Origin of the sequence: Mesorhizobium sp. LjNodule214 (assembly GCF_964252735.1) — a bacterium.
In the GTDB taxonomy this organism is placed as follows: domain Bacteria; phylum Pseudomonadota; class Alphaproteobacteria; order Rhizobiales; family Rhizobiaceae; genus Mesorhizobium.
The window spans coordinates 286,115-401,457 of sequence record NZ_CAXUPE020000004.1; the positions used below are offsets into that span (position 1 = coordinate 286,115).

Here is a 115,343-nt window from a genome sequence, read left to right on the forward strand (position 1 = left end):
GCTGGCCAGCGAAGCCGAGTTGCGATATTCCATTTTCCACCGCTTGACCTCGGGCTCGGTGAAGGTGGTGGCGGTGCAGCTAAAGGGAACTCCGACTGGCGCCATGCTGACACGCACGTTCACACTGGAGGGAGTGCCCTACCGCATGGACCTGTTCGGCGGCAGCAAACTGAAGCCGCCGCAAAAGAGCCTGAACCAGCTTGCCTCTCACCTGCCCTTCACGGCCGCAGAGGCCCCAAGCGGCAAGCTTTTGGCGATCCCCTATGCCGAGACGGCTCCGGGTACGGCCTTTGAGCAGCTGTCGCGGGACTGGGCGCCGTTCAAGGAAGCCTATTACTATACCCAGCGCCGCGGATTTGCTGCGCCGCCGGGCATCCCCGACATTGGCCCGCATGATTATGCGCTGGAAGGGTGCTTCAAGCTGTCCCTTCTGCCCGACCGCCCCGCAGGCGCAGTGCATCCCTTCCGGTTAGAGGGGCGAGACGGCGAGATCGCCTTGCGGCCGCATGACGGCTGCGGCTTCATCAAGGCCTCACTGGCCGAGCGCATGCCGTCCATTGCCCGGGCTAGCCACGACGCTCCCGAGCGGATGCCTGCCTATGCCGATAAAAGGCAATCGGCGGTACCGCCCTCGGCGCTGCAACATTATCCGCGCAGCGTCGAGGTGGCACAGGAGACCCGCGAGAAGGCTCTGGCTTGGCTCGAAACCCATCAAAGCCTCACCGCCGAGGAGCTGTTCCGGACGGTCACGGGCGGGCATATCGAGGGTCCGGGCGCTATCGCCGTGCCGTCCAGCGACGAATGCCTGCATGTGCCGACGGGCAAGAGCAAGAACTTGACCCGTGACGCTGGCGTGCTTGTCGGACGCTCCCCCTATGACAAGCCCAACCTGCGCCCGTTCGCCGCCGACCGGGTCAGGTCGGCGCGCGATGACGATCGGACCGCGGCGTTCCTGGATCGGTGCGTGGCCTTCCAATACAGCTTCAACGTCGCGCACAGGTCGGAGGCTGGGCTTGCCGCCGACGACCCGACCTTCTTTGCCAAAGGCATCTTGATCGTTGTGCCCGACGAAATGTGGCCAGCGGCCTTCGCCGAGCGCGGGGTGGTGATGTCTGCCGAGGACGTAAAGTGCCATTCGCGCTGGCTGGAGAAAAAGGACCGGGTCAAGGCCGACACCGCGCTCGAGTGCGTCGGCATCCTGCAGGCGACGGAGGTGTTCGCGCCCGGCTCTTTGGTTGCGGTTCCGAGCGTCGAACAAAAAATGCTCGACGGCGATTTTGACGGCGACCCGGTCGTCATCATCGGCGACCAGCCTCGTCTTTACGAGCATGTGCGCCAGTTCGACGCGCAGCTGCAGGCGCGCGGCATCGCCTCGATGAAGCCGCCGAAGTCGCACACGCCGGCCATTGAGAAAGGCGGCTACCAGTTCAGCCGGTCCAAGCAGATCCTGTCGGCCACCGGGCTGGTGCTGGAGACCTACAGCTGCCTGCAGCGCGACCTGCTGGCGCAGCCGCTGGAGGCGCAACGCTGGTTTGCCGAGCGTGCCATCTTCGGCACCTACGAGGGAATTCATCATGAGCTCAAGGCCGACATCCGCGCACTGTTGCAGGAAGATCGGCCAGATGGCCAGACCCTCAATGAGCTCATCGCCAGGGCGGGGGAAGACAGAAAGGCCGCCAGGCATCCGGTGGCCTGCGAACTGGCCGGGTTGCTAGTGGCCGAGCTCCAGGACTGGAACCTGCAGCTCAATAGCGAGCCGGCTCATGAGCAGTCGGACGTCAAGCAGCAGTTAGCGCTATCCGTGGCCTCAACCGGCGCGAAGCCTGCCGTCAGCGCCGACGCCGGCGCGCTCTTCCCGCAACTCAGCGAATCCTATCCGGCAACCGCTGACGCCAGGAAGCGCATCGATTTCCTGCTCAACTGCTACCAGCCGCGCATTGATCCGCAGCCCGACGGCTACAAACCGGACGATCTGCATGAAAGCGCCATCAATCTGTTGAGCGTCGGCATCAAGGTCGGCACTGACGCCTACAAGTCCGATACCGGTGCGCGGATGTTCATGCAAAAAACCACCGGATTGCAGCGGCTCTTGGAGCGGAGGCCGGGCTTCAAGTCGGCGCCCTATGTCAAGGCGCAGGCGGCAAAGCTCCACCAGGGCCTGTTCGACGTCGATGGCAGCCTGGCAAATCTGAAGGACAACCCCACGCTGGCGGCCTCGGTCATGGAGGCCTCGATCAGCCTCGCCGTCGAAAAGCGCATCCTGCCCAGCGCCTTAGCAATCTCGGCCGACGACGACCGCGCCAGCAGGATAACGCTGAGCAGCGAACAGGCCCAGGAGCGCGCCAGGCTCGAAGCCGCCCCCGCCGAAGCGCAAGAAAGCGCGATTAAAGAAACTGTGCATGCGGTTGCCGAGCTTTTGCGGCAGGACGGCATCGAGGTGAAGGTGCCGCATCTGGATCAACGGTCGCGCGGGCAGGTCTGGATAGCCGACGAGTTGACCGATCAGAGCGTGAACGCGCCGGAGGCCCAACTGGTCACCAATGCCGTGCGCCATGTCTTCGAGATCCCGGACGAGGCTTTTACGCGCGCCTTCAGGAAGGCGGCACTGGCCTTCGAGGAGCGGGACTGCAGCGAGGTCGAGACCACCAACTGGTTCATCAAGAAGGACACGCCGGGGTTACGGGGCGTTCACACTGCCTTCAGAACCGCGCAGGACTATCGCTTCGAGGTCGAGTTCCATACGCCGGACAGTTACCGGGCCGAGCTCGCGCAGCGCGCGCAGAGCGAATGCAAGGAGGTCCCCATTCCCCGTGGTGCCTGGGAGATATTACACTGGGGCTCGTCAGGAGAAAGCAGGTCGAGGGCGGCAGGGACCTCCAGGTCGCCCACCGTCGCAAGACAACAGATTGCGGTCGCTCGCTCGCCGCAAGCCGGCGAGATCCTCGCGGCCCTCGGTACCCGGCCGGTCGTGCTCGTCGGCATGCCGGCGAGCGGCAAGTCGACCATCGGCGCTCAGCTTGCCAAGGAGTTGGGGGTGGAGTTTGTCGACATCGATAAGCGTATCGTCGCCGAGCACGGCAATCTGATGGAGATGTTCGCCGACCCTGACCGCGGCGAGGCGCACTTCAGGGACCTGGAGACCAAAGAGCTCGCCAAGCAGTTGGAGAGAGGGGCCATCGTCATCGCAAGCGGCGGAGGCTGTTTTGGCAAGGAGTCCAATCAAGCCCTGATTCTTAACAAGGCGAGGTCGATCTGGCTCGACACCGATCTGAAAGAGCTCCGCAGGCGCCTCAAGAAGGACACCAGCCGGCCGCTGCTGCAAGGCGCCGACATCGAGCAGAAGGTTGACCAGCTGTACGAAGAGCGCAGTCCGTCCTACCAAAAGGCCGACATCAGGTTGCCCCTCGTCCCGCCCTTTCAAAAAGACAAGAAGGACGCCCGCATTTGCGTGAAGGAACTCTACGCTTTCCTGTGCAGCGACAGAGAAGCCGCTCTGCCCGCTGCCGAGGGTTCACGTGTCTCCGGTGCTTCCGGCACAGCCATCAGCATGTCCCCAACACCGCAGCGCATGCACGATGATCATAAAACCGGCTACGATCGCGGGGGCGGCGTCGTGGAAATCATCCAGGCGCCGGCGGCACCATTGAGTGAAGGGGAACGCCCGCCGCCCCTCGACACCCTCACCGCCGACCCGCAGCCTTTGCTGGCCGGCAATAACGCACGAGCGGATTTAGCGTCTTCCACGAGAAGCAGAGAACGCTCAAGAGGACAATAAGCTTTAGCGGCAACAATCAAGGGTTCTTTCGCAGGTTTAGCGCAGCGTGCGGGTTCGCGCCGAATGCTAATAAAAAGTGGGAATCGCATGCATAAGTCGTGAGAAGCCTGATGGCCGAGTTGATGCGGCCTGGATGACACAGGAGGATTCGCCGCACAAAGACGAACCGCCGGTGCCGGGTCGCGAGCCAAATCCTGGTGATAGACCGGGAAGGATCAGCTCCGAGTCTAAACGAGGGCATTACGTTGAAAGTACGCTAAACAACGCGCTAAGGTCGAACGGAGAGTGAACGCCCGGATGCTCGCTGTCGATACGCCATTTGCGTCTTGTACCGTTACGCCGCTTTGGACAGAGGCTTTGCCACGACCGATCTGGAGTGGAGTGGAAAGTGGCCCGACGAGCGCTTCTCAAAGAACACGAGCGAAAAGCGCTATTCGACATTCCGGTGAAGCCAGTCTGACCCTCCACTATTCTCCTTCGCCGGCCGATTTGATGGAAATCCAGCTACGGCGCCGTGAACACAATCAGCTCGGCTTTGCGATCCAACTTTGCATGTTCAGGTTGTATGCTCGTCGTGAGGAAACCCGCAGCAATCACCTTGCTCACCTCCTGGGTTATTTGCAGAAGCGAAACGCAACAGCCGAAGATCGGCGTGCCGCATTGCTGTCGGCAATCGAGAAAGCCTCAACAACAGACGCGGGTGCTTCGATAGCTGGCGTCATCGCAGCGGAGTTCCGCAATCGAAATTCGCTGCTCCCGGCAGCCAACATCATTGAGCGGATGGGGATCACGGCGCGGGCCATTGCCCGGCGACGGGCAGAGGGGCCACTGATCGAAGCGATACCAGCTGATCGGCTTGCATCGTTGGACGTGTGTTTGGAGGTCGACCCGACGATCAGTCAAACGCGCTTTCATTGGTTGAGATCAGCGTCAGAAGCGCCTGGAGCGTCAAACCTGGTTGGACTGACCGAGCGGATCACGTTTCTGCCGACGCTGGAGATCGACCCCGCGTTACATGTCCGCATTTCTTCGGGACGTTGGGATCAGATGATATACGAAGGCAATGCCACGCCAGCATGGCTGGCCAACGACTTCAACGCCAGCCGTCAGCACGCCCTGATCGTGGCGCAGGTCATCAAACTCGGCCAGAAGCTTACCGATGATTCCGTGACGATGTTTATCAAGTTGATGGGGAGGCTGTTCTCGCAAGCCAACAGCCGCAAGAAGCAGCGGCACATGGACTGACGACACGCCGCCCCTTCGCGTCGATCGCGAAACGCTGCCTTATCGTCCCTGTGTCGGGTTGATGATCCTCAGTATCGACGGCCTGGTCTGGTCGGGCGCCGCAATGCAGAACAGGACAATGAATATGCCGGTGCAACGCAACTGTGGCAAATGCCGCAAGGCGGCATCGACAAGGGCGAGGAGCCGCTGCGCGCAGCGTCTCGCTGTTAGCCGAGGCGCCGGGTTGGATCAACTATGATTTGCCGGACGAATTCATCGGCGCTGAAGGGACGTTATCGCGGCCAGACGCAAAAATGGTTCGCCTACTGCTTCCATGGTAATGTCAGCGAAATCGAGATCAATCCACCTCCTGGCGGGGGCATACGGCCGAATTCGACAGATGGGCATGGCGGCCTATGCAGGATCTGCCGGGCCTGATCGTGCCGTTCAAGCGCAAGGTCTATGAGGATGTGGTGGCTGCGTTCCGGCACCTCGTGCAATAGCCTTCCTCAGACCTGGAACCGATTACAGTAAACACGCTCGGCGAGTGCACAAGGGGATAGCGGCGGCGAACGGGATTACTGCCTGCGTCGATCCAGGATTTTCGGAAGGAAAATTTGCGCGTTGGCGTTCCATTCGCTGTGATATTATGCTGGTTACGACCTGCTGCGTGGAGTGTCGCGCATGGCTGTTGGACGGAAAGCCGAAATAGGTCAAAGCGCGTTTGATCCCCTCAGACAACAGAGCGATTCCCTACGGCTGGGGAGCGCCGTCGTTGGCGGAGGGCGCGATTGTCGCATGCGCGTTGGTGGTGCGAGAGCCCAATGAAGCGGATGGTAAACGCACCCTTCGTGCCGACCGAAATTCACGTCAACACGGTCCCAGGAGACGCCGGGATGTCCATGGCCGCACTACGCCGACTCTGCCGAAAGTGAGGCTCTAAAAGCCCGGACTTGACGTCGCCATCACATCGCCCTTTTTATCAAAGCCTATTACTCACTCGGGCTGCCGGACAGGATAGTTCAGCACTCAGTCCGCCGCCCTCGTGATCGCGAAGGCTTAATGAAAATTGATGCAGCCGCGCTATGGCTGCGACAAGGCTCAATCCGAGCCCATATCCCGGATCATGGCGGCTGCGGTCGAGGCGATAGAAGCGCCGGAGCACGTTGCCCCGCTCCTCGAAGGGAATGCCGGGTCCCGTATCCCAAACCCGCACGACCGCTGCTGTCGGCGTGCCAACAAGCTCGAGCCCGACCCGCCCGCCCGGCGGGGTGAATTTTATTGCGTTGTCGACGAGATTAGCTAGCGCCTCGAACAGCAAGTCGCCATCAGCGTCTATCGGCACCGCCGGCTGGCAAACGACTGCGAAATCGAGGCCGCCTTCTTCTGCGATCGGCCCATAGAATTCAGCCAACGCGGTCACGATGTCGCCGAGATCGACACGTGAAAAATTCTCACGGCGGCGGCTCTGCTCCACCTCGGCAATCCGCATCAGGGCAGCGATCGTCGCCAGCAGCTGGTCGATGTCCGCCAAGGACTTCTGCATCGCAGCCTTGACAGGTGCATCACCCGAAATTGCACGCAAACTGCGCTCAAGGCGTGCGCGCAAGCGCGTCAGCGGCGTTCGGAGGTCATGGGCAATGGAATCGCCGACCCCTTTCACTTCCGCTATGAGCCGCTCGATCTCGTCCAGCATCGTGTTGACGATCACCGACAGCTTGTCGAATTCGTCTTGGCGCTTATGAACCGGCAATCTTCGGTCGAAATGGCCCTCCATGATGGAACTACAGGCTCGGCGCACAGCCTCGACGCGCCGTAACATCGCCCGGCTCATCACCAGCCCGCCGATCAACGAAAGCGCGATCGCAGGGATGATTGCGAGCGCCATGGCCCTAGCGACGATTTCTTTTATTTCGTCCAGCGATGCCGTTGCACGCCCCAGTAAAAGTATGCTGCCATTGGTGAGGATGGTCGCGACGCCGCGTACGCTCTCCGATCGCTTCTCCGCACCGTTGTCCAGGGACAGCACCAGAGTTGTCGGGATATCGAGCTCCGGCAATGTTGATGGCAGTATTGCGATGTTACCGGCGAGCCGCGTGCGATCGGCTGAGAAGATGCCGAAGGCCTTTTCCTGCCGCTTGTCGATAGCCAATGCTTTCTCGATGCGGGCTGGAAGGGATGCCGGATCATCCCGTGCGAAAGAACGCGCGTCGCCGATCAGCGAATCGTCGATCTGTTTGGTGAGATAGCCAACTGTCTCCCTGTAGAAAAACCCAGCCATCAGCAGAAGCGCGAGGGCAAGGATCCCCGCCGCGCCGATCGTGCGGCGGAAGCTGGCCGTTTGGAAGATCCTAGTCCTGTGCACGAAGGACAAACCCCCGACCACGAATCGTATGGATCAGCGGCAACTCATCTGCCAGATCGATCTTACGGCGCAACCGGCCGATATGAACGTCGACGAGGTTCGTTCCTGGATCGAAGCGATAGTGCCAGACATGCTCGAAAAGCATCCCTCGCGTGACGACTTGCTCGGCATGCCGAAGCAGATATTCGAGCAGGGTGATCTCGCGCGGTACGAGTTCGACGATGCGGGTACCGCGTCGTACCGTGCGGGTCAAAAGGTCAAGTTCCAGGTCGGCGAGCCGCAGGACCGTGGCTCGCTGATCGGGAGTGCGGCGCGCCAGCACCTCGATGCGCGTCCGCAGTTCAGCCAGCGAGAACGGTTTCACGAGGTAGTCGTCGCCGCCCGCCCGCAATCCTCTTATGCGCTCGTCAACACTGGACAGTGCACTGAGGACCATAACCGGCGTATCCACGCCGCCTCCGCGCAAGCTTTCGAGAAGGCTCAGACCGTCTAGGCCAGGCAGTAGGCGATCGAGCGTGATCACGTCAAAGGCCTGGGTTTTGGCTTTAGTCAACCCGTCCGGCCCGGTCGCGGCGTGCTCGACTTCGAACCCCGCCGCACAGAATTCGTCGACGATCTCATCGGCCGTATCTGCATCGTCTTCGACGACCAGGACCTTAATCACAGCGTGTTGTCCTCTCCCATTGGCCACGTTGTTGCTTCACCCCGGCGGGCGTCAGCGGGCCAAGCACGGCCGCTCCCCAACCTATTCTGCCGGGACTGCGGGGAGCGCGGGCCGACGCCCGATGATCCGATACTTGACGCCCATCATCAAGCCTGCAAACTGCTGCATGTAGAGGTAGATGACCGGCGTGGTGTACAGCGTCAGCAGCTGCGACACGCAGAGTCCGCCCACGATCGCGATGCCGAGCGGGCGTCTGAGTTCCGAACCGACGCCTGTACCTAAAGCGAGCGGCAGCGCGCCCAACAGCGCACAGAGCGTGGTCATTGTGATGGGCCGGAACCGCAAGATGCAGGCTTGGATAATGGCTTCCTTTGGCGGCAAGCCGCGGTCCCGCTCGGCTGACAATGCAAAGTCGATCATCATAATCGCATTCTTCTTCACGATGCCGATGAGCAGGATGATGCCGACAAGCCCCATGACATCAAGCTGACCACCAACAAGCATAAGCGCCGCGAGGGCGCCCACTCCCGCTGAAGGCAAGGTCGACAGAATGGTTATCGGGTGGATTACGCTCTCGTAAAGCATGCCGAGAACGATGTACACGGCGATCAGGGCTGCCACGATTAGCATCGGCTGCGTGCTGAGCGAGGCCTGGAAGGCCTGTGCGGTGCCCTGGAACCCGGTCTGCACCGTCGCGGACAGGCGAATCCGTGCCTGCATGGCTTCGACCGCCGTAACCGCGTCCCCGAGGGCGACGTTGGGCGCGAGATTGAAACTCAGCGTTACGGACGGGAACAAGCCCTGATGGTTGATCGTCAGCGGCGCCACGGAGCTTCTGACCTTGGCGAAAGCGCTGAGCGGAACCTGCTTGCCCGAATTGCTTCCGACATAGATCGCATCAAGCGCGCCTGCATCGACTCGGTATTTCGGATCGATCTCCATGACGATTTTGTGCTGGTCGGCTTGGGTGAAGATCGTCGTGACCTGCCGCTGACCGAATGCGTCGTAGAGTGTGTCGTCGATCGCCTGCGGAGTGATGCCGAGGCGTGATGCCGTGTCCCTGTCGACAGCGATGCTGGCATGCGGCGCCGCGGCTTGCAGGTCATTCGCAACGTCTCGGACCTGAGGAAGCTTGCGCAATTCGGCGGTCATCGTGTCGGCCCATCTGTACAGTTCGGGCAGGTTGGGGTCCTGCAAGGTGTACTGGAACTGCGTCTGGGAGCTGCGTGCGCCCACGTTGATGCCCTGTACAGCCTGCATGCCCACGCTGACGCCGGACACACCGGCCGTTTCCTTACGGAGGCGTGCAATCACCTGATCCGCGGACACGGATCGTTCCGACAGCGGCTTGAGGACGATCTGCAAGTTGCCGGAGTTCATGCGCCCGGAGCCGCCGAGGGTGGACCGGACCGTGTCGACCGCCGGATCTTTCAGGATGAGATCGACAACGGCCTGCTGCTTGGCTGCCATCGCTTGGAAGGAGATATCCTGCGCGGCCTGCGTGGACCCGGAAATCAGCCCGAGGTCCTGTTGTGGGAAGAAGCCCTTCGGGATCGCTAGGAACAACTGCGCCGTTACAGCCAGCGTTGCGAAAAAGGAGAGGAGAACAAGCCTTGGATGTCCGACCACGACGCGGAGCGAACGGCTATAACCCCGCTGGATGAAGTCGAAGCCGCGTTCGAGCAGGCTGGATAAGCGGTTGGGCTTGGCTTCGTGACGATGGCCTTTGATCATCAGGGCGCACATCATAGGCGTAAGGGTGAGCGAAACGAGCGCCGAAATGATGAGCGCTACCGCTATGGTGACGGAGAACTCCCGGAACAGCCGGCCGACCATGCCGCTCATCAGAAGCAGCGGGATAAAGACAGCGATCAGCGATGCGGTCATGGAAACGACCGTAAAGCCGATCTCGCTCGCCCCCTTCAAGGTGGCCTCAAGAGGGGATTCGCCGCCCTCGATGTGCCGGACGATGTTCTCGATCACGACGATCGCATCGTCGACGACAAACCCTACGGCGATCGTGAGTCCCATCAGCGAAATGTTGTCCAGCGAGTAACCCAACAAATACATCACGCCAAATGTGCCGATCAGGGAAACGGGAATCGTGACGGCCGGAATGATGGTCGCGCTCATGCTCTTGAGGAATAGGAAGATCGTGAGGACAACCAACCCGATCGTAATCATGAGTGTGAACTGGACGTCGGCCACGGCTGCGCGAACGGCAACCGTAGAGTCACCCGCCGTCATGATCTGGACCGAGGGAGGGAGGCGCAACCGTAGTCCTGGCAGGGCGGCCTTGACACCATTCACGACGTCAACCGCGTTAGCGCCCGACTGCAGATGAACGTCTATGAGGACAGCCTTCCGATTATTGTACCATGCACCCAACGTCGTGTTCTCGACGCTATCGATCGCGCGTCCGATATCGCTGATCCTTATCGGAGATCCGTTGCGGTAGGCGATGATTGCCGCGCTCGCGTCCGCCGAGGTGAGGAGTTGGTTATTGGCGTCAAGCGTGACCGAGCGCTGCGCGCCTTCGAGAGTGCCCTTGGGTCCGTTGGTCGTCCCCACTACCAGCGCGGACCGAACGTCTTCGAGGCTCATCCCGAGGCTGGCCAGCTTCATGGGATCGAGCTGGATTCGGATGGCCGATTTCGAAGAACCGGGCATGTCCACGAAGCCGGCTCCCGGAATCTGGGACAAGGTCTGGGCAACCATATTAGACGCCGCATCCATGACCAGCGGGAGGGGGATCGTGTCCGACTGCAGCACGATGGAGATCACGGTGAACAGCGCCGGATTGACCTTGTGGTAGGTGGGCGGACTTTGCATTGCCTTTGGCAATGAGCCGCTCGCCGCGTTGATCGCCGCCTGAACGTCCTGGGCCGCGCTGTCGATATTGCGGCTGAGATCGAACTGCAGCGTCATGTCGGTTTTGCCGAGCGTACTCGTCGACGTCATCTGGGCTAGGCCGGGTATGGTCGAGAATTGCTGTTCGAGCGGGCTCGCTACCGTGCTCGCCATCGTTTCCGCGTTGGCGCCGGGCAACGTGGACTCTACAGCGATGGTCGGAAAATCGACCTGAGGCAGCGACGAGATCGGCAGAAGCATGTACGCAACCATGCCCACGAGCACGATGCCGAGCGTCAGCAGCCCGGTCGCAATTGGACGCTGGACGAATATGTTGGAGACGCTCACACTCGATCCCTTCGATGGCCCAAAGCTTCGCCTGCCGCGTCCTGCGATCCGGCGCTCTGCGTCGACACTTTCATCCCGGGCTTCAGGCTGTATTGCCCCTCGGTGACGACCGTATCGCCGGCATTCAAGCCCGAAGCAATCACGGTGACGTCGCCGGCTACGCGTTTGACCGTCACCTGGCGCTGGACCAGCGTCGAGTCCTCCGGCTTGACCAGATAGACGTAAGTGCCGTTGGCCGACTGCTGAACGGCACTTGATGGAACCGAAGTCGCCTCGGACAGGAGCACGCTCTGGAACAGGGCACTGACGAACTGCCCCGGCTTCAGTTGATGGTCCTTGTTCGGGAAAGTCGCCTTCAATTTGATGGTAGCCGTCGCGGGATCGATATGATTGTCGACGAGGCTCAAAGTTCCCGTGTCGAGCATCCTGCTATCGTTGGCCGCTAGGGCGGTGACGGAAATCGCGGACGCTGGCGTTCCGACCGGCCAGTCAGCGACGGCGTCCGCCGGCACGGTAAACACGACCGAAATCGGCTCGAGCTGATTGATTGTCACAATCCCCAGATCGGTCGAAGTGATCATGTTGCCCGCATCGATCATCCGTATGCCCGCCACGCCGTCGATCGGCGAGGTGATGGTGGTGTAGTCTATCTGGGTCTGCGCGTTCTCGATGGCGGCTTTGTCCGCCAAAATCGTCGCCTCCGTCTGGGCGATCTGCGCCTTTTGCGTATCGAGGACCTGGCCCGTGGCAAAGCCTTTCTGGGCAAGGCTCGAAACGCGTTGCAGATCAGCTTGAGCATTGGTGAGTTGTGCCTGATCCTTGGCCAGCGTCGCTTCGGCCTGATGCAGAGGTCCAAGGAAGGGTTTCGGGTCCAGGCGGGCGAGCACATCGTGCGCATGCACCATCTGGCCTTCAGTGAAGACGATATCGTTGATCTGCCCATTGGCGCGAGGCTTGACTGTCACGCTGTTGAAGGGTTGCACGGTTCCGAGCCCTGTGACCCAGATCGGAACGTTCCCAAGTTGCGCCTGCGCTGCCTTGACCACAATGGGAGGCGCCGGTGCGACAGTTGCGAGCGCGACGGCGTCCGAAGGGCGAGCGCTGCTGTAGGCATAGATGGCAAAAGAGCTACCGCCCAAGAGGACGATCGCGAACATTAATCGCAGCCACCGCGACTTGCGGAACTTCTCAGCGGGAAGGGTCTGTTGCGCCAAAGGCTCGTGCGGTTTGTCTGGGGTCTGTTCGAGCATTCGGATCTCCTGGTGACAGTGCATAAACGGCACGCTCAAAGACCGTTCTGTTGCACTGCAGCATTACGTCGGAAATCCCTTTGCGCTATTAAAATCGGTGTTAAGAAACGTTGCGTAAGCAGCCATGAGTAATTCTCCGTGGAATATAGGAGCACGACCGAGGCCTTGCGCTTAGCAACCGAACCGTTGTGGAGCGTGATCAGCTTCAGCGGCAGTCCGGCCTTGAAGAAAACGCCCAAAACTGAGATCTGTGCCAGCGATCTGCGCCTGCTCGGGGAAGATCAGTCTGGCGACCTAGCCGAGCAGCGTAAAGTTGTCGACCAGCGTGGAACTCATGGCGACAATCAGGCCAGGCACATCCGGGTTTCCAGACCGGTATGAAGGGCCTGGGCGCCAGCACGGCCGGCGCATTGCTCATGATATTGGAGAGGACCGCGGAGAAGCCCGACAGGCGCCGTCGCGCGCCGGCGCAGACCCCTTCCTAGACTAGCGACAAGGTATTCGCCCTCGACTTAGAGGTCTCTCCCAAAAACGAGCCTGTCTACATTGCTGCGTTCATTCATCCTTACCCCGGCCTTTATCAACCAAAGACAGCTACGGCCGATTTGATAGTGATGCCACCATCGGGGCTTCGGCGCATCTGACGTCCCGTGGCGGCGCAAAAGACAGTCGGCAGTTGCAGCGCTGGCGGCACCCGTGACCAGAGCGTTCGCATGATTTCCCGGCCATGCCGAGTTTTCCGAATGGCGCTTCCAGACACGACGCGCTGAGACCAGCGGAAGCCGATTTCATGGAAATACAGGTCGGCATGTTGCGGGCTGATATGGTGAAAGACGCCGGCGATCGTCCGCCGCACGCGGGAATTGAAACCCTCCACCTAATTGACGTGGACCGTGTCGCGAAGATATTCGTGGCTGGAATGCTTCACGGGTCTCATGCTTGGCAAAACTCTCGCCTATGGCCATGAATGCCTTCGCCTCATCCGAGGCGGAATCCAAGTAGAGAAAATTTGAGTTCGTTTTCAATCGCCTCGGCATGGAGCAATAGGAGCGCGGACCAACAAAAATACCAACAAAATATTTCTGTGGATTGGTTCGGTTCCCGAATAATGCCCCATCCATCCATGACACTGCATCAAGGTCGCGGTGCCGTTTCCTCCTATGGCGGGACGAGGTCGGGGGGGCCGCCGTTTGGCTGTTTTCCACGGTCGCAAAACGGCCCGGCAAGGGGCGGTCTTCGTCGGCAGCCACCGCTTGCAGGGGCACGAGCTCCGCGAAATCGGCTTTCGCTCCTATTTCCGTGACAACGCGCCGAGTTTCGAGGTGCTCGATACGCTCGTGACCCTCGAGAAGCGGCAGATCACATACGAGACCACGCTGGATCTCATGCACGGCAACCTGAGCTCGTCGGCTTCTGTATGGTCGGCGGGGGCAGGGGGCCATCAGGAGCTCCGCGAGGTGCGCAAAGCTCAAGACGCTGTCGCGATTGTGAATGAAATCACGCCGGAGTCGCGGTCGGCCCTCGTAGATGGCATCGTCGCGATGGCGGTCGCCACGCCACTGCGCCCAGCTTTGCCAGGAGCTGATTAGGCTGATGGCCCGGGCCATCAGCACCGGCACCGCGGCGACGCCGGGGCAGACATTCTGCCGTTCGATATCATCTACCGGAGCTATATGAAACTGATGGAATTCTATCATGAGCGCAGAGTTTCCTTTCGCGAATGAAAGAAAGCTCGATTGACTCTCCCGCCCCATTCCCGTCTCGTGAATCAACGTGCGGTTGCGGCGTGCAGAAGCCAGTCGACGGTCGCGATTCATGTAAGGAAACCCCATGGCAAGGCATCGCACCGCTGTGCACTCGACCACGTTGCAGCGCCCCGACTTACGGCTAAGGCGTTTTTCGCGCTTGCCCGTGACCAGTCAAAATCCGCAACCAAGCGGTGAACCCGGCTTTCAACGCCGCCGACAAGGACGTGCTCAGGGCGTCCGACAGCATGAAAGTCTCGTTCATCGGCGTACCCGTTCGCGTCGATGCGAACGTCGTGGGCACGCCGACCATCGACCGCATCTTGGACAACAAATCAAGTTCCCTCCTCGATTACGACCTCCGCCTCCTCACCACAATCGCCAATCTGGTTGGGCAGACTGCTCCTTGGGCCGCCGCTACGGTCCCGTCCGTCGTCAGCGACCAGGCATCGCTGGCGCCTCCCAGCGCAGCCTCTTTAAAGGTACGAGTATGTCAAATCGCGAGCGTGTCATCACGGCCGTGAAGAGATGGCTCGGTGCAGACAAAGGCGGCGCCTCCTTGGACTGACGCCGCGCCAGATTGGATACACGCTGAGGAAATACGGCATCAGATCAAGCGTCCTTGAAAGGCTGACCGAGGCAAATATCAGGGACAAATCAAGCGTTGGTGGCTGGCGGAGCCCGATGACGAGTGGATGCTGACTGAGCGTCGGGCCAATCCGACCCGGGGCCATGCGGCGCGGTTCGAGGAAGCCCGGAAAGTAGGAACCCTTCCTGAGCTTCGGGATGCGCAGTTCGACCGTGCCGGCCCGCGTCTCCCAATCGCGCTCGCGGTAGCCGTTGCGTTGAGCGAGCCGCAACGGGGTCTTCTCGCCATAGCCGGCGCCGGTGGCCGCGCCCCCTCCAGCTCCATCAGCCGCTCGGCGGCAAAGCCGATCATCTCCCGCAGCAGATCGGCATCCGGGGTCTTCTCCACGAGCGTGCGCAGGTTCATCATGTCGTCGGTCATCGGTGGTCCTTCCGAAATGGGTTGGCGTCAACAACCAAACCCTACCGGAAAGCGCCGATGACCACCGACACGCCGCTCACCCGCTACAGCGCTACTAACGGCGCGCTCGCGAGCGGCTTCATAACCGCCGAGCTACACCACCTGATGGGACACGACCCGCCGGACTTATGAATGCAAAAGATGTCGACAGGTCGTTGATCAGACCACACGCCATGAGAATGCGTTGATCTCGTGGGGAGGAACTTCAAACGCCGGCTTCTAAGCCTCGGAGCTAGCGCTTTGGACCTGTTGGAGCGAACGAAAACGACCACACTGGTTCACCGAACCGCAATTTCCCACGTCCTCCGATGGCCATCCATTGTGCTTGTACTGTCTACCCGACCGATCTTTGTGACCCCGTCGAGGACCGCTGACAGACGATTTGCGATATGGGTCTGCGGGGCCTTGGCCGCGATTCCTCGGATGTGGATCCCATTCGCATTTTGTATGAAATCGCCGGCTTTTCCGGTTGGCACAAGCGTTGCAGAGCTTTTTGCGATAACATTTCGCCTAATGGGTAGGACGCATGAATTGCTGCAACAAGCTGCCTGACATCGGCCGCCGTCAATTTCTAAGGGGAGGAACGTTTGCCGATGCAGGAATGGCCATACCTGTGGCACTGCCTGCGCAGACTCAGACAAAGTCTGCACTGGGGCTGACACTCATCGAACACCCATCGAACAGGATGAAGCCGAACGAATCCTCGGCGTCAGTTACCAGGACGGAGCGGGCCGGACCGCGACATTGTCGGATTCTCGACCACGTGCCCGCACAAGGTTCCCATGGAACTACAACGCCCATGACCACTCAATAGTTGTCCCGGCCGCTACTCACATTTGAGAAAGGTAGCAGATCTGGAACCAGTCGACGGCCATTATTCCTCAATACGAGCTGCGTATCGACGCCGAGGGCGAAATCTACGCCGAGGGAGTCGACGAGCTTCTTTATGGCTGCCTGAGCAACGTACTTTAAGCGAGGATTGGATCATGGCTTATAAACATATCGACCGCCTGCCGTATCTTCAATCGGGGAATTCCCGCGTGAAATATCTATTCGTCGCCACAATGGTTTTGGCGTGCTTGCCTCCGGTCGCCCGGGCTCAGGATATCGAGGCCGGAAAGACAGTCTTCAAAAAGTGTGCCGCATGCCACAGCGCTGATACCGACGCGAATAAGGTCGGGCCAACCTTGAAAGGCGTTGTAGGCCGGACAGTTGGGACCGTTCCGGGCTATTCGTACTCGAAAGCCATGAAGGATGCGGGCGCAGCGGGCCTCGTATGGGATGAGCCGAACCTGATGGAGTATTTGGCCAATCCCAAGGCGAAAGTGCCGGCAAACAAAATGGGGTTCCCTGGCCTCAAGAATCCCGAGGACGTCAAAAACGTCATCGCCTATCTGAAGAGTGTGTCAGGTTAGAAACGTTTGGCCATTGCGTTTCGGGAACAACGCAAAGGAGGGAGCAATAGTGTTTCAAGTCGTGAAACCAGTTTTGAAAGCCGACTGTTCTGCCGGGCATAGTGGCGAAGTTATTCCGTTCGAGGCGGCGGTAGCCAAAGCCATCGCGCTCGCCAAACCTGTTCGACATAGGGAAACGGTCTCGCTCGTCGATGCATTGGGGAGGGTTTGCGCGGCCGATATATACTCGCCTGTTTCGCAGCCTACGTTCAATAATTCGGCCATGGACGGATTTGCCGTACGAACGGCGGATTTCGATGGGGAAGGCCCTTGGACTTTTCGTGTCGCTGAACGGGTGGTCGCCGGCGTTGTACGCGTTCTTGAGAACCTTGCCCCCCGAACTGCACTCCGGATATTCACGGGAGCACCTGTTCCGTGGACCTTCGACGCCGTGGTCATGCAAGAGCGCTGCGAGCGAATTGACGACACCGTTACGATTCACGAGCGGCCCGTCGGGGCCATCACATCCGTTTTGCTGGCGAGGACGTCAGCGCCCGCTCGGGACTGATAACGCGGGACAAGGGCCTATCCGCCAGGGATCTAACCTCGTTGGCAGCGGCGGGGATCGCCGACGTCCAACTGCTTCGAAAAATCCGGATAGGACTTCTGCTCTCGACCGGAACCGAATGGAAAGAGCCGGGTGAACCCCTTGGCACGGTCAGATTTACGATTCCAATCAGATAATGCTGAGCTCGTTGCTGGCGGCTTGTCCTTGGGCGGAAATCGTCGACTTCGGCATGGTCCCTGACTGCCTAGGGCTCCTCAATGACGTTGTCGCTCGCGCCCTCACGTCCTGTGATGCCCGGGTTACCAGAGGTGGGGTCTCGGCAGGCGAGAGGGCGGCCTCATGGATCGGGTCTCGGCGATCTGGGGCCATGCATTGAGGAAATCGACAGCGTCCGCGAGACTGGCAATCTCTTGCACGATGTGCACTGCACGTCGTACGAAAAGCGGCTGCCGAAAACCTCGGAGTTTATCGATCCTCCTGCGGTGGCTCACCAGGCGGCATATCTACATGGTCTCGACAAAAAACCATTGGAACATCGTCGGCTTTGACCCTCAAGAACACGGCTTCCTCTTCTCCGCCTTTGCTGCACCGGCCAAGTATGACGAGCGGCCGCCGCTGACCTGCATGGCCACGCACAGACGCATCGGCGCAGCGAATCTTCTGCCTGTACGAGGAGCGGAGTTTGACAATGAATAGGCGTCAGCCGAAGCCTGCAATCCCGCAGGGCCCGGGTGCCATGTCATTCTTGCGGCGAACGGCCGTGATCACGTCTGCCAAGCAGCGTGTGTGCGCCGCCCGTTCACCCTCATTTACGCGAACAACTCCTTATAATCGGTCGTCATCATCCAGTTCGCCCGATCGAGATGGCTTCGCGCGGCTTTCCGCGCGCGCACCGGCTCTTCCGCCGGATCGATGCCGAGGATGACATGCGCCATCTCCTCATAATTGGCATCGTCGGCGGAGGCGTCCAGGAACCTCAAGTAGGTCTTGAAGTGCTCCTTGTCGTAGGCGATCAGGCTGTCAGACCAGGGGACTTCATCTTGAAGACCTGGTTCAACGTCTGTGTATTTCATCACGGGGAATATCGTCCACAAGGCGACATTCCGATCATCGTCTGCAAGTGCCCGCTCCAAGCGAGAAACGCTCCTTTGGCGATGCAACTCCAGGCTAAGGGATGAATTGCAAAAAGCGCAAAGACTGTTTCGGCTGACCGTCGATTCCGCCGACTGCTCGGCCACTAACTTCACATAATTTCACATTTTTTAACACAGACGAAGTCGGCCCAGAACTTACGGCCGAAACGCTCGCTTAGGCAGTTGGATGCCCCGTAACGGGGGCAGGCTTCGCGCCGATTCCACATCTTTTGCCTTTCAGTCCGTCCCCCGCCCGTCTTGACTAAGTACCAACCTACAGCCTATCTCACCGACATCTTAGCACTCCCCAACAGCGAGTGCTAACCACCCTCCGGCAACGGAGAACCTTTCAACCTGCGCACCAGGGATAATAAAAATGGCAAAGTCGAAGTTCCGCCCGCTTCATGACCGCGTGGTCGTTCGCCGGGTCGAATCCGAATCCAAGACCGCCGGCGGGATCATCATCCCGGATACGGCAAAGGAAAAGCCGCAGGAGGGCGAGATCATCGCCGTCGGCTCGGGGGCCCGCGACGAAGCTGGCAAGCTCGTGCCCCTGGACGTCAAGGCTGGCGACCGTATCCTGTTCGGCAAGTGGTCGGGCACCGAAGTCAAGCTCAATGGCGAAGACCTTCTGATCATGAAGGAAGCCGACATCATGGGCATCATCGGCTAACACGCCGCTGCCTTCCGTACCATCCAATCTGAATTTCGGGCGAAATGCCCAGGAGTACAAAATGGCTGCCAAAGACGTAAAATTCTCCCGTGACGCCCGCGAGCGCATGCTGCGCGGTGTCAACATCCTTGCCGACGCGGTGAAGGTCACGCTCGGCCCCAAGGGCCGCAACGTCGTTATCGACAAGTCGTTCGGCGCCCCGCGCATCACCAAGGACGGCGTCACCGTCGCCAAGGAAATCGAGCTTGAAGACAAGTTCGAAAACATGGGCGCACAGATGGTCCGCGAAGTCGCTTCGAAGACCAACGACATCGCCGGCGACGGCACCACGACCGCGACCGTTCTGGCGCAGTCGATCGTCCAGGAAGGCCACAAGGCCGTTGCCGCCGGCATGAACCCGATGGACCTGAAGCGCGGCATCGATCTTGCCGTGACCGACGTCGTCGCGACGCTGATCAAGAACGCCAAAAAGATCAAGACCTCGGAAGAGGTTGCCCAGGTCGGCACGATCGCCGGCAATGGCGACGAGTCGGTCGGCAAGATGATCGCGGAAGCGATGCAGAAGGTCGGCAATGAAGGCGTCATCACGGTCGAGGAAGCCAAGACTGCCGAGACGGAACTCGAAGTCGTCGAAGGCATGCAGTTCGACCGCGGCTATCTCTCGCCCTACTTCGTCACCAACGCCGACAAGATGGTTGCCGATCTCGAGGACGTCTACATCCTGCTCCACGAGAAGAAGCTCTCCAACCTCCAGGCCATGCTGCCGGTTCTCGAAGCCGTCGTGCAGACCTCGAAGCCGCTGCTCATCATCTCGGAAGACGTCGAAGGCGAGGCTCTGGCCACGCTGGTCGTCAACAAGCTGCGTGGCGGCCTGAAGATCGCCGCCGTCAAGGCGCCGGGCTTCGGTGATCGCCGCAAGGCCATGCTGGAAGACATCGCCATCCTCACCGGTGGCCAGGTCATCTCCGAAGACCTCGGCATCAAGCTCGAGAACGTCGGCCTCAACATGCTTGGCCGCGCCAAGAAGGTGTCGATCTCCAAGGAGAACACCACCATCGTCGACGGCGCCGGCAAGAAGGAAGAGATCCAGGGCCGCGTTGCCCAGATCAAGCAGCAGATCGAAGAGACCACTTCGGACTACGACAAGGAGAAGCTGCAGGAACGTCTCGCGAAGCTCGCGGGCGGCGTTGCGGTGATCCGCGTCGGCGGTGCGACGGAAGTCGAAGTCAAGGAAAAGAAGGACCGCGTTGACGATGCGCTGAACGCGACACGCGCGGCCGTCGAAGAAGGCATCGTTCCCGGCGGCGGCGTTGCCCTGCTGCGCGCTTCGCTTAGCATCAACGCTGTCGGCGCCAACTCCGACCAGACCGCTGGCATCAGCATCGTGCGTCGTGCGCTGCAGGCTCCGGCCCGCCAGATCGCTGCCAACGCCGGTGCGGAAGCTTCGATCGTTGCCGGCAAGATCCTTGAGAACAAGGGCGCGACCTTCGGCTACAACGCCCAGACCGGCGAATATGGCGACATGATCGCCATGGGCATCGTCGACCCGGTCAAGGTCGTTCGCACGGCTCTGCAGGACGCGGCCTCGGTCGCCGGCCTGCTCGTCACCACCGAAGCCATGATCGCGGAGGCTCCGAAGAAGGAGTCGGCTGGCGGCGGCATGCCTGGCGGCATGGGCGGCGGCGGCATGGGCGGCATGGGCGGCATGGACTTCTAATCCAGCCGATCTGGCTTCACATACGCGAAAGGGCGGCAGCGATGCCGCCCTTTTCCTTGAAGTGGGATCCGGTCGGAAATGTTTGGCGCGTACGCTGGCCGTATGGCCCGGACCTGTGCCTTCCAGGCGATGTCGCGGACAGCTTTGGGTAACCCCTCGAGCCGGAGCCTCAGGGCCTCGCTGATCCTGGCGGGATAGCGGTAAGTCCAGGCCGCTTCGACCAGGGCGCGGCGGGCGCGTCGATTGCCGGCGAGTGTAAGACTCGACCGGCGGATCGTGTCGCCGGTCGAACGCTCCCCCGGAACCAAGCCGAGGAAGGCCATCAGTTGCGGTGGTGTCTCGAAGCGGCGCACATCCCCGATCTCGGCCGCGAAGATCACCGCGACCAGGAACGAGGCACCGCGCATCGCCTGATACGCCTCGACGACCCGCGCCATGGACCAGGTGGGCACGATGGCGCCCAACTGCTCGTGCAAGCGGCGTAACCGCTGAACCGCGTCCTCGATCGCGTCGATCTTCTCCTGGAACACGATCTGCTGCGCCGGATGCTCGAAGCTCTGGCGGGCAAGCCAGCGCCGGTGCGCCAATGTCCAATGACCGCCGCCCTCGTAGATCCGACCATGGCGCAGAAGGAAGGAGAGCAGCTGCTGGCGTTTGCGGCGCAGGTCGTCGGCTCCGGATTCCCGAGCACGGACCAGATCGCGGACAGCCTCGTGGACGACGTCCGGTACCCACACTCCGGTCAGTTCGCCTGCCCGATGCAGCCGCGCCAGAGTGACCGCGTCCCGTCGGTTCGTCTTGATGCGCTCGCCCGATCGCCGATCGCTTCGGAATCAGGGCTGGCGCAACCACCATGCAGTCGTGACCAAGGTCGCGGGCCTGACGGCACAATCCGTAACTCGTCGGCCCGGCCTCGAAGCAGACGTGCAGTCGATCGTACCTTTTTCCTAGCTTCTTGATCGTCCGCTCTATCGTCGCAGGATTATTCTCGACCTCGCCGAGAAACCGGACTTCGCCCGTACGGCCGCCTTCGGCGATCGCCAGAGCATGCTTCTTTTTGGCTACATCAAACGCGACAAATGCTTCGCTATACTCTCCCATGGCTCGTCCTCCGTGCGTGAGGATCGGCTCGGCCTATCCGAGCAACCCTCGTCTCTTAATCGCACGAAAGGGCGGGCCACCGATCTCAGGCCTCGGAACATAACGTCTAGTATGTGATTTTCTGAACCGTGTGGGTGGCCTGCGGTTCGCTAGGCCGATCAATCTTGGAAGGCTCCTTGAGGAGTCCACCATCGAATGCCGTTTCTGCTGGCGCGGGAACAGAAGCCGTCTTGTCGAGCGCGACCACCGAAGGCGTTTCGGGCGCGCCCGCCAGCCCTTACATGATTTTACCAAGAAATCCGATCGTCCCGAAAACGAGCAAGCCATGACGCCATAGAACAGGTAGTCCTTGAGGCCTTTGCGCTTGGTGGCTACAGCGGTCGCCCGGACCTGTCTGACAGTGCCGACGTTATCGGGGCGTCTACCTCTGAGTTCTTTCATGTCCATCGGGACTCAACCTCTAAAGCCGCACGGGCACTCTCCACCATTTAGGAAACAATCTTCGGTAGCACGGCGTGCGACAGCCTCTGTGAGTCTTAAAGCCTGAGGATCTGGTCGCCGCGTATGGTCCTCACAGGAAGCTGCCATTCTGGGCGGCAGCCGGGCGAGATGCTCCTCGAAGGTCGGCCAGAACTCCTCACGCTGAGACGATCGCAGTAATGAGGTGCGCGGTCTCGCCCATCTTAGCCGATGGCACGACCGGCTCGATCTCCGCGAACGTCGCTGTCGATCAAAAAAGGCCCGAACGAGTTAGCGCCGGGGCAGACATTTCTCCTGCCGCCGGAGATATGGCGCTGATAGAATTCTATCATGTGGGCCGAGTTTCCTTTCGCAAATGAAAGAAAAGCTCGATTGACTCTCCTGCCCCATTCCGGTCTCGTGAATCAACGTGCGGTTGCAAACGCATCGTCGGTCGGCCATGCGCTATCGACCAACAGTTCATCCCGGATTCCCTCCCACTCAAACGGAGAAAAACATGTCCGATGCAAAACTGCAGAGTGTGCTTGCGTCTCTTTCGCAAGTGGCGAGACAGCTAGATGCTCTGCCATCTGGTAGACCAGCGCCGGATTCAAATTGGATAAAACTAGACACGAATGAGAACCCATTCCCGCTTCCAAAAATTATAATGCAAAGTGCGATTGCGGCCCTCGAACGGCAGTATCTATATCCAGAAGACGATAACATCAGCTTGAGAGAAGCAGCCGCCAATGCCTACGGCGTCTCCGTGGATCAGGTGATCGCCGGTAACGGATCGTCGGAACTGCTTGGAGTTATCTACAGAGCTTTCCTTGCCCCGGGGGATAGCGTGGCAATGATGTCGCCAGGTTTTTCGTTCAACCGCAAACTTGCCATGTTGCAGGGTGCTCAATTTGTCGAAATCGAATTTGACGAAGATCAATCCCTGCCGATAGAGCAATTGCTCTTCGGACCTGCAAAGAACGCCAAGTTCATTATTTTAGCCAATCCGAACAATCCGACCGGAACGTTCGTTCCTGTGGCCGATATCGAAGGCCTAGTAGCGAAATCAGACCGCTTGATCGTGCTGGATGAGGCCTACGTCGACTTTGCACCCGAGAATGGTCTGCGCCTCATCAATCGCTATTCGAACCTTCTGGTCTTGAGAACACTTTCGAAAAGCTATGCTACCGCCGGCATTCGCGTCGGTTTCGGTTTCGGTCACCCTGAAATTATCGGCAGGCTACGCAACATCCAGAACGTCTTCAACATGAATGTGGTCGGGCATGCGGTTGGTATCAGCGTCCTTGCGCACCGCGCCGCCTATGCAGACAACCACAGACACATCAGGCATGAACGACGGCGAGTAACACTCGCGCTGTCGCAACTTGGATTTTCCGTAATCCCTTCCCACGCAAACTTCTTGCTTGCCCGCGTGCCAACGGGACAGGACGGCTCATGGTGGCAATCAGCCTTTGCAAGGCAAAAAATACTTGTTGCCGTCTTTCCAGATAAAGGTTTGGAAAATTACATCCGCGTCAGCATCGGTACAAAAGAGCAAATGGATGCATTTCTTTGTGCCGCTGGTCGTATTTGTAGAATAGTTAATATGTCAATATGCCCGTATTAGGTTGCGTGAGCCTCCGCTTGAGCATTGCGCAGGCAATAATCCGAGCGATTACACAAGCGATAAATCTTTAAATTGCTTGGAATACGCAAGCAACCGGACTTGTTGCGTCAAAAATGGAGACAATATCATGGATATGGCCTTTCCTTCAGGCCTAGCTGTCGGCATCTTCGATCATCTGGACGAGGACGGCCCCGATATCGCCCGACAGTACGAAGATCGCCTGATGTTAGCGGAGGCGTGCGATCACCTTGGGTTCTATGCATATCATCTCGCAGAGCACCATTGTACCCCACATGGGAGAGGTCCCTCACCGAATCTGTTCTTGTCGAGCGTAGTCCAGCGAACCCGTCGCCTTCGTGTCGGCCCGTTGGTAATGCTGCTTGCCCTCTATCATCCGCTACGTGCGTTCGAAGAGATCTGTATGCTGGACCAATTGAGCGGTGGCAGGCTCGAACTTGGGATAGGGCGCGGCTCGCTCCCGATCGAATTGGGTTACTTCGGGATTGGCTCGGACGCGGCGCCAAACCACTATGCGGAAGCCAGCGAAATTCTTATCAATGCGCTGAAGGGCGGCACGCTATCCTATCAAGGTCGCCATTTTGAGTTGAACAGCGTTCCGCTGACGTTAAGAACTCATCAGCGTCCACATCCGCCGACTTGGATCGCCACCAATCGACCGGAATCGGCAGGCTGGGCCGCTGCGAATGGCATGAACATCGCGTGCGTGGGGCCTTCCTCTTCCGTTCGAAGAATCACTGATGCCTTCCGCGCCGGTCGAGAGCACACCAGTGAGGCGGACGACCAAGCGCCATTTCTTGGATTGCTCCGAATGGTCGTGATTGGGCGCTCTGAAACAGATGCACGTTCACTCGCCGCACCTGCTTACGAACGGTGGCTCAAGAGCTTTAAATTCCTTTATGATCTCAATGGCATGCCGACTCCACCAAACCTGCCGCTGACCTTCGATGCAGCAATCGAGAAGGAATTGTGCGTAGTAGGAACGGCAGCATCTGCGGGACAAGCTCTTCTTGATCAGCTGGAAGCGGCAGGTGCAAACTACCTCCTTTGTCAACCGGCGTTTGGGAATCTGTCGTTAGATGCTTCCCTATATACCGCAACGGCGATTCAATCCGCAATTATGGCTCGAGTTGGCTAACCCCGGTTCGAACTTCGCTCACCCAACAACGTGCCAAGCGGCATGCGTCGCTAGCGACGACTAGGTGCGGGTTTCGGATGACCCATCAACCGGTTGGCACAGAGGCATGCGGCTCCTCCTCAAAGCGGCGTGTTGTTCATAGGCGACAGCGACCGTGTATGCCGCATTCTCACCCCTCGGATCGGGCCTTCATGTCCTAGGAGTAGACCCACGATCGCCTGCCAGACTTGATCGGAGCGTTGGATACGTTCGGCCCGATTAGCTTATCGGCCCGATATCCTTCAATCCGGCAAGCGCATCGAAAACATGTTGCTTGGCTTGGCGCACGCTCGCTTCCAGCGACGCTCCAAGACCAAGCGAGGCGGCGACTGCGCTGGCCATCATGCAACCCGTTCCGCGCATCCCTTGCGGCAAGCGGGGCGCCTCGAACCGAACTGCAGGTTGGTTCGGCTGCAAAAGCACGTCGACGCAACGGGTTCCTTGTGCATGGCCGCCCTTGACGAGTACGGCGGTCCTCACCGTCCTCGATAGCTCTTCAGCCTGACGACAAGCCCCTTCTTCGTCCGCGGCCGGTGACGAGCCGGTAAGCGCAGCCAGCTCGACCAGGTTAGGCGTTACAAGCCGGCAGATCGGCATCAGATCGTGGCGCAGCATATTAATGGCATCGTCCGCCAGCAGATTGCGTCCCGAGGTAGAGGCCAGGACCGGGTCGAGTACCACAGGCACTTGGCGGTTGACCAAAACAGCGCCGACTGCCTCAACAGCCGCCGATGTCCCAATCATGCCTATCTTGACGGCCGCGACAGCGTTGGCAGCGAACGCGGCGCGCATCTGAGCGGCGACAAGCTCCGACGGCACAAGCTTGACGTGCTCGACAGCCGAGTGCGTCTGGACTGTCACGGCGGTGATGGCAAGACAACTGCGCAGCCCGAAGGCGGAAACCGTCTCTATATCGCGGGCAATTCCAGCTCCACCGCTGGAGTCCGACCCGCCAACGACAAGCACATGCGGTTCTCGCCTCAGCGCCATCGCTCCGTCTTTTCGATCCATTCTCGTGTGCGCGCTTCGGGATCGGCATTCAGCGTGATGTCGGTGACCACTGCCGCGCTGTCGGCGTCAGCCGCGAAAACTCCGTCGAGCCTGTCAGGGTTGAGACCGCCAATGGCGACCAATGGGATTGGCGCTACCCGATGCTTCCATTCTCTGATCCGTTCGAGTCCCTGCGGCGCCCATTTCATCTTCTTCAGGATGGTCGGGTAGATGGGCCCAAGCGCGATATAGTCAGGCTCGGCGGCCACGGCCGTGTCCAGTTCGACACCATCATGGGTGCTCAGTCCGAGCCTCACGCCGGCTACCCGAATCCGCGAACGGTCGGCGGTTTGCAGATCCTCCTGACCGAGATGAACGAAGTCGCAGCCTTCCTCGATGGCCAGTCGCCAGTAATCATTGATGATGAGCTGGCACCCGTATCGAGCGCACATGGCCTTCGCTGTGCGGATCTCAGCGCGCAATCCGGCTTCGCCCATGGTCTTGATGCGAAGCTGCACCAGCTTGACGCCGAGCGGCACCAGCCGATCGATCCAGGCTGCACTTTCGACGATCAGATAGAAGGGATCGAGCTTCATGAAAAAACTGCCCTGCCGATCGTCGGTGTCGATGGCACGGCGACGTCGCGCGGTTCGAGCATTCCCGAACCGAAAGCTTCACGGCCGGCCTCGACCGCCTTGCCGAAAGCACGCGCCATGCCGACCGGATCGGCCGCCTTGGCGACCGCCGTATTCAGGAGCACGGCGTCAAAGCCGAGTTCCATGACGGTCGCCGCGTGCGACGGCCGTCCGACCCCTGCATCCACAATCAGCGGGACGCCTGGGAAATGTGCGCGCATCGAGCGCAGCGCCATGATGTTGATCGGCCCGAGGGCGGAACCGATCGGTGCGCACCACGGCATCAAGACCTTGCAGCCCGCCGCAAGCAGCCGCTCGGCGACAACAAGGTCGTCGGTGGTGTAGGGAAATACCGCAAAGCCGTCCTCGCACAGGATGCGGGCGGCTTCGACCAGGCCGAACACGTCTGGCTGCAGCGTGTCGTGGTTGCCGATCACTTCGAGCTTGATCCAGCTCGTACCGAAGACGTCGCGCGCCATTTTCGCAGTGGTGACCGCTTCCTTTACGGAGTGACAGCCGGCAGTGTTGGGCAGGATTCTGACGCCCAGCGAGCGGATCAACGACCAGAATTTCTCGCCGGCCCTGCCACCTGCCATCTCACGGCGCAGCGAGACGGTCACCACCGACGTGCCCGATGCCTTGACCGCATCGGCAAGGATGGCCGGCGAAGGATATTGCGCGGTGCCGAGAAGCAGGCGGGAAGGGAGCGTCGTCCCAAGAAGGTCGAACATGCTAGCCTCCCTGCATGGGCGAGAGGATTTCGATCCGATCGCCGTCGCTCAACCGGAATTCCGCTCGGTTGGCTTTGTGTACGAGGTCGCTGTTGACGGCGGTCGCCAGCCAATCGCTCTCATAGTCGAGCGCGGCAAGCAGCTCGGCCAGGGTGGTGGCGGCAACCTCATGCGCTTCGCCGTTGACCAACAGTTTCATGAGCAAGCTCCTTGGTTCCGTCTTGATTGAAAACCAGGTCGGTCGCCTGGCGCGCCATGGCGGGGGCGAGGAGAAAACCGTGACGATAAAGCCCGTTGATTGCGACGGTGCTTCCATGGGCCTCGACACGCGGCAGGTTGTCTGGAAAGGCCGGACGAACTGCGGCGCCGGTCTCAATAACGCCAGCCTCACCAAATGCCGGATGGAGAGCGTAGGCCGCGCCCAAAAGCTCCATCATCGAACGCGCCGTGACCGGTCCCCCGGATTGGCTTTCGATCATCGTCGCCCCAACCATGAAACGGTGGTCGGTGCGTGGCACCACGTAGAGCGGAAAGCGCGGATGAAGCAGACGGACCGGGCGCGACAGCGAGATATCAGACGTGCGCAGGATCAGCATTTCGCCACGAACGCCACGCAGCCTGTCATCGGCTGCTGCCAATCCCGTGCAGTCGATCTGACGATCGAAACCGGAAACATGCCCGGCGTCGGCGCCAAAGTGGAATTCGACACCCATGGCTGCGAGCTTGCTATGAAGTGCCGCCATCGCCTGGCGCGGGTCGAGATGGGCCTCGCCGGGGAAGAGCAGTCCGCAGCGGAAGCGGCCGGCGAGGTCGGGCTCCAGGATCGCGGTTTCGTCTTCATCGACACGCCGATGCCCCGACGTGCGACTGGCGAACCGGTCGAGCTCGCCAGTGTCACGCGGCGCGGCCACGACCAGTGTTCCGGCCCGTGTCACCTGACCCGGCAGTGCCGCATCCCACCAGTCGGCGGCGTTGCGTCCGAGATCCAGCACCGGCCGCTCGGCGCTTTCACGCTCGCACCATGGCGCCAGCATGCCGCCGGCGAACCACGACGCATTGCCACCAAGGCCGTGCCGGATCTCGGCGACTGTGACCGTCGCGCCGCGGGCGGCGAGTTCGAAGGCCGCGGTGAGGCCGGCGACGCCGGCCCCTTTGACCAGCACCCTCATGACCGTTCCGGCGCCTCTGGCATGAGCGGTACGCCGGTCTCGTCAGCTGGCATGTAGAGATCGCCGCCCTCGCGGTATTTCGCCGCCATCGCCGCCATGCCCTCTTTCTGTGCCTCGGCACGGATGTCGTGGGAGATACGCATTGAGCAGAATTTCGGCCCGCACATCGAGCAGAAATGCGCCAGCTTGTGGGCCTCCTTGGGCAAGGTCTGGTCGTGGAAGGACCGCGCGGTTTCGGGGTCGAGCGACAGGTTGAACTGGTCTTCCCAGCGGAACTCGAAGCGCGCGCGCGAAAGGGCATCATCCCTGGTTTTCGCTGCCGGGTGGCCCTTCGCCAGGTCGGCGGCATGGGCGGCTATCTTGTAGGTGATCACACCAATCTTGACATCGTTGCGATCGGGAAGGCCGAGATGCTCCTTGGGCGTGACGTAGCAGAGCATGGCGGTGCCGAACCAACCGATCATCGCGGCGCCGATGCCTGAGGTGATGTGGTCGTAGCCCGGCGCAATGTCGGTCGTCAGCGGTCCAAGCGTATAGAATGGCGCCTCGCCGCAGACGGCGAGTTGCTTGTCCATGTTCTCCTTGATCTTGTGCATCGGTACGTGGCCGGGCCCCTCGATCATCACCTGGCAGTCTTTTGCCCAGGCGATCTTCGTCAGCTCGCCGAGCGTTTCCAGCTCTGCGAATTGCGCCGCGTCGTTGGCGTCGGCAATCGAGCCCGGACGAAGGCCGTCGCCGAGCGAAAAGGACACGTCATAGGCGCGGCAGATGTCGCAGATTTCGGCGAAATGCTCGTAAAGGAAGCTCTCCCGGTGATGGTGCAGGCACCATTTGGCCATGATCGACCCACCGCGCGAGACGATGCCCGTGACCCGGTCGACGGTCAGCGGGATGTAGTGCAGCCGCACGCCGGCGTGGATGGTGAAATAGTCGACGCCCTGTTCGGCCTGTTCGATCAGCGTGTCGCGGTAGACCTCCCAGGTCAGGTCCTCAGCAACGCCGCCGACCTTTTCCAACGCCTGGTAAAGCGGCACGGTGCCGATCGGCACCGGTGAATTGCGCACGATCCAGTCGCGGATATTGTGTATGTTGCGGCCGGTCGACAGGTCCATCACCGTATCGGCGCCCCAGCGGATCGCCCAGACCATCTTTTCGACCTCTTCGGCCATCGAAGAGGTGACGGCGGAATTGCCGATATTGGCGTTGATCTTCACCAGGAAATTGCGGCCGATGATCATCGGCTCGCTCTCGGGATGATTGATGTTGGCGGGAATGATTGCCCGCCCGCGCGCCACCTCGTCGCGCACGAATTCCGGCGTGACGAAATCGGGCAGCGTCGCGCCGAAAGGCTCGCCGTCGCGCTGCAGCTTGCCGTGCAGGATCTCGCGACCGAGGTTCTCGCGGATGGCGACGAACTCCATCTCAGGCGTAATGATGCCGGCGCGCGCGTAGGCAAGCTGAGTCACCGCCTTGCCGGCCTTGGCCCTGAGCGGCCGGTTGCGGACCGGAAATTCCGGTGTCAGGCGCTCGCCCACCACGAATCCGTTGTCTTCCGGCCGGACATGGCGGCCATCATAGGCTTCGACATCGCCGCGCGCCGCAATCCATTCATGGCGAAGCCGGGCGAGGCCGTTTTCGATGCTGGTTTCGGCAGTCGGGTCGGTATAGGGGCCGGACGGATCATAGACGATGACGGGCGGTTCACCCGCCGTCGGATGGACGGAAATTTCGCGCATCGGCACCCTGATCTGGGGGTGGATGGCACCGGGCTTATGGATTTTCCGTGAGGCGGGCAGTGGTCCCGTCGATACGGCGGGGGTGAGGGCATTCATTTGAGGCTCCTTTGCTCATGCATTGGAGACCCAGTTCTGTGCCGGAAGGATGAAAAGACGCTTTTGTCGACCTGTTCAAAACAGGTCTTCGGGCGTGAACTCCCGCAAAGCGCTTGCACCGTCCCTACGCCAGTATGAACTGGATCAGGTTCAACGGGTCACTGCGCCGCGAAAGCCAGCAGTATCTCAGCCCCTTGCCGGGACTCCCCTGGTGAATGCATCGAATTGAAAGGGCCGGCGCTATTTTGTCAAGCGCATTTGGCCGACGGCGGTGATCTGCTACCAATCAAACCCAGCGGAAGCGCGCGCACGTATCGAGAGCAAGTCACGCCCAGACGAGCGGTGAAGCGCCCCCAATAAGGCGAGCCCTCATGCGGATTCGGTCCCTTTTCCAGCACGGTGTTTTCGGGGCTTTCCGGAACGAGACTGCTGCCGCCCAGTTGGGTGAGATTGCTATAGATGTCTGTCTTGCTCGTCGTCGGCAATCCTTCCCCTTCGGCTAGACGCCCCGTTTGTTTCCCCAGAGCAGAACATGAAGCTGCGGCAGTACACGCGCCTCGAACCACCTGTCACGGGTCACCTTTTCAACCAGCCATTCCATGCGCCTCATCACACCGGCCATGTCGATGAACGCGTCTTCGTCGCCGGGACGCGGCGGCGTGTGATTGCCGGGCTGCAGATAGACGGGTAATTGCGGGTAGCGCGCCGCGGCGTCTTTGGCATAGGCATAGTCATCATCGTCGAAGACAACGAGCTTGAGCGCCATCTGCGGCTTATCCTGCGCCGCCTCTAAGCAGGCGTCGAACGCGGCCCAATCTGTCGTCATTTCGCTTGAGGGCGGCTTGGGGCTTAATACCAGCACGTCGAGATCCGCGAACCATTGCTTAGACACCGAGCCTTGGGTTTCCAATGCAAAACGGTAGCCCTCACCATGCCCGCGGTCGATCAACTGGCCAAGCGGCTGGATGGCCGGATTGCCGCCCGACAGCGATACCATCACGGGCTGACCGCCGGAAAGCGCAATGACCTTTTGCCAAACCGCGTCGGGAGACATCATCTCCCAATCATGGCGGAAGCGACGGTCCACCGCATGCAGGCTGTCGCACCAGGAACAGCGATAATCGCACCCGCCGGTTCTTACGAACACCGTCGGCAAGCCGATCAGCACGCCTTCGCCCTGAATGGTCGGCCCAAAAATCTCGCTCACCCGGATTCCGGGATGCAACGCGCAAGTCATGGTCGGTATTCCGCCCAGGTTTTCGGCGTCTCGCTCACCCGCACGGCGGAGGTTTCGGGTAGCCGCACCTTGCACCAGTCGTAGAAGTGCCTGGCCAGACATTCCGCTGTGGCATGGTCATGCCCCAGCACGTCGTTAAGATGCCGATGGTCGAACGTCCCATCGATGTAGTGCTTGAACGCCGCCAGATCTTGGTAGTCGCGCACAAAGCCGTGTTCGTCCAGTTCGCCACCTGAAAGCTCCACTACGACGATGTAGTTGTGGCCGTGCAGACGTGCGCACTGATGATCTGGTGGCAAGGAGGTGAGCTGATGCGAGGCCGAGAAGTGGAACTCTTTGGTAATGCGGAACATCACGCGCTCCTTGTCTGGATAGCGTGGAGCCAGAAGTCTGCGTCCTCATAATCTGTCGGGTCGGTGATGCCGGCCAGATCGAATGCTTCGCGCCGTTCGACGCATGTCCCGCAGCGACCGCAATGACGTGCGCCGCCCTTGTAGCAGGACCACGTCGCCTCGAACGGTGTGGCGTACTTTGCCCCCTCGCTGACGATGTCGGCCTTCGACATATTCACATACGGAGCGTACAGGCGGATATCGGCGTAGCCTGCGAGCGCATGGTTCTGCATCGTCTGAAAGGCGTCGATAAAAGCGGGCCGGCAATCGGGATAGATGAAATGATCTCCGCCGTGGACGGCAGTGGCCACCGCATCGGCCTTCTGCGCGGCGGCAACCCCGAAGGCGATGGCCAGCATGATGGCGTTCCTATTCGGCACCACCGTGATCCTCATGGAGTCTTCGGCATAGTGCCCGTCGGGCACGTCCACATTATCAGTCAGCGCCGAGCCGCTCAGGTTCCGGCCGACATCGCGGATATCGACGATCTGGTGCGGAACAGCCAGCCGCTTGGCGCAGATGGCGGCAAAGCCGAGTTCCTTTTTGTGCCTCTGGCCGTAATCGAACGAAAGCAGGCCAATGAGTTTCTGCTCGGTCGCCACTTTGTGAGCGAGCGAAACAGAGTCCAATCCGCCGGAGCAGATGACGAGGGCATTCATGGTTTGAGTCCTTGTTTTGACCGGGTAAGGCTGCGACCGGAGATTTCTCTGCGTTCCCACTACTCCACGGAGCCGGTTTTGTGAATGGGGTGGACGCGATTGAGCCCACGTACCTTGTTGTCAGCGTCCCCAAGATGACTTTGCACGCGACTTGTCGCGTATCTTCGACCGCTGGGGTGCTGACGCCGGCACTGCGTATATAGGCGTATAGACGATGCAGAAATCACTGCCGTGGCGCAGCAGCATTCCCGACACACCTTCGGCTTGTCCGGTTTGCCCCAGCACATGACGTCCCGAGTTTCGGCGACAACGCAAGGGTCGACCGGCAGTCCAGTGAAAGGCTTCTGCCTCGTGCTTTGCCGTTTTCTGGTCTGCGCATAGATCGCCTCGAGCCGCCGCGCCTCGTCATTGGTCAGAGCTGGGAATTCCTTTCCGAGGGCGCGGCTCGATAGGGGCCACCATTCTGGTTAAGGAAACGGAAGAGCAGATCGATCAGCCGCTCGGGCATGTCGATAAAGGCATTCACCTATTGCCGGAATTGATCGTAGCGCTGCAGAAAAGCTGTTTCGCCAGGAAGGTACCGTTCGATCGTCCGCCGAGCGCAGGCATAAAGAAATTCGGCGTGCGGGGTTGCATCGAAGTATCGGTAGAAATCCCCGGTGTGTCATTCAGCACCCGGACGTTGAATTGCGGCGTCGGTTCCCATTCGACCAATGGCAGAAGGCGCTTCGAATTGCTCTCCAGCACGCGCCTGTACTCGTCGATCTGGTCCAGGATCGCGGCCGAGACGGGAAACACCACTCCCGGCGATTGAAGCGGTGCATGGCAAGGACGTGGTGGATCAGGTAGCGGTGAATGCGGCCGTTTCCGTCCTCGAACGGATGGATGTAGACAAAGCCGAAGGCGAAGATTGCGGCGGCGACGACTGCATCAAGGTTTTGCGCTGGGCCTTGATCGAACGCAATTCCAGAAACAACTTTCTGAAGGCGTCGCGAGGCAAGACATTGTCGGCGCTGATCGTCGCCCCAACTGATCCAAGCATCGGTTCCTGCTTGGGTCCAGCGCCCTAGGCGACGCCATGGTCGGCGAGCGCTCTGGCTGACCTTAATCCATTACCCAAGAATCACAGGGTTCCATTGCGCTGATCGAGACGGCTTTCTAGCCCTATCCATGCCATGGATGAGTTCCATCCAAACAACCAAGTTTACGGACCTGTCATGATGCTGCATAGCGAAATACCGGCAGGCACCGATCGATCACTCCACTTCCTTGATCATTAGATGAGCGCGCCAAAAGATTCCATTAGAAGGAGAACTGTGGATGCCCCTGTGCCAGTGGATGCCCTGCTGTTCGGCGGAACTCTGAGGGGTCCTTACGCCACACCGTGTTGTAGAGACCGCATACCTGAACAGCAGGTGCCTGAGAACGATGGCGCTTGCAGTAGAAAGTACTAGCCCATTGCAACATTACCCCACCCTGCCTGTCCACTAGCAAAGCGAAATCATGAAATTCGGGTCAAGCGGCGTTCGAGGTTTGGCTTCGGAATTGGTCGGCAAGGCCAGCGGACTTTATACCGAAGCTTTCGCTTGGCGTTTGATTTCCAGCCGGGTTCAGCCGAATAGTTCGGTCTTCATAGGCCGCGACCTACGTGACAGCAGTCAGGCGATAGCGAACAATTGCATGGCGGCGTTGGCCGCAAATGGTTTCCAGCCGATCGATTGCGGCACCATACCCACGCCTGCCCTGGCACTATATGCATGCAAACACGGCGCGGCGGCTCTTATGGTCACCGGGTCGCACATTCCAGCCGATCGCAATGGCATCAAATTCTATGGCCCGAATGGTGAAATCAGCAAGGCGGATGAGGCCGCGATTACGCACTTTGTAGCCGAAAGATCAATTGCGTATTGCTTACCAACGGCTTGTCTGGGAACGACGTGGCCTATGCACCGTGAAGAAGCGATCGCCTCTTATCGAGAGCGCGCCCATGACATGCTGGAGCCGGGCTCACTTTCCGGCATGAGACTTGGTGTCTATCAGCACAGTTCGGTCGCGGCGGAACTGTTGGTACAGGTTCTTCGATCGCTCGGTGCCAGCGTGGTCGCCGTCGGGAAAACCGGGACCTTCGTACCTGTCGATACCGAAGCGGTGGACGCAGCAACAATCGCAAAATTGAAGAAGTGGGTCCGCGAATTCGGTCTCGATGCCATCGTGTCGACCGATGCGGACGCTGATCGGCCACTCATCGCTGATGAAAATGGCGATCTTCTTCGCGGCGACCTGGTTGGGCTTGCAACGGCTCTTTTCCTGAAGGCAGACACGATCGTGACGCCAGTGACCTCCAATTCGGGAATTTCGAAGGCCTTTGGTTTCGCGGTCCAGAGGACGAAAGTCGGGTCTCCATTTGTCATTGAAGCAATGGAAGCATTACACGGCGCCGGCGGCGTCATCGTCGGCTTTGAGGCCAATGGTGGTGTTCTGCTGGGCTCGGATTGTGTCGTGAATGGCAAGACATTGACTGCACTGCCGACGCGGGACTCATTCCTCCCGATTTTGGCCGTCCTCAGTACCATGGCGTCGACAAAAAAGAAGCTGTCGCGACTGCGCGGGCTTTGGAATCTTCCTGTGTGCGCCAGTGACCGGCTTCAGAACTTCCCAGCGGAAAGTTCGCGCAGATTGATGGATCATCTCGCAAGCCGGAACGCACTGCAGCACTTTCTTGCCTCGTTCGGGACCGTCGCCGAAATTGACGAAACCGATGGCCTCAGGGCGCGGATGCTTTCAGGTGAGATCATACATCTGCGGCCTTCCGGCAATGCCCCGGAACTGCGCTGCTACTCGGAAGCTTCGACCGAGAGCAGGGCCATGGCGATCGTCGCCTCGACGCTGCAAGGGGCACATGCGTTCGCGCTTACAGACGAGATAGAGGACCTTTGATGAAAGTGGTTCCGGTCATCATCAGCGGTGGAGCTGGTTCGCGGCTCTGGCCCGCCTCAAGGCAATCGCACCCCAAACCTTTCCTCAAGGTGGCGGATGGACTTTCGCTCATCCAACACACCGTGTTGCGCGCCGCTTCGATGCAGCATGTCGTGGAGCTTGTTACCGTGACGTCTACGGGGCACCTCTTCCTTACGAAAGACGTTTTCGACGAGCTGGATTCCGTTGTTTTGCCACGCACCTTTCTGCTTGAGCCTGAGGGTCGGGATACCGCCGCCGCCGTCGCTGCGGCAACCGTCCATGCCAAGGCAACACAGGGTCCCGATGCTGTTCTGTGTGTTTTTCCCGCCGACCATATGATTGGTGATCTGCCCGCATTTCAAACCGCCATGAACCGGGCAATCGAACAGGCGCAGCAGGGGCGTATCGCAACCTTGGGCATAACCCCGGATAGGCCAGACACCGCATTCGGCTACATCGAGGCCGACGGTGAGAAAGTTGTCCGGTTCGTCGAGAAACCGAACGCCGAGACGGCCAAATCTTATGTCGCGTCCAAACGTTTCTTCTGGAACGCCGGCATCTTCTGCTTCAAGGCGCAGGTCATGCTCGACGAAATGGCTGCGCATTGCCCGCAGGTGATCGATGCCGTTCTCGATAGCTATGATAACGCTCGCGTCAGCCACGGCGAACATGTTGCCAGCGTCGAACTCTCATCTGAGCACTTCGCCATGGCGCCGCGTATTTCACTCGACCATGCGGTGATGGAAAAAACCCACAATCTCGCTGTCGTTCCCTGCGAAATGGGGTGGAACGACATTGGATCTTGGAACGCAATGGCCGAACTGGTCGCCGCTGACGGGAGCGGCAACAGGATTCGCGGCGATGTCCATGTGGTCGACACCGTGGGCAGTTACATAAGCTCGGACAAACGCGTCATCGGCACCGTCGGCATCAGCGACCTGGTGATCGTGGATTCCCCCGATGCATTGCTTGTCGCCTCCCGCGATCGCGTCCAGGACGTCAAGAAACTCTTCGAGGGCCTCAAGGCTGCGGGACATGAAGCGCACTTGCTTCACAGTACCGTGCACCGGCCCTGGGGCACCTACACGGTTCTGGAGGAAAGCGAGCGCTTCAAGATCAAGCGCATCGAGGTGAAGCCGGGCGGACGCTTGAGCCTGCAGATGCACCATCACCGCTCCGAGCACTGGGTCGTGGTCAGCGGCACTGCGAAAATAGTCAACGGCGACCAGGAGCTACTCCTGACCACTAATCAATCCACCTATATCCCTTGCGGCCACAAACACCGGCTCGAAAACCCCGGCAATATCGGACTGGTGATGATCGAGGTCCAAAGCGGCGAGTATCTCGGCGAAGATGACATCGTGCGGCTTGAGGACGTATACGGTCGAACCTGACAGTCCCACGTCACATGCCCTGCGGTGGCTGGCAGACCTAACCTGCGTCGGCATGTGGGCTGTCAGGCGACCGGCGGCTAGGCAAGGCGAGGCAAACCAGAACAGGTTTTATGAGTATGGCTAGTGAGCGATGTCGCAACGACAGGCTGGCCGAATTGTTGAGACGGCAGTTTTCCGGCGAGATTGTCAGACGACACTTGCGCATCCGATGTAACGGCATGCGCTGCTACAGCCGCTCGAGTTGCGGAAGGTGATCGGCAATATCAGTCGATCAGGTGCGCGATAAGGTTCGTTGCCATGTACGGCAGGCGCGACATGAGCGGCCTGGCACTCTGACGGGGTAGGCCAGGATGCGCCGGGCCTGACTGGCGGGGGCTCGCAAGAGAAACGCGGCACCGGCTGACGAAGATAATACGCTCCTGCGCGCCGGTGACGGACCGGGGCCATTAGGCGTAGGCGCATCGCTGTCGCCATGCCACGTGGACAATCCTATTCGGGCTGGGCAGATGGACGGTAATTCCAGCTTTCGACGGCGTTGACTTCGTCGATGCAGACCGGCCCCGATGCACCGCAGTCCTCGCATTTCATCACAACGCGCGCCTCGTCCGTCTCATATGGCCTAACCTCGCAGCTTGTGCAGAACGGGCAAGGGATCGCTTTCATCGTGACGAACCTTCCTGATGGCCTCGGGTGGTTTCGCCGAAATCTTTCGCCTAAGCGCTCGACTTCGCAAGCGCTGATCGTTGTGCCGTAGTTCGGCGCCACCATCGGGTAGGGATATTTTGACCACATGCCCTCGTACCATCAACGCGGCTAGCCGGTTCTCTCTATCCACAGATCTGGCCTCTCGTGCGGGCCAAGGTTACATCCGTGTCGCCCAGCATGAGGCCGATCTTCCGCAGAGCGAATCGATTCCGTAGAAATAAGAATTCTGCCACCGCCCCGCCGCCGTAAGGGTATTGATATACCCTTGGGATTTTGATCCGACCTGGCAGGCGGCGGGTAATCTTCAGAGGCCGACGTCAGGCAGCGTTCGGGATACCCGAGATTTCATCGAAGATACTCTCAGCCAAGCCAAGCGCCCGAGCGATCCGATCGCGATAGCCCTTGTCGAAACAATGGCCAGATTCGATCAGCCCGACCTCCTCGACTGTCAGACCGCTGGTCACGGCAACGTCCTCGGTCGAATAGCCAAGATGTTCCCGACATGCCTGGATTACGGGTTTTCCGTTTGAGATTGCGGTAAGCACTGCCTCGGGCAGCGCGAAAGGCGTTGCGGTCATTTTGCCTCCAAATGCAGAGAACGGCCATTCGATAACTCGAAACAAGCGGCGGCCGATGTTGAAATAGGATGCCGAAACAGCCCGAGCCGGCGGCATCCAAAAATGCGATCACTCTCGAACGTGTGAGAGGCGCTACGCTAATATGGCGGCCGCCGCCGTTTAGATCAAGAACCTTGGCTCGCTTTACGAGGATTGCTCCAGTGGCCACAATTCGACGACACAGTGCGCAGCGCCGTCATCACGCTCACATCGATGATTGCGCGGCCGCTTTAACGCGCCGTCGGCTTGCGGCGCGATTGAGGAGCCGCGATCTGGCGGTCGGGCCCTAGGCGCACCAGCTCGCGGACCAGCGTCAAAGTATCTGCGGGGACTGTCTAGCGAAGCATGCCGGCGGCGTTCATCTTGAGCTTTAATACCGTGTGGTCCCCTCCCGGCCATGCAGGAGGCCGGGTGCCCATCGGACAAGACCCTGAGGGACCAACATCTCTCTGTTTCAGCCCGACTGTTGGCTGTCAGATCCGCGACACCGGAGCAGGGCTGCGCTTTGCTGCGAATTCCTTCAACCTATTGAATGATGACCAGAAAATCCCCCGGAGGTTCCTTCTGCTCAGTTGGCACGACTTTTGATGCTTCTCGAGAGGCGACAGGAGATACCGACTGGCGTTCATCGTGGGTGATATCGCGCAATGCAACGAAGGAAGACAATATGTCAGGTCCGCGTCAGAATCGATTTTATGCAAAGAGGATTGCCGCCTTTAGCGCAAGGCGTTCACGAACCGCGTATCAACAATGGCTTCCGTGCAAAACGCAGGGAGATCACTTGTGAAAATCCTATTCACTACGGTGGCTGTCGCGTTGCCGGCCATCGCTTTTGCTGCGCAAACGATCCCCGTGTACCTCAGAGAAACAGCACGGGCCACCTTCAAGCCTCTACCATCCATCACGCCGACAGTCGCCAACAACCCGATCACACCGGAGAAGATAGCCCTGGGCAAGGCAATGTTCTTCGATCCACGCGTCTCGGCGTCAGGCGTCTTGTCGTGCAATTCGTGCCACAACTTGGCCACCGGGGGCGACGACAATCAAGAAAGCTCGATCGGCCATGGTTGGCAGAAGGGACCGCGCAACGCGCCGACGGTACTGAACGCTGTCTTCAACATAGCGCAGTTCTGGGATGGTCGTGCTGAAGACCTGAAGGTTCAGGCCAAGGCACCGATCCAAGCCGCTGTCGAAATGGCCAACACACCAGGTCAACTCATCGCCACGCTCAAGTCGATGCCGCAATATGTCGAGTGGTTCAATTCAGCTTTCCCGGGCGAAGCCGATCGCGTCACCTTCGAAAACGTCGCCAAGGCAATCGAAGCCTTTGAGGCGACACTGGTCACACCGGCGCCCTTCGATGCCTTCCTCAACGGCGATGACGCCGCTATGACTTCCGAGCAGAAACAGGGCCTGACGCTTTTCATGGACAAAGGCTGCTCGTCCTGCCACGGCGGTATCAACGTGGGTGGGGAGGGCTATTCCCCATTCGGCCTCGTTGAAAAGCCCAACACCGATGTCCTGCCGGAAAACGACAAAGGCCGATTTGCCGTGACCCATGAAGCCGACGATTCCTATGTTTTCCGCGTGGCGCCGTTGCGCAACGTAGCACTCACCGCGCCATACTTTCATTCGGGCAAGGTTTGGGATCTGAAACAGGCCGTCGCCATTATGGGGATCACCCAGCTCGGCCAAGAATTGACGGAAAAAGAAGTCGACCTGCTCGTTGCCTTCCTTAATTCGCTGACCGGAAAAGTACCGGAGGTCGCCTATCCCGTCTTACCCGCCGAAACGCCGACAACGCCTCGACCTGTATTGCATATCCTCCCGCAATGATTGGCCGGAGCTGGCTAGTGAAGGTCGCAATCACGAATGATTGCGACCTTCACTGGGACGAGACGATCATGACTTCCGGCGAGGCCTATCCAACTGGAAAGCTAGGGGGACTTTCATTTCCGAATTCAATTGAAACGCTAAATGAAAACCTGACCCGTCGACGCCCACTTGCGTCACGACAGCGGCCACGTCGATCAGACGCTCCGACTAGCCGACTGTGTCGTGATGTGTCGTTACATGTACCCCCTACCTCCGCTTCAGATTCGCTGACAAACTCGCAACCACCTGATCGAGCCATCGCGGACAATATTCCGCGAGCCGCTGGCGTGCGCCCAGCAGAAACCGGATGCCTTCAGATCGACCCCTTCAAAACGTGCTCGATGGCGTTGCGACGCGCGAGCCGCTGTTCCAGCTCTGCAAACGCATCGATATGAAAACAAAGCTGCGGCCAGCCAGCGACGTGGCCCGAGCATTTGTCAATGCACACCGCAAGTGCCGCTTGCTCTCGGACTATCTCATCCATATAGCTCGGCGCAACAGAGGAAGCGCCAGTTGTTCAGTCATCGTCAGCCGCGACCTCCTGTGCAATTCGTTCTAACAAGGAAGAAACTATGAGGCGGCAGATCCGACCGTTCACTGTGGAGGTCAAACAAAAGCGCAATTATCAAAAACGGGGCCATTCCATCTGGAGCGATGTCGATCTCTCCGCGGCTATAGCCGACACAACAAGGGAGCTCAAAGATATGGATCTGCCAAATCGTCGGCTGATTGACTCTAATGTCATAGCCCTTGATGCTGAACACGCGCACAAACCGCGAGCGGAGTATCTCATGGCAAATCCCCTAGACGCTGAATCAGTAGAAGCTGCAACCGAACACGCTCCCAAAGGAAGGACGCCTGAAACGAAGAAGAAAACCCCACCTTCGCGGAAGGCCAAGACTGAGCCTGGTCGCAAGAATGGCGCCAATACGGCGTCCCCGGCGGAAGCAACAGCAACAGCAGCGGCCGTGCGGAGCGCCCGGAAGGCCTACTCCGGAAAAGAGCGCGCCCAAATGCTCGCTCAAGTCGAGACGTCGATCAGCGGCGGCACCACTCTCAAGAGCGCCGTAAAGCAGGCGGGTATATCGGAACAGACCTATTATCACTGGAAGAAGGCCGCGGCGCCTAGATCCGATGGCGACGATCTGAAGGACCTGGTCGCCCTCGAGAAAGAAAACAAGCGATTGAAGAGCCTGCTCGCGGAACGCCTGCGCACAGAGAACGCGGAACTGAAGAGGAAGCTAGGGCTGCAATAAGGCTTCAGAAGATGCCGCCATTCGACCGGCGGTCATGGGCGGCCGGTCGAACCCGAGGGACGCTCGCGCATGTGTCGGCGACAAAACAAGGTCCGGAAACAATGGGCGGATTAAGGGCACCGCCGTGCCGTCGGACTAAAGATCAATCCTTATGATGATCACGCCTTCAACCGCCACCAAAGGTTTGCCCGTAGATCGCCTCGATCCGCCGTGCCTTGTCATTGGTCAGCGCGGCGAATTCCTTATTGCAAGCACGGCTCGACAGGTGGCGAGCACGCCCCTGTGCTCGTTGATCTGGTCCAGTATCGCGGCCGAGACAGGAAAAACCACTCCCGGCGGATTGAAGCGGTACATGGCAAGCACGTGTCAATCAGGGATCGGTGAATGCGGCCGAAGGCAAGGATGACAGCATCAAGGTTTTACGCTTGGCCTTGATCGAAGGCCACCATTCCATCGATGGCCGCGGCGGATTGTCAGGGCGAAGTCAATGGGACGCGGATGCTGTGGGATTATAGCCCACCCATGCACAGGTACTTCATTTCGAGATAATCCTCGAGGCCGTGGCGCGACCCCTCACGACCGATCCCTGATTGCTTCATTCCGCCAAAGGGTGCGGCCTCGGATGACATGCGTCCCGTATTGATGCCGACCATTCCGTATTCGAGGGCTTCAGCCACGCGCCACACGCGCTTTAGATTGGAAGCGTAGAAGTAGGCTGCAAGACCGTAAATCGTGTCATTCGCCTCGCGCACCACCTGGTCGGGATCGTTGAAGCGGATTATGGGAGCCAGCGGTCCGAAGGTTTCTTCCTGAGCGACCCGCATTGTCCTTTCGACGTCGGTGATCACCGTGGGCTCGAAGAAGGTTCCCGATTCGCCGATACGGTTGCCACCGCAACGGATCTTCCCACCCTGCCGCACAGCATCGCGAATATGATCTTCAATCTTTGCAAGCGCGCACTTATCGATCAGGGGACCGATCGCAACTTCTGGCTCGAAACCGTCACCGACGCGCAATGCACTGACGCGCTTGGTGAATTTGTCGCAGAATTCATTATACACGCTGGACTGTACGTAAAGCCGATTGGCTGAAACGCAGGTCTGGCCTGCATTCCGAAACTTTGCCTGTAGCGCACCATCGACGGCAGCGTCGACGTCTGCATCATCAAAAACAATGAAAGGAGCGTTACCACCAAGTTCGAAGCTGGTTCTTTTGATCTGATCCGAACACTCCCTCATGAGCAGCCGCCCGACCTCGGTCGACCCAGTGAAGCTGATCTTGCGGACCTTCGGGTTCGAGCAAAGTTCACGCCCAACCGCATCGCCTTCCGATGCGTAGATCAAGTTTAGAACGCCATCGGGAAAACCTGCCATCCGGGCAAGCGTGAACATAGCACCCGCGACAAGCGGTGTTTGCTCCGCGGGTTTCAGAACAATCGCGCAGCCGGCGGCAAGCGCAGGCGAAATCTTGCGAGCCACCATCGAGGCGGGAAAATTCCAAGGAGTAATGGCACCGACAACACCGATCGGCTGTTTGATTACCAGCATACGCCTGTCGTTAGAAGGCGGCGAAATCGTCTCGCCATAGATGCGATTGGCCTCCTCGGCATACCATTGGAGGTAGGCTGCGGCATGGGCGATTTCAGACTTCGCCTCTGCAAGCGGCTTACCCATTTCAGCCGTCAAAATGGCTGCAAGGTCCTCGCTGTGGTCGAGGATCAGTTGGTGCCATTCCCATAAGATGTCGGAGCGCTCGCGCGCGGTGAGCGCCGCCCAATGTTCCTGCGCAGCTTCAGCCTTATCGATTGCCTTGGAAACGTCCCGGACATCCATATCTGGAAGCTCGGCCAACAGCTCGCCCGTTGAGGGATTGAACACCGAAAAACGCCTCGTGGATTGCTCCGCCTTCCGACCAGGCACACCGGCCAGATCGTCAAATAGCTCGGGATTTTTGAGACGCCTCGTCAGCGACTGTGTCACGGTCAAACCGTCGTCCCCCTTCATGGTTAAGTTACTAGCTTCGCAACGTACTAATAAGCACACCTTTGTGCCAGATGATCGGACGAGATCGTTCCGGCCCTCCGTCATTGCAAGCGCAGCTTCCCGACTGATTAGCCCATAGCAATGACAGCCTCAATCACGAGTCGCGCGAAAGGCTTTCGCTCCATAACAGGCAAGCGCGCGGATAGAGCTCGTGAAGAGCTGGCATAGGCGGAGTCGATCATCGAAATCGCCGACGTTGGCAACAGCACTGCGGTATCATTCTTTGAGCGGCTTCCACGGCCGCTCATATCAGGCATATCGAAAACCGACCGCCATGGTCGAACGTGCCATCGATGTAGTGGCTTGAGCGCTGCTAAGTCTTGATAGTCGCGCACAAAGCCATGTTTGTTCAGTTCGCCACCCGAAAGCTCCACTGCGACGATGTAGTGTGGCCGTGTAGGCGCGCGCACTACAATATCACGCGAGCCCAAACCTTTTCCGACCGGCTCCGTCCCAAAAAAAGGGGGCGGCGTCGCTGCCGCCCTCTCGGTATCCGAAAGCTGATAGAGGCTAGATTAGAAATCCATGCCGCCCATGCCGCCCATGCCGCCGCTGCCCATGCCGCCAGGCATGCCGCCGCCGCCAGCCGACTCCTTCTTCGGAGCCTCCGCGATCATGGCTTCGGTGGTGACCAGCAGGCCGGCGACCGAGGCCGCGTCCTGGAGAGCCGTGCGAACGACCTTGACCGGGTCGACGATACCCATGGCGATCATGTCGCCATACTCGCCGGTCTGGGCGTTGTAGCCATAGGTCGCGCCCTTGTTGTCAAGGATCTTGCCGGCAACGATCGAAGCTTCAGCACCGGCGTTCGAGGCGATCTGGCGGGCCGGAGCCTGCAGTGCACGACGAACGATGTTGATGCCGGCAGCCTGATCGGCATTGGCGCCGGTGGCCTTGATGTTGGCCGAAGCGCGCAGCAGGGCAACGCCGCCGCCTGCAACGATGCCTTCTTCCACGGCCGCGCGGGTCGCGTTGAGGGCGTCATCGACGCGGTCCTTCTTTTCCTTGACTTCGACTTCCGTCGCGCCGCCGACGCGGATCACCGCAACGCCGCCCGCCAGCTTGGCGAGACGTTCCTGCAGCTTCTCCTTGTCGTAGTCCGACGTGGTCTCTTCGATCTGCTGCTTGATCTGGGCAACGCGGCCCTGGATCTCGGCCTTCTTGCCGGCGCCGTCGACGATGGTGGTGTTCTCCTTGGAGATCGACACCTTCTTGGCGCGGCCGAGCATGTTGAGGCCGACGTTCTCGAGCTTGATGCCGAGGTCTTCCGAAATGACCTGGCCACCGGTGAGGATGGCGATGTCTTCCAGCATGGCCTTGCGGCGATCACCGAAGCCCGGCGCCTTGACGGCGGCGATCTTCAGGCCACCGCGCAGCTTGTTGACGACCAGCGTGGCCAGGGCCTCGCCTTCGACGTCTTCCGAGATGATGAGCAGCGGCTTGGAGGTCTGCACGACGGCTTCGAGAACCGGCAGCATGGCCTGGAGGTTGGAGAGCTTCTTCTCGTGCAGGAGGATGTAGACGTCCTCGAGCTCGGCAACCATCTTGTCGGCGTTGGTGACGAAGTAGGGCGAGAGGTAGCCGCGGTCGAACTGCATGCCTTCGACGACTTCCAGCTCGGTCTCGGCGGTCTTGGCTTCCTCAACCGTGATGACGCCTTCGTTGCCGACCTTCTGCATCGCTTCGGCGATCATGGCGCCAACCGACTCGTCGCCATTGGCCGAGATCGTGCCGACCTGGGCAACTTCCTCGGATGTCTTGATCTTCTTGGCAGCCTTGCCGAGAGCCGCGACGACTTCGGTCACGGCCAGATCGATGCCGCGCTTCAGGTCCATCGGGTTCATGCCGGCGGCAACCGCCTTGTGGCCTTCCTGGACAATCGACTGCGCCAGAACGGTCGCGGTCGTGGTGCCGTCGCCGGCGATGTCGTTGGTCTTCGAAGCAACTTCGCGGACCATCTGCGCGCCCATGTTCTCGAACTTGTCCTCAAGCTCGATTTCCTTGGCGACGGTGACGCCGTCCTTGGTGATGCGCGGGGCGCCGAACGACTTGTCGATAACGACGTTGCGGCCCTTGGGGCCGAGCGTGACCTTCACCGCGTCGGCGAGGATGTTGACACCGCGCAGCATGCGCTCGCGGGCGTCACGGGAGAATTTTACGTCTTTGGCAGCCATTTTGTACTCCTGGGCATTTCGCCCGAAATTCAGATTGGATGGTACGGATGAAAGGCAGCGGCGTGTTAGCCGATGATGCCCATGATGTCGGCTTCCTTCATGATCAGAAGGTCTTCGCCATTGAGCTTGACTTCGGTGCCCGACCACTTGCCGAACAGGATACGGTCGCCAGCCTTGACGTCCAGGGGCACGAGCTTGCCAGCTTCGTCGCGGGCGCCCGAGCCGACGGCGATGATCTCGCCTTCCTGCGGCTTTTCCTTTGCCGTGTCGGGGATGATGATCCCGCCGGCGGTCTTGGATTCGGATTCGACCCGGCGAACGACCACGCGGTCATGAAGCGGGCGGAACTTCGACTTTGCCATTTTTTCTTCCTCGATGAGAACGGTGAGAAAAGCGTCCGGCGACGCCGGATAACTTACAAAGCTCGGCTATGCCGGCCTGCGGTTAGCACTCACCAAGGGCGAGCGCTAACAATGCGACGAGATAAGCCCTAGGCTGGGGCTAGTCAAGACAAGAGGGTGGGCGATCACGATTTTCCGGACGATGCAGCCCTGAAAGAGTCGAGCCAATCGATGGTGTTCGGAGGCTCGACCCACAGGATGAATCCACCCTGCGGATCGGTAACCATTGTGCCTTCCGCGATCTGCCAGCGCGCTTCGTCGCACCGTAGAGAGCGAGGTGAGGGGCTGAGCATTTGGTAGCGCCGAGACGTGCCGAGCTTTTGCGTGGAGTGGCCATGCGGGATGTCTCCTTTAGCATCATCTCCCGCACCAGAGGCTTGCCCGTTCATCGGACTGTATTTCTATCCACAGGGTGGATGCATCTCATCGAAACAAACGATTTTATCAATCTTCCGGAATCTCGCGTTTGACGTCAGCACCTCACACGCCCTGATCGCCCGCTCCCTTATCGTGTGACGACTGCGAAAAAGAGCCCGAAAGGAGAAGACTTTCCATGAGCTCAGACGTGCGATGGAAGTTGCCCCGGGAAAATGAGTTGCGGTTGGATGCCAACGCCTCAGACCAACCGGAACTCATCCGGTCTCTATAATCCGATTGCTGTTGGTGAGTGGCACAAGCCTGGCTAGGGGTGATTTTCGCGACGTGACTGGCAGAGGTATGGCGCCCGCGCCCGCGTCAAAAGGCATTGCTATAGAAAGGAACAGAATGGCTGATCAACTCGCAACGGAAATCATTGCCACGATCAAGAACCGCGTCGAATCGGAGAGCGGCGAGAGTGTGTCCACCATCGGCGAAATAACGACTGCCACGGAACTGACCTCGCTCGAGTGTCCGGTCCACTCTCGCAGATGTGTATCTCGACCTGCCGCCCACGCGCGTCGAGGATGTGCTCGTCGTGGTTGTGCCGATTGGACGCTCGATGAGCGAGTGGCCATCCGGCACCCTGATCGTTCGGAACGGTCCGGAGCTATGAAACATCTTGAAGTGCCGGGTGATCGCGCTGAGGCACCAGAGCGGCAGATTTTTTGCAGAGGTACTCGGACTGAATACGCGTTCCCATTCACGTTAGCTGTGGATAACAAGGCTGAATTAACATGCAAAATCTGCGCATCTAAATCGATTTGAGCACTCACGGACGTTGCGGACCAGAATCGCCGTCACCCTGAAATCGACAAGGCATCGGCTATCCCAAAATCGGGGCTTGACGTTACGTAAGGTCCTATGTTTTCCGATGTGCGGGAACGACTTCCAGTCTCAGCCCAAGGGCGACGAAAATGAGGGGCAGCAATGGTGGCTGGCGAACCTAATGACGTGCGCGTCAAGCGTTGTGGTGGGGGATGGGTTGTTCATATTGTCGAGGACGGCAAACTGACAGTTCTTCGGTTCAAGACACAGTTTCCCGCCGAAAATTACGCCGATGGCCAACGAGCCAGGCTCGGTCTTGCTGCCAAGCCACCGATCGACGAACCTGATATGTAACGCGATCAGGCGTCGGATGGCTGGTGAGCCTTGGCGCCGGCGGGAAACACTTTGCCGAAGGCCCACCTCAATGCTGCTTGCGGCCGTTCGGCTAGCCATATTCGCGATGATGGTTGGCACCGCTGCCGATGCGGAAGACGGTAGCCTGCTTGATCGACCCGGCGGCAAAGATCATGAAAAGCCAGGTCGTCAAGGACCCGGCCGCGGCGCTTGAGAAAGCAGCAAGAATTTGCAAGCCGCCACCGCAAGTAACCTGAGACAAGGGTCAGACATGCAAACCGCTGTTCGCCGATCAGCAGCTGCGAGACATTGCGCCATCCCACGAAGGCCCACGGTGCCCAAGGCGTAGTGGGCATCAGCCTTTCGAAGCTGAGCATCAGCAACTTCGTCGAGCCTTAGACCAGACGCTCTTCAGTGCCGAGGCTCGCACATCTGTGGAGCGCGGCTCACGCCCCGGAGACCAGGGCAGGAATGACCAAAGGCTCATCCGCCTCGTCAAGAATGGCGAAACTGTAACGGCCGTCTGTGTCAATATCGACGGAGTAGCTCAGGCGGTCGAGTATGTGGTTATCCTGGTCGAACGTGACGATGCGCGGCTTCAGCGAAGTGATATGCGCTTCGTCCAGGTAGATGGAGTTGCAGACGATAATCGGGTCGTCGGGCTGACAGGTGCGAGCCGCCGCTCCGTTGAGGATGCAGCACCGTGAGCCGCGCTCGCCGAGGATGACATAGGTCGAAATCCGCGCACCGGAATTCTTGTTCCATATCTCCACGAATTCCATCGGCAGGATCCCGGCTGCCTCGCAGTGGTCGGGGTCGAGCGTTATCGAACCATGGTAGTTGAGGTTCGCTTCGGTGACGTAGATGCCGTGCAGCTTGCCGGCGACTAGTTTTCGCATTGGTCGTTGTCCCTGTATTCATCGTTCAAGGTCAGTCTTGGCAGTTCGGTTCGCGCGGCTAAATTCCAACGACGAGCGCACCGCCGCTAAGACCCGCACCCGCGGCCGCCAGAAGAACCTTCTCCCCCGGCCGGAACGGCGCCGCCCGATGGGCGAGCGACAGCGAGAGCGGGATCGTCGCGGCGGAAGAGTTGCCATACTCGGCGATCGTCTTGACGATCGCTTCATCGGCGATGCCGAGGTTTCGCCCGACCGCATCGAAAATGCGGGCATTGGCCTGGTGCGGTACGAACCGATCGATGTCCTGCGGCCGCATCCGGGCCGCCGCGAGTGCGTCCTGCGAGCAGGCAGTCATCATCTCAACCGCCTTGGCGAACACTTCGCGGCCGTCGGTGATCGTCATGCGGGTCTGCTCGAGATCGAGGTCGCCATGGAACGGGGTGTTGCTTCCGCCGGCGGGAATCTGGATCAACCCATAGCGCGATCCGTCGGAATCCACCGAAGCGCCGAGAATGCCCCGGTCCGGGTCGTCGCACGGACCAATCACCATGGCGCCGGCGGCGTCGGCAAACAGCACGGCGCTGGCGCGCTCGGCCGGGTTGATGCGGCGGCTGAGGATGTTGGCGGCAATGACAAGGCTCGCCTTGCCGTGCAGGCGGGTGAACCCGTCGGCGAACATCAGCGCATAGATGAAGCCGGCGCAGGCGCCGGTCAGGTCGATCGAGCCCGCACGCCCAAGCCCAAGCCGATGGGCGACCAGGGGTGCGCTCGGGGGCAGGAGGTGATCGGGCGTCGAGGTGGCGAGCAACAAAAGACCGATGTCGCCACGGTCGACGCCGGCGCTCGCCAGCGCCATGTCGCCGGCTTGCGCGGCAAGGCCCGACAGCGTGTCTTCGTCGGTTGCCCAGAAGCGCGAGCGAATGCCGGTGCGCCGCTCGATCCAGCCGGGTTCAAGCCCGAGACGGTCTTCAATTTCCGGGTTCTCGACCTTGCGCGACGGCGCATGATGACCAAACCCGAGGACGCGCGACGATCGGCTCATGGCTTTGTGCCGAAGCGTTCGCCGGCCTCCTCGATGGCGTCATGGAGCCCGTCCAATTCCTCGCCGGTGATGCAATAGGGCGGCAGAAGATAGAGGACATTGCCGAGCGGGCGCACTAGCAGGCCGCGCTCGAGGAAGAAGGCGCGGAGCTTCGGCCCGATCTCGGCCAGATAGCCGGCTGAGCCGGTGCGCAGATCGAGTGCCGCGATCGTGCCGGTGGCTCGGCAGGCGGTGAAATATGGATTGTCCCGGAAGCGTTGCAGCCCGGCGGCCTGCTTCGCGCTCAAGGTCGCGATCCGTTCGGCCACCGGCTCGTCGCGCCAGATCTCGACATTGGCAAGTGCTGCCGCGCAGGCAATCGGATTGGCGGTGTAGGAACTCGAGTGGAAGAACGTCTTCGTGCGGTCCTCGGAATAATGGGCCTGGAAGATGGCATCGGTGGCAAGTGTGGCGGCCAGCGGGATGGCACCGCCGGTCAAGCCCTTCGAGGTGCACAGGATATCAGGAGATATGGACGCCTGCTCGCAGGCGAACATGGTCCCGGTGCGCCCCCAGCCGGTCATCACCTCGTCGGCGATCAGCAGAGTGCCGGAGGTTTCTGCGATCTTCTTCAATTCGGTGAGAACCGAGGCCGGATACATCAGCATGCCGCCGGCGCCAAGCACGAGCGGCTCGACGATCAGCGCGGCCGCGCGCCGGTCACGGCTGACGGCCTCGAAACGATCCAGCGTTTCCTGCTCGCGCCCGGCGGCCGGGAAGGGGATTGTGTCGACCTCGAACAGCAAGGGCTCGTAGGCGGCGTTGAACACGCCTCGGGCGCCGACGCTCATCGTGCCGATGGTGTCGCCATGATAGCTGTGCTCCATGACGACGATGCGCGAGCGCGGCGCGCCGATGTTGCGGAAATAGCCGAGCGCCATCTTCAGCGCGACTTCGACTGAGGTCGAGCCGCTGTCGGAATAAAACACCCAGTCGAGACCGGTGGGAGCGAGCCCGACAAGCGCCCTGGCCAAGCGTTCGGCTGGCTCGTGGGTGAAGCCCGCGAAGATGATCTGGTCGAGGCTCGACGCGGTCGTCTCGATGGCCCTGATGATGCGGGGATGGCGGTGGCCATGCGTGACGACCCACCAGGACGAAATGGCGTCCAGGATACGTGTGCCGTCAGCCTTGTAGAGGTAGGCGCCTTCCGTCCTGACGATTTCAGGGATAGCCGGCTCGAGCGCGTGCTGGGTGAACGGATGCCAGACTTGAGACTGCGACATCACTCGCCTCCTGCGATCGCTGCGAGGTCGAAGCCGGCAACCATCGCTTCCCTCAGCGTCTCACTCGTCAGCGGATCGAGCAGCGGCAGCCTGCCAAGCTGGCGTATGCCGCTAAATTCCACGATTGTCCTTTGCGTATCGGCCACTTCATCGCCGATGAAGGCGATGCCGACGAGCGGGATCGAGCGAGCCCGCAGGGCCTCGATCGACAACAAGGTGTGATTGATGGTGCCGAGCTTGGTACGGGCGCACAGGATGACCGGCACCCGCCACTGAGCGAATATGTCGATGAACTTGGTCCGCCGGTTGAGCGGCACCATCAGTCCCCCGGCACCTTCGATGACGATCGGACCCGGCAAGTCCGGAAGCGAGAGCCTTGCCACGTCTATCGCGACGCCATCGAGTTCGGCCGAACGATGCGGCGACAGCGGCTCCTTCAGGCGATACACTTCCGGCAGCACGCGCCCCGGCGGAAGGCCGGCAAGCCGCGCAACAACCTCGCTGTCGGTCTCGCCGTCGAGGCCCGACTGCACCGGCTTCCAGTAGAAGCCGTTGAGGAAGCCGGCCAATCCCGCCGAAAACACCGTCTTGCCGATTCCGGTATCTGTTCCGGTGATGACGATGCGCTTGGTCATGTCGAGGCCAGCACCTCGACGAGCGCCTCGACCATGGCGGAAATGTCGGCTTCGTCGACGCTGAGCGTCAGCGAAATGCGCAGTCGCGATGTGCCCTCGGGTACGGTCGGCGGACGAATGCCGCGTATGTCGAAGCCGCGCGTCTGCAGCGCCGCCGCCACCGCCATGGTGCGCCTGTTGTCGCCGATGACAAAGGGCTGGATCTGCGAGCCGCTGGGCTTCACGCCGCAGCGCTCGGCCAATTGGCGGCCCGCGAAGGCTACGCGCTCCTGCAGCTGGACACGGCGTTGGGGCTCGTCGGACAGCATGGCCAGCGCTTCGCGCACTGCCACCGCCATCAGAGGCGACGGCGCGGTGGCGTAGATGAATGGCCGGCAGCGGTTGACGAGATAGTCGCATAGCGTTGCCGGCCCGGTGACGAGTGCGCCGGACGCGCCGAGCGCCTTGCCGCATGTGTGAAGTGCGACAATGTTGTCGCGGCCCTCGAAAGCGGCGGCCAGCCCGCGGCCGTCCGGTCCCCAGATGCCGGTGGCATGCGCCTCGTCGACGACGAGGAATGCCTCGTGCCGATCGGCAAGCGCGATAAGGCGCGCCATCGGGGCGCGGTCGCCATCCATGCTGTAGAGGCTTTCGACCGCGATCCAGATGCGGCCCATGCCGCCTTCGGCGCGCCAGCGGGTGATCGCATCCTCGACAGCATCGATGTCGTTATGCGCGGCGAGCTTGAACTCGGCGCGGCCAGCGCGGGCCCCCTCATGCATGCTGGCATGAGCAAGCTCGTCGAGGATCAAGAGGTCGCCCTTTTGCGGCAGCGTCGTCAGCAGAGCGAAGTTGGCGATATAGCCGCTGCCGAAGAACAGCGCGCGTTCGGCGCCGAAGAACGCCGCGGCGTCTGCCTCCAGGGCCTCGTGCTCCGGTGAGTTGCCCCTTAACAACCGCGATCCGGTCGCGCCGACCGGCGTCCCCCGCGCAATCGCCGCCGCCACCGCTTCGCCGAGTCTTTTGGAGGCGGCAAGCCCGAGATAGTCGTTCGACGAGAAGTCGAGCCCTTCGCGCGGTGCAAGTGTGCGCAGCCGGTCCTTGCGCGCCAGTCCGCGCAAGGACGCGTCATACCGGGCAAGAAGTGCCTCGTTCATTGCGTGCCGATTTCCATCGGCTCGATGCCGAGACGCTGGAACAGCAGAGTATCCTTGTCTTCGCCGGGATTGTCCGCCGTCAGCAGTGTGTCGCCGACGAAGATCGAGTTGGCGCCGGCAAAAAAGCACAGCGCCTGCATTTCGTCGGTCATGGCGGTGCGGCCAGCCGAAAGCCGGACATGCGATTTCGGCATCATGATCCGCGCCAGCGCGATGACGCGCACGAATTCGATCGGCTCGATGGGTTCAGCCTCGGCAAGCGGGGTGCCCTCGATCGGGATGAGCATGTTGATCGGCACGCTTTCCGGGTGCTCCGGCAGATTGGCCAGCGTCACCAGCATGTCGATCCGGTCCACCGGCTCTTCGCCCATGCCGACGATGCCGCCGCAGCAGACCTTGATGCCGCTGTCGCGGACATTGGCCAGCGTGTCCAGCCGGTCGGCAAATGTCCGGGTCGAGATGATCTCTGAGTAATAGCGCTCGGAGGTGTCGATGTTGTGGTTGTAGTAGTCGAGACCGGCCTGTTTCAGACGAGCGGCCTGCTCAAGATCGAGCATGCCGAGCGTCATGCAGGTCTCCATGCCGAGTGCCTTGACACCCTCGACCATCGCCACCACCGCGTCCATGTCGCGCGCCTTCGGGTTTCGCCAGGCCGCGCCCATGCAATAGCGGGTGGCGCCGGCATCGCGTGCCTTGGTCGCCTCGGCGATGACGCGCCGGACCTCCATCAGCTTCGACGCCTTCAACCCGCTTTCGTGATGTGCCGATTGGCCGCAATAGCCGCAATCCTCCGGGCATCCGCCGGTCTTGATGCTGAGAAGCCGGCTCAGCTGGACCTTGTTGGGATCGAAATTCTGCCGGTGAACGGTCTGCGCCTGAAACAAAAGGTCGTTGAATGGCGCGTCGTGGAGCGCTTGGGCTTCCGCTCGCGTCCAAGGGGGAAGCGCCCAACCGATTGGATCCGAGGTCAGGTCTGGGCTGAGTTCGTTCATAAGGTCTTGTTCTCCATAATCTTCCGTCCTTGACCTGGAGCGTTGCAGTGGATGCTGAAGACAAGGCGCATGCCAGCGGGAAGTCTTCTATCGAAACGCGACTGGTGGCGCTCTTGAGCGGACTCTCCAACTGCTGCCCGCAGGCTCAACTCACGTCATCCGTGGGGATTACGGTTTCCGTTATTTTACTCTGAGCACAGGAATGCTCCTTTCTGATCGCGTCGCAGGATTCGGTGAAGGCGACGTCCAGGAGATAACTCAGAAGTTCCAGCCCGTGAGAGGCCGCCAACTGGCGCATCTCGTCGAGTCGGCAGATGATGACGCCAAGGACTGCGACGCGGCTTTCTGTGCCTTGCTGGTCCGTCCCTCCCGCCTCCGTTGTTGAAGCGTGTCGCCTGGCGCCGAGAAGGCTTGCGTCGGCTGTTGGTGGAACCGGGGACGTGCTGACGCAGGTTAGCCTGCGACCAAAGGAGTTCCTGCGATCCCGGTTCATGTCCTCTCCATCAGTTCAGATGCCTGTTGCAATTTCGGTCGGCCGGCATGTCGAGACCAATGTCGAGAATGGGCGCGCTGTGGGTAAGCCAGCCGACCGATATGAGGTCGACGCCGGTCGCCGCAATTGCCGGGGCACTCGCCCGCGTTACCCGGCCCGAAGCCTCGGTGATCGCGCGGCCACCGACCATAGCCACAGCCTGCGCAAGGTCCTCGACCGACATGTTGTCGAGGAGCACGGCGTCGACGCCCGCTGTAAGCGCGATCTCCAACTGGTCCAGCCTGTCGACCTCGACCTCGATCTTGACCATGTGACCGATGGCGCTGCGCGCCCGCTCGATTGCGGTGCGGATATCGCCGGCAATGGCGATGTGGTTGTCCTTGATCAGCACGGCGTCGTCAAGCGCGAAGCGGTGATTGGCACCGCCGCCCGCTCGTACCGCATACTTTTCCAGGACACGCAGGCCGGGCGTCGTTTTGCGTGTGCACACGATTTTTGCGTTATGGCCCCTCACCGCGTTTACGAGCGTAGCCGTTGCCGTCGCGATGCCGCTGAGTTTGCATAAGAAATTGAGCGCCGTCCGCTCCGCCGTCAGCAGGCTGCGCGCCGGCCCGGTTACGATCGCGATGGTCTGGCCGGCCGAAACCTTGCCGCCCTCAGGACACCGGAGCTGGATGCTGATCCCGGGATCGACCAGCAGGAAGGCAAACATGACCAAGTCGAGCCCGGCAACAACGCCTGCCTGCCGGGCATTCAACGCCAGCGTCGCTTTGCAATCGGCGGGGATGATCGCATCGCTCGTGATGTCGCCGGCTCTGCCCAGGTCTTCAAGCAGGGCAGAACGCACGATGGGCTCCATGATGATCTGGGGAAGTGGTGCAAGTGAAGTCATGTCAACGGCTCCGTTCGGATGCTTGCCATCTGAGCGTGACGGCATTCTCAAAAGCTGTGCAGAGCGTCAATCGTGAGGGGAGGGCGGCGGCATCGCGCCCGGGGAAATCGGATCGAAAGTGGGAGCCGCGGCTCTCCTCGCGCCGAAGGGCGGCGATCGCCATCAACAATGCCACCAAGGCCGGGTCGGCCGCGGCCGTCTCGCAAACAGAGATCGGCAGCAGTGTCGCGACCGTGTCGCACAATGATTTCCCATTCCGAACAATGCCAAGCGCATTGGACACAATCGTGCGAATAGGTGAAGGGTCGGGCCGGATGGGAACAGTTGCCGGAAGCCTAGGCCACTGCCAACCCGCAGAGGTACCCGCGACGCTTTCAGCCACCCAGGCGGCGGTTGCAACCGCTTCGGTCAGCGAGTTGCTGGCAAGCCGGTTGGCGCCATGCAATCCTGTGCATGCGACTTCGCCACAGGCCCACAGGCCGCTAACGGAAGTTCGCCCCTCGGCGTCAACGGCCACGCCGCCCATGTGATAGTGAGCAGCGGGCCGTACGGGAATGGGTTCCACCGCCGGATCGATGCCGGCATGCTTGCAAATAGCGTCGATTGCCGGAAAGCGTCTTGCGAATTTCTTCCCGAGACAATGTCGGGCATCGAGATAGACGCCATGCCCGGCTGCGAGCTGATCGGAGATCGCCCGCGCGACCACATCGCGCGATGCGAGTTCTGCCCCGGGCGTGTCTGCCAGGAAGCGATGGCCGTGCTCATCGATCAGCACCGCGCCTTCGCCACGCACTGCTTCGCTGACAAGCGGCATTGGCCGGCGCGCAATGTCGAGGGCCGTCGGGTGGAATTGCACGAATTCGAGATCGGCTAGTTCCGCTCCAGCACAGGCTGCAAGCGCCAGGCCGTGCCCGAATGAGGAGAGCGGATTGGTTGTATCGCAAAACAGGCCGCCTATACCACCGGTCGCCAGCACCACGCGGCGTGTGGGCAATGCGAACACGGCGCCATGCAGGACAGTCAGCAAGCCAACAATGCTGCCCTCTGCGACAACCAAGCGAAGCGCTGTCATGCCTTCCATGATCGTGATCGAACGGGTTCGCCGCGCCACGCCGAGTAGCGCCCGAAACAACTCGCGGCCGGTTGCGTCGCCGGCGGCGTGCACGATGCGGCGACGCGAATGCGCCGCTTCCAGGCCCAGCTGCAGCCTCCCGTCTAGCGAGCGGTCGAAAGGAGCACCAAGACGAATGAGATTCTCGACGGCTTGAGGTGCGCTCTCCACCACCCGCCTGGCCATTTGTTCGTCGCAAAGCCCATCGCCGGCAGCAAGCGTATCGGCGAGGTGCAGGTCGGGGCTGTCGTCCTCCCCCAGACTCGCTGCGAGCCCGCCCTGGGCTAGAATGCTCGAGGCTTCGGTTCCGAGCGAGGTCCTTGACAGAAGGACGACTGGTTGCGGCGCCAAGTGTAGCGCCGTCATGAGCCCGGCGATACCAGCGCCGATGATGACCGGCGCTCCGCCAATGTGATGGATGTCCGCCGTCATACAAAGAGCATGCGTTCCACAGCCCAGCGGGCCCGTTCAGCGACATGAGGATCGATCGTGACGACGTGGCGGTTCTCCTCGAGCGCGGTCCGGATGTTGGCGAGCGTGATGCGCTTCATATGCGGGCACAGATTGCATGGGCGCACGAAATCTACTTCCGGATGCTCGACCGCGACGTTGTCGCTCATGGAACATTCCGTCATCAGCACCACACGCGCCGGCCTATGCCGCGCGACATAGTCGGACATCGCCGCCGTCGAGCCGGCGAAGTCGGCTTCCGCGACCACTTCAGGCGGACATTCGGGATGGGCAAGTACACTGATGCCGGGATGGGCCTCACGCAGCTCGCGGATGTCGGCCGCGGTGAAGCGTTCGTGCACCTCGCAGCGCCCCTTCCAGGCAATGATCTCGACCTTGGTCTGCGCCGCGATGTTCTTCGCCAGATATTCATCGGGCAGCATGATCACACGCGGCGCGCCGAGCGATTTCACCACCGCGAGCGCATTGCCCGAGGTGCAGCAGATGTCGGATTCAGCCTTCACCGCGGCGGAGGTGTTGACGTAGGTCACCACTGGAACGCTCGGATAACGCTGCCGCATCAGGCGCACGTCTTCGGCGGTGATCGACTCGGCCAGCGAACAGCCGGCGCCGAGATCCGGGATGAGCACGGTCTTGTCCGGATTGAGGAGCTTGGCGGTCTCGGCCATAAAATGCACGCCCGCGAGCACGATGATTTCGGCATCGACCGTCATCGCCTTGCGGGCCAGCGCCAGGCTGTCCCCGACGATGTCAGCCACGCAGTGAAAAATCTCCGGCGTCTGGTAGTTATGCGCCAGAATGACCGCGTTGCGCTGTCGCTTCAGTTCCAGGATCGCGTCGATGTCCTCGACGAAGAGCGGCCACTCGATCGGTGGGATAACGCGCCGAACGCGGTCGTATAGTGAGGCGCTCGAAGGCAGGACGGCGCTCATCGAGCCTCCAGTTATAGTCAACGCGATTATAAGGCCTATATAATCGTTGTGACTATAAGTGGTGTCAAGCCCGTGCGAGCGGCAATTTTGTGCCGGCCACAGGCCTCTCGTCTAGAATGGCATGGTGGAAGCGGTAGAGCTGCGCCGGCCGGCCGCCGGTCTCGGCGGTCGTCGCCCCGGTCTTCTCAACCAGCTCCTGCTGCTCTATGAGCCGGCGAAAGTTCGGCTTGTTGATAAGCCTGCCGGAGAGCGCCTCCACGGTTCGTTGTAGCTGTAAGAGCGTGAAGAGCGGCGGCATCAGTTCGAACACAACAGGCCGGTATTTGATCTTGGAGCGCAGCCGCGCAATAGCCGTTGCCAGAATGCGGCGATGATCGGCGCTCATCGATCTGCCCGGCACCGGAGCGAGGATGGCCGAATCTCCGCCGCGTTTTGCTTCCTCCACCAGGGCGGCTTCATACAGCAGCTCGTAGCGCTGCAGCGTGAGCTCTTCGTTCCATGCCCGGTCGTCCAAGCCAAAGGCGACCGCCGCTCGCCGCCGGCGATCGAAGCGCGTCGCGGCGTCATCCGCGCCGTCCGCCCATTCGATAAGGCGCGGCCACAATTCTTCCAGCATCGGGGGCCTGCCGGAGCGATGATCCTCCCAGGGGAAATAGTCGTACCAGCTGGCCCAGCTGCGCCTGCCCGAGGCGCCCGCATCTTCTTCGCGGGTGAGTGCGAGATAGCTGATCGAGATCACGCGCTCGTTGGCGCCGATCCGATCGCGATCGGCGAAGGTGTAGAGCTGCTCGATATAACCGAGAGGCTGACCGGTCTGCAGTTCCACCCATGCTCGGAGGCCCGATTGGAGCGAACGATGAGCGAGCTCAAACGGGCCCGAGGGAAGGGCGGCCCCCTCTTCGATGGTTAGAACACAAGGTCCAGCGTCGTTCACGGCAACGACGACTGCGATGAGGTCCGCGTTGACGTCGTTGGTCTTGCCTATGACTCTGCCTTTCCTTGGTCCCTTTGCCTGATCCATAGTTCCTGACCTACTTGGCAGAGCTCCGCCTGTCTAAACCGATTTAGTTCTGTTCTTTATCATACCACCCGTCGCGTCAACACCACGCGCTCTGGCGATTTTACCTCTTCGCACCTCGACAAAAATATGCCAAACGCGACACTGGCCGTGGGTGACGCTGGGTGAGGAGAGACGTGGATTGAGCGCCGCTGGTGTCGTCAAGGCGATCACGCCGCCGAACATCCGTGCGCGAAAGGGCAGCACGCCGCTGGTCTGCCTGACGGCCTACACCACGCCGGTCGCAAGGTTGGTTGACGGCCACTGCGACATCGTTCTTGTCGGCGACAGCGTCGGCATGGTTCTCCACGGCCTTCCCTCCACGCTCAGTGTCACGCTCGATATGATGATCATGCACGCCAAGGCGGTTCGGCGGGGAATGGAGCGGGCGCTGCTGGTTGTCGACATGCCGTTCGGCTCGTACGAGGAAAGCCTAGAGCAGGCCTTCCGCAATTCCGCGCGCCTTATGGCGGAGACCGGATGCGCTGCGGTCAAGCTCGAGGGCGGCGCGACGATCGCCGAGACGATCCGCTTCCTCACAGCGCGCGGAATCCCGGTCATGGCGCATGTCGGCCTGACGCCGCAGGCGGTCAACCTGTTTGGCGGATATCGCGTGCAGGGCAGGGGCGAGGATGCCGAGCGCATTTGGCGCGATGCTCTTGCGGTCAGCGAGGCTGGCGCCTTTTCCGTCGTACTGGAAAAAGTGCCCGAACCGCTCGCCCGACGCATCACCGAGGAAATCCCAATCCCGACGATCGGCATCGGCGCCTCGGCGGCCTGCGACGGGCAGATCCTGGTCGTCGACGACATGCTGGGCCTGTTCGGCGACTTCCGCCCGAAATTCGTCAAGCGCTATGTCGAACTGGGAGAGGCCGCTTCGGCAGCGATCGAGGCCTACGCGTGCGACGTGAAGGAGCGCCGGTTTCCGGCGGCCGAACATGTCTTCGGCGATGAACCGAAAGCCATCAAAGGAGGAGAAGCGACATGAGCACACCGATCGTCCGGACCGCCACCGAGTCGCGCAAATCCGTGGCGGCATGGCGAAGGCAGGGCATGAAAGTCGCGGTCGTGTCAACCATGGGCGCCCTTGCATGAAGGGCCATCTCAGCTTGGTGCGCGCCGCACTTCAGGCGCCGACCGGGTGATCCTTACCCTCTTCGCGAACCAGAAGCAGTTGAACGACCGCCGCCGACGTTGCCGCCTACCCACCCACGGAGCATGAGGACGCTGCCAAGCTGCTAGGCGCCGGATGCTTTACGCGCCGCACGAGAGATGTATCTCGAGTGGTTGCCACCGCGGTCTCGGTGAGCGGGGCGAGCGAAGGCTGTGCGTCGCGTTCGGCCCCGGCCATTTCGACGGCGTGGCGCGATTGGTGACGAAGCTCTTTTCCAGGCCGCTGCTGGTCCGGCCTTCTTGGCGAGAAGGATTTCCAGCAGTTGAAACTCGTGCGCCGTCCTGCCCGCTTTCTCGAGATCATCGCCTTTCCGAAAAGGCGCGAAGCACATGGATGGGCGATCGCAATTCTCAGCTGCCGGCCGAGCAGCGCGTGGCGGTCCCCCAAAGCGAAATACTGTTAAAGCGGCCGAGAGGCTGGCCAAGGCACTGCGACAGGCGACGCCATCCTAGCCGCCGGCTACAGAGAAGTTGAATATCTCGGACTACGGGCCGACGATGATCCCGATCTGCTTTTACGGACCAGCCGACCGAGCTGCAACTACAGCATGTCCTGTGATGATGACTCGATGGTCATGTGACCGTTGCTTTTGTGCTGATTCAAAATCCTTCAACGGAGGTGAGCAGTCGGTGCGGATCAGCCAAAGCGCCTTGAGCGTCTGCCTTCGCGGGTCCGGCGAAGCTTGTGTTGATGGACGAGACCGACCTCTCATGCGACGCAGAATGACGGCGAGCGCGCGGGCAACAGCAACAAGGGCCGGAGGCATACTGCGCAGTTGGCGACGTTCATGCCCCACGCTCTGAGGCCCGACCCTATCTTGCTGAGCACGAGCAGCGAATAAGCCACCTCGGAGAGCCGTGCTGGCCAGTTGGTCACTGCATCGGCCCAATGGCCCTTTGGCTACAAGCTGGCGGTCCTGCGCGGGCATCGCCAACATCCTCGTCCAGCGGTTTCGCGCGTCGAATGTCGCCAAGTGCAGGCCGCCGCGGTCCCGCCCGTCACTGAAGGCAGCAGGGCGAAGAGCACGTGAAAAAACATCCATCCGGCAAATGCATTCATAACGGCAAACGATTACCGCAATGGCTCGGTGAGCGGTATAGTAAGTGCTTCGTCGCGGGGGCATCGGGAGACTGCAATGAGAAAGCTTGTCCTGCAGCTAAAACAGTTTCTTAGGGGTCAACCAACTCCCGAAGCAATCGAAAATGAGCGGGACGATGTGAGCGTGGGACCTGACCGCAGCGACAGAACCGACGCTTGTCGAGGCGGCTCTCAATCTTTAGCCCGCGAGGCCGATCACCGACCCTACGGCGACAAGGCATGGCACGAACTCTCCGGTGACAGAAGCCGCGACAAACCGCACGTTTTTGGGCAGGACAATAACATGCTCTGCGGATCCGGCGAACAAGGCAGCAAGGATTACCTGACCGCGGGCGTTGACTCACGTTTCCAGGATCCGACGAACGATTTCGATCCGAGATTAGGGTGGAGGCCGCACGTCATCGCTCTCGTTGATATCGAACGCAATAGCTTCATCTTTCAGACGGTGGGGTACTACAGGGACGGTTCTGGCGCGAACTCCGTCGACAACGCCGGCGCACTGCCCGGCTACCCGGCGAACTGGTTTTACACAGGCGAATCCTCATTGCACTAGTTCGCAGAGCCGATCGACAGGACCGACAGAGCGACCATAACGGCGGGCCGTTCTTGGCGCCGATAGGGGGCTGGACCGCCTCGCGGAGGTCCGTGCCGAATGAACCAACCCTTGATTTGACCCAGCTATTCGCCTCGCTCGCTCTGTCGCGCGGCCCCCACATATCGAAAGTTCGACAGCCCGTTCAGAGACACTTGATCTCGATACCGTATTTCCTCAGCGCGTAGCCAATCTGGCGCGGCGTCAATCCAAGCAGGCGCGCTGCCTTTGCCTGTACCCAGCCGGATCTTTCCATCGTCGCGATGAGACGCTCGCGATCGGTCAGCTTCCCGTCGCTCACGAGGCCTATCCGATCAGGCGCTGGCAGTGCCTGCTCGCTGTCAACAGGCGGGGTCGCAACGGCGGGCGATGCAAAGGCACCAGATGATTTCATGGCCGGGTTTAGTGGCGATGGTGCGATCGCCTCGAATTTCGGCGAAGTCTCCGTAGACGCGTGCTTCCATAACATCGCGGAAAGGCATCGGCCGTGTGAGCAGTCAAAGTCGCTTCTGACGATTGACGTTCCCGCTGCGAGGGTCGCTGTCCGCTGCACGCAATTTTCAAGCTCGCGGACATTTCCGGGAAAAGCACAGTTCATCAGCACTTCAGTCGCACTCGCATCGAAGACCATCATACGGCCGTTCTCGTTGTTGAAATTCTTGAGAAACTCAGCGGCAAGGAGCGGAATATCACCGCGCCTTTCGCGCAATGGCGGCACCAGCAAGGGAACAACGCTGATGCGATAATAAAGGTCGGCGCGAAACTCGTTCCTTGCAACAGCGTCTTCCAGGTTCCTGTTCGTAGCGGCAATCACGCGAACGTCGACCTTAATCGTCTGGTTGCTGCCGACGCGTTCGAATTCCTGCTCCTGCAGCACGCGCAGCAGCTTTGCCTGGAACGAGGCCGAAATCTCGCCGATCTCGTCCAGAAACAGGGTTCCCTTGTCAGCGAGCTCAAAGCGCCCCTTGCGCGAGTTGAATGCACTGGTAAAGGCACCCTTTTCGTGACCGAACAGTTCGGATTCCAGGACTGTCTCAGGGAGCGCTGCGCAATTGAGCTTGATGAACGGCCGTTTGGCGCGCCCCGACAGCTCGTGAACGGCCTTGGCGACCAGCTCCTTGCCGGTCCCGGATTCCCCGCGCAGCAAAACGGTGCTGTTGGACCTGGCTGCTAACGCGACCTTCTCAAGCAGCCCGCGAAGCGCCGGGCTGTCGCCAATGATCCCCTTGAGATGAGCCCTTTTGCCCTCATGCCCAGGCTGCCTGAGCTCGCCGAATTGCTTTTGCATCCGGATTTTCTCGGCCATCAGTCGCTCGCGGTCGGAGGCGAACAGGCGATGCAGCTTCACTGTCTGCCCAACCAGATTGGCGATTATGGTGAGGAGGCGCAGGTCGTATTCGAGGAGGGAACCTGATTTGTTGTCGAGGATGCGGTCGATGGTCAACGTGCCCACGACGTTCGCATCGACGCGAATGGGTACGCCGATGAACGACACTTCCATGGTTTCGGACGCCCCGAGCACGTCCTTGTCGGTGGCGTTGAAGGCCGGTTCCAACGCTATGTTCTCGGCCACCAGTGCCATGCCCGTCGTCATGATCTGGTCGATCGCCCCCCGTGGCAGATGCTTCCGGCAGCGCTCATCACTGCCTTCGCTCCAGCCGGCCCCGACGGTCATGTCTGGTATGCCGGACCTGTCGCTGAGCGAGATGATGCCGTGCCGCACCTGCACCAACGATGGCAGGAGGTCGAGGACGTTGGCCAACGTGGCTTCGAGCCCAGAGGCGGCGGCGGGTGCTTTCGATGCTTCGAAGATGTCTGACGCCCTCTCGTGCAACTGCACACTAGGGGCCACGTGATTCGTCTCGGACTTTGAATTAGGACTTTTCATTTTTGGAAGCGATATGCAGCGTGACGAGATCTGCCTGGCACTTTGCTCGGAGTTGCGAGCATCGTGTTGCATGTGATCATCCATCTCGCGCCATGAAATCGATGCCCGAGGCAAGTGCGCCTATTGTCCAGCGCGTGGATGTCCTTGGCGAATCGCATTCGTCGGCGTTTTCGCTCCGCAGGCCGCTGCACAATCGACGAGTTTGCTCGCCTCGCCCTTGCACGCGGGGATTCATTGAAACACGAAAAGGCGTTGATGAAGATAGTCGTGACGATTGATCCGTTAGCAAGACGGACGTCTGCAGCCGGCTTTTCGCGCGCAATGAAATTGCCATTGAGATGATAGCTAATGTCGATGCCAGTCAGGCCCGGGCCGCGAGCAAGTGCGGCCCTGGCAAGATGGGGCGGCGTCATGCGGTCGATCGCAAAGCGGAGCGATGCTTGACGCATAGCTTTCCTCTCTCTTCATGAAGTGCGGGTCGTCGTTCTCGGCTGACTGGCTTCCGCCGCGCAGCAATCATTCGTTGTTAAACGAGACCGGAATGAGGCAGGTGAGTCAATCAAACTCCCGCTGTTTTTCTTTCATGAATGAAAGGAAATTAGGCTCTCATGATAGTATTTTATCAGTTTTTCAGATGTTTTCCGGCAGATAGATCTCAAACGGCAGAAAAGTCTGCCCAAGCGTCTCCGAAGTGCCGACCTTGATGGCCTGGGCCATCAGCGTCATCAGTTCCTGGCAAAGCAGGCGCTGGGGCGTGGCGACCGACATCGTGATCATGCCATCTGCGAGTGCAGCCCGTGACTCCGGCGTGATCTCGTTAACGATCGCGACGAGACCCCGGCTTTCGCCTTCTTCACGGAGCGCGGAGATCGCTCCCTCCATACCTCCGCCGGCCACATAGAAGCCGGTGAGTTCGGGTTCCCGTTGCATGAGATCCAGCGTGGCCTCGTAGGTGATCTGCCGTGCCTCAAGGTTCACGAGCGGATCGAGCAGCTCGAATGCCGGTGCATTCTCACGGAAATAGGAGCGAAAGCCGACCTCCCGCAGCTCCTGCCCCTGAAAACGGTGGCTGCCGACAAAAACCGCCACCTTGCCCGGCCGTCTTGCGACCTTTGAAAGCATCCACGCTGTCGTCCTCCCGACTTTGCGGTTGTCGAGGCCGATATAACCCTCACGAACACCTTCGGCGAAATCGGAAAGCAGCGAGAAAACAGGGATGCCTTTTGCCTTGAGTTCTTGGACGGCTGCCGTGATCGCCGGATGGTCCGGCGCCACCATGGCGATCGCGTGGCAGCGCGCTCCGAATTCCTTGAGTAATGGAATAAGGTCGCATGGCATGTGCGACGGCGCGAATTCGATGAGCGAAGTGCCATGGAAGCACTTCGCCGCGTTGACCGCCGCTTCGACCTCACGCGCGAAGCCCTGGTAGAAGTGGTGAGTCGGTTTTCTCAAGATGAAGCCAAGCCGATATTGCGGCAGGTCCGGCTGCAGGCGCTGCTTGATAAGACCTGCGGCGTGATATCCGATGGCCTGTGCCGCCGCTAAGACCCGCTGCGCAGTCTCCTTCCGCACCGGATGACGGGCATTCAGAACTCGGTCAACGGTGGCAACACTAACCCCGGCTTCCCGGGCGATATCAGCAATTATGGGTCGCTTCGCCATTGTTCGAGTCTGATTAAACGACATCAAGAGTCCCGGCAAAGGTCGATTCAGTAAAATCTGTCATTCGTGCATTGATCCTGTTCGCTACCGAATTCTTGTCGTGGCATGGTGCGAGGTAGAAGCCGAGACGTAGAGCGTGGGCGAATTGTTCAGCCGTGCCGACGGCTCCGATCGAGCTCCACGCCCGGTTCCACGAACCGTCGCAAACTTCGGAGGCATTAAGCGCATCATCGATGGCTTGTGTGTCGTGACCGGTGCAAGACCTTCGCAAGGCGCAGATGATTTTGCACCCACTGCATTTCGGGATTCTTGATTTCATCGGCCCGCGAGAGTTTGTTTGGAACCCGCGGCCCGATCGTCCGGCGTTTGGGACCAGCCAGGCGATTCAACCGGCAGCGATGCTGCCGAGTTGCTCGGCGCGGGCGTTATCAGTGGCTGGCCGGTTGATGTCTCGGCAGGCTGGTGGCCGCAGAATGCAGCTTTCAATTGCGCCTGATCCAGTTCGCCTTCCCAGCGGGCGACGACGAGCGATGCCACCGCGTTACCGACCAAATTCGTCAGTGCCCTGCATTCCGACATGAAGCGATCGACGCCAAGGATCAGCGCCATTCCAGCAACGGGAACTGCCGGCACTACGGAGAGCGTAGCGGCCAACGTGACGAAGCCGGCACCTGTGACACCTGCTGCACCCTTGGAGGAAAGCATCGCGACGAGCAGCAGCAGGACCTGATCGCCAACTGACAAATCCGTATTCGTCGCCTGCGCGATGAAAAGGGCCGCGAGGGTCATGTAGATATTGGTGCCATCCAGATTGAAGGAATATCCGGTCGGGATAACCAGGCCCACGACCGAGCGCTTGGCGCCGGCCTTTTCCATTTTCTCCATGAGAGAGGGCAGCGCAGCCTCGGAGGAGGACGTTCCGAGGACCAGCAGCAGCTCTTCCTTTATGTAGCGGATAAGAGAAAAGATCGAGAAGCCATTGTAGCGACAGACTGCACCGAGAACCCCGAATACGAAGAGGAAGGCCGTGAGATAGAAGGTCCCGACCAGCATGGCAAGGTTGGCTACCGAACCGATGCCATATTTGCCAATCGTGAAGGCCATTGCTCCGAAAGCACCGATCGGCGCCGCTTTCATCAGGATGCCGACCAATTTGAAAACGGGTGCAGTGAGGTCCTGAAGGAAGGAAAGAACCGATTTGCCCGATTCTCCGACCATCGCCAGCGCGATGCCGAAGAGGACGGAGAAGAACAACACCTGTAGAATGTCGCCTTCCACAAAGGCGCCGACAATCGTGGTCGGGATCATGTTCATGAGGAAGCCGGTCACGGACTGCTCATGGGCCTTTGAGGCATAGCCATTGACGGCTTGGACGTCGAGCGAGGTCAGATCGATGTTGAGGCCGGCGCCAGGCTGAATGACATTGCCGACGATGAGGCCGACGATAAGCGCGAGCGTCGAGAAGGTGAAGAAATAGACCATCGCCTTGCCGGCAACACGGCCGACCTTCTGAAGATCGCTCATGCCGGCAATTCCAGTCGACACGGTCAGAAAGATAACGGGCGCGATGATCATCTTGACGAGCTTGATGAAGGCATCGCCGAGCGGCTTCAGGTTTTCTCCGATTTGCGGATAAAAATGGCCAACCGCGACTCCGAGCAGGATTGCGACAAGCACCTGCACGTAAGGCTTGGCAAAAAGGGTCTTGCGGGGTGCGCGCTTTACGCTTGGAGCCAGTGGGGTCAACATGTAAGTTTTCTCTCCCTGACCGGTTTGGGGCGGGCTGTTCCTCCCCGCGGCTTCTCCCATCGCGGCGCCCCGGTCGAACGCTGCTGCGTTGTTGACCGCAATAGCCGTGCCAAGCCAAGAGAGCGCGGAAATCGCCGGAGCCTCAGGTATCTTCAACAAATCGCGCAGCAAGATTGTGCGGTTTTCCGCACGGATCGCCTTCCCTTCTGGCGGAACCCCGCACTATGGTTCGTCAATGATCGGTTTTAAGAATACGATGGCAGAAGAAGAAGACATGGGTAATGGCGCCTTCCAGCGCGCCCCATTGGTCTTCCCTGGTAGATCCGGCGGTCGATCTCTCTGGCTTGTGGTTTGCTTGCAATTCTTGGTGCGGCGCTCTGTTTCGTCGTCTTTGCAACGGGACGCATCGCCGGCACCAGAGCAGAGTATGCCCTACGCGACCGTGCTCTTGCCGCGTTCCCGCTTGCAGCCGACAGTTTGAAAGGAGAGATCGAGAAGCAGCGAATGATTCCGCTGGTTCTGGCACGCGACGGTGCCGTTCAGGAGATGCTTCGCAGTCCGAGCACTGCCAACGAAGCCGCGCTTGATGAGAAGCTTCGCGCCATCGCGCGCGACGCCGGCTCTTCTATACTCTACATCATTAATCCTGAGGGCGTTGCGGTCGCTGCGAGCAACGCCGGCGAGCCGACCAGTTTCGTCGGCAGCGATTACCGCTTTCGCCACTACTTCACCGAGGCGATGGCGGATGGCGCGGCTATGCAATATGCGCTCGGCACGGTTAGCGCGCGCCCTGGTCTCTATCTGTCGAGCCGGGTCGATGGGCCGGAGGGACCGCTCGGTGTGGTTGTGGTGAAGGTGGAGCTCGACCGCGTCGAGTCGCGTTGGCTGGAGAGCGGCTTCGTGGTCTTCACGACCGATGAGCGAGGCGTGGTTCTTGCCACGAGCGTGCCCCAATGGCGTTTTGGCGCTCTCTCACCGCTTTCCGCAAAGGAGAAGCAAACCGCTCGCGATCGTCTGCAGCTACTGGGCGTGACTTTCGAGCCGGTGCCGCTTTCCCGCCGCGGCGACAACCTGGTCACCGCAACTCCTGAGAGTCGATCAGCCGGTTTCGTTGCGGTTTCGCAGGATCTCGGCAAAGCAGTTCCGGGCTGGCGCATGTCGTTGCTCATCCCCGCCGACACCGAGATCTCCTCGGCGGTCATGACAGCCCGCGTGACAACGCTGCTTGCCCTCGTTCTCGTTGGATTCGTCATTTTCATCATTGTTCGACGGCGGCGGGCGGCCCGGCAGCGGCAAGAAGTGCTTGTGTTGCTGAATGCGGAACTGGAGCATCGCGTCGAACTGCGCACGGCGGAGCTCCAGAGCTCGAACGCAGCGCTCGCCGGTGAGATCGCCGAGCGAGAGAACGCTGAAGCAAGAGTGCGTCGCCTGCGCGACGAACTCGCCCAGGCGAACCGCTTGTCAATCCTGGGACAGATAACTGCCGGGGTCGCCCACGAGATCAACCAGCCGGTCGCCGCAATCCGCACCTATGCTGAAAATGCCGCGCGTCTTCTAGGGATCGGCCGGTCGCAAGACACCGCCGAGAATCTGACCTCGATCGTCGCCATGACCGGCAGGATCGGCACGATCACTGAAACGCTAAGGTCCTTTTCCCGCCGCGCCAGCGGATCGATGGGACCGATACTGGCGGACGACGCGATCGACGGCGCTCTGTCGCTTCTTTCAGGCCGAATTCGCGATTCCGGGGTGACGATTGAACGGAAGCGGATCGATCCGTCTCCAATTGTCATGGCAAGCCGCATGCGACTGGAGCAGATACTCGTCAACCTTCTCCAGAACGCGCTTGACGCTCTGAAGGATCAACCGGAGCCCCGCGTCGAGATAGCGCTCGCCGAAAACGGGGAAATGGTCGCTATTTCCCTTCGGGACAACGGCCCCGGCCTTGCCCCCGACATTCGCAGGAGCCTCTTCATGCCGTTCGTTACCAACAAGGAAAAGGGTCTCGGTCTTGGCCTGGTCATTTCGCAAGAGATCGCACGCGAGCTCGGCGGCTCGTTGCGGCATGATGATGCCGGCCACGGGAGAGGGACTTCCTTCACGGTCGAGCTGAGGCGAGCGGCATGAGTGCTGAATCAGGACCGGTCATTTTTATTGACGATGACGAGGATGTGCTTCGCGCAGCCACGCAGATGCTGAAGCTTGCCTCGTTCTCACCGAGCGTGTTCGGTTCGGCCGAGGCCGCACTCGCCAGAATCGACGGGAACTTCGATGGCCCTGTCGTGAGTGACATCCGTATGCCCGGGCTGAACGGACTTCAGCTCTTCGAGCGAGTGAAGGCGATCGACCCGGAAATTCCGGTTGTCCTGATCACCGGGCATGCCGACGTCGAGCTGGCCGTTGCCGCCATCAAGGATGGCGCCTACGATTTCATCTCGAAGCCATATGCGAACGACCGGCTTCTCGTGACGCTGCATCGCGCTTCGGAAAAACGGCGCCTGGTCCTGGAAAACAGACGTCTTAGGGATGCGGTTGTCCGATCTGCGGGCGATATCCCGCTGATCGGGGAGGCACCGACCATGATTCGATTGCGCGAAACTCTCCGCCAGATCGCCGATACCGATGTGGATGTCCTTGTGGAAGGCGAGACGGGCACGGGCAAGGAAGTGGTCGCGGATCTGCTTCACCGCTGGAGCAGACGACGCGCGAAGCCCTTCGTTGCCCTGAATTGTGGAGCGCTGCCCGAAAGCGTCATCGATAGCGAACTTTTCGGGCACGAGGCAGGCGCCTTTACTGGCGCGCAGAGGCGCAGGACCGGTCGCATCGAGCATTCGAACGGAGGGACGCTCTTCCTCGACGAAATCGAGTCGATGCCGCCAGCACTCCAGGTGAAGCTTCTGAGGGTGCTTGAGACCCGGCAGATCACGCCGCTTGGCACGAACGAAACCCGCAGCATCGACCTTCGTGTCGTGTCGGCTACCAAGGCCGATCTCGGCGATCCGGCCGCCCGCGGAGATTTCCGGGAAGACCTTTATTTCCGGCTGAATGTGGTGACGCTCCGCATCCCGCCGCTTCGCGAAAGGCGCGAAGACATCCCGATGCTCTTTGGGCATTTCCTGGAACGCGCCTCCAAACGCTTCAGCAGGCCAGTGCCGGACATAAGCGCTGGCGTGCGCGATCGCCTCGTGAGCCACAATTGGCCCGGCAATGTCCGTGAACTCGTGCATTTCGCCGATCGCGTTGCATTGGGACTTGAAAGGCTAGGCACGCCCATTGCATCAGGTCGAAAGGAACAAGCGGTATCAAGCCTCCACTTGTCCGAGAAGGTCAGCCTTTATGAGGCGACTGTCATCCGCGATGCCTTGCAGGAATGCGGCGGCGACGTGAGGCGCACGATCGAAGTCCTGGGAGTTCCCCGCAAGACCTTCTACGACAAGCTGAAACGACATGGGATAGACACGGCCGATTATCGAAAAACCGCCATTGGCTGAAGCCTTCTTGCTTGCATGTCGCGGAAAAGAAATTTCGCCATTCTCGTCCCACTCAAAGGACGCACTATGGGCTAGGTGAAGCGAGCCTGAGGTCGCTTTCGGAGCGCTATGGCATCAACCCCAAGACGGTCGCGAAGTGGAGAAGCGGAATTCGACCGCCGATCTGTCCACCGGCTCCAGGGAGCCGACAGTTCTGTCTGTCGAGGAAAACCGTTGTTGTGGCCTTCCGCCGCAACAGGCTGCTGCCGCTCGACGATTGCCTCTACGCGTTGCAGCCGACGTCCCGCATCTGACGCGCTCCCACCGCTGTCTGCAGGCAAGCATCGGCCGATTGCCAGATGTCGACGGCGACAGCCGGCGAGAAGAGTCGAGAGAATGAACCGGACCATCAAGACGCAACCGTCAAGCGCTTCCACTACGACGATCGCGACCAACTGCGTCGGCATCTTGCCGACTTCGTCGCGGCCTACAATTTCGGCCGCAAGCTGAAGACCCTCAAGGGCCTCACGCCCTGCGAGTTCATCTGGAAGGCATGGGCTTCCCAGCCCGAGCGTTCACTTTCAATCCGCTCCAGCAAATGCCGGGACTAAACATTTAGCAAATGGCGGATGAGGTGCACGATGCAAGTTAGCACGTCGCCTGGGGAAAGGTGCGCCGATCGCGTCCCTCTTGGCCAACCAGTTCCAGCTTGCCGTCTTACCAGGACCCCGCCAATCTCGTTGCGTTGTTGTTTAGCGTTGCAACAGATCCTTCAAAGAAATTCATGGAATCGTTGCGAGCGCAAATCGCTGTCAATGGTACGCTCATCACAACTTTCGAGATCAGTGGCGGCAGAAATCTGGTGTCGTTTTATGTTCCGCCGCCAAACAGCATTTGCGAAGAGCGCGAAATGACAAAGCCAGCAGGACGAGGGTACCAGCCATGCGCACATCGATTACACCCAAGTCGCCCGCGATACGAAGACGGACAGAGCCGACGACTTGCTGCGTGAGGCAGGACCGGCAGCTGCGTGAGCGCCGCTGGATCAAGCGCATCCGGCAACCCTTTTCAACTCGCTAGGCCCGCGCCCGCCGCGGCACGCGCTTCGACATCATGCTGACGGCTGTGTGATCGACACGGGCGGTTACCGGAAAGGCGACAAAAAAGTGCGTTACGACATCGTTATCATCGGAGGAGCCATCGTCGGCTCTTCGATCGGCTACTATCTGCGCGAGGAAGGGTTTTCCGGCTCGATCGCGCTGATCGAGCGCGATCCGCAGTTCGCGCACGCGGCAACGACGTTGTCCTGCGCCTCCATTCGCCAGCAATTCTCGATCCCGCAGAACATCCGCCTGTCGCAGTTCACCATGAAACTGTTCCGGCGGCTGAAGGAGACGTTCGGCACCGATGCCGATATCGGTTTCCGCGAAGGCGGCTTTCTCATTCTCGCTAGCGAGAACGGGCTGCCGATCCTGAATGCCAATCACGAAGCGCAGGTCGCCGAGGGGGCCGACATCCTGCTCGAGGACGCGGACCAGCTGACGCGCCGCTTCCCTTGGCTGTCGACCGAAGGTATATCTGGCGGCTCCTATGGCCGCAGCGGCGAAGGCTGGTTCGACGCGCATGCGATGCTGACGCTGTTCCGCAAGGCGCTGCGCGGCAAGAAGATCGATTTCATCGCCGCCTCTGTCACCGGCATTGCGCGCGACGGCAACCGCGTCACCGGCGTCTCGCTCGACAATGGTCAGACCCTGGAGGCCGGCATCGTCGTCAACGCCGCCGGGCCGAACGCCGGCAAGGTGGCTGCCATGGCGGGGCTGGTGTTGCCGGTCGAGCCGCGCAAGCGCAACGTCTTCGTCTTCGAGGCGCGCGAGAAATATGCCGACATGCCGCTGCTGGTCGATCCCTCGGGCATCTATGTCCGGCCGGAAGGCTCGGTCTATCTCACTGGCGGCGCCGAACCGGAAGAAGGCGACGGCCCGGCCGACCCCACCGATTTCGAGGTCGACTGGCCGCTGTTCGAAGAGGTGATTTGGCCGGTGCTGGCGACCCGCATTCCGGCCTTCGAGGCCATCAAGCCTACCCGCGCCTGGGCCGGGCACTACGATTACAACACGCTCGACCAGAACGCGGTGATCGGGCCGCACCCCAAGGTGAAAAATTTCCTCTTCGCCAACGGATTTTCCGGCCATGGCCTGCAGCAGGCGCCGGCGGTCGGCAAGGCGCTGGCGGAGCTTCTCGTGCATGGCGGCTACCGCACGGTCGATTGCTCCGCGTTTGGGTACAGCCGTGTCGCCGAAGGGCGGGCGTTTAGGGAATTGAATGTGATCTAGCAACAACGGCGCCGCGACGGTCTCCTTTGGTGCCGGCGGGACAGAGGGGCGCGAAGGTTCGCGACAGGCGGTGCCGCGGTACAAAGGCCTTGATGTTTAGCTTGCCCTGTTCGGTTGGGATCTCCGCAATATCAATGTGGAAGAAGCCGATGCTTGCGCTGCAGGACATCGGTGCAATGAAGAGCGCGTCAGATGCGGGATCGTCGGCTGCAAGGCCGTAGAGGCAATCGTCCAGCGGCAGCAGTGTGTTGCGGCGGAAGGCCACAACAACGGTCCTCTTCTACGGCAGACAGAACCTTCGATCTCGGCTCCCTGGGGCCGGTGGGCAGATCGGCGGTCGAACTCCGCTCCTCCACTTCGCGACCGTCTTGGGGTTGATGGCATAGCGCTTCGAAAGCGAGCTCAGGCTCGCTTACAGCTCGACGCATCGCCTCTTTCTTTGTGGCGCTCCCATGCAGAACCTGGCCCAGTCGAAGCTTCGTGGCCGCGGCCCGCGCTCATGGCCGGCTCACTTAGGTCGATGCTGCGTGCTGTCACCGTGAGGTTCCGCTGGGGTTAGCGGTGCGTCGAGCACAGCGAGCGGGTTCACAGCCAACGCTCTGGAACCCATGTCACTAGCCATCCATGGCGTGGATGCGTTTCATCGAAACAGACGATTTTACCGATGTTACGGCACGATGCATAGAAAGAATTCAAGAATGTAGCAGCCTTAAGGAAAGTGGTTGATGTTTGCGTTGGCTCCGAAGAGCATTTTCTGGTCTGCGCCGAAGACCAGCCCAGGCGCGCGTCCATCGCGGCCAGGCACTTGCGCGACAGACGCAAGCTACATCGCATTGGCACAGCACGACAATCTTCCCCGAATTGCGCAGGCGCTTGCCTCAAACGCAGCAGCAAAGCTGAGGCTTGTGGTGTTCTGGAGAGAGGCAATTTAGATGCTTGTTGATCGCTCAAGGAACGATCGGTTCGTTGTTTCTCGACGGCGCACGGGTCTCGGTGATTGCCTGTGGTCTCTCGCGTCGGCTTGGGACTACGCACATCGGACGGGACGAGCTTTAGCAATAGATTGGCGCGGCTCTTGTTACCTTGACAACCCGTTTGCGAATGCCTTTCCAGCTTTCTTCAAGCCAATTGAGGATATCGGTGGTGTACGGGTCATTTGCGATGACCAGATCAACCACGTCTCATTCCCTGGTCCCTTCTTCCCGTCGTGGTGGAACAAGCCATCCATCGACTGCGTGTACCGTCCGGATGAACAGATTTTCCAAGAACGTGACGAGCTTAACGATCTTTTCCAGGCCCAAGATGATTGTGAAGCCAACACGGTAGTGTGTGATGCTTGCTTGATGTGGCGCTGCGATGAAAAGGCCGAGCGAACCATATTTAGGAGCATCGCACCGAGGGTCGAAATTGAGGATCGCATTGAAGCGCTCTACCAGGAACATTTTGACGGGCACAGCATAATTGGAGTCCATGTCCGCCACGGCAACGGCGAAGATATTATGGATCACGCACCTTACTGGGCTGATCCGAAGGTTGCCTTAGAGCAGGTATGCACTGCCATTCGTATGGCCAAGGCGCAACCGCATTCAAGACCTGTAAGGGTGTTCTTGTGTACAGACAGCGCCAAGGTTGTTGATCACCTGTCGGGCGTATTTCCCGAACTTTTCACCGTCCCAAAACGCTTCCAGGCGGATCAGGCCGGCCCCTTACACAGTGCAGCACTGGGCACCGACGGGGGGGTTTCCGCGCTCGTTGAGATGTATCTCCTCGGTCGATGCGACACTGTTATTCGCTTTCCTCCGACTAGCGCCTTCACCCGCTATGCCCGCCTCTTCGTGCCACGAATTGTCGAATTCGATTTGAATGACCCGCGTCGTTTGATCTTGATCGACAACTCTTTCGAACGTTCCCCGGCTCCATGAAAGGCTGGCATCCCGCTCGAACTCTCCCTTGCCTTCGCGCAGAGGCCCCCGTTCGCCCTGCCCAATACGCCCCTTTCTCGCCACGCAATCCCGCCGCAGGCGAGCGTTTTCATGGGCGCGTCAAAATCAAAAGGATTCAAGCTTGTCAAAGAGAAAAGTAGCTTTAATCACCGGGGTCACGGGGCAAGACGGTTCCTACCTCGCAGAATTGCTTTTAGAAAAGGGCTATTCTGTGCATGGGATAAAGAGACGATCGTCTCTTTTTAATACGGGCCGTATAGACCATCTCTATCATGACCCTCATGAAAGTGGCGTTGATCTTACACTTCACCACGGGGACTTGACAGACTCGTCGAGCCTTACGCGCGTCATCCAACTGGTTCAGCCGGACGAAATTTACAATTTGGCAGCTCAGAGCCACGTTGCAGTCTCCTTTGAAGAACCAGAATACACCGCGAACTCCGATGCCTTGGGTGCGCTGCGTATCCTCGAGGCAATTCGGATCCTGGGGCTCGTCAAGCATACGCGCTACTACCAAGCCTCGACGTCTGAGCTCTACGGGCTGGTGCGGGAAACGCCACAGACCGAGACGACACCGTTCTACCCCCGGTCCCCCTACGCTGTTGCCAAATTGTATGCTCACTGGATCACCGTAAATTATCGAGAATCTTACAATTTGTATGCATGTAACGGCATTTTATTTAATCATGAGTCACCTGCGCGCGGAGAAACATTTGTAACTCGCAAAATCACACGCGCCTTGACTCGGATTAAGCTTGGAATGCAGCGCACTCTATTCCTAGGCAACCTTAATGCGCGTCGCGATTGGGGGCACGCTCGAGACTACGTCCAGATGCAGTGGTTGATGCTGCAGCAGGAGCAACCTGAAGACTTTGTGATCGCTAGCGGTGAGCAACATTCGGTGCGCGAATTCGTCACCGTCGCGGCCGCTGAACTCGGCATCGATGTTCGTTGGGTGGGGGAAGGGGTCGACGAAGAGGGGTACGATGCAAAGACGGGAGCTCTGATCGTAAAAGTAGATCCCCGTTATTTTCGTCCTGCAGAAGTCGAGACACTTCTCGGCGATGCCCGCAAGGCGAAAGAAAAACTTGGGTGGGAGCCCAAAATCTCCTTCATCGAATTGGTTAGGGAGATGGTTCGGGAAGATTTGCGCATGGCAGAGCGTGAGGCAGTGCTGATGAAGCAGGGTTATTATTCACACAGTCCACGAGAGTTATGCTGACAACGGCGGCGCCATGCTCGGTTGTTGTCAGTGCTATGGTGGCCTTCTTAAGGAGCGCCCAGAGCGTTAACGATGGAAAACAAAAAGATGAAGAAAGTCTATGTGGCAGGCCATCGCGGCCTTGTTGGATCCGCCACAATGAGAGCCCTCGAGGCGTTAGGATCCTATGAGATAATAACACGTACTCACGACGAACTGGATCTATTTGACCGGAGCGAGACGCGCAGGTTCTTCATGTCGCAGCGGCCAGATTACGTCGTTATGTGCGCCGCAAAGGTTGGTGGTATACTGGCGAACGCTAGCTCCCCTGTCGATTTCCTTCATAACAACCTCGCGATTCAAGTCAGTGTTTTTGATGCCGCTTACGCTTCCGGCGTCGAACGGATGATTTTTCTTGGCTCCTCGTGTATCTATCCACGCGACTGTCCGCAGCCGATACGGGAGGAATACCTTCTCACCGGTCCGCTTGAAGCGACGAATCGTCCCTACGCTTTGGCAAAAATCGCAGGTGTCGAATCGTGCTGGTCTTTCAACCGGCAGTACAAGGCGCGCTATCTCGCGTTGATGCCGACCAATTTATATGGTCCCGGCGATAATTATCACCCCGAAAATTGTCACGTTCTGCCTGCTCTGATACGCCGCTTTCATCAAGCTAAAATGAACGGCGACTCCTCTGTGGGGGTCTGGGGATCCGGAAATCCTCGGCGAGAGTTTATGTATTCGTCGGATGTAGGCGATGCCATTGCGTTCCTGCTTGGCCTGCCAGATTCGGATTTTGACGCCTTGACAGCCCCCGACACTGCGCCCCTGATTAATGTTGGCGTTGGTGAGGACGTGACAATTCGCGAGGTGGCGGAACTCGTCAAGGCGGCGGTCTGCTGGGAGGGCAATTTGGTGTTCGACACGACGAAGCCAGACGGTACTCCGCGCAAGCTACTGGACGTAACGCGCTTGCGTAACCTTGGCTGGAAAGCCAAAACGTCTCTTGGTGCCGGGTTGCAAGCGACGTATGAGGATTTTCTTCGCCTTCATGCGGCTTGATGTGAAGCGCGCATCCAGGTTGGACTGCATGTCCGACCGGGTGCAAGCTCATGAGAGGGACGCATACATCCCGAGGCGGCCGCAATAGTGGCCTGTGCTGACGTTGCAGACCGGACCTCTCTGCGACCGGCGATGCAGAGGATCACCCAGAAGCTTGCCCAAGCCAGATGGGAAGGGGAAGGCCGCATAACCGGCCGCACCTGGAACGGCTGTGCGTGAGCGCCGTCAACTCAAGCCGCCAGTTAGAACTGCTCGACCTCGCGGAGCCGCTGCTTACGAAGCTGGCATCGACAGGAAAGCCAACCAGGCCCGCATCATGCCTCGAGGCAGGCCTTATCCAAGGCGGTGCATGCGGAAATGGCGGGCGTCGACGTATGCTTTTCAACTCGCGCTTAGCCGCAGGCGGGATCGTGTCCCCCTGCGTGGGGGAGCTGGCGGCATTGGTCGCCGTGCTCTCCGGCATGGGCCGGGCTGATCGGATTGGTTCAGTCTGCGTTGTTAGCGCCGAACTCACTCGCCTCAGGTCATGGCGCCACAAGCGCGGATTCGCGGCGCCGTGGTGCGGGCGTTTACAACTCATGCAGCAGCGGGTCTCGTTGATGGCGAAGCGGGCTGCCCTGAACCAATCGCTCGCGTCTGCGGCGCGCCAAGCTGTCGCGCAACGCGATCATCCTGACGCTCTGGGATGGCAGTGGCAGGTGACCGCCTATATGGCAGTGGCAGGTGACCGCCTATGCGGTGAGCACGCTTGGCCTTAGCTCGATTGGCATCGACCCCAACCGGCCCTGGTCATCGCGCCGTGCCACAGCTTTTACCGCCAAGTGAAGCCGATCAGCTGCGACCGCTCGCCGCGACAACCCTGGCGCCAGACTATGCTCTGCTCGGCTGGTTCAAGCCCGTCGCCGCTGTGTTCATCCGCAGCATCGAATGCCATATCCGCTGCAGCCTCGAATGAAATAACCGTCGTAGCTTTTCAGAGCGCCTCTCGGAGTTGTTGAAAAACCCGGAAGTCAATTGCCCGTTTTACCTTTTCGGCAATGGTGAGGCGTCTGAGAATGGCTCAAACGATACCCCGTTTGGCTTCATGCAATGTCTCGCCCAGTCCGACGAGACGGGCTGCGGCCTGACCCGTCGGCATGTCAATGACCGTGATTGCGCTTGCCGCAAGGAAACGACGCTCGTTCTTGGTCAGCGTCGCTGTATCGATTGCCGCAAAATGTGGGCCATTGGAGCGCTTCATGATCTGCCGGGCATAGGTGCGCAGCATCTGATCGTTGAAGCGGCAGCCGATGAAGAAAAGACCACGGCTAGCTCGCCGTTCCTTCACCAGGTCAGGGATCGGCGTCTGGATGTCGATTTCGCTCAGCACTTCAACGTAGTCGGAATCTGCGACGAGGAAGTTTGCGGCCGGCCTGGCACCGCCGTGAGGGGCGTAGAGAACCGTCTTCGCCGCTGGTGCGGATTCGAGTAATATCCCGGACAAATCGTAGGCTTTCGTCCAAATGTCACCGATCTCGTGCGCCCGTGTTACGCCCTGTATTTCGACGACGTCCGTTCGGCGGGTCTGTATTAGAGCCGCGCGCATGGCACCGTCGTACCAGCTGTCGACGATCACGGAGAGCGGCAGCGTTGCAAGCCAGGCATGCAAGATCGTCGGCACCACCGGGGCCGCGAATATTTCGGCCATCCAAACTTGAAGCGTCCGGCGGTGCCGGCGCTGTTCGATATACTGCGCTACCGACCACATGTTGGTGCGAATCTTCGAAGGGGCTGGCGTGCGCTTGTTGAGCGCTGCGGCAACGGCTTCGGGGGTATGCGGTACGGGCGGTCCCGCGGAGCGGATCTCAAGCAGACCCGGGCCGAGATAGGGAATGACCTGATCGGCCGCGAGCGCTTTCTTCAAAAGGTCAAGCTGCCTTTCGGCAAAACTGTCCCGAATGACGACGAGATGGCCCGAGGTCATTGTGTTCATGCTCGTATCCCTTTGCCGCTCTCTTTGTGTAAACCCGAAGGTCAGTCCTCGTCGGAAATCTTCCTTGCCTCGACGGTAATCGGCAAAGGCGTGTCCCACGGAAGGTCGGGCAGAACTAACCGCCAGCCGTTCTTCAGCGTCACAGCCCCGCCCCATAAGTGTTCGTTGTCGACCTTGATGATCGGCTCTTCGAGATCCTTTTTGGGAATATATGCCGACAAGCCAGCACCGGTCCTGCGGATCATTACCCTCATCGGGCCGTTCCTTTGTTAAAGCCAGCACCGATTTCGGCATTGGAAGGAGTCCGGGCCGTCTCAAGGCTCATGAGTTCACGCGCACGCATGCCGACGACGGTGCCGCGATCGACCCATTCGACCGCATAGATGTAGAACTGCTGGAGAAAGGTGCCGATGTCGCGCACATAGCCCTCGTCGCCTTTGCGCACCAGATTTTCACCGATCTCCTTGCCCGGATAGGTGCCGTCATTTTTTATGTGGCGTGTGGCGCGGACCCGCTCACCCGGCATGAATCGCGGGGGTGTACGGATTTCGATGTCCTGTTCGCGTCCGAGGCTCATGGCCGTTCCTTTCTCTCGGCTGCAGCTTTGCAACAGGAGGTCAATGGTGCTGCGGAGGCGCCTCGACCGTGTCGGTAGCCGAAATGGAGGTCAGGCAGGGACGCAAGTCTTCGACACCGGACATACCGAGGCGCATTGCTGCGTTTCGAAGGTCCCCTCGCATTCGGTGCACTTTTTCGGATCGATCACGTAGGTCTCGCCCTTGAACTTAATCGCCCCCGAAGGGCATTCAAACTCACAGGCACCGCACTGGGTGCATTGGGAAGCGATGATCTTAAAGGCCATTTTCAACTCCGGTTCAGTTAGAATGAGGCGGCTCAGGCCGTCGCAGCCAGTGGCTCACTCCCAAACTCGGCGGCGTAAAGCGCGCCGATCGCGGTCTCGATGTAGTCATAACCGTAAGCCTCCGTTGCTCGGATCCCACCTTCCTTGAGACGATCCTCGGGGCAATTTCCAATTCTCGCGCACAGCACGATGTCTACGCCTTCGAGCGTAGAGATGACGCCGTCGAGGCTCTTGTCCTCGGCCCGGCCGCCGAGGCAATACTGTTCGACCTTGCGATGACCGACGAAACTGATCCCTTTCGGCGAGGCCTCATAAACCTGGAATTCCTTCGCATGGCCGAAATGCTCGTTGATGCGGCCGCCACCCTTGGTCGCCACCGCTACCAGAAGCGATTTGCCGGAGCCTGCGGTCTTGACCATCCCGAGCGCCGCGCTCTTGGCCGCCAGGCGATCGCCCCGCTCGCGCGCGACCACTGCCCGATATGTCTCGCGCTTGCTGGCGTCGTACGTGACCTTGTCGGGAAGCCGGTCGAGCGTGAATTCCTGGCCACGATCCTCGCCGAGCAGGCCGACAGCATCGGCCCGGCACTGCCGGCAGTGGCGCATCAACTTGGCGCCGCCTTCGAGACGATCCTGAAGGGCCTTCAGCTCCATTGCCTTGGGGCCGCGCTGCCCACTCAGGCCGTAATGCGTACCGTGCGCCGGGTCGGAAATCAGGGGCATGACATTGTGCAGGAACGCGCCGCGCTCCTTGACCCATTTATTCACCTCGATCAGGTGCTCATCGTTTACGCCGGGGATCATTACCGAATTGATCTTGGTGAGGATGCCGCGCGCCGTCAGCATCTCCAGCCCCGACATCTGTCGTTCGTGCAGGATCGTGGCTGCCTCAACGCCGGTATAACGGCGGTTGTCATAGAAGATCCACGGATAGATCTTGGCACCGATCCGCGGGTCGACCATGTTGATGGTGATCGTCACGTGATCGACATTCATTTCGGCAAGCTCGGCGACGCGGTCTGGCAGCGCGAGCCCGTTGGTTGAGATGCACAGCTTGATGTCGGCGATTTCCTTGGCGACCCGTTGGAATGTCGCCTTTGTGTTCTTCCAGTCGTAACAGGCATCGCCCGGTCCGGCGATGCCAAGCACGGAAAGCTGCGGCACTTCGTTGGCAACCCCGATCACCTTGCGCAGCGCCTGGTCGGGCGTCAGCCTTTCCGAAACGACCCCAGGCCGGCTTTCGTTGGCGCAGTCATATTTGCGATTGCAGTAGTTGCATTGAATATTGCAGGCTGGGGCGACAGCCACATGCATGCGCGCGAAATAGTGGTGCGCTTCCTCTGAAAAGCAGGGATGATCCTTGATCTTCTCCCAGACGGCCGAGTCCATCTCGTGCGGCTTCGCGGAGGAGCCGCAGGATGAAGATGCGCAGCCACCGGATTTCGCTCTCGCCGGCGACTGATCGAAGACTGTCGTGCCGGAAAGGCCCTGTAGCGAAATCATCGGTGCGGACATCGAGCGGCTCCGTGCGTGGTGTGAACATCGCACTTCAGAGCGCAAGAGATATGCCAACCCCAAAAGCGGTCTTATCCGTCATGTTGGCTTTTACGTCGGCCTTTTGTGTCCAATTGTGTCCGTTTCCTGCGACACGGTTTTGTCAGGTCGCCGACAACGGTCAAAAGCAACGCGAAAGGTACCGTCTTGTCTCAGTTACGCCCGGTGAGGGCAGCAACCGCGCCCCCACGTTTGATGTCATCAGGGACGTTTAGAACTTCTTCACTCCGATACGATGCCGGCGCAAAGCATAGCCGACCTGCCGCGGCGTGAGACCGAGAACACGAGCCGCCTTGGCCTGAACCCAGCCGGCTTTCTCCATCGCATCAATCAGCCGGTCGCGTTCCGTCAGACGCTGGTTCATTGCTGGGCAAGCTGGATGGTTGGGGTCGCAGGTCTCGCCGGGCGATGCCTCATTCTGGGAGGGGCCGACTCGCATGGCAGGCAGCGGCGATCCAACCGGCATCATATTGCCACGTGCGAACTCGTCGACGGCATAGGCGCCGTGCGAACGGCCGACTCCTTTCCACAGAAGCGAAGACAGGCACTGGCTGTTCTTGCAGGCGAAATCCGACGCAGTTATTGTCGTTGAACGCGCAAGTGTGGCCGTCCGTCTCACACAATTCTCCAACTCACGCACGTTGCCAGGGAAATAGCATTGCGACATCAGGTCAAGCGCCGACGGCGCGAAGCCAAGATCGCGATGGTTCTCCTTGTTGAATCGGTCGAGGAGAGCGTTCGCAAGGCGTGGAATATCGCCCGGTCGTTCTCTGAGGGGAGGCAGGACTATTGGCACCACATTGATGCGGTAATAAAGGTCGGCCCTGAACTCTCCATTCCGGACAGCCGTCTCGAGGTCCTTGTTGGTGGCGCATATGAGCCGCACGTCAACTCTTAGGGTCCTGGTGCCGCCCACCCGCTCCAGTTCTCCTTCCTGCAAGACGCGCAACAGCTTGGCTTGAAAGGCAGGCGAAATCTCGCCGATTTCATCAAGCAGCAGGGTTCCGCCATTTGCCAATTCGAACCGGCCAGCGCGCTGCAGGATAGCCCCGGTGAAGGCGCCCTTCTCGTGGCCAAAGAGCTCCGATTCCAAAACGCTTTCGGGCAGTGCGGCGCAGTTCAATTTGACGAAGGATTTCTCCCTCCGATGTGAAAGCTTATGGATGGCCTGTGCAAAGAACTCCTTGCCGGTACCGCTTTCGCCTCGAAGAAGCACGGTGGAATTGGTCCTGGCCACGACCGAGACGATCTCCAGCACTTGCTTGAGCGCGGGACTTTCTCCGATGATTCCGTCGATCTTGACATGCGGATGTCGGGCCGAATGGGTCCTGTCCTCGTCGAGCGGCTGCTCTGGTCTCGGTTGCTTCTCGATAAGTCGCTGACCAGCCGTGCTCAAAGTGCGATGCAGGCGGATGGTCCGGCCGACCAGATTGGCGACCATGGCCAGGAAACGTAAGTCCTCCTCGTAGCGGAACCTGGTGGTACCGTTCCTGACGCGGTCGATCGACAGCGTCCCGAAGATCTTTTCCTCAGCCTTTAGCGGGACACCGATAAACGCAGTTGCCACCGTGCCGCTGCTCGATTGAGGATCAGCCTGAAATAGCTCGGACGTGCTTGTGTCTTGTATGACGATCGGCACTCCAGTAGCGACGATTTTGTCTATTACAGCCTGGGGTATGACGCGGCCGGCGGCTGATTGAGGCACAGTGCCGCCGGTGGCTGCGCTAATCTGCGGCTCTCCTTCAGCGTCCAGGACGACGATTGCGCCATGACGCATTTGCACAAACGAGGAGAGGATATTCGCGACATTGGCAAGCGTAATCTCCAGCCGGGTCGGGGCAGTCAGAATCTTCGATATCTCGTAGATTCCCCTGAGCAAGCTGTCCGCATTGCGCGCCGCTTCGACCGCAGGTTCAGGCGGGGTGTTCCGAGATACAATTTCACCGACCTGCTCTGGAAGCATGTGAGCCATGCAAACACCTCAAGGGTTGTCCAAGGTGGCTCCTCCCAACCCCTTTTTTGTACTTCGAGTTCCGGAAACATAGTATTTTCAGCTTTTCGGGCAATTGTGAACAATATTGGCGGTCTTGACCGCAATTGCGAGCCTCTCGTTTCTCACTCTTTGCGGCAGTTATCCAAACTTGAAGAGAACGCCAAAGCCGCCGCGCGGGTAATTCCATACGATCTCACCGCTGGCCTCGCACAGCACGCGACAGGTGCCGCATTCCATGCAGCCGTCGGAAGTCGTCTCCACCTGTCCCTTGTCGTTCAACTCATAGCACTTAGCCGGGCAGATGTGTGTCAGCGCGAGCAGGTTCGCGCTCGGCCTCTCGTGCGGTCGCACTTTGATATGCGGGCGGCCCGGATCGACCAGATAGCGGTTATGATAAAGCTTCTCCTCGACACGTAACTTCGTCACGGCCATCGTCATCCTGTTTCTCCTTCAGCGCCACGCGAGTGCCAGGCGGACCACATCGCTGATCAGCCCCCAGCGCGAACGCGCCTTGATGACGGCAGCAGTGGTCGCCTTTTCCTTCTCGATTTTTGGGGTTCCGTCGACCCGCATGAAGTTCTGCGCGGCCTGCGACATCAACTGCGGGTAAGTCATGAAGAAATTGCGGGAATTGGTGTGTATCAGGGCCGGCATGTCCTTATATTTCATCAGGTCTTTGACTACGAAGGACTTATCCAGCAGGGTCTTGTAGAGGGCGAGGTTCCTCCTGATCATCGGCTGGTTGCGGCCCTTGATCTCAATGATTGCCTCGCCCGCGATGCGGCCGGAAGTCATGGCGAGGTTCGAACCCTCGCGGTGGATAGCGTTGTTCAGTTGGGCGGCATCACCGACCGCCACCCAACCGTCGCCGAAGAGCTGCGGAATTGCCTTGTAGCCACCTTCGGGAATGAGATGCGCGGAATACTCCTTGACTTCCGAGCCCGCGATCAGCGGCCGGATCGAAGGATGGTTTTTGAAGGCGTCGAGGAGGACGTAAGGGCTCTCCATTGTCTGGGCGAAATCGGAGACGAGGCAGCCGATGCCGAGAGAGATCGACTCCTTGTTGGTGTAGAGGAAGGCCAGTCCGGCCATGCTGCGGGAAATCGTGCCCGCCGCTTCGATCACGCAGCCTTCGTCGCCCTGAAGGCCGAACCGCTGCTCAATGACCTCATCGGGTAGGAAATGCATTTCCTTGACAGCGAGCGCCACGCTTTCTGGCTTCGGCATCTTGCGCAGGCCGGCCCGTGTACCGAGCAGTCCGTTGACACCTTCTGCGAGCACGACGACGTCCGCGTAGATCGGCCCGCCAGCCCGGTCGGTGCGCACGCCGATCACCTTGCCGCTGGCATTGCGGACAAGTTCGGTCACCGTCGTCTCGCACAGCACCGTCGCGCCGGCCTGGCGCACCTTGCGCGAAAACCACTTGTCGAATTGGGCGCGGATGATCGTGTAGCGATTGGGCTTCGCCTCGTTGAAATCGTCCGATCGATACTGCATCCCGGTGTGGGAGGTGTCGTCCATCACCCAGAATCGCTGCTCGACCAGATGCCGCTCGAGAGGCGCATCATCCCGGAAATCCGGAATGATTTGCTCCAACATGTCGGCGTACATGATGGCGCCCTGGACATTCTTGGAGCCCGGATATTCGCCGCGCTCCAACTGCAGCACCGTCAGGCCCTGGCTTGCCATGGTGTAGGCGGCCGCGTTTCCGGACATACCGGCCCCGACGACGATGGCGTCGAATTCTTCCTCGATCATGGCCCTCTCCCTTAGCTCGCAAGCTTGTCGTGGCTGTGCGGCGACAGCCGCCGGGTGAAAGCTTCCGTCAATGCCGGTAGGAAACGGATTGCATCGGTGACGATGCCGAGGTGGGCAAAGTCGAAGATCGGGGCGTTCGGGTCGGTGTTGATGGCTACGATCAAATCAGCCCCCTCCACGCCAACCCGATGCTGAATGGCGCCGGAAATCCCGGCCGCTATGTAAAGCTTTGGCCGGATGGTCTTGCCCGTTTGGCCAACCTGCCGATCGGCCGGCATCCAGCCCTTCTGGACCAGCGGGCGCGAACAGCCATATTCGGCGCCGATTGCCCGCGCTAGATTCTTCACAAGCTGCAAATTCTCCGCTGAGCCGAGACCGAGGCCTCCGGCAACCACGATGTCGGCGTAGGCGAGATTTGCCTTTGCCGATTGGCGATCGAGGTTGAAGCCAAGGACTTTGGTGATGATCTCTTCCTCGGTCATTGACAGCTTGTGCCGGATGACACGCCCGACCGGCTTGTCCGTCCGCGGTGGCATGGCCATAACCCTCGGTCGTACCGTGGCCATCTGCGGCCGGTAGTTGAGCGTATAGATCGTGCATAGCAAGGAACCGCCGAAAGTCGGACGGGTCGCGGCGAGCGAACCGTCGACATCTACATCGAGTTCGGTACAGTCGGCAGTGAGCCCTGTCAGCAAGGTCGTCGCTACTGAGCCAGCGAGATCCCTGCCGAGCGTGGTCGCACCGAGAAGCAGGATCTCCGGCTTGTGGGTATTGACCAGATCCGTCATCGCCTTAGTGAAAGGCTCGTTGCGATAGTCGGCAAGCAACGGTGCCTCGACGAGGTAGACAAGGTCGGCGCCGTAAGCGAAGGCCTCGGCAACGGCATGCTGCGTCGCGTCACCCGGCGGTCCAAGCACGATCCCCGCAAGCTGGATGCCTAGCTTGTCGGCGAGCTTGCGGCCTTCGCCAAGCAGTTCGAAGGACACGGGATGGACCTCGCTGCGTTCCAGTTCGATGAAAACCCAGACGTGCCGATAGTCCCTAAAGTGCTCAGGCAATTCCCTCTTGATGCCGGCACGGCCGGCGGAAGGAGGGGCTTCGCGGTTAGCGTTCGACATCATCTCTCCTTGCCGTCCCGTCACTGGCCGCCGTCGAAGGCGAGTTCGTGTTCCAGCGCTGGCTGGCGGGTAAAGATTGAGGCGATCAGTTCGTCAGCGAGGTCGTGCTGCGTCTTGTCGGTCATGTCGATCTGCGTCGCCTTTTCCGCCCGCGTGGTAGGGGCGAAAACGCGCTTGACGACCGTCGGCGAGCCGCGCAGGCCGCATTTGTTGAGGTCCTCAATGCCAGCTTCGGCCGCGCTCCATTTCACGATCTGGCTGCGCGCGGCGCGCATGGCGTCCTCGAGCGAGCCTCTGCGGATTTCGTTGGTGCCTTCCAGCATTGTGATGAGGCAAGGCAGCCTGCTTTTCAGCATCTGCGTACCGCCTTCCGAACGGCGCTTGACGGTGATCTCGCGAGCATCGACATCGATAGAGTCGATCTTCGCCACATAGGTGAACTGCAGGAGGCCGAGGCGCTTGGCGATGCCGGGCCCGACCTGGGCGGTATCGCCGTCAATCGTCTGCTTGCCGGCGAAGACGATGTCCGGCGCGCCGAAGGTCTCGCCAATTCTCACGATTGCCCGAGAAAGCGCGAAGGAGGTCGCCAGCGTGTCGGAGCCGGCAAAACAGCGGTCGGTCAAGAGTACCGCGCGGTCGGCGCCATAGGTGAGCGCCTTGCGCAGCGCATCTTCTGCCATCGGCGGACCCATCGTAAGCACGGTGACCTCGCCGCCATGGGCGTCGCGCAATCTCAGTGCCTCTTCGAGGGCGAACAGGTCGTAAGGGTTGATGATGGTCGGCACGCCCTGGCGCATGATCGTGTTCGTCACCGGGTGGACACGTATCTGCGCGGAGTCCGGCACCTGCTTGATACAGATTACAATGTGCATTGCGTCTTTCTCGGCTCCAATCCGCAAGCGGCCCTGGCGTTCATCTCCTTCGCAGCATCATTCGTGCCAACCGCTTTGCGTTGCTCTGTTTCCTTTTGACATGGGGTTGTTTTCTTCCGAACGGTACCGTCGTGATGACCGAGTTTGTCGGCTTTTCGACATTGTCGCGTCGCACTCGTGTCGCGTTCATTCTGTCCCGAACCGCCTCAGGATCGACTCGAACGGGACAAAGGTGTGGTCCCGAGTGGCCGGTTTGTCGGGATCGTGCTCTTTGAGCACCTTGAAGACCCGGTGGGTGAGTGGCGAGGATGTCGCGAAATCCTCATAGGCGCGTTCCAACGTCGCACGCGCCCGCGCGGCGATCACCCCGTCGGGAAGACCGGCGAAATCCTCTTCAGCGAGATATTGGCCCATGCGCTTCAGGATATGCAGCCGTGAGACATTGAGCACCTTCGGATCATAAGAGATGCCAAGGACTGCGAAGAACTCCTCCGCAGCCGACAGGCTCTTCAGCCGGGCGAGGATGTCGGTGACATCGATGGCGCGGCTTTCAGCGAAACAACTGCGCATTGCATTCTCCTGGGCCGGAAACGGTTGTCGGGTTTGCCTTGTCGCCCAGGCCTGGAGTTGATTGAAGTTCTCTCGCCTGGCTGGCAGATGGGGAAAGCTCACGCAGCTTCTTCACGATCCCGGGCACGACCTCGAGCACCCGGTCGACGTCCTCCTCGCCGTTGTTGCGCGAAAAGGAGAAACGGATTGCGCCGTGTGCCGCGTTATTGGGGATATTCATCGCCACCAAGACGTGGCTCGGCTCCAGCGAGCCGCAGGCGCAAGCAGAGCCGGAGGAGCAGGCAATGCCCTCGCGATTGAGGAAATGCAGTATGCCCTCACCTTCGATATCTCCAAAGGCGATGTTTGCGGTATTCGGCAACCGCTTTAGCAAATCGCCGGCGACGAAGGCGTCTGGGATGCTTTGGAGAAGTTCCTTCTCCAGGCGGTCGCGCAACGCCTTTACCCGTGTGTTCGCGTCGTCCATGAAGTTCAAGGCAAGATCGGCTGCCACGCCGAGGCCGACGATGCCTGGCGTATTCTCCGTGCCGGCGCGGCGGTTGCCCTCCTGGCCTCCCCCCTTGATCAGCGGACAGAAGCGCACGCCGCGCTTTATATAAAGTGCGCCGATCCCTTTCGGTCCGTGTAATTTGTGACCGGAGAGAGACAGCATATCGATTGCCGTCGATTTCAGGTCGATCGCAAGCTTGCCGACCGCTTGCACCGCGTCGGTATGGAAAAGGGCGCCGACTTCTTTGGCCAACTCAGCAAGCTCGACCACCGGGAAGATCGTTCCGGTCTCGTTGTTCGCCGACATGATCGAGACGATCGCCACGCGCGGGGTGAGGGCGGCCTTATAAGTGTCGACGTCGAGCCGGCCGTGGCGATCCACCGGGATCCTATGCACCTTGATGGCGCGCGTCTTCTCCAGGTGGGCGCAAAGCGTCAGCACGGCCGAATGCTCGACTGCGGAAGTCACGATCTCTGTGCGCTCAGGCATCACCTCGAGCGCAGAAAGGATCGCCGCGTTGTCGCTTTCCGTCCCGCCCGAGGTGAAGGTGATCTCGTCGTCGAACTCCGCGCCGATGAGCGTTTGCACCTGCAGGCGCGTCCTTCTCACCGCCGCCCCGGCGGAAGCGCCAAAATCGTGGCTCGACGAAGGGTTGCCGAAATGGTCGGTAAAAAACGGCAGCATCGCTTGAACGACTTCCGGATCGACCCGTGTCGTTGCGTTGTTGTCCAGATAAACAGGTCTCATGGATGTGATCCTTCTCCTGAGCGCAATCACACAAGGCGCACGCCCGGTCTGTCATGATGATGATGGTTAGCCGAAGGAGTTGCCGCCGCCACATTCGGCCTGCGCGCTTCTTGGCGCCGGCGCGGCAACCCGCCTCGACCTTGGTGCGCCAGCGTTGCGCCGGCTCGGCCCCCGGCAAGCGCGGTCTTTAGGTCACGGCGTTTTCGGTGCGCTTGATCATGGACTGTCTCTCCTTCAGGCCGGACGCGTTCGCGAACAGCTACGCATGGACCGTGCCAAAGAAGGGAATCATTTCAAAACAACATGATGGCTCTAACACTGCTATGTCGCATTTCCGACATCGGCGGGAATTGTTCAACGCGGAACGCCGTTGAATCGGGCGTAGATTCCGCTTCGCGTGAGGAGCAATCCTGTCGGGCCGTTCGCCAAGGATGCCCGCGCGACCGAGGCGTCCTGTCGGGTTTGTCGAGTGCGCGACACGCCACTGTTACGCCCCCGTTGCCCTGCTGAGATCTCGTTTGTCATTGTAGAATATGCAGAAAATTCTTCTGAGCTTCTTTCTGAGCCTTTGGCGCGGCTTTTGCGGTTCTCTCCTCGTAGGGCAGCGCGTGCCCGCGGCCGATATTCATCTCGCGGGTGACATCGCGATCGATGGAACGAAGGAAAGAAACCAACATGTCAGCTCCAGATCAGCCACCCGCATTCCGAGCGATGTTTTCGTCCTCACGCAGACCTTCCATTTCGGGTTTCTTGAGACCGAGCGGCCTGCTGCGCTCTTACAAAGCCACGCGGCGTTTTCACATCGATCTACGCGGCGCCGCCTTTCGCGACGTTTTCGCCTTCACCATGCGCCACTGGAGCAGGCAACCGGTCCGGCTCGCGATCATCATGCTCGCGGTGCTTGTCGCAACGCTCCTTGACGTTCTGACGCCGCTCTATTCCGGACGGCTCGTAAACGCGGTCGCCCAAGGAGCGGCAGCCGACGCCGTCGTGTGGGATGCGGCTCTTGCGGCCTTTTCAATGCTGATTGCGCTCGCACTCGGCGCCGTCGTCATGCGCAACATCGCCTTCATTGCCGTCAATGACTTCATTCTAAAGATTATGTCGGACATCGCCAGCGACGCGTTCCATCGCGTCCAGCGCTTTTCGACCGATTGGCATGCGAAAACCTTCGCCGGCTCTACGGTGCGCAAGATCACGCGCGGCATGTGGGCGTTCTGCCTCCTTAACGACACGATCCTTCTTGCCTTGTTCCCGTCGCTCATCATGCTCGTGGGGTCGAGCGTTCTGCTCGGCTGGTATTGGCCGATGATGGGGCTGATCATCGCTTGCGGCTCGGTTGGCTATGTGGCGCTGATCATTGTCCTGTCGCTCGGCTATGTGGCGCCAGCCGCAAACCTCGCCAACAACTGGGACACGAGGCTTGGCGGCTCGCTTGCGGACGCGATCAGCTGTAACGCGGTGGTCAAAGGCTTCGGCGCCGAGGTGCGGGAAGATCATCGCTTCGCGAAAGTCATCTCCAAGTGGCGGCACCGCACCCTCCGGACCTGGGTGCGCGGGACGGTCAGTGCTGCATTCCAGGGGATCATGCTTCTTGCGATGAGAGCGGCTTTGATCGGCTATGCCTTATTTTTGTGGTCGCGCGGCCAGACTACCCCAGGTGACATCGCCTTGGTGCTCGGGTCTCTCACCGTCCTATATGGCTACTTGCGTGATGTTTCCATACACGTGCGCAACATCCAGCGCTCTGTAAATGAGATGGAGGAACTGGTCCAAACCTACAGCCAGCCGCCCGACGTGGCCGATGTTCCGGGCGCCAAGCCGATCCGGATCACGAAGGGTCACATCGATTTTGAGAGCGTCCACTTCCACTACGGCAATCATTGGTCGCCCTTCTACAGCGACTTGTCGATTTCGATTGAGGCCGGCGCGCGGGTCGGTCTGGTCGGCCCCTCTGGCTCCGGCAAGACCACCTTCGTCAAGCTCATCCAGCGGCTTTACGACCTGGATGCTGGACGAATCTTGATCGATGGGCAGGACATTTCGCGGGTGACGCAGGGTTCGCTGCGCTCGCAGATCGCGATCGTACAGCAGGAGCCCCTCCTGTTCCACCGCTCGCTGGCCGAGAACATAGCCTATGGGCGGCCGGGTGCTTCTCGGTCCGACATTGAGCAGGCGGCGCGGCTCGCCAGCGCGCATGACTTCATTGCACGCCTGCCGAACGGCTACGGTACGCTGGTCGGCGAACGCGGCGTGAAGCTCTCAGGCGGCGAGCGCCAGCGTGTGGCGATAGCGCGCGCCTTCCTCGCCGATGCCCCGATCCTGATTCTGGACGAGGCGACATCAAGCCTCGACTCGGAATCGGAGGTGCTAATCCAGAAGGCGATGGAGCGGCTCATGGTCGGGCGCACCACGCTCGTCATTGCGCACCGGCTCTCGACGGTGCGCGAACTCGACCGGCTGCTTGTCTTCGACCGTGGTTGCATCACCGAGCAGGGCGACCATGCCGCGCTGATCCGTCGCGACGGCATCTACCGCCGCCTGTTCGAGCGGCAGGCCTTGGAGCTGACAAAGGGGTGGGATGAGACCAATGTGCAACACGGTTGAACGCGGCGTGAATTCAGCTTGCCTCCCCAGCAATCCTGTCGGGCCGTTCCTGAACGAGCGGCCCCAACCTGTCGTCGGGCTTGTCCAATCCACGACACGCCTGGTGCCGGCCTGTCTTCCTGCCGCGCTCTTGAGCAAACCAATGAATGGGATGAAGACAACTTTGTATGAGCTGCGTCCTGCGTTCCCGGCACGGCGCTTGAGGCTTCCTCCTGAGGCGGCAGCCGCCGCGCGAATATTTAGATCCTGGTTGATGCGATCAATGGAGCGAAGGAAAGCAACGCGCCGGATCCACGCGAGATCCGCCTTCTCTGGCATAGGGGCGTCGCCAAATCGACACCCTCACAATATGCGCTCACCGCCCGCGTCGACGTCGGGAACAAGATCTTGATTGTCGTCTGCGCTCAACCGCTCTTATGCCGAACTCGAAGGATACGGACCTGCGTCTCGCCGCGCGGGATTGCATAAGCTGGCTGCAGCGTCCATCGGCATCACCGGTTCGGCTTCGAGACGTTCCGGAAACCCGCCGAGGCCGGCGCGCCGGCGATGCGCTCGTGGCCTTCGAAGCGCGTCCCGACATGGCGCGGGCGTAACGACCGGCTTGCGAGGAAGGGGATCATGCCAGACCTTGCGCTGTTGCAGAAGAAGGTCCGCAAGCTGCAGTCGCGCGCGGGAGCCGCCAAGATGGAATTGCACGACCTTGCCGAGGACCTTCCGGTCTACTGGACCGAGATCAAGGCGGTCGCCTGGAAAGCCTTCGAGGTTTTTGCCGAGTTGGATGCGGCAAAGGAAGAACTCGCAGCGTTGGAGAATTCACAATGACGGGCGCTTTCGTCACCCGCGACGGCTCTCCCTGGACGCCGCACTATCTGACGGCGATCGATGGCGCGACCTGCATCGGCTGCGGCCGCTGCTTCAAGGTCTGCTCGCGCGAGGTCATGCACCTTCATGGCGTCGATGACGCAGGCGAAATCCTCGGCATCTGCGCGGGCGAGGACGACGACTTCGACGGCGAGCTCAACCGCATGGTCATGATCGTCGACCATGCCGGCCGCTGCATCGGCTGCGGCGCTTGCGGCCGCGTCTGCCCGAAGAACTGCCAGACCCACCTTGCGGCCGACAAGCTTGCTGCATGAGCTGGGGACAAGACCAGCAGAACGGCGCCACATTCGCCCATCACCGTGGCTGTTTCAGCACCAGCCAATGGCCGCCGACAGACCAGGCGGCGGCGTTCGATCGGCATGTGCTTGCCTGTGTTTTCTACCTCGCGTTCGAGGAGGTAGAGGCCGGCAAGGCGACCCCGACCGAAGCAACCGGCCTTTCGCGTGCCGACCTGCGAGATGTCATGACACGCTATTTCCCGGCTGTTCCCGTCAACGCCTTCGCGCTGGAAAAGCTGACCGATCCCGAGCCGGATATGGAGGAAGGGCTTCTGCGCGGCTTGCTTATTGGACATGCCAGGCAAGGCGATCCGGCGAGCACCCTCTTCGCCAAGATCATCGCCAGGCGCAGTTTGCGCAATGACCATCTGTGGCAGGACCTTGGCCTTTTCAATCGGGCCGAACTCAGCCGCTTAATGGCCAGGCATTTCCCGGCGCTGGCGGCCGGCAACACCAAAAACATGAAATGGAAGAAGTATTTCTATCGTAAGCTCTGCGAGGCTGAAGGCTTTTCGCTATGCACCGCGCCCAGTTGTCAGGAATGCGGCGATTTCGAAAGCTGTTTTGGCCCGGAGGAAGGCGAAAGCCACTTGGCACGGATCAAGAACGGGCTCGCTTAAGAGCCGCTTTCGTCGCCGCCGCCGTCCGGGCTTGATTGGCATCGAAGACGCACGCGCTTTTCCCGGCGACGTCGCGCGGAGGACGGGATGTTCAGCGCCTCACGATATTTCGCAACGGTGCGGCGAGCAATGTCGATCCCGGTTTCCTTGAGCCGGGTGGCGATGTCGTCGTCGGAAAGCACTTCGTTGGGCGATTCCACGGCAACCATCGCCTTGATTTGATGGCGGACAGCTTCGGCGGAGTACGCGTCGCCGCCTTCGGAGGAGCCGATCGCGACAGTGAAAAAATACTTCAGTTCGAACACGCCGCGCGGGGTCAGCATGTACTTGTTCGACGTTACCCGGCTTACCGTCGACTGGTGCACGTTGATCGCATCCGCGACAGTCCTGAGATTGAGAGGCCGCAGGTGGGCGACCCCATGTTCAAAAAAGGCGTCCTGCTGGCGGATGATTTCAGCCGCTACCTTGAGGATCGTCTTGGCGCGCTGATCAAGGCTGCGGATTAGCCAGTTCGCGTTTTGGAGGCATTCGTTGAGAAACGACTGATCTTTCGAATTTTGAGCGCTTAGGCGGGAGACCTGGGCAAAATAGTTTTGGTTCATCAGCAGCCTGGGCAGCGTGTCTGGATTGAGTTCGATTTGCCACCCACCTCCGGGAGAGGGCTGGACCAAGACGTCGGGAATGATCGATTCAGGCCCTCCGGATTGGAATCGGTTTCCGGGCTTGGGATCGAGCGCGCGGATTTCGTGCAACATGTCGAGAAGGTCGTCTTCATCGACACCGCAATGGCGCTTCAATGTTTGAAAATCGCGTCGCGCCAGCGCTTCAAGATTGGCGACCAGCGCTGCCATTGCCGGGTCGAACCTGTCTAGCTGCCGCAATTGTATCTCAAGGCATTCGCTGAGAGTTCGCGCAAAAATACCCGGTGGATCGAACTGCTGCAAGGTTCCGAGAACCCGTTCCACAACAGCCTCCCGGACATTCAGGCTGCGGGCCAGTTCCGAAAGGTTCACCGGAAGGTATCCGGTGTCTTCCAGATGACCGGCAAGCTCGCCAGCTATTCGCCGCTCCAGCGGCGCGAATGCGCTGAGAGCGATCTGACGAGCGACATGGTCGTGCAATGTTTCGATGGACGTCCAGGAATCTTCGAACGCATGGTTTCCCCCCGGTTGGACATTGTTTTTGCCGCGGATTGATTTCCACTGCGAGGCCCGATCCGATATCCCGCCCGTGGTCGGCCCGATGCGCGGGTTCCCGGCCGAAATCGATGGAATGTCCTTCGGCGCCCGGTTTGAGGCCCGTTCCAGAAAGGGGTTCTTCTCGATTTCCTGCTCGACGAACTGATGCAGTTCGGGATGCGCCAGTTGCAACAGGCGAATGGATTCCATCATTTGCGGCGTCAAAACCAACGATTGCTTCTGACGCTGAAGCAGGCTTGCTGAGGACTCCATGGCTAGCGTGAAACTCCTACCGAGCGACCTTCGCCTTGTGCAAGGGGATTTTCGAGACGTTGACTCGTCTAGATCATGCAGCCGTCACGGCTTTGGCGGCTCTCAGCGTTTCAAGGACGTTCTGCGGCGACGATACGCCATAGGGGTCGGCCTCGCAGTTGTCGCAGAAACCGTCCTCCTCGAACCACTGCTCCACCACGCCATTGTTGATCACGGCAGCGTAGCGCCAGGAGCGCATGCCGAAGCCGAGATTGTCCTTGGCAACCAGCATGCCCATCTTGCGGGTGAACTCGCCCGAGCCGTCTGGGATGAGCTGGACTTTCTTCAGCCCCAGGGCCTTGCCCCACGCATTCATGACGAACGCATCGTTGACGGAAACGCAGTAGATTGCGTCAATTCCCTCCTTCTCGAACTCGTCGTAGAGCATTTCGAAATCGGGCAACTGGAAGGTCGAGCAGGTCGGGGTGAAGGCACCGGGCAGCGAGAACAGGATGATGCGCTTGCCGCTGAAACAGTCGTCGGATGTCTTGTCTTCCCAGCGGTGCGGGTTTGGTCCCTCGATGGAATCATCGCGAACACGCGTGCGAAAGGTGACGAAAGGAACCTTTTTTTTTACGGTCATCAGTGTGCTCCTGGAGGAAAACTGGTGCGCTGCTTTTTCGGTTGAAACTGACACGGCATCGACCTCGGCCGGCAATTCGGCCGAGCGCCGCGCGTTTTGTGTCGGCCTTGGATCAGCCATGGGAAAACCGCTCGCAAGCACGGGCGTCTGAAGAAACGAGGTCTCGATTTGCGGCGGCAACGAGAACGGTAGGCGCTTGTACGGGGCGTCGCGATATCAGCAATGGTCTTACTCCTGGCCACCTTGTGATGGGTTCTGCCGGGTACAACGCAAGCGCCATGCCATTTGATTTTCAGGCTGGGGTTCACACTGTTTTTTGCAGCGACACTCTTTGCCTTGAGCGGCCAGGACCGTGCCTTCGCCGAGAGCGAGCGCGCCCATAATCATCTGATCGTGAGCTCTGGGCAGAGGGGATCCCCGTTTATGCGTATCAAGCCGCGCCCCTCTTTGTCCGAAGCTGGACAAAAATGTCGGAAGTCGGACCGGAGGGTCGCCGGGTCGCCGGCGCGGCGAACAGGTGGCTCGTATTCGGCGCGAAATCTGGGCTCAAACTCGGAACGAGGGACAGGAGTCGATCGGGGTTAACCTGACGAGGGTCTTTATGGCCTCCGTTCTCAGGATTGAGACGGCTGACAGGCCCACGCGCTTCGCCCTATCGACGCTCGCGAGACCGCTTCGAAATCGACAACGGGTACAAAAAAGCCAGCACGTCCATTAGCAAGCTGGCCATGTGATCTTTCTGAACCGCGCTTGCGTGAGGCGGGCACGGTCCCGAGGTGACGGAAAAAGCCGCCTTGTGCTCTCGGAGCATTTTGAAGCTGCCGCGACTTTGCTGTCGGGTTTGTCATGTCCGGGACACGGCTTTGCTCCGCCAGGCTTGCGGCTGCGCATTCGTTCAAGCTGTTGAATGATATGTAGAAAATATCCTGCAGGACTCTTTCCGCGCCGTTGGCACGACTTTTGAAGCTCTCATGTGAGACGGCAGGAGATACCGACTGGCGTCCATTCGTGAGTGATATCGCGCTCAATGCAATGAAGGAAGACGACATGTCAGGTCAGCGTCAGTTCAGATTCTATCCGAAACGGGCATTGCCCGCGGAATGCAATATCGACCGGCGTGACTGGCGTCACCGTCACAACCGCCCGGCACCGGCCAATGGCCACCGATCGACCTGCAGATACGGTTCGACCAGAATGTGCTTGCTCCTGTCCTCTCGCCGGCGCTTGAGGAGACCGGCGAGCACTTCGGCGGCCAACCGGTCTTTCGCGTGCCGCGCTGCGGATATCCTCGAAGAGATGATCGACCCCGAACCGCTGTGGAGCAAGAGCTTCATTCCGGTTCGCCGTTCGAAGCTGGAAAACGCCGGGTCTCCGACGATTTCGCTCGTCGGCTCTTTGGCGGGCAGGCAGCGGTCTGGCCAAGAGGGCAACAAGCTTGCTGGATGGCCAAGATGCCATGGTGCGCGGCCTGGTTAGTGGTTAGACGGCAGGAGAAATGCAATGGCGATCAACCCGGTTCCAGATCATGTCCCGCCCGAAATGGTGAGAGACTTCAGCCTGTTCACATCGCCAGGCATGCCACCAACGCCCAACGGGGATCCACACGCAGCCGTCGCTTGCGCCCATGACGGGCCTCCGATCTTCTATTCCCCCTACAACACGCAAGATGGCCGGGGCACCTGGGTCATCACCCGCGCCGCAGACCAGCGTAAGGTGCTGCAGGACACTGAAACTTTTTCCAGCCATCGCAGCATCTTCTCCTCCATACTGGGCGAAACCTGGCCGACGATCCCGCTTGAGCTCGATCCACCGGCCCATGGCGCATTTCGCTCACTGCTCAGTCCGCTGCTTTCGCCCAAGCGGGTGACGGCACTGGAACCGGCTGTCCGCGAGCGAGCGATAGCCCTGATCGACCGGATCACCGCATCGGCCACGAGCTGCGACGTCATGAAGGATTTTGCCTTTCCGTTCACTGTCAGCATCTTCCTTCGCTTTCTGGGGTTGCCGGATCAGGGACTCGATACATTTGTCGGCTGGGCGAAAGATCTGCTCCACGGCGACGATGTGGAACGACCTGTGGCTGCCCGCAAGATTGTGGCTTTCATCGATGAACTTGCAACCAATCGCCGCAAGGATCCGGTCGACGATCTGATGACCTTCATCGTGCAGGCACAGATCGAAGGCCGCCGGCTAACCGACGGGGAGATCCGTGGCATCGGCGTGCTTGTGTTCGTCGCGGGACTTGACACTGTCGCAGCAGCTATTGGCTTTGACCTGGCTTATCTAGCGCGCAACCTCAAGGATCAGGAACTGCTGCGCAGCGAACCGGACCGCATCCTGCTCGCAACCGAAGAGTTGCTGCGGGCCTATCCGCCCATTCAGTTGATCCGCGTGGCTACGAAAGATATCGACTTCGAAGGCGCGCCGATCCGAAAGGGAGACTATGTTTCGTGCGCCACGATGATTGCTAATCGCGACCCGGAGGAATTCGAATCCCCCAACACGGTCGATCTGGCGCGAGAGCACAACCGCCACGCCGCCTTTGGCTATGGTCCCCACCGTTGCCTTGGCTCACACCTTGCCCGGCGCGAGATTGTCATTGGCCTGGAGGAGTGGCTGGCGCGCATACCGACCTTCCGGATCAAGGAGGGTACAGCGCCCATCACCTGTGGCGGCCATGTGTTCGGGATCGAAAATCTGATCCTGGACTGGTCATGACCATCGCCGAGCCATGCCAAGACAATGGAGGCAGCGCTATGCGCATTATCGTCCACAATGCCAAATGCCAGGGTCACGCGCGATGCTGGGCGCAAGCGCCGGACATCTTCAAGCTCGATGACGATGGCTACATCCTGCCCGGTGACATTCAGGTTGCGGAGGGGGAGCAACTGCTTGCGTCACAAGGCGCGCGATCCTGCCCCGAACGTGCGCTGGAAGTCGATCGCACATCGGCAGCGCGGTTCGAACCAGCCGCCATGCAACCAAGAGCTGGGGAAGCTTAGGTGGAATCGACGAGACGTGGCCCCACACCGCAAAGCAAGATGTCCGGCCGCTTCCCTGCCTACCTCCTCTCCGGCATCGAGACCTCAATGACACGCACGCGACACGTGAAGTTCGTCTCCGTTCTGGCTTCTTCAGTTGCCGATCGGTTCGACCTTGCACGCACCTAGAGGCACGAAACGCCTCTTCCAATCTCAAATTTGCGACAGAGCGATGGGCCAGGCGAAGATCACCGAACTGCGCGACCGCGAGGCGATCCGCGACTGCCTTTATCGGTACTGCCGCGGCATAGACCGCGCGGATGAGGCTGCGCTGCGCAGTGCATATTGGCCCGATGCGCATGACAATCACGGTGCCTATCGCGGCTCAGCCGAGGGCTTCTTTGAGTTTGCGCTTGGTCTCTTCAAAACCGGACCGCGCTTAATCCACCAGATCACGAACGTCTTGATCGAATTCATCGACCCGTCGGAGGCCGTGGTCGAAAGCTATTTCACCGCGTTGCAACGCGGACCAGACAATGACGGAGAAGCACGCCAGGTGCTTCTCTGCGGCCGTTACTGCGATCTTTTTCAGAAGAGGGAAGGGGCGTGGCGCATTGCCGAACGGACCGTCGTTTACGATTGGATCGAAGAGCAGATCCCACCAGCGGTCCCCGAGGCAGAACGGTTCGGCTTGCGGCAACCGATCGGAGCAGCGCATCCCAATGACCCGGTTTACGCGCTCAGGAAGCGCCGCAGCTCGTCATCAAAATGAAAATGCCATGCATGTCACCACAATGCTTTCCAAGGCTCCCAATTGCGGAGCCGCGTCGCGGGAGCGGTCGCGGAACGCAACGCGTATACCCGGTATGGAAAATCGCCGTCACCAGGACGTCCGCGACCGGTCTTGCGGCTGACTCGCGTCGATATCTCTGACGCTGGCTGCGGAGAGGTTCATATGAAGCAGGCAGGACGGGTCGTCATCATAACGGGAGCGGCAGGCGGAATCGGCCGTGCGCTGGTCGAGATCGTTGCCGCCGATGGAGACATCGTCGTTGCGGTGGACCTTCCTGGCAGCGGCGTTCTTGAACTGGCCGGCGGTCTCGGCCATCCGCATCTGGGCCTCGAATGCGATGTCTCACGAGAAGAGGACATTGTCGCCCTATACGGCCGCATCGAAGCGCAGTTCGCGAAAATCGATGTTCTCGTCAACAACGCGGCGATAGGACCCGCCATGGCTGCGACTATCGACACCGGTTTCGAGGCCTTCCGACGCGTGCTGGCAACAAATCTGATCGGGCCTTTCATCATGGCCGGCGAAGCGGCGAGGCGCATGCAGCCCGGCGCCGCCATTGTCAACGTCGCTTCGCTGGCGGGCGTGCTCGGCAATCCCAAGCGCAACGCCTATGCCAGCTCGAAGGCAGGCTTGATCGCTCTCACGAGATCGCTTGCATGCGAGTGGGCCTCGCGCGGCATCCGCGTAACGGCGGTAGCGCCAGGATACGTGCGCACGCCGATGGTGGCGGAACTGGAACGTGCGGGCAAGATGGACCTCGCGGCCGTGCGCCGCCGCGTGCCCATGGGGCGAATGGCGCGCCCCGACGAGATCGCTCGGGCCGTGCGTTTTTTGGCCAGCGCACAGACGGGCTACATCACAGGATCGGTGCTGACGGTCGACGGCGGTTGGATGTCGTTCAACCAGCCGGGCGACGCGCACCCGCCGGTCGACGAGACGCCTCGAGCCGAACTCTTCCGGCCGGCCGAACAAACTGGCGCGCGCACAGTGGTCGTGACGGGCGGCGCGAACGGTATAGGCGCCGCCGTCGTTCGCCGCTTTGCCGCGAACTCCGACACAGTCGTGATTGCTGATAAAGATGGTGCTGGGGCGGCAGAACTCGCTGGTTTGCTGGGCGGCAGGCACGTGGCGAAATCCGTCGACTTGGCGGTCGAGAGCGAGGTGGTGGCCCTGTTCGAGGAAATACGGGGGCGCTTCGGTCGCATCGAGATCCTCGTCAACTGTGCTGCTATTGCCGATACGTTTGTGCGAGGGATCGAAATCCCACGACAGATCGAGCGGGTACTGGACGTCAATCTCACCGGCACCTTCACCTGCGCGCGCGAGGCGATCAAGTCGATGGACGCCGGCGGCGTAATCCTCAATCTTGGATCGATCAATAGTTTCCTGCCCTTCGTGCCGCGCCATGCCTATGGGGCGTCAAGGGCGGGTATGAACATTCTGACCCGGTGCATGGCGGCCGAACTCGGGTCGGTCGGCATCCGAACGGCCACCGTCGCTCTTGGCTATATCCGTACGCCTGACATTGCTCAGCTGGTCGAGTCCGGCCGCATCGATTCCGTAGCGATCAAACGGCGCATCCCGATGGGGCGGATGGGAGAGCCCGAAGACGTCGCCGAGGCAGTGTTCTTTCTGGCCTCGCCTGATGCCTCATACGTAAACGGCTCGACCCTCTACGTGGACGGCGGCTTGACCTCGTTGGCTGACGCGCGAAACGCCCAGCCAACCGATCAAGAAAATCCAACGGAATGTTCGCCGGCGACGGGTTGCGGTTCGTCGAAGCCGACGAGGTTCGAGCATTGAGACTGCGGCTGCATGGCACGTGCCAAGCACGGCTTGCCAAGTGATCGTCTTCATCGGTGACGGAAAACTCGTCATCAGGGTCGAATCACTAGCCAGGTTTTGGCGCTTGCCTGCAGCCGCCGAACGATAAGCGGCTTTGCGCAAGATCGTCGACTACGTCGCCGCCAGGCCGGATCGATACCGCGGCCCACCCGCAATCGGCACAAGTCGAAGGCTTGATTGGCCACTTTGTGTAAACGAGGGACACGCCATGGAATTCGCGACGTTCATCTTGGCGGCCCAGCGAGGCTATCATCAATCGTGCGACAGCGTCATCGGTAACTCCATAGAACAGGCAATCGCTTCGGAGCAGGCTGGCTTCAACACCGCTTGGTTCGCCGAGCACCACTTCAACAATTACAGCCTGGTTCCCTCGCCCTTGATGATGGTGGCGCACTGTGCTGGCCTTACGAGCACCATTCGCCTTGGCACCGGTGTGTGTGTGCTGCCGCTATATCAACCGCAGCGCCTGCTCTCCGAGATCGGCTTTGCCGATATCGTTTCGAACGGCCGCCTCGAACTCGGCGTCGGCTCGGGATACCAGCAGTTCGAGTTCGAGCGCTTCGGCGTCGATGTCGATCAGGCGCCGGCCGTGTTTGCGGAATACCTGGATATCCTTCTCAAGGGCCTTAACCAGAAGGTCTTCGAGCACAATGGCCAGTATGAGAAGATACCTTTAACGGCGATTTCGCTGCGCACCATCCAAAGGCCAGCCCCACCGATCTGGATCGCCTGCGGGTCCGCGCGAAGCATGTGCCGGGCCTATCGTGAGGGCCACAATCTTTTCGTCACGGCGTTCCACAACGGCTTGGAAAACTTGAGAACGCTGCGTGAGACCATCGATGCAGCAGCGGCCTCGCGGGGTAAGGATGTCACCGCCGCCAAGATAGGGCTTCTGCGCTGCTGCTATGCGAGCGACGATCAGGCGGAGATCGACAGCTATCTCGACAACGCCCGCTTCCAGCGCCGACTATCTGAAGCACTTCATCAGCGCCGCCAGCAGAGCCGGGACGGCTATCTGCTGCAGGAAACACCGACGCAGCAGGATCTGTCGTTCGAGACCATGCGCCAGAACCTGCCGATCGGCAGCGTAAGTCGCGTCATCGATCGCCTGCTGGAAGAGATAAGTATCCTGAAGCCGGACCAGATCGCAATTCAGACCCAATTGGGAGATTTCGACCAAAAGACGATGCTACGCCAGATTGAGCTCTGGGGAGACAAGATCATTCCAGCGATCAACAAGTCGCTTGGTTAGGTCAAGGCTTGAAGCTCGGGGCGGGCCCTGGGGGTGTTGAAATCTCGCATGCCGGTGCTCGACACTTCGTCCATGCGGCATGGATATATAGTCAAGCCGCCTGGTGATTGCCGGGATCGAAGACCAACGCCGTCCGTCACCTTGCCTGCACGGACCACCGGTCTTCCGCCCTCAGGGCCATCTCGCTTGCGATCGTTGATCGGCAGCCTGAGGGACGCCCGCCACGGCGCAGACGAATAGCCACTCCCACGACCCCTCTTGTGTCCGAAGTTGGACGAGGATGTCGCAAGCCCGACCAAGGGGTCGAGAGGGTACCTGGCCGCCGGTATGGAGAACTGGTGCGGCGCAGGTGGTTCGCCAATTCGGCACGCGCCTTGCTTCATTGATTCTGTATGGGCACGACAGTGGCAGGTCGCCGATCGGTGGGCAGAGCGGTTCGCCTCTGAAAGTACTTCGTGCGGCAGCGATGACAGGCTTGTCGGCTGGACAGCGTCGGTGGAGGTGAGACCGCATGGTGGAGAGGCAGTCTGGTGCGCAGACGCGCGAGAGCTTGCGCCGAATGATCGCGTCCAGTGAACTCGCCTTCGCAATGGAGGCTCATGACGGCCTTTCGGCGGCGATTGCCGAGCGCGCTGGCTTCAAGGCGCTCTGGGCGTCCGGCCTCTCGATTTCATCCAGTCTCGGATATCGAGATGCGAACGAAGCTTCCTGGTCCCAACTCGTCGATGTCGTTGAGCGAATTTCCGACACGGTGGACATTCCAGTCCTCGTCGACGGGGACAGCGGGTTCGGGAACTTCAACAATGCCCGTTTGGTCGCCCGCAAGCTGCGCCAACATGGCGCGAGCGGCATATGTCTCGAGGACACGGCGTTCCCGAAAATGAACTCGTTCATCGGTGATCGGCACCCGTTGGCCGATATTCCCGAGTTCTGCGGCCGGCTTAAGGCGGTGAAGGACCAAGTGCCGGATGCGGAGTTCGTTCTGGTCGCCCGGATCGAGGCGCTCATCGCCGGCCGCGGAGAGGATGAGGCGCTGGCGCGAGCACAAGCCTACGCTGAGGCCGGAGCCGATGCTATTCTGATTCATTCCCGCAAGTCCAACGCTGAGCAGATTTTCGCCTTCACGCGCGCCTGGCAGAACCGCCTTCCGGTCGTGATCGTGCCTACGAAATATTACCGCACACCGGTCTCCGCGTATCGGGCGGCCGGAATCTCCACGGTCATCTGGGCGAACCACAACATGCGCGCGGCGATATCGGCCATGCGCCAGGTCTGCGACCGCATCCTCCGCGAAGAAAGTATCGCCGGTATCGAGGACGAGGTGGCGACCCTCGATGAACTCTTCGATCTGCTCAATTACCAGGAACTCTCAGCGGCGGAAGAGAAATATCTGCCGCAGACGGCGACCGGCGTGCGGTAGCAGGCCCAGCCCGTCTTTTGAAAGCAAACGAAAACGGGAGCGCACATGCTTGCGCATCGGACAAACCTTTTCGGTACATCGGGTACCGCCGCGGCGCGCGCTGCCGCAAAAGCGGCGGCCGATGCTGGCAAGGAGATCATCGATCTGACCGCCGGCGAGATCTGGAGCGAGCTTGCTCCCACGATTCGCGACGGCGCGATCGACGCCATCAATAAGGGCGTCAATCGCTATACCGATACGGTTGGCATGGTGGAGCTGCGCGAGGCACTGGCGCGGAAGATCTCCCTCGATACCGGACAGATCTGGAAGGCCGAGGAAGTTGCCGTGACGTCCGGAGCGAAGCAGGCCTTGTTCAATGCCGCAATGGTGCTGCTGAACCCGGGCGACGAGGTCATCATCCCGGCGCCTTACTGGACAACGTTTCCGGCCCAGGTGCTAATCGCCGGCGGCACACCGGTCTTCGTCGACACCAGATCCAACGGTTACGTCCCGCGCCCCGAGCACATCAAGGACGCGGTCACTGAGCGCACGCGGGCGATCGTCACCAGCGGGTGATGATTGCCATCGCGCTCGCCGGCCGGCCCGAACTGCTGATCGCCGATGAGCCAACGACCGCGCTCGACGCTACCGTGCAGGCGCAGATCCTGCTGCTGCTCAAAGATATTCAACGCGACACAGGCATGGCGCTGGTCATGATCAGCCATGATCTCGCCGCGGTGGCGGCCGTCTGTGACCGGGCATGCGTCATGTATGCGGGCCAGATCGTCGAAACGGCGCCGAAACACACGCTTCTGACCGCGCCGGAGCACCCCTATACACGCGACCTGATCGGTGCCATTCCGCCCTCGCACGGTCCGCGCATGCGGTTGACCGCCATTGTCGGCGCGCCGCCACAACGCAATCTGCCGCCGGGATGCGCCTATGCGCCACGCTGCCGGCACGCGATCGCGGTATGTCGCACGAGCCGACCGGAACCGCGGCAGGTCGCCGCGCGGCATTCGGTGCGTTGCCTTCGTTTGGACGCCGGCACGTATCAATGACCCTGCTGCGTCTCAACAACATCACCCGTCGCTTTCCGCTCGGCTCGCCACTCTACGGACCGCGGAAATATCTTGTTGCAGTCGATAGCGTGTCGCTGGATGTCGAGATGGGCCGGACGACCGGCATTGTCGGCGAATCCGGATGCGGCAAGTCCACCACCGGCCGTATTGCGCTCGGTCTGGAGCCGCCGGACAGCGGAGGTGTGCTGTTTCAGGGTTTTCCGCTGCCGCGCATCGACAGCAAAAAGTGGCGCGCGCAGCGGCGCCAGATGCAGCTGGTCTTTCAGGACACCTTGGCAGCGCTTGACCGCCGAATGACTGTCAGCGCTCTCATCGCCGAGCCGCTGGCGATTCACGGGATTGGCGATCCGGCAAGCCGCAAGCAACGTGTGGCCGAGCTTCTCCACGGCGTCGGCCTCGGCGAAGACCATGGCAGGCTCTATCCGCATCAGCTTTCCGGCGGCCAGCGCCAACGCGTCGTGCTTGCCCGGGCGCTCGCGCCAAAACCCTCGCTTCTGGTTTGCGATGAGCCGGTCTCGGCGCTCGACCTGTCCGTCCAGGCGCAAATCGTCAATCTGCTCATGGATCTTCAGCAGGAGCTCGGGATCGGCCTCTTGTTCATCAGCCATGACTTGCGGGTCGTTCGCCATGTCAGCGACCGGATCGTCGTCATGTATCTTGGCCGCGTCGTCGAGCAGGGGCGCGCCGACGCCATTATCGATCAACCCGCCCATCCCTATACGCAGGCGCTCGTCTCGGCCATGCCGAGGCTTCCGGGCGGCTTCGATCATTATGTGGCGTTGCCAGGCGAGCCGCCGAGCCCCACCGATCGGCCCTGCGGATGCCCGTTTCATCCACGCTGTCCACTTGCGCGCGATGTCTGCCGCCAGAGCCTGCCCGAACTCCTGCCGCTAGGACCGGAACGGCAGGTCGCCTGCCATGTGGTGAGGCATTGATGAGTGCGGTGTTTCGTTTCGCCGGCCCCAAGCTCCTGCGTGCGGGCCTGTCGATCCTGATCGTAGTGACCTTTACATTCGTGGTGCTGCGGGCCTCTGGAGACCCGGCGCTGCAGATACTCGGTCCCAGCGCCCGCGCCCCGGATCTTGAGGCGTTTCGCCGGCATTGGGGGCTCGATCAGCCTCTGTATGTGCAATATGTCCGCTATGTCCTGGCGGCACTTCACTGCGATTTCGGGAATTCCATGCTGGCTGGAAAACCGGCCCTGCAGCTTGTGTTCGAGCGCGCGCCCCTGACATTGGCGCTGATGCTGCCGGCACTGGCGCTCACGATGCTAATCGGCATTCCGGTCGGCGCCTACGCCGCCATGCATCGCGACACCTGGGTCGACCGATCGGTGATGATGCTGACCGTGTTCGGCTTCACCGTGCCAAGCTTCGTGCTCGGGCTATTGCTGATCCTGATCTTTTCCGTGACGCTCGGCCTGTTCCCGTCCGGCGGCGCGGATCGGCCGGAAAGCTTCGTACTGCCGGTGCTCACGCTTGGTTTGGGCGGGGCGGCCATTATCGCGCGCTTCACGCGTAGCGCCATGATCGAAGTTCTGTCGCAGCTCTACATCGTGGCGGCCAGCGCCAAGGGCGTGACGTGGCGGCAGGTGGTTCGCCACCATGCCTTTCCGAATGCGATCATTCCTGTGCTGACGCTGTTCGGCCTGATGCTCGGCGGCCAGGTCGCGGGCGCCGTACTGGTGGAAAGCGTCTTCGGCTGGCCCGGCATCGGCCAATTGCTGGTGGTTTCGGTTGCGAACCGTGATCTCGCCGTGGTGCAGGTCATCCTCCTTCTCGTGGCGCTGACCATGACGTCGGCCAACCTGCTGATGGACCTGCTTTATGGCGTGTTCGATCCGCGCTTGCGTGGAACAAACTCAGGATCGCAATGAAAACGGCAACTGTAGAAACCAACCGTCCGCCGCCTCGCTCGGTGGACCTGCCGACACTCCTTGCTGTGGGCTGGGTTCTCCTCATGCTCCTCACGGCGCTCGCCGCGCCGCTGATGGCTCCCTATGAGATCACTTCCATCGACCTGCGCCATCGCCTGGCGCCGCCCGTCGGCTTTGGCGGAACGATGCTACACGTCCTGGGAACCGACGATCTGGGCCGTGACGTGGCCTCGCGTCTTTTCTACTCGATCCGCACCAGCTTGCTGGTCGCCTTCGGCGCCACTGCGATCAGCGTGTTGGTCGGTACCGGGATTGGCTTCATCGCCGCGTATTTCCGCGGGCTCGTCGAGCATGCCCTGCTGTAATGATCGACGTACAGGCTTCGCTACCATTTCTAATCGTGGCGCTGGCAATGCTCGCCTGTTTCGGTAATTCGCTGACGCTGTTCGTCGCCCTGATGGGACTTTATGGCCGGGAGCGGAATGCGCGGTTGGCACGAGGACTGGCAATCACCGCCAGCGCGCAGGGCTATGCGAGCGCAACGCGCCAACTCGGCGCCCATCCGCTGCGTGTCTATCTGCGGCATATCCTGCCCAACAGCGCGGCGACGCTTCTCGTGGCGGCGACGGTGACCTTTCCGGAAATCGTCCTGGTGGAAAGCGGACTCTCCTTCCTCGGCCTCGGCGTTCAACCGCCGATGACCAGCCTGGGTGTCATGGTCGCGGCCGGCCGCGAGTATATCACCCGCGCCTCCTGGATGCTGCTCGCTCCAAGCCTCGTCATTGTCATCACGGCCGTTGCCGTTAGCGTCCTCGGCGACTGGTTGCGCGATAAGCTCGACCCGACCCTCAAATAACGGTTTCCCAATGGAAAGGAGCTGATCTCCACACTTGTCGACGGCTACGCTCTTGCACGGGACGGGGTGCCGAACCTTCGCCCGCGGCCGGTATCGACGTAACCGGAATACAGCATATGGATCTCGTCGCGGGCCCGCGTCAGGCCAACATAGAACAGCCGTCGGCTTTCGCGTCGCGCCGCCGGCTGCTCGTTCGCCAGGGCAAACCGCCCAGATCGAGTCCCACCATGATCACGACATCATCTTCGCAGCCCTTTGCCGAGTGCGGCGTCAACAGATTAAGATGGAGAGGCGACGCGTCGCGTCCACCGAGGCTCGCCAGATCCAGGTCGGCGAGCGGCCCGCCGACAGCGAGCGCCGCCGACATGCGCACCACCTGTTCGCGCTGATCGGCGAGGCTTGGCTCTGCCGCCATCAGCGCATCGAGCATTCCCGCCCGCAGCGCGCCGATTGGCGAAGTTTGTAATTTTGATCCGCGAAATTCGCACGGCGCCGTCCCCCCAGTTTTTTCTATTCGCGGATGTAATTGGCTCGCTCGGCGATATCGGCACATCGCGTCATCAGCGCTTCGAAAGGCTCCGCGTCTTCCAGAAGAAGCCCGTCGTCGACCATGCGGGCGTAGTCCTCTTCAAGCGCCTTCAGACCATCGCCTGCGGGCACAAGCCGCAGACCGCCGTTGACAGCCGCCGCGTAATCGATGGGCGTTCGATCGGGCGCTTTCTCGGCGAAGAACATGGTCTTGTGGCGCGCCACTGCGTTCGCCAGATCGCGATCAGCAAAGGCGGACGGGGTAAAACCGGTTTCGTCCAACCGCGCGACATCGTGCCAGTGACGAGCAAAGCGATCGCCGCGCCGGCGCTCCTGCAGGCAGAAGACGTGGATGGCCGTCGCCTTCTCCCAGAAGGTTCGCTCCGCATGCATCACGCGTGGACGAGCCGTGGGAAAGGTCACGCCCTCGATCAGGCCAGACGCGTCGCAGGCGATGTCGCGCAAGCTCGCGGGCTCGCCCGTCGATCGTGCTCCGAATTCGAGCATCACGCTCGGCGCCACATAGCCGGAGCCAGGCGTCGCGGCTTCGTAATCGATGAACAGCTTCTCGCCCTCGACGCGGATGGCGGCCGCCAAAGCTTCAGCCGCGAGCGCATCTGCGATGATCGGCTGAACGCTTCCTTCAACCCAATTGGGCAGGCGCTTACGCACCTCACTGGACCTGCGTTTTTCCTCGCTACGGGTCTCCGGCAACGCTTCGCCGTCGTCGCCCACCAAGTCGGGTGCAATCGGCCGGAGGTCGTATGTTAGGTCGACGTCCTCGGAAAACCGCTGGATAACCTGATAGGCTTTGGACAGCGACGTGCCGCCCTTGAACACCAGATGTTCGCCGAGCGCCGAGCCGTAAAGGTGGCGAGCGCCCAGACCACCCACACGTCCTTCTCGAGGAGATGCGCCGGCCTGCCGGACCGATCGGCCGCGACGCCGAGCGCCTCCCGCCGATCCTCGATCGGGAGGTGGAGAAAGGGATCAGCCATGTGCGGCCTTGCCCACGCTGCGCGCCATCCAGGTCGGAAGCTGCGGCGCTACCGCGACCAACTCGCTGAAGGCGCCCGGCGGGAGTTTCCGCTTCAGTGTCTGGAGGGCGGCCTCAGCCTTCTCCGGCCCAAGCCAAGCCAACGCTCGCACCGCCTCGCCAGCGGGCCGATGCGCCATGGCGAGCTGCCAACGAGGCGCGTGGCGAAGCTCGACGACCTGCTTGCCGAGGCTCATCTTCCGGGTGCGGCCGGAAGTCAGATAGACCGACCGGACCGGCACCTGTGTCGTGAGACCGAGGGTGTTGGCGGCAACGGCCCCACTCGTGACGATGATCTCCCCGCGCTGGCTGGCAAGCGCCTCGACCGCTTGCTCCACGGAGGGAGCCCGGGTGCCGAACCTGCTCGTGACCGGAAGGAGATAGACGCCGCGACCCGCCCGGATCAACTGCGTCCGCTCGGCTAGACGCGACAATGCCTGATCCACCGCGGCGCGATTCCCGAGGTGAAGCAAGCTCTTAGCTGCGACCGGCGTGCCCTCTGGCAGCCCTTTCGCGTGCGCAAGAATCTGTTCGGTCAACCGTTGCATGGCCATGCTCCTGTCAGAAATGTATGCGATTTTCTGACAGTTTTTCAAGGCGGGCAGCGACGGGCACCTGCACGCGGAACCCGTCCAGCAGGCCTTGTGGTCAATCATCGCCGCGCGAATGGACCAATCCCTGTTTCGCGCCGTTCTCCGAACGAGCCTCGCCCGTCCTGGGGCCGACGCCCTTTGGTCGGCGCCGAGATATTTCTCTTGTCAGCGCAAGAACTCGACGCTGGTCAAAAAGTACCGTCGCGTAACATATATCGCGCGTCCCCACCGATGCCATTCAACAGAAAGAGAGCACTGCCCGGACTGCCTGCACCTTGATCAAACCCAGTATTCTCGTTATATTACTGGAAATGAGAAATGAAGACTGTCTTTTTATTTAGATCTGTATGTTCCTTCTTGTTGTAGTTATGATGTATGTCGAATGTATTATGTATGTGTGTTGTAGTCGGAGGCAACTATGAGCAGCTCGCAAAAACGCGCCATTCAAAACTATCGATCTCGCCTCAGCGAGCGCGGCTTGGCGCGCTTCGAGGTGCTTGGCCGCGATGCCGATCGCGACCTCATTCGATCTTTGGCTCGCCGCCTGGCCGAAGATGGACCGGATGCCTCTAGCCTGCGCGCTGCTGTCAGCCAGACCATCGCCGGCGAGCCACCCAAGCTTGGCGGGATTCTCGCCGCATTGCGTCGTTCGCCGCTCGTGGGAGCTGACCTCGATCTTTCCCGCCCCCATGAAGAGGGGCGGAAGATCGACCTGTGACACGCTACCTCCTCGATACCAACATCATCAGCGATGTCGTCAAATCGCAGCCTTCGGAATCGCTCCTGGCATGGATGTCGAGACAGCGTGACGAGGATTTGTTCATCGCTTCGCTGACCGTTGCGGAAATTCTTCGCAGGGTTCTGGAGAAGCCGCGCGGGAAAAAACGCGACGCACTCGACAACTGGTTCTCTGGGCCTGAGGGGCCGCAGGCGCTGTTTGCGGGCCGCATCCTCTCGTTCGACGACAAGGCAGGGCTGATCTGGGCGCGGCTGATGGCAGGAGGAAAACTGGCCGGCAAGCCGCGCAGCGGGCTCGACATGATCATCGCCGCTGTCGCCGGAGCGAACGAGTGCGTGCTGGTAACGGATAACGAAAAAGACTTTGCCGGGCTCAAGGTCGTCAATCCGATACGCGGAGCGGTCTGATGCGGCGGCGGGTTAAGGAATGCTCGGGAGGGCAAGATGGCTGAAACTCAGATAGAGTGGACAGAATCCACTTGGAACGCTCGCGGATTTGGCTGATCCCCGGTCCTTCAGCGCGCCAAATCCAGCGGGACGAGCTCCCAGATGATCTACAGCCAAGGGAGGGTCTTCTCGAGCTCGGCGATCTTCTCGCTGTAGATGGCGATCTGCTGGAGGTAGAGACGACCAACGTCGCGGACGATCGGCTGGATGAGGCCTTCCTCGTCTTCGATTGCATCCGCAAGGCGCTTCACGTGGGCCGGGCCGTGTGGGGCGACGACCCCGTGCTTCGGCGAGGTGGCCGCGCAGGGCGTTTATCAGCTGCGTGCGCTGGCGCACCAAGAGGTCGCGCGTGCGGAAGATCATCGACCGCGCCTCTTGCTCCTCGGTTTTGACAGCCACGAAGCGCATTGTCGGCCTGAGGGCCGCTTCCGCGTGCCGCTTTACAAAGGACTTCACATAGACCGGCGGCAGGAGCCGGACGGCATGCCCGAGCCCGCCGATCGTACGCCCCCAGTCGTGGGCGGTCGCGCTTCCATCGCCACCGTGCACCGGGGCTGTCCGGCGAGAAACGGCAGCAACTTCGCGCGACAGCTTCTTGCGAAAGACAACCTTCCCGTCACTCGCCGCGCCGTGAACCTGGAAGACCCGCTTTGCGAGATCGATTCCAATGATGGTAACTTCCATGGATGCCGTCTCTGTCTTGGTCGATTCTGGCAATCACCAAACTGGCACATTGCGATGGCGTCGGGAGGGGGCATCTACTCCATCAGATTTTGACAACTAGCTTCTTTCCGGGCTCCGCGGCCGACGTCTCACTCAACGCCATCCGACATTTCCTGTCGCCTTTGTCAGGGCCGCGACACAAGTTTATTTAGCCAATTTAATATTTTTGCCAAATGTTAAACAGCTGAAAAGCAATCATAAAATTTCTTCTTCGATCCAACCGGCCGAATTGGCACGAGTTTTGAAACGATCGGTGCGAGGCGGCGGGATCTGCCGACCGGCATTGAAGTCGCGGTAACCGCTATGGATGGAAAGAAGGAAGGAAGCAACATGTCAGGTCTGCGTCAGATCGCATTCTACGGAAAGGGGGGCATCGGCAAGTCCACCACCTCTCAAAATACGCTAGCCGCCCTGGTCGACCTCGGACAGAAAATCCTGATCGTCGGCTGCGACCCCAAAGCCGACTCCACCCGGCTGATCCTGAATGCAAAGGCGCAGGATACCGTTCTGCATCTCGCCGCCCAAGAAGGTTCTGTGGAAGACCTTGAACTCCAGGACGTGCTCAAGATCGGCTACAAAGACATCAAGTGCGTGGAGTCCGGCGGCCCCGAGCCGGGTGTCGGCTGCGCCGGCCGCGGCGTCATCACCTCGATCAACTTCCTCGAGGAGAACGGCGCCTATGATAATGTCGACTATGTCTCCTACGACGTGCTGGGCGACGTGGTGTGCGGCGGCTTTGCGATGCCGATCCGCGAAAACAAGGCCCAGGAAATCTACATCGTCATGTCCGGCGAGATGATGGCGCTCTATGCCGCCAACAACATCGCCAAGGGTATCCTGAAATACGCCCATTCGGGCGGCGTGCGGCTCGGCGGGCTGATCTGCAATGAGCGACAGACCGACCGCGAGCTCGACCTCTCCGAGGCGCTGGCCGCCAGACTCAATTCCAAGCTCATCCACTTCGTGCCGCGCGACAACATCGTCCAGCACGCCGAACTGAGAAAGATGACGGTAATCCAGTATGCGCCGGACTCCAAACAGGCAGGGGAGTACCGCGCGTTGGCCGAGAAGATCCATGTCAATTCGGGCCAGGGCACCATCCCGACCCCAATCACCATGGAGGAGCTCGAGGACATGCTGCTCGACTTCGGCATCATGAAGACGGACGAGCAAATGCTTGCCGAGCTTCAGGCCAAGGAAGCGAAATTGGCCGTCGCTCAGTAGCCGCCGCTACCGACAGGGGGCGCCGACCGTGACCTGGCGCCCCTTTGTACGAAACAAGGCCTCGTTGGCGAGGCGTTACCCGAACCTTGAAAGGGGCAGGTCCCATGGGCCTCGACTATGAGAATGACGGCGCTTTGCATGCGAAGCTTATCGAAGACGTGCTGTCCCAATATCCAGACAAGGCGGCGAAGCGTCGCAAGAAGCACCTCAGTGTCGCAACGAGCAAGGACGAGGCTGGAGGTGAGGACAAGGGCCTTTCCGAATGCGACGTCAAATCGAACATCAAATCCATTCCGGGCGTGATGACTATCCGCGGCTGTGCCTATGCCGGCTCCAAGGGCGTGGTGTGGGGTCCGGTCAAGGATATGGTCCACATCTCGCACGGGCCAGTCGGCTGTGGGCAATATTCCTGGTCCCAACGCCGCAACTATTACGTCGGCACGACGGGTATCGACACGTTCGTGACCATGCAGTTCACCTCCGACTTCCAGGAGAAGGACATCGTTTTCGGCGGCGACAAGAAGCTGGAAAAGATCATCGACGAGATCGAGGACCTATTTCCGCTCAGTGGCGGCATCTCGGTGCAGTCCGAATGCCCGATCGGCCTGATCGGGGACGATATCGAGGCCGTGTCGCGCAAGAAAGCCAAGGAGCACAAAAAGACGATTGTACCGGTGCGCTGCGAAGGTTTCCGCGGCGTTTCACAATCGCTCGGCCACCACATTGCCAATGATGCGATCCGCGATTGGGTCTTCGACAAGGACGATGTCGCGTTCGAGTCCGGCCCATACGACGTCAACGTCGTCGGCGACTACAACATTGGCGGCGATGCCTGGGCCTCGCGAATCCTGCTCGAAGAGATTGGGCTTCGGGTGGTCGGCAACTGGTCGGGCGACGCCACACTCGCCGAAATAGAGCGCGCTCCCAAGGCCAAGCTCAACCTGATCCACTGCTACCGGTCGATGAACTACATCTGCCGGCACATGGAGGAAAAGTACGGCATCGCCTGGATGGAATACAATTTCTTCGGCCCCTCCCAGATCGAGGCCTCCTTGCGCAACATCGCCAAACACTTCGGCCCGGAAATCGAGGAGAAGACCGAAAAGGTCATCGCCAAGTACCGGCCCTTGGTCGATGCCGTCATAGCCAAGTACCAACCGCGCCTCGAAGGCAGGACGGTGATGCTCTATGTCGGCGGGCTGCGTCCTCGCCACGTCATCACTGCCTACGAGGACCTCGCTATGGTGATCGTTGGCACCGGCTACGAATTCGCCCACAACGACGACTATCAGCGCACCGGCCATTACGTGAAGAATGGCACGCTCCTCTATGACGACGTCACCGGTTATGAGCTGGAGAAGTTCATCGAAGGCATCCGCCCGGATCTCGTTGGCTCCGGTATCAAGGAGAAGTACCCGGTACAGAAGATGGGCATCCCGTTCCGCCAGATGCACTCCTGGGACTATTCCGGCCCGTATCACGGTTATGACGGCTTCGCCATTTTCGCCCGCGACATGGATCTGGCCATCAACAACCCGGTCTGGGGTCTCTACCGCGCGCCGTGGAAAAAGATGAAGGACGCGCCGCCGACGGCGGTCGCCGCCGAATGAGGACTGGCCTCCCTCCCTGGCAGGGAGGCCGATAAATGCTTGGGGCGTGCTCGATCCACGCTGGATGCCCTTTAACGCTTTGATGTCCCTGTGCTGCCGCTTGCCGCAGCCAGATGGAAAAGGTGACCACCATGCCGCAATCGGCCGAAAAAATTCTCGACTATGCTCCCCTGTTCCGCGAGCCGGAATACAGACAAATGCTTGCCGAGAAGAAACTGAATTTCGAATGTCCGCACCCTGATCAGATCGTCACCGACCAACGCGAATTGACCAAGACTTGGGAATACCGCGAAAAGAACCTCGCTCGCGAGGCGCTTGTCATAAACCCCGCCAAGGCCTGCCAGCCGCTCGGCGCCGTGTTCGCGGCCGCGGGGTTCGAGCGCACCATGTCTTTCGTTCACGGTAGCCAGGGCTGCGTTGCCTACTACCGCTCGCATCTGTCGCGACATTTCAAGGAGCCTTCGTCAGCGGTTTCCTCCTCGATGACCGAGGACGCGGCAGTGTTTGGCGGCCTGAAGAACATGGTCGACGGGCTCGCCAATACCTACAAGCTCTACGACCCCAAGATGATCGCCGTCTCGACCACCTGCATGGCCGAGGTCATTGGCGACGACCTGCGGAGCTTCATCGAGAACGCCAAGAACGAAGGCTCGGTCCCGTGCGACTTCGACGTGCCTTTCGCTCATACGCCTGCCTTCGTCGGCAGCCATGTCGATGGCTACGACGGCATGGTGAAGGGCGTGCTGGAGCATTTCTGGAAGGGCAGCGAGCGCTCAAAGGCCGCTGGGACCATCAACATCATTCCAGGCTTCGACGGATTCTGCGTCGGAAACAACCGGGAACTTAAGCGCCTCCTCGACCTGATGGGTGTCACCTATATCGTCATTCAGGACGCCTCAGACCAGTTCGACACGCCGTCGGACGGCGAATACCGCATGTATGACGGTGGCACCAAGATCGAAGACGTGAAAGGGGCACTCAACGCGGAGGCGACACTGTCGCTGCAGCATTACAACACCCGCAAGACGCTGGAATATTGCAACGAGGTCGGGCAGGCGACGGCATCCTTCCACTATCCGCTGGGTGTCCAGGCGACCGACGAATTCCTGATGAAGGTCTCAGCGATTTC

General features: G+C 60.3%; 93 protein-coding genes, 13 pseudogenes and 1 riboswitch (2 of these 107 running past the window's edge). Of the genes and pseudogenes, 50 read left to right on the top strand and 56 right to left on the bottom strand.

Going from position 1 to position 115,343, the window contains the following annotated elements; translation table 11 throughout:
* The 3 genes and pseudogenes from ACSQ3Z_RS32985 to ACSQ3Z_RS32995 all read left to right on the top strand — a co-directional run.
* Positions 1-3,775, top strand: the 3' portion of a protein-coding gene (locus ACSQ3Z_RS32985; protein ID WP_436175367.1) for a shikimate kinase. The gene continues 1,418 nt to the left of window position 1, outside the view; the window shows 3,775 of its 5,193 coding nt (coding positions 1,419-5,193); the start codon falls outside the window, past its left edge; the stop codon is at positions 3,773-3,775.
* 297 nt (positions 3,776-4,072) lie between these two features.
* Positions 4,073-5,017 (top strand): annotated as a pseudogene (locus tag ACSQ3Z_RS32990) (DUF4158 domain-containing protein); the annotation flags it as partial.
* 64 nt (positions 5,018-5,081) lie between these two features.
* Positions 5,082-5,502: pseudogene (locus ACSQ3Z_RS32995) on the top strand (RNA pyrophosphohydrolase).
* A gap of 479 nt (positions 5,503-5,981) precedes the next feature.
* Here the strand turns inward: ACSQ3Z_RS32995 and ACSQ3Z_RS33000 are convergent.
* The 5 genes and pseudogenes from ACSQ3Z_RS33000 to ACSQ3Z_RS33020 form a co-directional block, all read right to left on the bottom strand.
* Positions 5,982-7,364, bottom strand: a complete 1,383-nt coding sequence (locus ACSQ3Z_RS33000) for a sensor histidine kinase (protein WP_244748510.1) — start codon at positions 7,362-7,364, stop codon at positions 5,982-5,984.
* Entirely contained in the window at positions 7,351-8,028 is a 678-nt protein-coding gene (locus tag ACSQ3Z_RS33005; protein ID WP_136617742.1) for a response regulator transcription factor, read from the bottom strand. Before ACSQ3Z_RS33005 ends, ACSQ3Z_RS33000 begins: the two co-directional genes overlap by 14 nt.
* 81 nt (positions 8,029-8,109) lie before the next feature.
* On the bottom strand, positions 8,110-11,226 hold the full coding sequence (locus tag ACSQ3Z_RS33010) for an efflux RND transporter permease subunit (protein WP_436175368.1): 3,117 nt from the start codon (positions 11,224-11,226) through the stop codon (positions 8,110-8,112).
* Positions 11,223-12,476 (bottom strand): efflux RND transporter periplasmic adaptor subunit, encoded by a 1,254-nt coding sequence (locus ACSQ3Z_RS33015; RefSeq protein ID WP_436175369.1) that lies wholly within the window; start codon positions 12,474-12,476, stop codon positions 11,223-11,225. Before ACSQ3Z_RS33015 ends, ACSQ3Z_RS33010 begins: the two co-directional genes overlap by 4 nt.
* 580 nt (positions 12,477-13,056) lie before the next feature.
* Positions 13,057-13,462 (bottom strand): annotated as a pseudogene (locus ACSQ3Z_RS33020) (transposase); the annotation flags it as partial.
* 204 nt (positions 13,463-13,666) lie between these two features.
* Between ACSQ3Z_RS33020 and ACSQ3Z_RS33025 the strand changes: the two are divergent.
* Together ACSQ3Z_RS33025 and ACSQ3Z_RS33030 are read left to right on the top strand one after the other, a co-directional pair.
* Positions 13,667-14,065, top strand: coding sequence for a hypothetical protein (locus ACSQ3Z_RS33025; protein WP_181956574.1), 399 nt, complete (start codon positions 13,667-13,669; stop codon positions 14,063-14,065).
* A gap of 341 nt (positions 14,066-14,406) precedes the next feature.
* Positions 14,407-14,622: pseudogene (locus tag ACSQ3Z_RS33030) on the top strand (GAF domain-containing protein); the annotation flags it as partial.
* Positions 14,623-14,949: 327 nt separating this feature from the next.
* Here ACSQ3Z_RS33030 and ACSQ3Z_RS33035 read toward each other — a convergent pair.
* Positions 14,950-15,230: pseudogene (locus ACSQ3Z_RS33035) on the bottom strand (transposase); the annotation flags it as partial.
* A 1,103-nt stretch (positions 15,231-16,333) separates the two neighbouring features.
* Here ACSQ3Z_RS33035 and ACSQ3Z_RS33040 point away from each other — a divergent pair.
* The 4 genes from ACSQ3Z_RS33040 (at position 16,334) to ACSQ3Z_RS33055 (ending at position 17,927) form a co-directional block, all read left to right on the top strand.
* A complete protein-coding gene (locus ACSQ3Z_RS33040) occupies positions 16,334-16,684 on the top strand; it encodes a c-type cytochrome (RefSeq protein ID WP_436175449.1) in 351 nt (116 codons plus the stop codon).
* 49 nt (positions 16,685-16,733) lie between these two features.
* On the top strand, positions 16,734-17,231 hold the full coding sequence (locus ACSQ3Z_RS33045) for a hypothetical protein (RefSeq protein WP_436175370.1): 498 nt from the start codon (positions 16,734-16,736) through the stop codon (positions 17,229-17,231).
* Between the two features lie 175 nt (positions 17,232-17,406).
* Positions 17,407-17,607, top strand: coding sequence for a hypothetical protein (locus ACSQ3Z_RS33050; protein WP_436175371.1), 201 nt, complete (start codon positions 17,407-17,409; stop codon positions 17,605-17,607).
* Positions 17,608-17,738: 131 nt separating this feature from the next.
* Positions 17,739-17,927 (top strand): hypothetical protein, encoded by a 189-nt coding sequence (locus ACSQ3Z_RS33055; protein WP_436175372.1) that lies wholly within the window; start codon positions 17,739-17,741, stop codon positions 17,925-17,927.
* A gap of 113 nt (positions 17,928-18,040) precedes the next feature.
* Here ACSQ3Z_RS33055 and ACSQ3Z_RS33060 read toward each other — a convergent pair whose 3' ends face one another.
* Complete coding sequence (locus ACSQ3Z_RS33060) at positions 18,041-18,304, bottom strand: DNA -binding domain-containing protein (protein WP_436175450.1); 264 nt, start codon at positions 18,302-18,304, stop codon at positions 18,041-18,043.
* A gap of 436 nt (positions 18,305-18,740) precedes the next feature.
* Here ACSQ3Z_RS33060 and groES (ACSQ3Z_RS33065) point away from each other — a divergent pair, with 436 nt between their 5' ends.
* Together groES (ACSQ3Z_RS33065) and groL (ACSQ3Z_RS33070) are read left to right on the top strand one after the other, a co-directional pair.
* Positions 18,741-19,037, top strand: a complete 297-nt coding sequence (gene groES / locus ACSQ3Z_RS33065; RefSeq protein ID WP_006333965.1) for a co-chaperone GroES — start codon at positions 18,741-18,743, stop codon at positions 19,035-19,037.
* A 61-nt stretch (positions 19,038-19,098) separates the two neighbouring features.
* Complete coding sequence (groL, locus tag ACSQ3Z_RS33070; protein WP_436175373.1) at positions 19,099-20,754, top strand: chaperonin GroEL; 1,656 nt, start codon at positions 19,099-19,101, stop codon at positions 20,752-20,754.
* Between the two features lie 107 nt (positions 20,755-20,861).
* Here the strand turns inward: groL (ACSQ3Z_RS33070) and ACSQ3Z_RS33075 are convergent.
* A pseudogene (locus ACSQ3Z_RS33075) lies at positions 20,862-21,855 on the bottom strand (IS110 family transposase); the annotation flags it as partial.
* Between the two features lie 976 nt (positions 21,856-22,831).
* On the opposite strand from ACSQ3Z_RS33075, the gene hisC reads away from it, so the two are divergent.
* Together hisC and ACSQ3Z_RS33085 are read left to right on the top strand one after the other, a co-directional pair.
* A complete protein-coding gene (gene hisC, locus ACSQ3Z_RS33080) occupies positions 22,832-23,941 on the top strand; it encodes a histidinol-phosphate transaminase (protein WP_436175374.1) in 1,110 nt (369 codons plus the stop codon).
* A gap of 127 nt (positions 23,942-24,068) precedes the next feature.
* On the top strand, positions 24,069-25,097 hold the full coding sequence (locus ACSQ3Z_RS33085) for an LLM class flavin-dependent oxidoreductase (protein WP_436175375.1): 1,029 nt from the start codon (positions 24,069-24,071) through the stop codon (positions 25,095-25,097).
* A 258-nt stretch (positions 25,098-25,355) separates the two neighbouring features.
* Here ACSQ3Z_RS33085 and ACSQ3Z_RS33090 read toward each other — a convergent pair whose 3' ends face one another.
* From ACSQ3Z_RS33090 to ACSQ3Z_RS33135, 10 genes are all read right to left on the bottom strand, one after another.
* Complete coding sequence (locus ACSQ3Z_RS33090; protein WP_436175376.1) at positions 25,356-26,126, bottom strand: hydroxymethylpyrimidine/phosphomethylpyrimidine kinase; 771 nt, start codon at positions 26,124-26,126, stop codon at positions 25,356-25,358.
* The gene (locus ACSQ3Z_RS33095; RefSeq protein WP_136617735.1) at positions 26,117-26,722 is read right to left on the bottom strand and encodes a thiamine phosphate synthase; all 606 of its coding nucleotides are present in this window, start codon (positions 26,720-26,722) and stop codon (positions 26,117-26,119) included. Before ACSQ3Z_RS33095 ends, ACSQ3Z_RS33090 begins: the two co-directional genes overlap by 10 nt.
* Positions 26,719-27,492 (bottom strand): thiazole synthase, encoded by a 774-nt coding sequence (locus ACSQ3Z_RS33100; RefSeq protein ID WP_436175377.1) that lies wholly within the window; start codon positions 27,490-27,492, stop codon positions 26,719-26,721. Before ACSQ3Z_RS33100 ends, ACSQ3Z_RS33095 begins: the two co-directional genes overlap by 4 nt.
* 1 nt (position 27,493) lies before the next feature.
* Positions 27,494-27,691, bottom strand: coding sequence for a sulfur carrier protein ThiS (thiS, locus tag ACSQ3Z_RS33105; RefSeq protein ID WP_436175378.1), 198 nt, complete (start codon positions 27,689-27,691; stop codon positions 27,494-27,496).
* Positions 27,660-28,661: a glycine oxidase ThiO gene (gene thiO, locus ACSQ3Z_RS33110; protein WP_436175379.1), complete on the bottom strand. Its 1,002-nt coding sequence runs from the start codon at positions 28,659-28,661 to the stop codon at positions 27,660-27,662. The genes thiS and thiO overlap by 32 nt, the downstream gene beginning before the upstream one ends.
* Complete coding sequence (thiC, locus tag ACSQ3Z_RS33115; protein WP_436175380.1) at positions 28,658-30,493, bottom strand: phosphomethylpyrimidine synthase ThiC; 1,836 nt, start codon at positions 30,491-30,493, stop codon at positions 28,658-28,660. The genes thiO and thiC overlap by 4 nt, the downstream gene beginning before the upstream one ends.
* Before the next feature lie 103 nt (positions 30,494-30,596).
* A riboswitch (TPP riboswitch) is annotated at positions 30,597-30,713 on the bottom strand.
* 279 nt (positions 30,714-30,992) lie between these two features.
* Positions 30,993-31,730: a 7-carboxy-7-deazaguanine synthase QueE gene (gene queE, locus ACSQ3Z_RS33120; protein ID WP_136617730.1), complete on the bottom strand. Its 738-nt coding sequence runs from the start codon at positions 31,728-31,730 to the stop codon at positions 30,993-30,995.
* Complete coding sequence (gene queD / locus ACSQ3Z_RS33125; RefSeq protein ID WP_044548957.1) at positions 31,727-32,083, bottom strand: 6-carboxytetrahydropterin synthase QueD; 357 nt, start codon at positions 32,081-32,083, stop codon at positions 31,727-31,729. The genes queE and queD overlap by 4 nt, the downstream gene beginning before the upstream one ends.
* Complete coding sequence (gene queC / locus ACSQ3Z_RS33130) at positions 32,083-32,781, bottom strand: 7-cyano-7-deazaguanine synthase QueC (RefSeq protein ID WP_096453546.1); 699 nt, start codon at positions 32,779-32,781, stop codon at positions 32,083-32,085. Before queC ends, queD begins: the two co-directional genes overlap by 1 nt.
* A 668-nt stretch (positions 32,782-33,449) precedes the next feature.
* On the bottom strand, positions 33,450-33,692 hold the full coding sequence (locus ACSQ3Z_RS33135; RefSeq protein ID WP_340163221.1) for a Fic family protein: 243 nt from the start codon (positions 33,690-33,692) through the stop codon (positions 33,450-33,452).
* Here ACSQ3Z_RS33135 and ACSQ3Z_RS33140 point away from each other — a divergent pair.
* From ACSQ3Z_RS33140 to ACSQ3Z_RS33150, 3 genes are all read left to right on the top strand, one after another.
* Complete coding sequence (locus ACSQ3Z_RS33140) at positions 33,600-33,851, top strand: hypothetical protein (RefSeq protein WP_436175381.1); 252 nt, start codon at positions 33,600-33,602, stop codon at positions 33,849-33,851. The genes ACSQ3Z_RS33135 and ACSQ3Z_RS33140 overlap by 93 nt on opposite strands.
* Positions 33,852-34,284: 433 nt before the next feature.
* Positions 34,285-35,718: a phosphomannomutase gene (locus tag ACSQ3Z_RS33145; RefSeq protein ID WP_436175382.1), complete on the top strand. Its 1,434-nt coding sequence runs from the start codon at positions 34,285-34,287 to the stop codon at positions 35,716-35,718.
* Positions 35,718-37,133 (top strand): mannose-1-phosphate guanylyltransferase/mannose-6-phosphate isomerase, encoded by a 1,416-nt coding sequence (locus ACSQ3Z_RS33150; protein WP_006334012.1) that lies wholly within the window; start codon positions 35,718-35,720, stop codon positions 37,131-37,133. The genes ACSQ3Z_RS33145 and ACSQ3Z_RS33150 overlap by 1 nt, the downstream gene beginning before the upstream one ends.
* A 1,022-nt stretch (positions 37,134-38,155) precedes the next feature.
* Here ACSQ3Z_RS33150 and ACSQ3Z_RS33155 read toward each other — a convergent pair.
* On the bottom strand, positions 38,156-38,512 hold the full coding sequence (locus ACSQ3Z_RS33155) for a transcriptional regulator (RefSeq protein ID WP_436175383.1): 357 nt from the start codon (positions 38,510-38,512) through the stop codon (positions 38,156-38,158).
* Between the two features lie 693 nt (positions 38,513-39,205).
* Here ACSQ3Z_RS33155 and ACSQ3Z_RS33160 point away from each other — a divergent pair.
* Both ACSQ3Z_RS33160 and ACSQ3Z_RS33165 read left to right on the top strand, forming a co-directional pair.
* Positions 39,206-40,291, top strand: coding sequence for a cytochrome-c peroxidase (locus ACSQ3Z_RS33160; protein WP_436175384.1), 1,086 nt, complete (start codon positions 39,206-39,208; stop codon positions 40,289-40,291).
* Between the two features lie 611 nt (positions 40,292-40,902).
* Positions 40,903-41,586 (top strand): transposase, encoded by a 684-nt coding sequence (locus ACSQ3Z_RS33165; protein WP_436175385.1) that lies wholly within the window; start codon positions 40,903-40,905, stop codon positions 41,584-41,586.
* Positions 41,587-42,095: 509 nt separating this feature from the next.
* On the opposite strand, the gene ACSQ3Z_RS33170 is transcribed toward ACSQ3Z_RS33165, so the two are convergent.
* From ACSQ3Z_RS33170 to groES (ACSQ3Z_RS33180), 3 genes are all read right to left on the bottom strand, one after another.
* Positions 42,096-43,589 (bottom strand): NAD-dependent succinate-semialdehyde dehydrogenase, encoded by a 1,494-nt coding sequence (locus tag ACSQ3Z_RS33170; RefSeq protein WP_010913527.1) that lies wholly within the window; start codon positions 43,587-43,589, stop codon positions 42,096-42,098.
* A gap of 554 nt (positions 43,590-44,143) precedes the next feature.
* Positions 44,144-45,802, bottom strand: coding sequence for a chaperonin GroEL (gene groL / locus ACSQ3Z_RS33175; protein WP_436175386.1), 1,659 nt, complete (start codon positions 45,800-45,802; stop codon positions 44,144-44,146).
* A gap of 65 nt (positions 45,803-45,867) precedes the next feature.
* Positions 45,868-46,164 carry a co-chaperone GroES gene (gene groES / locus ACSQ3Z_RS33180; RefSeq protein WP_006333965.1) on the bottom strand — a complete coding sequence of 99 codons (297 nt, stop codon included), beginning with the start codon at positions 46,162-46,164 and terminating at the stop codon, positions 45,868-45,870.
* A gap of 928 nt (positions 46,165-47,092) precedes the next feature.
* On the opposite strand from groES (ACSQ3Z_RS33180), the pseudogene ACSQ3Z_RS33185 reads away from it, so the two are divergent.
* Positions 47,093-47,236: pseudogene (locus tag ACSQ3Z_RS33185) on the top strand (acyltransferase); the annotation flags it as partial.
* 314 nt (positions 47,237-47,550) lie between these two features.
* Positions 47,551-47,742: a hypothetical protein gene (locus tag ACSQ3Z_RS33190; RefSeq protein ID WP_010913541.1), complete on the top strand. Its 192-nt coding sequence runs from the start codon at positions 47,551-47,553 to the stop codon at positions 47,740-47,742.
* Between the two features lie 446 nt (positions 47,743-48,188).
* Here ACSQ3Z_RS33190 and panD read toward each other — a convergent pair whose 3' ends face one another.
* The 10 genes from panD to ACSQ3Z_RS33240 all read right to left on the bottom strand — a co-directional run bounded on the left by panD (position 48,189) and on the right by ACSQ3Z_RS33240 (position 58,628).
* Positions 48,189-48,641, bottom strand: coding sequence for an aspartate 1-decarboxylase (panD, locus tag ACSQ3Z_RS33195; RefSeq protein ID WP_436175387.1), 453 nt, complete (start codon positions 48,639-48,641; stop codon positions 48,189-48,191).
* Between the two features lie 58 nt (positions 48,642-48,699).
* Positions 48,700-49,683 (bottom strand): beta-ketoacyl-ACP synthase III, encoded by a 984-nt coding sequence (locus ACSQ3Z_RS33200; protein ID WP_436175388.1) that lies wholly within the window; start codon positions 49,681-49,683, stop codon positions 48,700-48,702.
* A complete protein-coding gene (locus ACSQ3Z_RS33205) occupies positions 49,680-50,945 on the bottom strand; it encodes an adenosylmethionine--8-amino-7-oxononanoate transaminase (RefSeq protein ID WP_436175389.1) in 1,266 nt (421 codons plus the stop codon). The genes ACSQ3Z_RS33200 and ACSQ3Z_RS33205 overlap by 4 nt, the downstream gene beginning before the upstream one ends.
* Positions 50,945-51,580, bottom strand: coding sequence for a dethiobiotin synthase (gene bioD, locus ACSQ3Z_RS33210; protein WP_027033152.1), 636 nt, complete (start codon positions 51,578-51,580; stop codon positions 50,945-50,947). Before bioD ends, ACSQ3Z_RS33205 begins: the two co-directional genes overlap by 1 nt.
* Positions 51,577-52,716: an 8-amino-7-oxononanoate synthase gene (locus ACSQ3Z_RS33215; protein WP_436175390.1), complete on the bottom strand. Its 1,140-nt coding sequence runs from the start codon at positions 52,714-52,716 to the stop codon at positions 51,577-51,579. The genes bioD and ACSQ3Z_RS33215 overlap by 4 nt, the downstream gene beginning before the upstream one ends.
* Positions 52,713-53,708 (bottom strand): biotin synthase BioB, encoded by a 996-nt coding sequence (gene bioB, locus ACSQ3Z_RS33220; protein WP_436175391.1) that lies wholly within the window; start codon positions 53,706-53,708, stop codon positions 52,713-52,715. The genes ACSQ3Z_RS33215 and bioB overlap by 4 nt, the downstream gene beginning before the upstream one ends.
* 503 nt (positions 53,709-54,211) lie before the next feature.
* The gene (nadC, locus tag ACSQ3Z_RS33225; RefSeq protein WP_436175392.1) at positions 54,212-55,093 is read right to left on the bottom strand and encodes a carboxylating nicotinate-nucleotide diphosphorylase; all 882 of its coding nucleotides are present in this window, start codon (positions 55,091-55,093) and stop codon (positions 54,212-54,214) included.
* 1 nt (position 55,094) lies between these two features.
* Positions 55,095-56,636: an L-aspartate oxidase gene (locus tag ACSQ3Z_RS33230; protein WP_436175393.1), complete on the bottom strand. Its 1,542-nt coding sequence runs from the start codon at positions 56,634-56,636 to the stop codon at positions 55,095-55,097.
* The gene (gene nadA / locus ACSQ3Z_RS33235) at positions 56,633-57,607 is read right to left on the bottom strand and encodes a quinolinate synthase NadA (RefSeq protein ID WP_436175394.1); all 975 of its coding nucleotides are present in this window, start codon (positions 57,605-57,607) and stop codon (positions 56,633-56,635) included. The genes ACSQ3Z_RS33230 and nadA overlap by 4 nt, the downstream gene beginning before the upstream one ends.
* A gap of 64 nt (positions 57,608-57,671) precedes the next feature.
* On the bottom strand, positions 57,672-58,628 hold the full coding sequence (locus ACSQ3Z_RS33240; RefSeq protein WP_107652857.1) for an NUDIX hydrolase: 957 nt from the start codon (positions 58,626-58,628) through the stop codon (positions 57,672-57,674).
* Between the two features lie 178 nt (positions 58,629-58,806).
* On the opposite strand from ACSQ3Z_RS33240, the gene panB reads away from it, so the two are divergent.
* The 3 genes from panB to ACSQ3Z_RS33255 all read left to right on the top strand — a co-directional run bounded on the left by panB (position 58,807) and on the right by ACSQ3Z_RS33255 (position 61,489).
* Complete coding sequence (gene panB / locus ACSQ3Z_RS33245) at positions 58,807-59,652, top strand: 3-methyl-2-oxobutanoate hydroxymethyltransferase (protein WP_069091030.1); 846 nt, start codon at positions 58,807-58,809, stop codon at positions 59,650-59,652.
* A complete protein-coding gene (locus tag ACSQ3Z_RS33250) occupies positions 59,649-59,759 on the top strand; it encodes a pantoate--beta-alanine ligase (RefSeq protein ID WP_340163197.1) in 111 nt (36 codons plus the stop codon). The genes panB and ACSQ3Z_RS33250 overlap by 4 nt, the downstream gene beginning before the upstream one ends.
* Positions 59,760-60,973: 1,214 nt before the next feature.
* Entirely contained in the window at positions 60,974-61,489 is a 516-nt protein-coding gene (locus tag ACSQ3Z_RS33255; RefSeq protein WP_436175395.1) for a hypothetical protein, read from the top strand.
* Positions 61,490-61,673: 184 nt separating this feature from the next.
* Here ACSQ3Z_RS33255 and nifA (ACSQ3Z_RS33260) read toward each other — a convergent pair whose 3' ends face one another.
* From nifA (ACSQ3Z_RS33260) to ACSQ3Z_RS33270, 3 genes are all read right to left on the bottom strand, one after another.
* Entirely contained in the window at positions 61,674-63,500 is a 1,827-nt protein-coding gene (gene nifA / locus ACSQ3Z_RS33260; protein ID WP_436175396.1) for a nif-specific transcriptional activator NifA, read from the bottom strand.
* 546 nt (positions 63,501-64,046) lie between these two features.
* Entirely contained in the window at positions 64,047-65,078 is a 1,032-nt protein-coding gene (locus ACSQ3Z_RS33265; RefSeq protein ID WP_010913552.1) for a LacI family DNA-binding transcriptional regulator, read from the bottom strand.
* Positions 65,079-65,393: 315 nt separating this feature from the next.
* Positions 65,394-66,827, bottom strand: a complete 1,434-nt coding sequence (locus tag ACSQ3Z_RS33270) for a dicarboxylate/amino acid:cation symporter (protein ID WP_096453579.1) — start codon at positions 66,825-66,827, stop codon at positions 65,394-65,396.
* 351 nt (positions 66,828-67,178) lie between these two features.
* Here ACSQ3Z_RS33270 and ACSQ3Z_RS33275 point away from each other — a divergent pair, with 351 nt between their 5' ends.
* The 4 genes and pseudogenes from ACSQ3Z_RS33275 (at position 67,179) to ACSQ3Z_RS33290 (ending at position 72,630) form a co-directional block, all read left to right on the top strand.
* A complete protein-coding gene (locus tag ACSQ3Z_RS33275) occupies positions 67,179-68,954 on the top strand; it encodes a sensor histidine kinase (RefSeq protein ID WP_436175397.1) in 1,776 nt (591 codons plus the stop codon).
* Positions 68,951-70,318, top strand: coding sequence for a sigma-54-dependent transcriptional regulator (locus ACSQ3Z_RS33280; RefSeq protein ID WP_436175398.1), 1,368 nt, complete (start codon positions 68,951-68,953; stop codon positions 70,316-70,318). Before ACSQ3Z_RS33275 ends, ACSQ3Z_RS33280 begins: the two co-directional genes overlap by 4 nt.
* A gap of 77 nt (positions 70,319-70,395) precedes the next feature.
* Positions 70,396-70,916: pseudogene (locus ACSQ3Z_RS33285) on the top strand (IS3 family transposase); the annotation flags it as partial.
* Positions 70,917-71,463: 547 nt separating this feature from the next.
* Positions 71,464-72,630, top strand: coding sequence for an NAD(P)/FAD-dependent oxidoreductase (locus ACSQ3Z_RS33290; RefSeq protein ID WP_436175399.1), 1,167 nt, complete (start codon positions 71,464-71,466; stop codon positions 72,628-72,630).
* A gap of 165 nt (positions 72,631-72,795) precedes the next feature.
* Here ACSQ3Z_RS33290 and ACSQ3Z_RS33295 read toward each other — a convergent pair.
* Positions 72,796-73,100, bottom strand: a pseudogene (locus ACSQ3Z_RS33295) (IS481 family transposase); the annotation flags it as partial.
* 462 nt (positions 73,101-73,562) lie between these two features.
* On the opposite strand from ACSQ3Z_RS33295, the gene ACSQ3Z_RS33300 reads away from it, so the two are divergent.
* The 3 genes from ACSQ3Z_RS33300 (at position 73,563) to ACSQ3Z_RS33310 (ending at position 76,836) form a co-directional block, all read left to right on the top strand.
* Positions 73,563-74,552: a nodulation protein NodZ gene (locus tag ACSQ3Z_RS33300; protein ID WP_436175400.1), complete on the top strand. Its 990-nt coding sequence runs from the start codon at positions 73,563-73,565 to the stop codon at positions 74,550-74,552.
* Between the two features lie 142 nt (positions 74,553-74,694).
* Positions 74,695-75,795, top strand: coding sequence for a GDP-mannose 4,6-dehydratase (gene gmd / locus ACSQ3Z_RS33305; RefSeq protein WP_027033167.1), 1,101 nt, complete (start codon positions 74,695-74,697; stop codon positions 75,793-75,795).
* 72 nt (positions 75,796-75,867) lie between these two features.
* Positions 75,868-76,836, top strand: a complete 969-nt coding sequence (locus ACSQ3Z_RS33310) for a GDP-L-fucose synthase family protein (RefSeq protein ID WP_027033168.1) — start codon at positions 75,868-75,870, stop codon at positions 76,834-76,836.
* Between the two features lie 1,060 nt (positions 76,837-77,896).
* Here ACSQ3Z_RS33310 and ACSQ3Z_RS33315 read toward each other — a convergent pair.
* The 13 genes from ACSQ3Z_RS33315 to ACSQ3Z_RS33375 all read right to left on the bottom strand — a co-directional run bounded on the left by ACSQ3Z_RS33315 (position 77,897) and on the right by ACSQ3Z_RS33375 (position 89,448).
* A complete protein-coding gene (locus ACSQ3Z_RS33315; protein WP_006333887.1) occupies positions 77,897-78,808 on the bottom strand; it encodes an SIR2 family NAD-dependent protein deacylase in 912 nt (303 codons plus the stop codon).
* A 41-nt stretch (positions 78,809-78,849) separates the two neighbouring features.
* Complete coding sequence (gene nifT, locus ACSQ3Z_RS33320) at positions 78,850-79,062, bottom strand: putative nitrogen fixation protein NifT (protein WP_069091042.1); 213 nt, start codon at positions 79,060-79,062, stop codon at positions 78,850-78,852.
* A complete protein-coding gene (locus tag ACSQ3Z_RS33325) occupies positions 79,059-79,385 on the bottom strand; it encodes a nitrogen fixation protein NifZ (RefSeq protein ID WP_436175401.1) in 327 nt (108 codons plus the stop codon). Before ACSQ3Z_RS33325 ends, nifT begins: the two co-directional genes overlap by 4 nt.
* Before the next feature lie 90 nt (positions 79,386-79,475).
* Positions 79,476-79,670, bottom strand: coding sequence for a 4Fe-4S binding protein (locus ACSQ3Z_RS33330; protein ID WP_010913566.1), 195 nt, complete (start codon positions 79,668-79,670; stop codon positions 79,476-79,478).
* 32 nt (positions 79,671-79,702) lie between these two features.
* Positions 79,703-81,184 (bottom strand): nitrogenase cofactor biosynthesis protein NifB, encoded by a 1,482-nt coding sequence (gene nifB, locus ACSQ3Z_RS33335; protein WP_436175402.1) that lies wholly within the window; start codon positions 81,182-81,184, stop codon positions 79,703-79,705.
* Between the two features lie 250 nt (positions 81,185-81,434).
* On the bottom strand, positions 81,435-83,195 hold the full coding sequence (gene nifA / locus ACSQ3Z_RS33340) for a nif-specific transcriptional activator NifA (protein WP_436175403.1): 1,761 nt from the start codon (positions 83,193-83,195) through the stop codon (positions 81,435-81,437).
* A gap of 159 nt (positions 83,196-83,354) precedes the next feature.
* A complete protein-coding gene (locus tag ACSQ3Z_RS33345; protein WP_436175404.1) occupies positions 83,355-83,654 on the bottom strand; it encodes a ferredoxin family protein in 300 nt (99 codons plus the stop codon).
* A 12-nt stretch (positions 83,655-83,666) separates the two neighbouring features.
* Positions 83,667-84,974 (bottom strand): FAD-dependent oxidoreductase, encoded by a 1,308-nt coding sequence (locus ACSQ3Z_RS33350; protein ID WP_069091045.1) that lies wholly within the window; start codon positions 84,972-84,974, stop codon positions 83,667-83,669.
* A gap of 11 nt (positions 84,975-84,985) precedes the next feature.
* On the bottom strand, positions 84,986-86,092 hold the full coding sequence (locus tag ACSQ3Z_RS33355; RefSeq protein ID WP_069093273.1) for an electron transfer flavoprotein subunit alpha/FixB family protein: 1,107 nt from the start codon (positions 86,090-86,092) through the stop codon (positions 84,986-84,988).
* Between the two features lie 20 nt (positions 86,093-86,112).
* Positions 86,113-86,964, bottom strand: a complete 852-nt coding sequence (locus ACSQ3Z_RS33360; protein ID WP_010913571.1) for an electron transfer flavoprotein subunit beta/FixA family protein — start codon at positions 86,962-86,964, stop codon at positions 86,113-86,115.
* Between the two features lie 186 nt (positions 86,965-87,150).
* Positions 87,151-87,534 (bottom strand): nitrogenase stabilizing/protective protein NifW, encoded by a 384-nt coding sequence (nifW, locus tag ACSQ3Z_RS33365; RefSeq protein WP_027056555.1) that lies wholly within the window; start codon positions 87,532-87,534, stop codon positions 87,151-87,153.
* On the bottom strand, positions 87,515-88,771 hold the full coding sequence (gene nifS, locus ACSQ3Z_RS33370; RefSeq protein ID WP_436175405.1) for a cysteine desulfurase NifS: 1,257 nt from the start codon (positions 88,769-88,771) through the stop codon (positions 87,515-87,517). Before nifS ends, nifW begins: the two co-directional genes overlap by 20 nt.
* A 521-nt stretch (positions 88,772-89,292) precedes the next feature.
* On the bottom strand, positions 89,293-89,448 hold the full coding sequence (locus ACSQ3Z_RS33375; protein ID WP_171903241.1) for a hypothetical protein: 156 nt from the start codon (positions 89,446-89,448) through the stop codon (positions 89,293-89,295).
* A 34-nt stretch (positions 89,449-89,482) separates the two neighbouring features.
* Between ACSQ3Z_RS33375 and ACSQ3Z_RS33380 the strand changes: the two genes are divergently transcribed.
* The 4 genes from ACSQ3Z_RS33380 to ACSQ3Z_RS33395 all read left to right on the top strand — a co-directional run bounded on the left by ACSQ3Z_RS33380 (position 89,483) and on the right by ACSQ3Z_RS33395 (position 93,158).
* Complete coding sequence (locus ACSQ3Z_RS33380) at positions 89,483-91,378, top strand: ABC transporter ATP-binding protein (RefSeq protein ID WP_436175451.1); 1,896 nt, start codon at positions 89,483-89,485, stop codon at positions 91,376-91,378.
* A 618-nt stretch (positions 91,379-91,996) separates the two neighbouring features.
* The gene (locus ACSQ3Z_RS33385; RefSeq protein WP_436175406.1) at positions 91,997-92,200 is read left to right on the top strand and encodes a CCE_0567 family metalloprotein; all 204 of its coding nucleotides are present in this window, start codon (positions 91,997-91,999) and stop codon (positions 92,198-92,200) included.
* Entirely contained in the window at positions 92,197-92,514 is a 318-nt protein-coding gene (gene fdxB, locus ACSQ3Z_RS33390; protein ID WP_006333844.1) for a ferredoxin III, nif-specific, read from the top strand. Before ACSQ3Z_RS33385 ends, fdxB begins: the two co-directional genes overlap by 4 nt.
* Positions 92,511-93,158, top strand: coding sequence for a nitrogen fixation protein NifQ (locus ACSQ3Z_RS33395; protein ID WP_436175407.1), 648 nt, complete (start codon positions 92,511-92,513; stop codon positions 93,156-93,158). The genes fdxB and ACSQ3Z_RS33395 overlap by 4 nt, the downstream gene beginning before the upstream one ends.
* On the opposite strand, the gene rpoN is transcribed toward ACSQ3Z_RS33395, so the two are convergent.
* The 3 genes from rpoN to ACSQ3Z_RS33410 form a co-directional block, all read right to left on the bottom strand.
* Positions 93,155-94,609: an RNA polymerase factor sigma-54 gene (gene rpoN / locus ACSQ3Z_RS33400; RefSeq protein WP_202330554.1), complete on the bottom strand. Its 1,455-nt coding sequence runs from the start codon at positions 94,607-94,609 to the stop codon at positions 93,155-93,157. The genes ACSQ3Z_RS33395 and rpoN overlap by 4 nt on opposite strands.
* A 73-nt stretch (positions 94,610-94,682) precedes the next feature.
* Complete coding sequence (locus ACSQ3Z_RS33405; RefSeq protein ID WP_036241566.1) at positions 94,683-95,231, bottom strand: peroxiredoxin; 549 nt, start codon at positions 95,229-95,231, stop codon at positions 94,683-94,685.
* 1,133 nt (positions 95,232-96,364) lie between these two features.
* The gene (locus ACSQ3Z_RS33410) at positions 96,365-96,565 is read right to left on the bottom strand and encodes a hypothetical protein (RefSeq protein ID WP_027033183.1); all 201 of its coding nucleotides are present in this window, start codon (positions 96,563-96,565) and stop codon (positions 96,365-96,367) included.
* A gap of 166 nt (positions 96,566-96,731) precedes the next feature.
* Here ACSQ3Z_RS33410 and ACSQ3Z_RS33415 point away from each other — a divergent pair, with 166 nt between their 5' ends.
* The 11 genes and pseudogenes from ACSQ3Z_RS33415 to ACSQ3Z_RS33465 all read left to right on the top strand — a co-directional run bounded on the left by ACSQ3Z_RS33415 (position 96,732) and on the right by ACSQ3Z_RS33465 (position 107,315).
* Positions 96,732-97,949, top strand: a complete 1,218-nt coding sequence (locus tag ACSQ3Z_RS33415) for a cytochrome P450 (protein WP_027033184.1) — start codon at positions 96,732-96,734, stop codon at positions 97,947-97,949.
* Positions 97,950-97,987: 38 nt separating this feature from the next.
* Positions 97,988-98,233, top strand: coding sequence for a ferredoxin (locus ACSQ3Z_RS33420; RefSeq protein ID WP_436175452.1), 246 nt, complete (start codon positions 97,988-97,990; stop codon positions 98,231-98,233).
* 211 nt (positions 98,234-98,444) lie between these two features.
* A complete protein-coding gene (locus ACSQ3Z_RS33425) occupies positions 98,445-98,984 on the top strand; it encodes a nuclear transport factor 2 family protein (protein WP_436175408.1) in 540 nt (179 codons plus the stop codon).
* Positions 98,985-99,167: 183 nt separating this feature from the next.
* Positions 99,168-100,808 carry an SDR family oxidoreductase gene (locus tag ACSQ3Z_RS33430; protein ID WP_436175453.1) on the top strand — a complete coding sequence of 547 codons (1,641 nt, stop codon included), beginning with the start codon at positions 99,168-99,170 and terminating at the stop codon, positions 100,806-100,808.
* 250 nt (positions 100,809-101,058) lie between these two features.
* Entirely contained in the window at positions 101,059-102,102 is a 1,044-nt protein-coding gene (locus tag ACSQ3Z_RS33435; RefSeq protein WP_436175409.1) for an LLM class flavin-dependent oxidoreductase, read from the top strand.
* Positions 102,103-102,613: 511 nt separating this feature from the next.
* Positions 102,614-103,522 carry a phosphoenolpyruvate mutase gene (gene aepX / locus ACSQ3Z_RS33440; RefSeq protein ID WP_214392442.1) on the top strand — a complete coding sequence of 303 codons (909 nt, stop codon included), beginning with the start codon at positions 102,614-102,616 and terminating at the stop codon, positions 103,520-103,522.
* Positions 103,523-103,567: 45 nt separating this feature from the next.
* Positions 103,568-104,071: pseudogene (locus ACSQ3Z_RS33445) on the top strand (pyridoxal phosphate-dependent aminotransferase); the annotation flags it as partial.
* 5 nt (positions 104,072-104,076) lie between these two features.
* Positions 104,077-104,562: an oligopeptide/dipeptide ABC transporter ATP-binding protein gene (locus ACSQ3Z_RS33450; RefSeq protein WP_436175410.1), complete on the top strand. Its 486-nt coding sequence runs from the start codon at positions 104,077-104,079 to the stop codon at positions 104,560-104,562.
* Positions 104,559-105,518 (top strand): ABC transporter ATP-binding protein, encoded by a 960-nt coding sequence (locus tag ACSQ3Z_RS33455; protein ID WP_436175411.1) that lies wholly within the window; start codon positions 104,559-104,561, stop codon positions 105,516-105,518. Before ACSQ3Z_RS33450 ends, ACSQ3Z_RS33455 begins: the two co-directional genes overlap by 4 nt.
* On the top strand, positions 105,518-106,459 hold the full coding sequence (locus ACSQ3Z_RS33460) for an ABC transporter permease (protein ID WP_172352467.1): 942 nt from the start codon (positions 105,518-105,520) through the stop codon (positions 106,457-106,459). The genes ACSQ3Z_RS33455 and ACSQ3Z_RS33460 overlap by 1 nt, the downstream gene beginning before the upstream one ends.
* A pseudogene (locus tag ACSQ3Z_RS33465) lies at positions 106,456-107,315 on the top strand (ABC transporter permease). Before ACSQ3Z_RS33460 ends, ACSQ3Z_RS33465 begins: the two are co-directional and overlap by 4 nt.
* Before the next feature lie 139 nt (positions 107,316-107,454).
* On the opposite strand, the gene ACSQ3Z_RS33470 reads toward ACSQ3Z_RS33465, so the two are convergent.
* The 3 genes and pseudogenes from ACSQ3Z_RS33470 to ACSQ3Z_RS33480 all read right to left on the bottom strand — a co-directional run bounded on the left by ACSQ3Z_RS33470 (position 107,455) and on the right by ACSQ3Z_RS33480 (position 109,427).
* Entirely contained in the window at positions 107,455-107,745 is a 291-nt protein-coding gene (locus ACSQ3Z_RS33470) for a hypothetical protein (RefSeq protein ID WP_436175412.1), read from the bottom strand.
* A gap of 80 nt (positions 107,746-107,825) precedes the next feature.
* Positions 107,826-108,841, bottom strand: a pseudogene (locus ACSQ3Z_RS33475) (nucleotidyl transferase AbiEii/AbiGii toxin family protein).
* Entirely contained in the window at positions 108,834-109,427 is a 594-nt protein-coding gene (locus tag ACSQ3Z_RS33480) for a DUF6088 family protein (protein ID WP_044551219.1), read from the bottom strand. The pseudogene ACSQ3Z_RS33475 and the gene ACSQ3Z_RS33480 overlap by 8 nt, the downstream one beginning before the upstream one ends.
* Before the next feature lie 463 nt (positions 109,428-109,890).
* On the opposite strand from ACSQ3Z_RS33480, the gene ACSQ3Z_RS33485 reads away from it, so the two are divergent.
* Both ACSQ3Z_RS33485 and ACSQ3Z_RS33490 read left to right on the top strand, forming a co-directional pair.
* Positions 109,891-110,190, top strand: a complete 300-nt coding sequence (locus ACSQ3Z_RS33485; RefSeq protein WP_006331763.1) for a hypothetical protein — start codon at positions 109,891-109,893, stop codon at positions 110,188-110,190.
* Positions 110,187-110,618 (top strand): PIN domain-containing protein, encoded by a 432-nt coding sequence (locus ACSQ3Z_RS33490; RefSeq protein ID WP_172352466.1) that lies wholly within the window; start codon positions 110,187-110,189, stop codon positions 110,616-110,618. The genes ACSQ3Z_RS33485 and ACSQ3Z_RS33490 overlap by 4 nt, the downstream gene beginning before the upstream one ends.
* 164 nt (positions 110,619-110,782) lie before the next feature.
* Here the strand turns inward: ACSQ3Z_RS33490 and ACSQ3Z_RS33495 are convergent.
* Positions 110,783-111,341: pseudogene (locus ACSQ3Z_RS33495) on the bottom strand (IS110 family transposase); the annotation flags it as partial.
* Positions 111,342-111,710: 369 nt separating this feature from the next.
* Here ACSQ3Z_RS33495 and nifH point away from each other — a divergent pair.
* The 3 genes from nifH to nifK all read left to right on the top strand — a co-directional run.
* Positions 111,711-112,604, top strand: coding sequence for a nitrogenase iron protein (gene nifH, locus ACSQ3Z_RS33500; protein ID WP_006331760.1), 894 nt, complete (start codon positions 111,711-111,713; stop codon positions 112,602-112,604).
* 104 nt (positions 112,605-112,708) lie between these two features.
* Positions 112,709-114,214: a nitrogenase molybdenum-iron protein alpha chain gene (gene nifD / locus ACSQ3Z_RS33505; RefSeq protein ID WP_172234334.1), complete on the top strand. Its 1,506-nt coding sequence runs from the start codon at positions 112,709-112,711 to the stop codon at positions 114,212-114,214.
* Positions 114,215-114,345: 131 nt separating this feature from the next.
* Positions 114,346-115,343, top strand: partial view of a nitrogenase molybdenum-iron protein subunit beta gene (gene nifK / locus ACSQ3Z_RS33510; RefSeq protein WP_436175454.1) — the 5' portion only. It continues 544 nt past the right edge of the window; 998 of the gene's 1,542 nt are visible here — the first part of the coding sequence; the start codon lies at positions 114,346-114,348; its stop codon lies beyond the right edge, outside the window.

Excerpts from the sequence above, each read along its gene's own strand:
- ACSQ3Z_RS33145 (WP_436175382.1), top strand. The coding sequence starts at position 34,285 with ATGAAATTCGGGTCAAGCGGCGTTCGAGGTTTGGCTTCGGAATTGGTC.
- ACSQ3Z_RS33380 (WP_436175451.1), top strand. The coding sequence starts at position 89,483 with ATGTTTTCGTCCTCACGCAGACCTTCCATTTCGGGTTTCTTGAGACCG.
- thiO (WP_436175379.1), bottom strand. The coding sequence starts at position 28,661 with ATGAGGGTGCTGGTCAAAGGGGCCGGCGTCGCCGGCCTCACCGCGGCC.
- ACSQ3Z_RS33410 (WP_027033183.1), bottom strand. The coding sequence starts at position 96,565 with ATGAAGCTCTTGCTCCACAGCGGTTCGGGGTCGATCATCTCTTCGAGG.
- ACSQ3Z_RS33395 (WP_436175407.1), top strand. The coding sequence starts at position 92,511 with ATGAGCTGGGGACAAGACCAGCAGAACGGCGCCACATTCGCCCATCAC.
- ACSQ3Z_RS33230 (WP_436175393.1), bottom strand. The coding sequence starts at position 56,636 with ATGACGGCGGACATCCATCACATTGGCGGAGCGCCGGTCATCATCGGC.
- ACSQ3Z_RS33150 (WP_006334012.1), top strand. The coding sequence starts at position 35,718 with ATGAAAGTGGTTCCGGTCATCATCAGCGGTGGAGCTGGTTCGCGGCTC.
- ACSQ3Z_RS33325 (WP_436175401.1), bottom strand. The coding sequence starts at position 79,385 with ATGAGCCTCGGACGCGAACAGGACATCGAAATCCGTACACCCCCGCGA.
- groES (WP_006333965.1), top strand. The coding sequence starts at position 18,741 with ATGGCAAAGTCGAAGTTCCGCCCGCTTCATGACCGCGTGGTCGTTCGC.
- nifH (WP_006331760.1), top strand. The coding sequence starts at position 111,711 with ATGTCAGGTCTGCGTCAGATCGCATTCTACGGAAAGGGGGGCATCGGC.
- ACSQ3Z_RS33265 (WP_010913552.1), bottom strand. The coding sequence starts at position 65,078 with ATGGCGAAGCGACCCATAATTGCTGATATCGCCCGGGAAGCCGGGGTT.
- ACSQ3Z_RS33250 (WP_340163197.1), top strand. The coding sequence starts at position 59,649 with ATGAGCACACCGATCGTCCGGACCGCCACCGAGTCGCGCAAATCCGTG.
- ACSQ3Z_RS33215 (WP_436175390.1), bottom strand. The coding sequence starts at position 52,716 with ATGAACGAGGCACTTCTTGCCCGGTATGACGCGTCCTTGCGCGGACTG.
- ACSQ3Z_RS33155 (WP_436175383.1), bottom strand. The coding sequence starts at position 38,512 with ATGCCGCCGGCTCGGGCTGTTTCGGCATCCTATTTCAACATCGGCCGC.
- groL (WP_436175373.1), top strand. The coding sequence starts at position 19,099 with ATGGCTGCCAAAGACGTAAAATTCTCCCGTGACGCCCGCGAGCGCATG.
- ACSQ3Z_RS33470 (WP_436175412.1), bottom strand. The coding sequence starts at position 107,745 with ATGCTCGATGCGCTGATGGCGGCAGAGCCAAGCCTCGCCGATCAGCGC.
- ACSQ3Z_RS33315 (WP_006333887.1), bottom strand. The coding sequence starts at position 78,808 with ATGAACACAATGACCTCGGGCCATCTCGTCGTCATTCGGGACAGTTTT.
- ACSQ3Z_RS33425 (WP_436175408.1), top strand. The coding sequence starts at position 98,445 with ATGGGCCAGGCGAAGATCACCGAACTGCGCGACCGCGAGGCGATCCGC.
- ACSQ3Z_RS33360 (WP_010913571.1), bottom strand. The coding sequence starts at position 86,964 with ATGCACATTGTAATCTGTATCAAGCAGGTGCCGGACTCCGCGCAGATA.
- ACSQ3Z_RS33450 (WP_436175410.1), top strand. The coding sequence starts at position 104,077 with ATGATTGCCATCGCGCTCGCCGGCCGGCCCGAACTGCTGATCGCCGAT.
- ACSQ3Z_RS33385 (WP_436175406.1), top strand. The coding sequence starts at position 91,997 with ATGCCAGACCTTGCGCTGTTGCAGAAGAAGGTCCGCAAGCTGCAGTCG.
- ACSQ3Z_RS33430 (WP_436175453.1), top strand. The coding sequence starts at position 99,168 with ATGAAGCAGGCAGGACGGGTCGTCATCATAACGGGAGCGGCAGGCGGA.
- ACSQ3Z_RS33205 (WP_436175389.1), bottom strand. The coding sequence starts at position 50,945 with ATGTCGCAGTCTCAAGTCTGGCATCCGTTCACCCAGCACGCGCTCGAG.
- ACSQ3Z_RS33255 (WP_436175395.1), top strand. The coding sequence starts at position 60,974 with ATGAGAAAGCTTGTCCTGCAGCTAAAACAGTTTCTTAGGGGTCAACCA.
- ACSQ3Z_RS33050 (WP_436175371.1), top strand. The coding sequence starts at position 17,407 with ATGCTGAGCTCGTTGCTGGCGGCTTGTCCTTGGGCGGAAATCGTCGAC.
- nifT (WP_069091042.1), bottom strand. The coding sequence starts at position 79,062 with ATGAGGGTAATGATCCGCAGGACCGGTGCTGGCTTGTCGGCATATATT.
- ACSQ3Z_RS33090 (WP_436175376.1), bottom strand. The coding sequence starts at position 26,126 with ATGGCGCTGAGGCGAGAACCGCATGTGCTTGTCGTTGGCGGGTCGGAC.
- rpoN (WP_202330554.1), bottom strand. The coding sequence starts at position 94,609 with ATGGAGTCCTCAGCAAGCCTGCTTCAGCGTCAGAAGCAATCGTTGGTT.
- ACSQ3Z_RS33300 (WP_436175400.1), top strand. The coding sequence starts at position 73,563 with ATGCTTGTTGATCGCTCAAGGAACGATCGGTTCGTTGTTTCTCGACGG.
- ACSQ3Z_RS33240 (WP_107652857.1), bottom strand. The coding sequence starts at position 58,628 with ATGGATCAGGCAAAGGGACCAAGGAAAGGCAGAGTCATAGGCAAGACC.
- ACSQ3Z_RS33330 (WP_010913566.1), bottom strand. The coding sequence starts at position 79,670 with ATGGCCTTTAAGATCATCGCTTCCCAATGCACCCAGTGCGGTGCCTGT.
- ACSQ3Z_RS33415 (WP_027033184.1), top strand. The coding sequence starts at position 96,732 with ATGGCGATCAACCCGGTTCCAGATCATGTCCCGCCCGAAATGGTGAGA.
- queE (WP_136617730.1), bottom strand. The coding sequence starts at position 31,730 with ATGACTTGCGCGTTGCATCCCGGAATCCGGGTGAGCGAGATTTTTGGG.
- queD (WP_044548957.1), bottom strand. The coding sequence starts at position 32,083 with ATGTTCCGCATTACCAAAGAGTTCCACTTCTCGGCCTCGCATCAGCTC.
- ACSQ3Z_RS33350 (WP_069091045.1), bottom strand. The coding sequence starts at position 84,974 with ATGATCGAGGAAGAATTCGACGCCATCGTCGTCGGGGCCGGTATGTCC.
- bioD (WP_027033152.1), bottom strand. The coding sequence starts at position 51,580 with ATGACCAAGCGCATCGTCATCACCGGAACAGATACCGGAATCGGCAAG.
- ACSQ3Z_RS33085 (WP_436175375.1), top strand. The coding sequence starts at position 24,069 with ATGGATATGGCCTTTCCTTCAGGCCTAGCTGTCGGCATCTTCGATCAT.
- ACSQ3Z_RS33485 (WP_006331763.1), top strand. The coding sequence starts at position 109,891 with ATGAGCAGCTCGCAAAAACGCGCCATTCAAAACTATCGATCTCGCCTC.
- ACSQ3Z_RS33460 (WP_172352467.1), top strand. The coding sequence starts at position 105,518 with ATGAGTGCGGTGTTTCGTTTCGCCGGCCCCAAGCTCCTGCGTGCGGGC.
- nifA (WP_436175396.1), bottom strand. The coding sequence starts at position 63,500 with ATGGATGATCACATGCAACACGATGCTCGCAACTCCGAGCAAAGTGCC.
- bioB (WP_436175391.1), bottom strand. The coding sequence starts at position 53,708 with ATGAACGAACTCAGCCCAGACCTGACCTCGGATCCAATCGGTTGGGCG.
- ACSQ3Z_RS33310 (WP_027033168.1), top strand. The coding sequence starts at position 75,868 with ATGGAAAACAAAAAGATGAAGAAAGTCTATGTGGCAGGCCATCGCGGC.
- ACSQ3Z_RS33055 (WP_436175372.1), top strand. The coding sequence starts at position 17,739 with ATGGTCTCGACAAAAAACCATTGGAACATCGTCGGCTTTGACCCTCAA.
- ACSQ3Z_RS33435 (WP_436175409.1), top strand. The coding sequence starts at position 101,059 with ATGGAATTCGCGACGTTCATCTTGGCGGCCCAGCGAGGCTATCATCAA.
- hisC (WP_436175374.1), top strand. The coding sequence starts at position 22,832 with ATGTCCGATGCAAAACTGCAGAGTGTGCTTGCGTCTCTTTCGCAAGTG.
- thiS (WP_436175378.1), bottom strand. The coding sequence starts at position 27,691 with ATGAAACTGTTGGTCAACGGCGAAGCGCATGAGGTTGCCGCCACCACC.
- ACSQ3Z_RS33095 (WP_136617735.1), bottom strand. The coding sequence starts at position 26,722 with ATGAAGCTCGATCCCTTCTATCTGATCGTCGAAAGTGCAGCCTGGATC.
- ACSQ3Z_RS33060 (WP_436175450.1), bottom strand. The coding sequence starts at position 18,304 with ATGAAATACACAGACGTTGAACCAGGTCTTCAAGATGAAGTCCCCTGG.
- ACSQ3Z_RS33405 (WP_036241566.1), bottom strand. The coding sequence starts at position 95,231 with ATGACCGTAAAAAAAAAGGTTCCTTTCGTCACCTTTCGCACGCGTGTT.
- ACSQ3Z_RS33015 (WP_436175369.1), bottom strand. The coding sequence starts at position 12,476 with ATGCTCGAACAGACCCCAGACAAACCGCACGAGCCTTTGGCGCAACAG.
- ACSQ3Z_RS33040 (WP_436175449.1), top strand. The coding sequence starts at position 16,334 with ATGGTTTTGGCGTGCTTGCCTCCGGTCGCCCGGGCTCAGGATATCGAG.
- nifA (WP_436175403.1), bottom strand. The coding sequence starts at position 83,195 with ATGGCTCACATGCTTCCAGAGCAGGTCGGTGAAATTGTATCTCGGAAC.
- ACSQ3Z_RS33200 (WP_436175388.1), bottom strand. The coding sequence starts at position 49,683 with ATGAGCCGATCGTCGCGCGTCCTCGGGTTTGGTCATCATGCGCCGTCG.
- ACSQ3Z_RS33190 (WP_010913541.1), top strand. The coding sequence starts at position 47,551 with ATGGTGGCTGGCGAACCTAATGACGTGCGCGTCAAGCGTTGTGGTGGG.
- ACSQ3Z_RS33165 (WP_436175385.1), top strand. The coding sequence starts at position 40,903 with ATGAGGCGGCAGATCCGACCGTTCACTGTGGAGGTCAAACAAAAGCGC.
- ACSQ3Z_RS33345 (WP_436175404.1), bottom strand. The coding sequence starts at position 83,654 with ATGACGATGGCCGTGACGAAGTTACGTGTCGAGGAGAAGCTTTATCAT.
- panD (WP_436175387.1), bottom strand. The coding sequence starts at position 48,641 with ATGCGAAAACTAGTCGCCGGCAAGCTGCACGGCATCTACGTCACCGAA.
- ACSQ3Z_RS33455 (WP_436175411.1), top strand. The coding sequence starts at position 104,559 with ATGACCCTGCTGCGTCTCAACAACATCACCCGTCGCTTTCCGCTCGGC.
- fdxB (WP_006333844.1), top strand. The coding sequence starts at position 92,197 with ATGACGGGCGCTTTCGTCACCCGCGACGGCTCTCCCTGGACGCCGCAC.
- nifD (WP_172234334.1), top strand. The coding sequence starts at position 112,709 with ATGGGCCTCGACTATGAGAATGACGGCGCTTTGCATGCGAAGCTTATC.
- ACSQ3Z_RS33170 (WP_010913527.1), bottom strand. The coding sequence starts at position 43,589 with ATGAAGGGGGACGACGGTTTGACCGTGACACAGTCGCTGACGAGGCGT.
- ACSQ3Z_RS33160 (WP_436175384.1), top strand. The coding sequence starts at position 39,206 with ATGGCTTCCGTGCAAAACGCAGGGAGATCACTTGTGAAAATCCTATTC.
- ACSQ3Z_RS33420 (WP_436175452.1), top strand. The coding sequence starts at position 97,988 with ATGCGCATTATCGTCCACAATGCCAAATGCCAGGGTCACGCGCGATGC.
- nifB (WP_436175402.1), bottom strand. The coding sequence starts at position 81,184 with ATGTCCGCACCGATGATTTCGCTACAGGGCCTTTCCGGCACGACAGTC.
- nadA (WP_436175394.1), bottom strand. The coding sequence starts at position 57,607 with ATGAGCGCCGTCCTGCCTTCGAGCGCCTCACTATACGACCGCGTTCGG.
- nadC (WP_436175392.1), bottom strand. The coding sequence starts at position 55,093 with ATGACTTCACTTGCACCACTTCCCCAGATCATCATGGAGCCCATCGTG.
- ACSQ3Z_RS33375 (WP_171903241.1), bottom strand. The coding sequence starts at position 89,448 with ATGTTGGTTTCTTTCCTTCGTTCCATCGATCGCGATGTCACCCGCGAG.
- thiC (WP_436175380.1), bottom strand. The coding sequence starts at position 30,493 with ATGAATGCCCTCACCCCCGCCGTATCGACGGGACCACTGCCCGCCTCA.
- groES (WP_006333965.1), bottom strand. The coding sequence starts at position 46,164 with ATGGCAAAGTCGAAGTTCCGCCCGCTTCATGACCGCGTGGTCGTTCGC.
- ACSQ3Z_RS33100 (WP_436175377.1), bottom strand. The coding sequence starts at position 27,492 with ATGTTCGACCTTCTTGGGACGACGCTCCCTTCCCGCCTGCTTCTCGGC.
- ACSQ3Z_RS33270 (WP_096453579.1), bottom strand. The coding sequence starts at position 66,827 with ATGTTGACCCCACTGGCTCCAAGCGTAAAGCGCGCACCCCGCAAGACC.
- nifW (WP_027056555.1), bottom strand. The coding sequence starts at position 87,534 with ATGCGCAGTTGTTTCGCTGAAAGCCGCGCCATCGATGTCACCGACATC.
- groL (WP_436175386.1), bottom strand. The coding sequence starts at position 45,802 with ATGGCTGCCAAAGACGTAAAATTCTCCCGTGACGCCCGCGAGCGCATG.
- ACSQ3Z_RS33480 (WP_044551219.1), bottom strand. The coding sequence starts at position 109,427 with ATGCAACGGTTGACCGAACAGATTCTTGCGCACGCGAAAGGGCTGCCA.
- ACSQ3Z_RS33280 (WP_436175398.1), top strand. The coding sequence starts at position 68,951 with ATGAGTGCTGAATCAGGACCGGTCATTTTTATTGACGATGACGAGGAT.
- queC (WP_096453546.1), bottom strand. The coding sequence starts at position 32,781 with ATGAATGCCCTCGTCATCTGCTCCGGCGGATTGGACTCTGTTTCGCTC.
- ACSQ3Z_RS33355 (WP_069093273.1), bottom strand. The coding sequence starts at position 86,092 with ATGTCGAACGCTAACCGCGAAGCCCCTCCTTCCGCCGGCCGTGCCGGC.
- aepX (WP_214392442.1), top strand. The coding sequence starts at position 102,614 with ATGGTGGAGAGGCAGTCTGGTGCGCAGACGCGCGAGAGCTTGCGCCGA.
- nifS (WP_436175405.1), bottom strand. The coding sequence starts at position 88,771 with ATGAGACCTGTTTATCTGGACAACAACGCAACGACACGGGTCGATCCG.